At 39.8% G+C, this 92,278-nt stretch carries 90 protein-coding genes, 5 tRNA genes, 1 pseudogene and 1 riboswitch; of the genes and pseudogenes, 59 read left to right on the top strand and 37 right to left on the bottom strand.

Going from position 1 to position 92,278, the window contains the following annotated elements; all coding sequences use genetic code 11:
* Positions 1-273: 273 nt before the first annotated feature.
* The gene (locus H5118_RS16650; RefSeq protein ID WP_182692459.1) at positions 274-711 is read left to right on the top strand and encodes a hypothetical protein; all 438 of its coding nucleotides are present in this window, start codon (positions 274-276) and stop codon (positions 709-711) included.
* Here H5118_RS16650 and H5118_RS16645 read toward each other — a convergent pair.
* The 8 genes from H5118_RS16645 to H5118_RS16610 form a co-directional block, all read right to left on the bottom strand.
* Positions 694-1,362, bottom strand: a complete 669-nt coding sequence (locus H5118_RS16645) for a hypothetical protein (RefSeq protein WP_002962577.1) — start codon at positions 1,360-1,362, stop codon at positions 694-696. The genes H5118_RS16650 and H5118_RS16645 overlap by 18 nt on opposite strands.
* A 90-nt stretch (positions 1,363-1,452) precedes the next feature.
* Positions 1,453-3,288, bottom strand: a complete 1,836-nt coding sequence (locus H5118_RS16640) for a DUF885 family protein (RefSeq protein WP_182692460.1) — start codon at positions 3,286-3,288, stop codon at positions 1,453-1,455.
* A gap of 79 nt (positions 3,289-3,367) precedes the next feature.
* A complete protein-coding gene (gene hemW / locus H5118_RS16635) occupies positions 3,368-4,504 on the bottom strand; it encodes a radical SAM family heme chaperone HemW (RefSeq protein WP_002962575.1) in 1,137 nt (378 codons plus the stop codon).
* A complete protein-coding gene (locus H5118_RS16630) occupies positions 4,501-5,100 on the bottom strand; it encodes an XTP/dITP diphosphatase (protein ID WP_039488314.1) in 600 nt (199 codons plus the stop codon). Before H5118_RS16630 ends, hemW begins: the two co-directional genes overlap by 4 nt.
* Before the next feature lie 4 nt (positions 5,101-5,104).
* On the bottom strand, positions 5,105-5,548 hold the full coding sequence (locus H5118_RS16625) for a DUF4426 domain-containing protein (RefSeq protein WP_154903714.1): 444 nt from the start codon (positions 5,546-5,548) through the stop codon (positions 5,105-5,107).
* Between the two features lie 60 nt (positions 5,549-5,608).
* A complete protein-coding gene (locus H5118_RS16620) occupies positions 5,609-6,142 on the bottom strand; it encodes a YggT family protein (RefSeq protein ID WP_002962568.1) in 534 nt (177 codons plus the stop codon).
* 26 nt (positions 6,143-6,168) lie between these two features.
* Complete coding sequence (proC, locus tag H5118_RS16615; protein WP_039488316.1) at positions 6,169-6,990, bottom strand: pyrroline-5-carboxylate reductase; 822 nt, start codon at positions 6,988-6,990, stop codon at positions 6,169-6,171.
* Positions 6,991-7,007: 17 nt separating this feature from the next.
* A complete protein-coding gene (locus tag H5118_RS16610; protein WP_165723833.1) occupies positions 7,008-7,721 on the bottom strand; it encodes a YggS family pyridoxal phosphate-dependent enzyme in 714 nt (237 codons plus the stop codon).
* A gap of 2 nt (positions 7,722-7,723) precedes the next feature.
* On the opposite strand from H5118_RS16610, the gene H5118_RS16605 reads away from it, so the two are divergent.
* The gene (locus tag H5118_RS16605; RefSeq protein ID WP_024596218.1) at positions 7,724-8,764 is read left to right on the top strand and encodes a type IV pilus twitching motility protein PilT; all 1,041 of its coding nucleotides are present in this window, start codon (positions 7,724-7,726) and stop codon (positions 8,762-8,764) included.
* 9 nt (positions 8,765-8,773) lie between these two features.
* Positions 8,774-9,910, top strand: a complete 1,137-nt coding sequence (locus H5118_RS16600; RefSeq protein ID WP_024596219.1) for a PilT/PilU family type 4a pilus ATPase — start codon at positions 8,774-8,776, stop codon at positions 9,908-9,910.
* 74 nt (positions 9,911-9,984) lie between these two features.
* On the opposite strand, the gene ruvX is transcribed toward H5118_RS16600, so the two are convergent.
* The 6 genes from ruvX to H5118_RS16570 all read right to left on the bottom strand — a co-directional run bounded on the left by ruvX (position 9,985) and on the right by H5118_RS16570 (position 14,412).
* Complete coding sequence (gene ruvX / locus H5118_RS16595; RefSeq protein ID WP_182749537.1) at positions 9,985-10,434, bottom strand: Holliday junction resolvase RuvX; 450 nt, start codon at positions 10,432-10,434, stop codon at positions 9,985-9,987.
* A gap of 37 nt (positions 10,435-10,471) precedes the next feature.
* Positions 10,472-11,029, bottom strand: a complete 558-nt coding sequence (locus H5118_RS16590) for a YqgE/AlgH family protein (protein ID WP_002961948.1) — start codon at positions 11,027-11,029, stop codon at positions 10,472-10,474.
* Positions 11,030-11,144: 115 nt separating this feature from the next.
* Positions 11,145-12,095, bottom strand: a complete 951-nt coding sequence (gene gshB, locus H5118_RS16585; RefSeq protein WP_154903711.1) for a glutathione synthase — start codon at positions 12,093-12,095, stop codon at positions 11,145-11,147.
* Positions 12,096-12,149: 54 nt separating this feature from the next.
* A complete protein-coding gene (gene rsmE / locus H5118_RS16580) occupies positions 12,150-12,884 on the bottom strand; it encodes a 16S rRNA (uracil(1498)-N(3))-methyltransferase (protein WP_002961950.1) in 735 nt (244 codons plus the stop codon).
* Positions 12,885-12,952: 68 nt separating this feature from the next.
* Complete coding sequence (locus H5118_RS16575; protein WP_082007357.1) at positions 12,953-13,453, bottom strand: hypothetical protein; 501 nt, start codon at positions 13,451-13,453, stop codon at positions 12,953-12,955.
* Positions 13,454-13,518: 65 nt separating this feature from the next.
* A complete protein-coding gene (locus H5118_RS16570) occupies positions 13,519-14,412 on the bottom strand; it encodes a hypothetical protein (protein ID WP_002961952.1) in 894 nt (297 codons plus the stop codon).
* A gap of 77 nt (positions 14,413-14,489) precedes the next feature.
* Between H5118_RS16570 and glnE the strand changes: the two genes are divergently transcribed.
* Entirely contained in the window at positions 14,490-17,285 is a 2,796-nt protein-coding gene (gene glnE, locus H5118_RS16565) for a bifunctional [glutamate--ammonia ligase]-adenylyl-L-tyrosine phosphorylase/[glutamate--ammonia-ligase] adenylyltransferase (RefSeq protein WP_182716613.1), read from the top strand.
* Positions 17,286-17,343: 58 nt separating this feature from the next.
* Here the strand turns inward: glnE and H5118_RS16560 are convergent, their stop codons facing one another.
* From H5118_RS16560 to tolC, 3 genes are all read right to left on the bottom strand, one after another.
* Positions 17,344-17,916 carry a toxin co-regulated pilus biosynthesis Q family protein gene (locus H5118_RS16560; protein WP_182749536.1) on the bottom strand — a complete coding sequence of 191 codons (573 nt, stop codon included), beginning with the start codon at positions 17,914-17,916 and terminating at the stop codon, positions 17,344-17,346.
* 41 nt (positions 17,917-17,957) lie between these two features.
* Positions 17,958-18,887: an LpxL/LpxP family Kdo(2)-lipid IV(A) lauroyl/palmitoleoyl acyltransferase gene (gene lpxL / locus H5118_RS16555; protein WP_002961955.1), complete on the bottom strand. Its 930-nt coding sequence runs from the start codon at positions 18,885-18,887 to the stop codon at positions 17,958-17,960.
* 111 nt (positions 18,888-18,998) lie between these two features.
* Positions 18,999-20,354, bottom strand: coding sequence for an outer membrane channel protein TolC (gene tolC, locus H5118_RS16550; protein WP_002961956.1), 1,356 nt, complete (start codon positions 20,352-20,354; stop codon positions 18,999-19,001).
* A 151-nt stretch (positions 20,355-20,505) separates the two neighbouring features.
* Here tolC and H5118_RS16545 point away from each other — a divergent pair, with 151 nt between their 5' ends.
* The 10 genes from H5118_RS16545 to H5118_RS16500 all read left to right on the top strand — a co-directional run bounded on the left by H5118_RS16545 (position 20,506) and on the right by H5118_RS16500 (position 31,354).
* Complete coding sequence (locus H5118_RS16545; RefSeq protein WP_182749535.1) at positions 20,506-21,132, top strand: NUDIX domain-containing protein; 627 nt, start codon at positions 20,506-20,508, stop codon at positions 21,130-21,132.
* Positions 21,133-21,158: 26 nt separating this feature from the next.
* Positions 21,159-21,617, top strand: coding sequence for a DUF1249 domain-containing protein (locus H5118_RS16540; protein WP_002961958.1), 459 nt, complete (start codon positions 21,159-21,161; stop codon positions 21,615-21,617).
* Positions 21,604-22,389 carry a metallophosphoesterase gene (locus H5118_RS16535; RefSeq protein ID WP_002961959.1) on the top strand — a complete coding sequence of 262 codons (786 nt, stop codon included), beginning with the start codon at positions 21,604-21,606 and terminating at the stop codon, positions 22,387-22,389. Before H5118_RS16540 ends, H5118_RS16535 begins: the two co-directional genes overlap by 14 nt.
* The gene (locus tag H5118_RS16530) at positions 22,374-22,934 is read left to right on the top strand and encodes a YqiA/YcfP family alpha/beta fold hydrolase (protein WP_182749534.1); all 561 of its coding nucleotides are present in this window, start codon (positions 22,374-22,376) and stop codon (positions 22,932-22,934) included. The genes H5118_RS16535 and H5118_RS16530 overlap by 16 nt, the downstream gene beginning before the upstream one ends.
* Before the next feature lie 107 nt (positions 22,935-23,041).
* Positions 23,042-24,931: a DNA topoisomerase IV subunit B gene (gene parE / locus H5118_RS16525; protein WP_002961961.1), complete on the top strand. Its 1,890-nt coding sequence runs from the start codon at positions 23,042-23,044 to the stop codon at positions 24,929-24,931.
* 29 nt (positions 24,932-24,960) lie between these two features.
* Entirely contained in the window at positions 24,961-26,055 is a 1,095-nt protein-coding gene (locus H5118_RS16520) for a sorbosone dehydrogenase family protein (protein ID WP_182749533.1), read from the top strand.
* 10 nt (positions 26,056-26,065) lie between these two features.
* On the top strand, positions 26,066-28,360 hold the full coding sequence (parC, locus tag H5118_RS16515) for a DNA topoisomerase IV subunit A (protein WP_002961963.1): 2,295 nt from the start codon (positions 26,066-26,068) through the stop codon (positions 28,358-28,360).
* 162 nt (positions 28,361-28,522) lie between these two features.
* A complete protein-coding gene (locus H5118_RS16510; RefSeq protein WP_149603218.1) occupies positions 28,523-29,236 on the top strand; it encodes a 1-acylglycerol-3-phosphate O-acyltransferase in 714 nt (237 codons plus the stop codon).
* Positions 29,236-29,571 carry a ribonuclease E inhibitor RraB gene (gene rraB / locus H5118_RS16505; protein ID WP_002961968.1) on the top strand — a complete coding sequence of 112 codons (336 nt, stop codon included), beginning with the start codon at positions 29,236-29,238 and terminating at the stop codon, positions 29,569-29,571. Before H5118_RS16510 ends, rraB begins: the two co-directional genes overlap by 1 nt.
* 610 nt (positions 29,572-30,181) lie before the next feature.
* A complete protein-coding gene (locus tag H5118_RS16500; protein WP_024605063.1) occupies positions 30,182-31,354 on the top strand; it encodes a polysaccharide lyase family 7 protein in 1,173 nt (390 codons plus the stop codon).
* Between the two features lie 57 nt (positions 31,355-31,411).
* Here H5118_RS16500 and H5118_RS16495 read toward each other — a convergent pair whose 3' ends face one another.
* Positions 31,412-32,383: a zinc transporter ZntB gene (locus tag H5118_RS16495; protein ID WP_024605062.1), complete on the bottom strand. Its 972-nt coding sequence runs from the start codon at positions 32,381-32,383 to the stop codon at positions 31,412-31,414.
* Positions 32,384-32,670: 287 nt separating this feature from the next.
* Between H5118_RS16495 and H5118_RS16490 the strand changes: the two genes are divergently transcribed.
* From H5118_RS16490 to H5118_RS16480, 3 genes are read left to right on the top strand one after another with little or no spacing between them, the layout of a single operon-like run.
* Positions 32,671-33,105, top strand: a complete 435-nt coding sequence (locus tag H5118_RS16490; RefSeq protein ID WP_002961974.1) for an ATP-dependent zinc protease — start codon at positions 32,671-32,673, stop codon at positions 33,103-33,105.
* Positions 33,106-33,107: 2 nt separating this feature from the next.
* Entirely contained in the window at positions 33,108-34,013 is a 906-nt protein-coding gene (gene rimK, locus H5118_RS16485) for a 30S ribosomal protein S6--L-glutamate ligase (RefSeq protein ID WP_002961977.1), read from the top strand.
* Positions 34,000-35,058 (top strand): succinylglutamate desuccinylase/aspartoacylase family protein, encoded by a 1,059-nt coding sequence (locus H5118_RS16480; protein WP_002961978.1) that lies wholly within the window; start codon positions 34,000-34,002, stop codon positions 35,056-35,058. Before rimK ends, H5118_RS16480 begins: the two co-directional genes overlap by 14 nt.
* Before the next feature lie 104 nt (positions 35,059-35,162).
* Here the strand turns inward: H5118_RS16480 and H5118_RS16475 are convergent, their stop codons facing one another.
* From H5118_RS16475 to recQ, 4 genes are all read right to left on the bottom strand, one after another.
* Positions 35,163-35,735: a mechanosensitive ion channel domain-containing protein gene (locus H5118_RS16475; protein WP_138489650.1), complete on the bottom strand. Its 573-nt coding sequence runs from the start codon at positions 35,733-35,735 to the stop codon at positions 35,163-35,165.
* A 64-nt stretch (positions 35,736-35,799) separates the two neighbouring features.
* Positions 35,800-37,509 carry a BamA/TamA family outer membrane protein gene (locus H5118_RS16470; RefSeq protein WP_182749532.1) on the bottom strand — a complete coding sequence of 570 codons (1,710 nt, stop codon included), beginning with the start codon at positions 37,507-37,509 and terminating at the stop codon, positions 35,800-35,802.
* Between the two features lie 169 nt (positions 37,510-37,678).
* The gene (locus tag H5118_RS16465) at positions 37,679-37,963 is read right to left on the bottom strand and encodes a DUF3630 family protein (protein ID WP_002961372.1); all 285 of its coding nucleotides are present in this window, start codon (positions 37,961-37,963) and stop codon (positions 37,679-37,681) included.
* 7 nt (positions 37,964-37,970) lie between these two features.
* Entirely contained in the window at positions 37,971-39,794 is a 1,824-nt protein-coding gene (gene recQ, locus H5118_RS16460) for a DNA helicase RecQ (protein ID WP_182749531.1), read from the bottom strand.
* A gap of 133 nt (positions 39,795-39,927) precedes the next feature.
* On the opposite strand from recQ, the gene H5118_RS16455 reads away from it, so the two are divergent.
* Positions 39,928-40,383, top strand: a complete 456-nt coding sequence (locus H5118_RS16455) for a thioesterase family protein (protein ID WP_024596241.1) — start codon at positions 39,928-39,930, stop codon at positions 40,381-40,383.
* Positions 40,384-40,434: 51 nt separating this feature from the next.
* A complete protein-coding gene (gene rarD, locus H5118_RS16450; RefSeq protein WP_039488332.1) occupies positions 40,435-41,352 on the top strand; it encodes an EamA family transporter RarD in 918 nt (305 codons plus the stop codon).
* Positions 41,353-41,368: 16 nt separating this feature from the next.
* Here rarD and H5118_RS16445 read toward each other — a convergent pair whose 3' ends face one another.
* Both H5118_RS16445 and H5118_RS16440 read right to left on the bottom strand, forming a co-directional pair.
* Entirely contained in the window at positions 41,369-42,604 is a 1,236-nt protein-coding gene (locus H5118_RS16445; protein ID WP_182749530.1) for a response regulator, read from the bottom strand.
* Positions 42,605-42,690: 86 nt separating this feature from the next.
* On the bottom strand, positions 42,691-43,065 hold the full coding sequence (locus tag H5118_RS16440; protein ID WP_024596244.1) for a DUF413 domain-containing protein: 375 nt from the start codon (positions 43,063-43,065) through the stop codon (positions 42,691-42,693).
* Positions 43,066-43,156: 91 nt separating this feature from the next.
* On the opposite strand from H5118_RS16440, the gene H5118_RS16435 reads away from it, so the two are divergent.
* From H5118_RS16435 to ung, 8 genes are all read left to right on the top strand, one after another.
* Entirely contained in the window at positions 43,157-44,029 is an 873-nt protein-coding gene (locus H5118_RS16435) for a LysR family transcriptional regulator (RefSeq protein WP_024596245.1), read from the top strand.
* Between the two features lie 166 nt (positions 44,030-44,195).
* Entirely contained in the window at positions 44,196-45,128 is a 933-nt protein-coding gene (locus tag H5118_RS16430; RefSeq protein WP_182694193.1) for a porin, read from the top strand.
* 61 nt (positions 45,129-45,189) lie between these two features.
* Positions 45,190-45,324: riboswitch (cobalamin riboswitch) on the top strand.
* Between the two features lie 245 nt (positions 45,325-45,569).
* Positions 45,570-46,382, top strand: coding sequence for an ABC transporter ATP-binding protein (locus H5118_RS16425; protein WP_182749529.1), 813 nt, complete (start codon positions 45,570-45,572; stop codon positions 46,380-46,382).
* A 1-nt stretch (position 46,383) separates the two neighbouring features.
* Positions 46,384-47,388 (top strand): iron ABC transporter permease, encoded by a 1,005-nt coding sequence (locus H5118_RS16420; protein ID WP_182749528.1) that lies wholly within the window; start codon positions 46,384-46,386, stop codon positions 47,386-47,388.
* Between the two features lie 4 nt (positions 47,389-47,392).
* Positions 47,393-48,877 carry a cobyric acid synthase gene (locus tag H5118_RS16415; protein ID WP_182749527.1) on the top strand — a complete coding sequence of 495 codons (1,485 nt, stop codon included), beginning with the start codon at positions 47,393-47,395 and terminating at the stop codon, positions 48,875-48,877.
* Entirely contained in the window at positions 48,870-49,469 is a 600-nt protein-coding gene (gene cobO, locus H5118_RS16410; RefSeq protein ID WP_024604202.1) for a cob(I)yrinic acid a,c-diamide adenosyltransferase, read from the top strand. Before H5118_RS16415 ends, cobO begins: the two co-directional genes overlap by 8 nt.
* On the top strand, positions 49,469-50,329 hold the full coding sequence (locus H5118_RS16405) for a cobalamin-binding protein (protein WP_182749526.1): 861 nt from the start codon (positions 49,469-49,471) through the stop codon (positions 50,327-50,329). The genes cobO and H5118_RS16405 overlap by 1 nt, the downstream gene beginning before the upstream one ends.
* On the top strand, positions 50,326-50,988 hold the full coding sequence (gene ung, locus H5118_RS16400) for a uracil-DNA glycosylase (RefSeq protein WP_182695436.1): 663 nt from the start codon (positions 50,326-50,328) through the stop codon (positions 50,986-50,988). Before H5118_RS16405 ends, ung begins: the two co-directional genes overlap by 4 nt.
* Before the next feature lie 87 nt (positions 50,989-51,075).
* Here ung and H5118_RS16395 read toward each other — a convergent pair whose 3' ends face one another.
* Positions 51,076-51,264: a DUF3545 family protein gene (locus tag H5118_RS16395; RefSeq protein ID WP_002961395.1), complete on the bottom strand. Its 189-nt coding sequence runs from the start codon at positions 51,262-51,264 to the stop codon at positions 51,076-51,078.
* Between the two features lie 213 nt (positions 51,265-51,477).
* Positions 51,478-52,428, bottom strand: coding sequence for a transaldolase (tal, locus tag H5118_RS16390; RefSeq protein WP_002961397.1), 951 nt, complete (start codon positions 52,426-52,428; stop codon positions 51,478-51,480).
* Positions 52,429-52,653: 225 nt separating this feature from the next.
* Here tal and yaaA point away from each other — a divergent pair, with 225 nt between their 5' ends.
* Complete coding sequence (yaaA, locus tag H5118_RS16385; protein ID WP_002961399.1) at positions 52,654-53,433, top strand: peroxide stress protein YaaA; 780 nt, start codon at positions 52,654-52,656, stop codon at positions 53,431-53,433.
* A 120-nt stretch (positions 53,434-53,553) separates the two neighbouring features.
* Positions 53,554-54,510 carry a mechanosensitive ion channel family protein gene (locus H5118_RS16380; RefSeq protein WP_024596180.1) on the top strand — a complete coding sequence of 319 codons (957 nt, stop codon included), beginning with the start codon at positions 53,554-53,556 and terminating at the stop codon, positions 54,508-54,510.
* 575 nt (positions 54,511-55,085) lie between these two features.
* On the opposite strand, the gene H5118_RS16375 is transcribed toward H5118_RS16380, so the two are convergent.
* Positions 55,086-55,406, bottom strand: a complete 321-nt coding sequence (locus tag H5118_RS16375; RefSeq protein ID WP_002961403.1) for a BON domain-containing protein — start codon at positions 55,404-55,406, stop codon at positions 55,086-55,088.
* A gap of 273 nt (positions 55,407-55,679) precedes the next feature.
* Positions 55,680-56,906: an ATP-dependent RNA helicase SrmB gene (gene srmB, locus H5118_RS16370; RefSeq protein ID WP_182749525.1), complete on the bottom strand. Its 1,227-nt coding sequence runs from the start codon at positions 56,904-56,906 to the stop codon at positions 55,680-55,682.
* 75 nt (positions 56,907-56,981) lie between these two features.
* On the opposite strand from srmB, the gene H5118_RS16365 reads away from it, so the two are divergent.
* The 4 genes from H5118_RS16365 (at position 56,982) to H5118_RS16350 (ending at position 60,667) form a co-directional block, all read left to right on the top strand.
* Positions 56,982-57,680, top strand: a complete 699-nt coding sequence (locus tag H5118_RS16365; RefSeq protein WP_182749524.1) for a tRNA1(Val) (adenine(37)-N6)-methyltransferase — start codon at positions 56,982-56,984, stop codon at positions 57,678-57,680.
* A 61-nt stretch (positions 57,681-57,741) separates the two neighbouring features.
* On the top strand, positions 57,742-59,451 hold the full coding sequence (locus H5118_RS16360) for a DUF4153 domain-containing protein (protein ID WP_182749523.1): 1,710 nt from the start codon (positions 57,742-57,744) through the stop codon (positions 59,449-59,451).
* A gap of 164 nt (positions 59,452-59,615) precedes the next feature.
* Complete coding sequence (locus tag H5118_RS16355) at positions 59,616-60,062, top strand: DUF2147 domain-containing protein (RefSeq protein WP_182749522.1); 447 nt, start codon at positions 59,616-59,618, stop codon at positions 60,060-60,062.
* A 137-nt stretch (positions 60,063-60,199) separates the two neighbouring features.
* Positions 60,200-60,667, top strand: coding sequence for a YHS domain-containing (seleno)protein (locus tag H5118_RS16350; protein WP_182749521.1), 468 nt, complete (start codon positions 60,200-60,202; stop codon positions 60,665-60,667).
* A 79-nt stretch (positions 60,668-60,746) separates the two neighbouring features.
* On the opposite strand, the gene fldB is transcribed toward H5118_RS16350, so the two are convergent.
* Complete coding sequence (fldB, locus tag H5118_RS16345) at positions 60,747-61,268, bottom strand: flavodoxin FldB (RefSeq protein WP_007583764.1); 522 nt, start codon at positions 61,266-61,268, stop codon at positions 60,747-60,749.
* A gap of 94 nt (positions 61,269-61,362) precedes the next feature.
* Here fldB and xerD point away from each other — a divergent pair, with 94 nt between their 5' ends.
* The 15 genes from xerD to H5118_RS16270 all read left to right on the top strand — a co-directional run bounded on the left by xerD (position 61,363) and on the right by H5118_RS16270 (position 76,145).
* A complete protein-coding gene (xerD, locus tag H5118_RS16340) occupies positions 61,363-62,289 on the top strand; it encodes a site-specific tyrosine recombinase XerD (protein WP_002961416.1) in 927 nt (308 codons plus the stop codon).
* A 63-nt stretch (positions 62,290-62,352) separates the two neighbouring features.
* Complete coding sequence (gene dsbC, locus H5118_RS16335; protein WP_002961417.1) at positions 62,353-63,081, top strand: bifunctional protein-disulfide isomerase/oxidoreductase DsbC; 729 nt, start codon at positions 62,353-62,355, stop codon at positions 63,079-63,081.
* Positions 63,082-63,159: 78 nt separating this feature from the next.
* Positions 63,160-64,881, top strand: a complete 1,722-nt coding sequence (gene recJ / locus H5118_RS16330) for a single-stranded-DNA-specific exonuclease RecJ (protein ID WP_039488346.1) — start codon at positions 63,160-63,162, stop codon at positions 64,879-64,881.
* A 144-nt stretch (positions 64,882-65,025) separates the two neighbouring features.
* A protein-coding gene (gene prfB, locus H5118_RS16325) for a peptide chain release factor 2 (protein ID WP_100218355.1) occupies positions 65,026-66,124 on the top strand; the annotation gives its coding sequence in 2 pieces (ribosomal slippage) (positions 65,026-65,100 and positions 65,102-66,124; 1,098 coding nt in all).
* Between the two features lie 26 nt (positions 66,125-66,150).
* Complete coding sequence (gene lysS, locus H5118_RS16320) at positions 66,151-67,686, top strand: lysine--tRNA ligase (RefSeq protein ID WP_002961420.1); 1,536 nt, start codon at positions 66,151-66,153, stop codon at positions 67,684-67,686.
* Between the two features lie 322 nt (positions 67,687-68,008).
* A complete protein-coding gene (locus H5118_RS16315) occupies positions 68,009-68,191 on the top strand; it encodes a hypothetical protein (RefSeq protein ID WP_010553261.1) in 183 nt (60 codons plus the stop codon).
* Between the two features lie 128 nt (positions 68,192-68,319).
* Positions 68,320-68,412 (top strand) — tRNA-Ser (locus H5118_RS16310).
* 38 nt (positions 68,413-68,450) lie between these two features.
* Positions 68,451-68,527 (top strand) — tRNA-Arg (locus H5118_RS16305).
* 73 nt (positions 68,528-68,600) lie between these two features.
* Positions 68,601-68,677: transfer RNA gene (locus tag H5118_RS16300), tRNA-Arg, on the top strand.
* 51 nt (positions 68,678-68,728) lie between these two features.
* Positions 68,729-68,805: transfer RNA gene (locus H5118_RS16295), tRNA-Arg, on the top strand.
* A gap of 115 nt (positions 68,806-68,920) precedes the next feature.
* Positions 68,921-68,997, top strand: a tRNA-Arg gene (locus tag H5118_RS16290).
* Between the two features lie 756 nt (positions 68,998-69,753).
* Positions 69,754-70,929 (top strand): exo-beta-N-acetylmuramidase NamZ domain-containing protein, encoded by a 1,176-nt coding sequence (locus H5118_RS16285; protein ID WP_182749520.1) that lies wholly within the window; start codon positions 69,754-69,756, stop codon positions 70,927-70,929.
* 9 nt (positions 70,930-70,938) lie between these two features.
* Positions 70,939-72,597 carry a penicillin binding protein PBP4B gene (gene pbp4b, locus H5118_RS16280; protein ID WP_182749518.1) on the top strand — a complete coding sequence of 553 codons (1,659 nt, stop codon included), beginning with the start codon at positions 70,939-70,941 and terminating at the stop codon, positions 72,595-72,597.
* 191 nt (positions 72,598-72,788) lie between these two features.
* Positions 72,789-74,165 (top strand): Na+/H+ antiporter NhaC family protein, encoded by a 1,377-nt coding sequence (locus H5118_RS16275; RefSeq protein ID WP_182749516.1) that lies wholly within the window; start codon positions 72,789-72,791, stop codon positions 74,163-74,165.
* Between the two features lie 237 nt (positions 74,166-74,402).
* Positions 74,403-76,145, top strand: a complete 1,743-nt coding sequence (locus tag H5118_RS16270) for a potassium/proton antiporter (RefSeq protein ID WP_182749515.1) — start codon at positions 74,403-74,405, stop codon at positions 76,143-76,145.
* A 283-nt stretch (positions 76,146-76,428) separates the two neighbouring features.
* Here H5118_RS16270 and H5118_RS16265 read toward each other — a convergent pair whose 3' ends face one another.
* On the bottom strand, positions 76,429-76,938 hold the full coding sequence (locus H5118_RS16265; protein WP_182694113.1) for a hypothetical protein: 510 nt from the start codon (positions 76,936-76,938) through the stop codon (positions 76,429-76,431).
* 185 nt (positions 76,939-77,123) lie between these two features.
* Here H5118_RS16265 and H5118_RS20935 point away from each other — a divergent pair.
* Positions 77,124-77,497, top strand: a pseudogene (locus H5118_RS20935) (type II toxin-antitoxin system RelE/ParE family toxin).
* The gene (locus H5118_RS16255; protein ID WP_182738657.1) at positions 77,490-77,798 is read left to right on the top strand and encodes a DNA-binding transcriptional regulator; all 309 of its coding nucleotides are present in this window, start codon (positions 77,490-77,492) and stop codon (positions 77,796-77,798) included. Before H5118_RS20935 ends, H5118_RS16255 begins: the two are co-directional and overlap by 8 nt.
* Before the next feature lie 70 nt (positions 77,799-77,868).
* Here H5118_RS16255 and H5118_RS16250 read toward each other — a convergent pair whose 3' ends face one another.
* The 4 genes from H5118_RS16250 to H5118_RS16235 form a co-directional block, all read right to left on the bottom strand.
* Positions 77,869-78,339 (bottom strand): DUF4760 domain-containing protein, encoded by a 471-nt coding sequence (locus H5118_RS16250; protein ID WP_182724689.1) that lies wholly within the window; start codon positions 78,337-78,339, stop codon positions 77,869-77,871.
* Between the two features lie 61 nt (positions 78,340-78,400).
* On the bottom strand, positions 78,401-79,024 hold the full coding sequence (locus H5118_RS16245; RefSeq protein WP_182749513.1) for a hypothetical protein: 624 nt from the start codon (positions 79,022-79,024) through the stop codon (positions 78,401-78,403).
* Positions 79,011-79,619, bottom strand: a complete 609-nt coding sequence (locus tag H5118_RS16240) for a sigma-70 family RNA polymerase sigma factor (RefSeq protein WP_259397994.1) — start codon at positions 79,617-79,619, stop codon at positions 79,011-79,013. Before H5118_RS16240 ends, H5118_RS16245 begins: the two co-directional genes overlap by 14 nt.
* 13 nt (positions 79,620-79,632) lie before the next feature.
* Entirely contained in the window at positions 79,633-80,262 is a 630-nt protein-coding gene (locus H5118_RS16235) for an energy transducer TonB (RefSeq protein WP_182749511.1), read from the bottom strand.
* 156 nt (positions 80,263-80,418) lie between these two features.
* On the opposite strand from H5118_RS16235, the gene H5118_RS16230 reads away from it, so the two are divergent.
* From H5118_RS16230 to H5118_RS16220, 3 genes are all read left to right on the top strand, one after another.
* On the top strand, positions 80,419-80,925 hold the full coding sequence (locus H5118_RS16230; RefSeq protein WP_165727236.1) for a DUF3087 domain-containing protein: 507 nt from the start codon (positions 80,419-80,421) through the stop codon (positions 80,923-80,925).
* A 34-nt stretch (positions 80,926-80,959) separates the two neighbouring features.
* Positions 80,960-81,409, top strand: coding sequence for a low molecular weight protein-tyrosine-phosphatase (locus H5118_RS16225; RefSeq protein ID WP_008171605.1), 450 nt, complete (start codon positions 80,960-80,962; stop codon positions 81,407-81,409).
* Positions 81,410-81,508: 99 nt separating this feature from the next.
* On the top strand, positions 81,509-82,018 hold the full coding sequence (locus H5118_RS16220; protein WP_182749510.1) for a hypothetical protein: 510 nt from the start codon (positions 81,509-81,511) through the stop codon (positions 82,016-82,018).
* A gap of 67 nt (positions 82,019-82,085) precedes the next feature.
* On the opposite strand, the gene H5118_RS16215 is transcribed toward H5118_RS16220, so the two are convergent.
* Together H5118_RS16215 and H5118_RS16210 are read right to left on the bottom strand one after the other, a co-directional pair.
* Positions 82,086-83,201, bottom strand: coding sequence for an energy transducer TonB (locus H5118_RS16215; protein ID WP_182749508.1), 1,116 nt, complete (start codon positions 83,199-83,201; stop codon positions 82,086-82,088).
* Between the two features lie 92 nt (positions 83,202-83,293).
* Entirely contained in the window at positions 83,294-84,406 is a 1,113-nt protein-coding gene (locus H5118_RS16210) for an energy transducer TonB (protein WP_024595742.1), read from the bottom strand.
* A 251-nt stretch (positions 84,407-84,657) separates the two neighbouring features.
* On the opposite strand from H5118_RS16210, the gene ribA reads away from it, so the two are divergent.
* The 6 genes from ribA to csrA all read left to right on the top strand — a co-directional run bounded on the left by ribA (position 84,658) and on the right by csrA (position 90,730).
* On the top strand, positions 84,658-85,281 hold the full coding sequence (gene ribA, locus H5118_RS16205) for a GTP cyclohydrolase II (RefSeq protein ID WP_002961931.1): 624 nt from the start codon (positions 84,658-84,660) through the stop codon (positions 85,279-85,281).
* Between the two features lie 81 nt (positions 85,282-85,362).
* Positions 85,363-86,151 carry a BPSS1780 family membrane protein gene (locus tag H5118_RS16200; RefSeq protein WP_024595741.1) on the top strand — a complete coding sequence of 263 codons (789 nt, stop codon included), beginning with the start codon at positions 85,363-85,365 and terminating at the stop codon, positions 86,149-86,151.
* Positions 86,151-86,603: a regulatory protein RecX gene (locus H5118_RS16195; RefSeq protein ID WP_002961933.1), complete on the top strand. Its 453-nt coding sequence runs from the start codon at positions 86,151-86,153 to the stop codon at positions 86,601-86,603. The genes H5118_RS16200 and H5118_RS16195 overlap by 1 nt, the downstream gene beginning before the upstream one ends.
* 19 nt (positions 86,604-86,622) lie before the next feature.
* The gene (gene alaS / locus H5118_RS16190) at positions 86,623-89,223 is read left to right on the top strand and encodes an alanine--tRNA ligase (protein ID WP_182749506.1); all 2,601 of its coding nucleotides are present in this window, start codon (positions 86,623-86,625) and stop codon (positions 89,221-89,223) included.
* Between the two features lie 6 nt (positions 89,224-89,229).
* Positions 89,230-90,447 carry an aspartate kinase gene (locus H5118_RS16185; RefSeq protein ID WP_182749504.1) on the top strand — a complete coding sequence of 406 codons (1,218 nt, stop codon included), beginning with the start codon at positions 89,230-89,232 and terminating at the stop codon, positions 90,445-90,447.
* A 91-nt stretch (positions 90,448-90,538) separates the two neighbouring features.
* Complete coding sequence (csrA, locus tag H5118_RS16180) at positions 90,539-90,730, top strand: carbon storage regulator CsrA (protein ID WP_004587515.1); 192 nt, start codon at positions 90,539-90,541, stop codon at positions 90,728-90,730.
* A gap of 69 nt (positions 90,731-90,799) precedes the next feature.
* On the opposite strand, the gene H5118_RS16175 is transcribed toward csrA, so the two are convergent.
* A complete protein-coding gene (locus tag H5118_RS16175) occupies positions 90,800-92,173 on the bottom strand; it encodes an IS4 family transposase (protein WP_182749502.1) in 1,374 nt (457 codons plus the stop codon).
* Positions 92,174-92,278: the final 105 nt, after the last annotated feature.

The raw sequence follows: 92,278 nt of genomic DNA, 5'->3' as shown, positions 1-92,278 counted from the left end.
TTAATCGCGGCGTGAGGTTTGTAACCTAGCGGGCTAAGTAAAAACCGAGCAAAGCTTCCGCGTCCTGCTCACGCCCCTTACCTACATCCATGTAGGCAACAAAGAGTAAATTGCCCCTAGGCAGAACCCTTCGGCAGCGCATGTTTGGCATTTATTCCACGTTACCGCCTATTTATGGGAAATAACCACGCTGCATAGGCTCTGCCTTGCCTAAATACCAAACATACTGCTGTAAATTTAACCTCGAAAGATAAGCAGGCCCTAGGAAATAATATGTCAGAGTCTAAATATGGTCAGTTTGTACTGGCGCCCCGTTCGTATTTTTTCACTGCTATAGCGAGCGTAGTATTTGCGTTTAAAGGCTTTAGTTATAATGCATGGCGGATGGAGGCAAGTGAAGATAACAATAATACACGCATTGCTAGCTTTCAAATTTTACAAGAACTAGCCGAGCTTATTGTATTTGCGGCACATTACGATAATAACAAAATAGATGGCAGCCCCAGAAAAGGCTGGGTTAAAGTTAACTTAATTCATGACTTAAGCTACTTAGCCGTTGATAAAGTACATTTAAAAACAAAAGACTTACAAAAGGTCTGGCAAACAAATTGGCCAAATATGGTTGATCACCAAAGTGCTGCGCAATCTATTACACATGCCATAGACAGTGTGCGTACAGAAGTTGTGAGTGAATTAAAGCGCCTTGATTAAGTGAGCAACTTGCGCCGTTGAGCGTTGCAAGTAAGCGGCGCTCAGTAAAATTGTGGTCTCGTTAACTTTTTGCCCTTTTATTACGTTGGCAAGCTGTTGTTTAGCGTTAGGATTTTGTTTTTGCTCTATTTCCATTAATGCTAACAAAGCTGAAAATTCATGCTTTACCGGTGTGCTAGGTTTATTTGCATAGGCTATGTAGCAGGCAACCGGTGTTAAGCCATGAGAGTTGGGCTGCGCCAGCGCTTTAGCTAACTCATCATTTGATTCAAACAACATCAAAGAGCGCACATAGTTAAATGGCAGCTTTGTCGCATCGGCATGCTTAAACACATTGTGCAGTACGTTATTTCCTTGTGTATCTTGTACTAAAAAGCCTTTATTTACTTTCAGCGCAGGGGTAAAAAAGCTCAATGCGTCAATATTAGTGAGTTGATTAATAAATGGAGAAGGCGCTGTGTTAGAGCTTAATATCCGCGTTGCTATGTTTTGCATAAAGTCATACTTAACACTCAACCGTTGGGCGCTGTCATATAAATGGTTAAGCTGCAAAGTTTGCTGAGCAGGGCTTAACTGCTTAAAGTCGTTATCGAGCTCATTTAACTGTTGCTTTGAAATACGCGCATTAAGTAGTTGTATGCTTAAATCCATTATTATTTCCAAAAATCTTTTTTACTACTATAAAACAAAAAAGGCCGCAAATGCGACCTTTCATATTTAAAGCAATTGTTTAAATTGGTTTTAAGCTTTTTTGCTTGCTACCCATTCATTAACAAAGTTCTCTAGTACATTTAGTGGTACAGGACCATTTTTAAGTACTACGTCGTGGAACTGGCGAATATCAAACTTATCACCCAGTTGCTTTTTAGCGTCTTCACGAAGCTCTAAAATCTTAAGCATACCCACTTTATAAGCCGTTGCTTGTGAAGGCATTACAATGTGACGCTCAACCATTTTAACACCGTCAGATGTTGCATTAGGCGTGTTATTCACGTAGTAATCAATACCTTCTTGGCGAGTCCACTTCATCGCGTGAATACCCGTATCAACCACTAGACGACATGCGCGCCATAGCTCCATTGAAAGACGACCAAAATCTGAGTAAGGGTCTGAGTACATGCCCATTTCTTTAGGAATAAACTCTGAGTATAAACCCCAACCTTCAATATATGCTGTGTAGCCACCAAATTTACGGAACTTAGGAACGCCTTCTAGTTCTTGCGAAATAGCGATTTGCATGTGGTGACCCGGAATACCTTCGTGGTAAGCAAGTGCTTCCATTTGATATGTTGGCATAGCTTCCATGTCATAAAGGTTAGCGTAGTAAATGCCTGGGCGTGAACCATCTGGAGCTGGCTGTTGGTAAAATGCCTTGCCCGCAGCTTTTTCACGGAATGCTTCAACTGCTTTTACTTTTAAATCAGCTTTTGGTTTAACAATGAATAACTCATCTAAGCGTGTTTTCATTGTATCAATAAGTCCAGTGGCTTCATCAAGGTAGCGTTGCTTACCTTGTGCATCATTAGGGTAGTAAAATTGTTTGTCAGTTTTCATAAACTGCATAAACGCTTTTAAGTCGCCTTTAAAGCCTACTTTATCTTTAATTTCACGCATTTCATCATGAATACGTGTCACTTCAGATAAACCAATTGCATGAATTTCTTTAGCCGTTAAATCTGTTGTTGTAGTGCGCTTAAGTGCGTTGTTATAAAACGCTTCGCCATCTGGTAATTTCCATGCGCCATCGCGATCATCAGCACGCTTCTCAAGCTGCGCTAGGTAATTAATTAGCTTAGAGTAAGATGGTTTAACAGCCGATTTTAATGCATCTGATGCATCGCTGATTAATGAGTCTTTTTCGTTTTGGTTAATTTCAAGCGCTGTTACTTTTCGTTTAAAGTCAGCAAGCAATGTAGAATCATCGCCTTTTTCAAACGGTGCACCGTGAATAATGTTTTTGCTTGAATCAATAACATGCGGGAATACAAATTTAGGGGCTATGATGCCTTTTTCTGCACGTACAGTTAAATCAGCGATAAGCTGATCAATAACACCAGTTACACCATTTAGGCGTGAAATGTAGTCTTTAGCTTCTTTTACATTACTAATTGAGTGCTGATTAATTAAAAACGCAGGGATCATAGAATGTGTACCAAACATCTGGTTCACAGGGTAATTATGGTAGCGCCATTTAAAGTCAGCAATTGAGCTTTCAAGATCCTGTTTTTTTAAGTCGTAGCTAACTTTTGTTGCATCATCTAATAGATCACGATTAATTGCTTTTAATGCAACTAGGTCAGCTTTTGTTTGTGCTAAATCTTTAAGCTTTCTTTCTTCGCTGCCATCGTCCCATTTATCGTAATCTTGCTTAATCCCCATGTATGTTTGATATACAGGGCTGCTCATTACATCGCGGTTAAATGTATCTTCAAAAAATGCATTGGCTTTGTCTATTTCACTTTGTTGTGATTGAACTGCTTGTGCAATAGGGGCTGAAGTAGATTGTTGTGTTGTTTGCTGGCAACCAGCAAGTAGTGCAACGCTTACTGCGGCCGCAATAAAAGTGAGTTTACGCATTGTTTTCCCTTTTGTTGTTAGAAACCCATTAGGGTGATTTATATTTATTAGTTTTATATTGTTGTGCAGTGCCTTAGCGCTACACAAACAATTCTAGCAGGTCATTTAAAAAGCGATGACCTTTTAAGGTTACCTGCCAATGGCTGTCTGTTTGAGTCAATAAACCTTTATTTATTGCTTGGTTTAATGCACTTTGCTGACTTTGCAGCGGCAGTGTTGTTAGTTTATTAAAGTCATTAATTGGGCAAGGCTCAACAAGGCGAAAGCGATTCATAAAAAATTCAAACGCTAAATCGTCTTGCTCTACATGCCAGCTTTTATACATATATGGTTTAATTAAATCCATATAGCCGCGTGGATGTTTAACCTTTTCGGTACGCGTTATAAGCCCTGTATTTGCATCAGTAACCTTACCATGTGCGCCGCAGCCAATACCGAGATAATCGCCAAAACGCCAATAATTTAAGTTATGTTGGCATTGATAGCCCGGTTTTGCATAGCCCGATATTTCGTATTGCACGTAACCTGCTTGCGCGAGTAACTCAACCCCTTGTTCTTGAATGTCCCACAGTGTTTCATCTTGTGGCAAGGTAGGGGGCTTTGAAGCAAACTGAGTATTGGGTTCAATAGTTAGTTGATACCAAGATATATGCGGTGGATCGAGCGCTATTATTTGTTTTAAATCACTCAGAGCATCATCAAGTGTTTGCCCAGGTAAGCCATGCATTAAATCAAGGTTAAAGCTATTTAAACCGGCTTCTTTAGCTTGTTGCGCGGCATAGTTTGCCTCGTCGCTGCCATGAATCCGACCAAGAGCTTTTAACTTGTCGTTTTGCATGCTTTGCACACCGATAGAAATACGGTTAATGCCTGCTTTTACGTAATCTTTAAAGCGACCTGTTTCTACTGTACCAGGGTTGGCTTCAAGGGTGATTTCGCAGTGTTCTTCAAGCCCAATTAAGTTGTCGACTTCATTTAATAAACGGGTATAAGCTGCACCAGTTAATAAGCTTGGTGTGCCGCCACCAATAAAAATGCTGTGAATTTTACGTCCTTGCACTAAGTGCAAATCTGCTTTTAAGTCATCAATTAAGTGTTGAACATATTCAGCTTCAGGTATTTCACCTTTTTGTCCGTGGCTATTAAAATCGCAGTACGGGCATTTTTGCACGCACCAAGGCACATGCACATATAAGCTCAGTGGTGGAAGGTTCACAGGCCGCCTTTTTGCTGTAGTTCTAGTAATAATTTTTGCAGCGCTTGTCCGCGATGACTCACTGCATTTTTTTGCTCTTTTGTAAGCTCAGCACTCGTACAATTTTTCTCTGCTACAAAAAACACAGGATCGTAACCAAATCCACCGTTGCCATTTTGAGTGAGCGTAATTTCGCCCTCCCAACTAGCACTACAAATAAGCGGAGTAGGGTCGTCTGCGTGGCGCATTAACACCAGTACACACCAAAAACGTGCACTGCGAATAGGATTATCACCTAAATCTACGAGTAACTTATCAATGTTATCTTGATCGCTGGCACCTGGGCCTGCAAAACGGGCTGAGTAAACACCGGGTGCGCCATTTAGGCCATCAACTTCCAAACCTGAGTCATCGGCAATAGCAGGCATGCCAGTAATTTTAGCAGCATGGCGCGCTTTAATAATGGCATTTTCAACAAAGGTAGTGCCGGTTTCGGCAACTTCACCTACGTTAAAATCGCTCTGTGGAACTACATTAATATTCAAAGGGCTTAGCATGTTAGCTAGCTCTTTTACTTTGCCAGGGTTACCTGTAGCAAGTACTAAAGTTTTGGTCATGTTATTAATCTACGTAAAATTTTTGCTGAAACTGTAATTTTTGAAATTGATTACTTTGTTGTATTTCAATCTCAAAGCGTAAAATCTCTTCGTTGGTGTAATCAACTTGGGCAAGGTAATAAATTGACTCACCTTCTTTTACTTCTTTAAAAGTAAGCGTTTGTTTGTTGCCAAGTAGGTTTTTAGCTGTGCCTGTAAGCTTTGCCGTTTGTGCTGTTTTATCGGCATCATTTTTTAATATAGAAATGTTTACAACCCCTTTGTAGCCACTGCGCTCAAGGTTGTACGCTTTTGCTATTTTTGGCTGAATAAAAGTAGAAGGAAAGGCGATGTAATGCACTTGCCAAGGGCCAAGCTCTTTGTATTGTGCGCCCTGCATTTCTTCGCTTTGCGCGTTAAATGCAAATGCTAAACAAGCAATAAAACAAAACTTAATTAAACGGTTCATTATGTATTCCTCAAAACATATAAAAAAGAGGCCTTTGGGCCTCTAATTAAAAAATCCATATTAGACTAAAAAATCCATAAGCAGCATTTGCAAAAACTGAATACCAATAATAAGCACTAAAACTGATAAATCTAAGCCACCCATTGATGGTAATATTTTACGAATTGGTTTTAGCATTGGTTCAGTAAGCTGGTGGAAAACCGCTTCTATAGGGTTATAGCCTTGGCTAACCCAACTTAAAATAGCGCGAATAATAAGTACCCAAAATACTAAATTAAGGCCTTCTTTTAGTACCGTTATAAGTGCTTGAATAAGTACAGGCTGTATTGCCCACGCATTATATATAACAAGCATTAAAGTACTAATTTTGGCTACAGCCACTATAAATGCCAGCAACAGAGATGCTAAATCAAGTCCGCCAAACCCCGGAATGATTTTACGCAGTGGCTTTACCGCAAACGAAGTGGCTTTAACCACAAACTGGCTCATTGGATTATAAAAGTCGGCTTTTGCCCACTGCAGCCAAAAGCGCAGTAATACCACCATTAAAAACAAATCAAACAGGGTACTGATTAAAAATTGCATGGCATTCATAGTGTAACCTTCAATAAAAAGTGGTTTTAAAGTTCTTTTTCCATTTGCTCTGCACGCGCAATACACGCATCCATTGCATCGCCAACGGTTTTAGTTAAGCCTTCGTCTTTTAAGTGCTCAACAGCTGCGTGAGTAGTGCCGCCTTTAGATGTTACGTTTGAACGTAGTTGCGAAATACTAATATCAGGCTGGCTAAGTGCCATTTCGGCAGCGCCAAGGGCTGTTTGTTGTACCAGGCGACGAGCGTCTTCATCGTTAAAGCCCAGCGCTTTTGCTTTTTCTTCTATGGCTTCCATAAATAAGAAAAAGTAAGCAGGTGATGAGCCGGTTACAGCAATAATATCGTTAATTTGTGACTCTTTTTCCACCCATACAACAATGCCCGTGCATTCAAAAACTTGTTGTACAAATTCGTGTTCGCTTGGTGTTTCGCCCGCACCATATAAACCTGATACTCCGCGACCTAATAAAGATGGCGTGTTTGGCATGCAACGTACCATTTTAACGTCTTGGCCTAGCATTTCACGCAAACGTTTTACAGTTAAGCCCGCAGCAACAGAAATAAACAGTTTATCGCTAAAATCTACGCCCGACTCTTGAAACGATTTACATAAATCGCCCATCATTTGTGGTTTAACAGACAAAACAATTACATCAGCATCGCGCAGGGCTTCGTTATTGTCACTGGTGGTTTGCACCTTGAAATCAAATGCTACCTTTTCAAGCTTTTCTTGGTTGCGGTTAGTCGCAATTATGTTACTTGCGTTAAAGCCGTTTTTTACCATGCCACCAATAATGGCGTAGCTCATATTACCTGTGCCTATAAATGCGATTTTTTTATCTGACATAAATCTGTTATCACCTTTTAAGTTCGTGTTCCAAAAATGTCTGTGCCGATCCTTACCATGGTTGAGCCTGCGCTAATGGCAGCTTCAACATCGTTACTCATACCCATCGACAAAGTATCTACTTGAGGATATTGGGTCTTTAGTTTATCAAAGCAAGTTTGTAATTGCTCAAAAGATTGAATTTGCGTATCCAGTTTGTCGCTTTTAGCGGGAATTGCCATTAAACCTCGAAGTGTTAAGTGCTCACATTGGTTAATATAATCGGCAAGTTCATCTATTTCATCGCGGCGGCAACCTGACTTTGCTTCCTCATTACTTATATTTACTTGAATAAGTATATTAAGAGGTGGTTTATCGTTTGGGCGCTGGGAATCTAATCGCTTTGCTATTTTTATGCGATCAACACTTTGCACCCAATCAAAGTTAGCAGCTACTAATGCACTTTTATTTGATTGAATAGGGCCAATGAAATGCCAAATGATGTCGCTATATGACTGTAGTTGAGCTATTTTATCTATAGCCTCTTGAACATAAGATTCACCAAATTCGCGCTGACCATGCTCATAAGCTGCAATAATATCTTCGCTTGGTTTAGTTTTAGACACTGCTAGTAGAGTAACTTCGTTAGTGTTTCGCTGTGTGTTTTTTGCCGCGTCTGCAATTCTAGCGTAGGCGGATGTGAGTCGTTCTGCTATTGTAACCATATATTTATCAGTTAGTTGTGGAGTCATAAATGGATATTACCGAATTATTAGCGTTTAGTGTGCAACACAAAGCATCCGATTTACATTTATCGTCGGGTGTTTCACCTATGATACGCGTAGACGGTGATGTTCGCCGCATTAATATACCAGCCCTTGCAGACAAAGACGTAAACAGTCTGGTTTACGATATTATGAACGATAATCAACGCAAGGACTACGAACAAAACCTCGAAGTGGATTTTTCGTTTGAAGTGCCTAATTTAGCACGTTTTCGTGTGAATGCGTTTAACTCTAATCGCGGGCCTGCTGCGGTATTTCGTACCATACCAAGTGAAGTGTTAACGCTTGATGATTTAGGTGCGCCAGATATTTTTAAAACAATCTCTGATACCCCACGTGGACTCGTGTTAGTCACAGGGCCAACGGGTTCTGGTAAATCAACAACACTTGCCGCTATGGTCGATTATATAAATCAAAATAAACATCACCATATTCTAACAATAGAAGATCCAATCGAGTTTGTTCACGATAATAAATTAAGTTTAATTAACCAACGTGAAGTTCACCGCGATACACATAGCTTTTCAAACGCGCTACGTAGTGCATTGCGTGAAGACCCTGATGTAATACTTGTGGGTGAGTTACGTGATTTAGAAACAATTCGTCTTGCAATGACTGCTGCCGAAACGGGTCACTTAGTGTTTGGCACGCTACATACAACATCTGCACCAAAAACTATTGACCGTATTATTGATGTATTCCCAGGTGAAGAAAAAGCTATGGTGCGCTCAATGTTATCTGAATCTTTACGTGCGGTAATTTCACAAACACTGCTTAAAAAAATTGGTGGTGGGCGAGTTGCAGCACACGAAATTATGATTGCAGTTCCTGCTATTCGTAACTTAATTCGTGAAGATAAAATTGCACAAATGTATTCGTCTATTCAAACCGGTGCGTCTGTGGGCATGCAAACAATGGATCAGTGTTTAACTAATTTAGTTAATCACGGTATTGTTACAAATACGGCAGCGAAAGAAAAAGCGCAAGACAAAACACAATTTGGTGGGTAAGAAATTATTATGGCTTTATCTTTAAACGACTTTTTACTCATAATGATTGAGAAAAAGGGTTCTGACCTATTTGTATCGAGTCAGTTACCTGTAAGTGCAAAAATAAACGGTGAACTAACAGCTCTCAGTGACGATAGACTGACTGATGAGCAATCGCTTGAGTTAGTAGAATCTGCAATGAGCGAGAAGCAAAAAGCAGAGTTTCATACAACGAAAGAGTGTAACTTTGCGATTGCTACCGACGAAGGGCGTTTTCGTATTTCTGCTTTTTGGCAGCGCGATAGAGCAGGTATGGTTATTCGCCGTATTGTGACGCAAATTCCTGATGTGAGTGATTTAGGTCTGCCGTCTACGCTGACAGATGTAATTATGTCTAAACGCGGTCTAGTCTTGTTTGTAGGTGGTACAGGTACGGGTAAATCGACCTCACTAGCTGCACTTATTGGTTATCGAAACCGTAATCAACGAGGTCATATACTGACCATTGAAGATCCGATTGAGTTTGTTCATGAGCATCGTAAAAGTATTATTACTCAGCGCGAAGTAGGGCTTGATACAGAAAGCTTTGAGTCGGCACTTAAAAGCTCATTACGCCAAGCTCCAGATGTTATTTTGATTGGTGAAATTCGATCGCAAGAAACCATGGAATACGCCCTAAGCTTTGCTGAAACCGGGCACCTGTGTGTTGCAACACTACATGCTAATAATGCGAACCAAGCGATTGACCGTATTATGCATTTAGTACCAAAAGAAAAACACGATAAGCTTAAGTATGACTTAGCACTTAACTTACGTGCCATTGTTGCTCAGCAATTAGTGCCGACTGCTGATGGTGAAAGCCGTGTTGCAGCTATTGAAATATTGCTTAACTCACCAATGGTCGCTGAACTGATTAAAAATGGTGATATTGGCGGAATTAAAGAGGCAATGGCTAAGTCGAAAGAAATGGGCATGCAAACCTTTGACCAAGCGTTATTTGAGTTGTACAGACAGCAGCGAATTAACTACGCTGATGCACTGCACCATGCTGACTCGCCAAATGATTTACGCTTAATGATAAAACTGCGCAATAACGAACAACAAGGTGCGGGCTTTTTACAGGGCGTTACTATTGATGGCCTTGATGATAAAAATAGCGATCAATAATTTAAAAGTAATTAATAAAAAAGCGCCAATTGGCGCTTTTTTTATTTGTATTAAGGGTTGTTTATATAGCCAGTTTATTCACCGTAACTAGATTCAAAAAAGCTTTCTAAAATAATAACCGCAGACATATTATCTACGTTACCTTTACCTAAGTTTTTATAGCCGCCACTTTCAAAAAGTCGCGCTTTAGCATCCGCTGTCGTTAAGCGCTCATCCCGTGTTTGCACAGGAATGCCATAATGATTATGCAATCTGTTGGCAAACTTTTTTGCTTTAAAGGTAACCTCTTGTGATGTTCCATCCATATTTAGTGGTAAACCAACAACCATTAAGTCAGGCTGCCACTCGGCTACTTGTACGGCGATATGGTCCCAGTTAGGAATGCCATCTTGTGCTTTTACAGCCTTAAGGCTAGACGCACTGCCGGTTAACTCTTGCCCAATAGCAATACCAATACTTTTGGTGCCAAAGTCAAAGCCCATTACAGTGCGTTCGCCTTGCGGCTTAAGCGATTTTTTTGTCATGTGTATCTTGTTTAAGTTTGCTAAGGGTTAGTTACTATTATGCGTGACCAGCTTCAGGGCTGAGTTGGCTAATATCAAAGCCCAACATTGAAACTGCTTTTTCCCATCGTTTTTCAACGGGGGTATCAAAAATGATCTTCGGATCGGCTTCTATGATCAACCAGCTGTTATCAAGTAACTCTTGTTCGAGTTGTCCTTGCTCCCACCCTGAATAACCAAGTGTAATAATAAACTGCTCTGGTGCTTGTGCAGTGGTTAAGTTTGCTAGAACGTCTTTTGAGGTAGTGATCATAATATCGCTACTGAGTTTTTGACTTGCTGAATAACCCGATTGGGGAGAGTGCAGTACAAAACCACGGTCAGTTTTAACGGGCCCACCTGCAAACACACTTACTTTTGCTGCGTTTTGCGTTTTGTCGTTATCAATTTCTATTTTATCTAAAAGTTCGCCAACAGTAACATCAATAGGTTGGTTTATTACCAAGCCCATAGCCCCATCTTCATTGTGCTCACAAATATAGGTAACAGCACGTTTAAAAAAAGGGTCTTGCATTGACGGCATCGCGATTAAAAAATGATTTTCTAATGACTGCATAGATTTCACCCTTTTTAGTTAATGAACTTTGAGTATGGCATAGTTATTTAAATTGACATAAAAAGCCCATTAATTGCATGAAAGGCTTAAACTAATGGGCTTTTTATTGTGGTAATTACTTACCTAATTTACGCTCAATTGCATCAAATAAAATACCTGTGATAGAAATATCATAAGCAGCTTCAATTTCGCGTACGCACGTTGGTGCAGTTACGTTAATTTCAGTTAATTTATCGCCAATAATATCTAAACCTACAAATATTAAGCCTTTTTCTTTGAGCGTTGGTGCAACAGCTTGCGCTATTTTTAAATCTGATTCGCTAAGTGGACGGGCTTCACCTCGACCGCCTGCAGCCAAATTACCGCGTGTTTCACCATTTTGTGGTATACGCGCTAAACAATATGGAATAACTTCGCCATCAACTACTAGTACGCGCTTATCGCCTTGTTTGATCTCTGGAATGTAATTTTGCACCATTGCGAAGCGGCTGCCGTGCTCGGTTAACGTTTCACAAATTACACCAATGTTGGCATCGTCTTCTCTGATGCGAAAAATCGATGCGCCACCCATGCCATCAAGCGGCTTTAAAATAATGTCTTTATGCTGTGCTAAAAATTCACGAATTTGTTTTTGGCTACGTGTAACAAGTGTGTCTGGCGTATGCTCGCTAAACCATGCTGTAAACAGCTTTTCGTTAGCATCGCGAAGGCTTTGTGGCTTGTTAATTATTAACGTACCTTCTTGTTCAGCACGTTCTAAAATATACGTCGCGTAAATGTATTCAGTATCAAAAGGAGGGTCTTTACGCATTAGAATTACGTCAAGATCGGCAAGGGCTATAGTGGCTTTTTCTTCAAGCTCATACCATTTTTCTGCATTATTAAACACTTGCGCTTTAGACGCTGTAGCGTACGACTTGCCTTTACGAAGAGATAAATCGTCCATCTCCATATAATAAATTTCGTAGCCACGTTCTTGCGCTTGCATCATCATTGCAAAACCGGTGTCTTTTTTGATGTTAAATCCACTAATAGGATCTGAAATAATACCTAACTTAATTGCCATGCGCTGTGCCTTACTATAAATGTTACTGTTTATATGAGGGTGCTTTTAGTTATTTCAATTAGCTAAATCGCCAAATTGAAGTTGTAATGCACTTAAGACCGTTAAAGCGGCTGTTTCCGTTCGTAAAACGCGCGGGCCTAAGCGAATATCTACAAACTCTAGTTGTTTGGTTAGTGCCATTTCATCGTCGGTAAAGCCACCTTCTGGGCCTACTAAAAAGCGTACGCCATCTTTAGGTACCGTAATGGTTTTAATGCTGTGCTCAGCACGAGGGTGAAGAGTGAGCTTAATTGCATCGGTTTGTTGTGCAAGCCATTGTTTTAAATCTATAGGTGGGTGAATAATTGGCACAAAATTACGCCCTGACTGCTCAGCCGCAGCAATTGCAATTTTTTGCCATTGTTGGTGTTTTTTCTCAAGACGATCGCCCATTAGTTTCACACCACAGCGCTGACTAAAAATAGGGGTGATTTCGGTAATACCTAGTTCAACTGACTTTTGAATTGTAAAATCCATCTTATCACCACGAGATACACATTGACCTAAATGAATTTTAAGTGGAGATTCTACATCGTGAGGGTTAAGTTCTAATGGCATTACGACGACTGTTTTTTTTGTTACCTCAATTATTTCACTAAGGTATTCGCCACCTTCGCCATTAAAAATAGATACATGCTCGCCTACTTTCATGCGCAGCACTCTGCCAATATGCCCTGCAGCATCGTCATCTAAAGTTACAGGGGTGTTTAGGGCAATACTCGATGTTTGATAAATATGAGGAACTCGCATAGGGCGTCACTTACTACATAGCGTAAAATATATATTGCTATGGTAAGTAAGCTGGGGGCTGTGCGCAATTATTTATTTTTATTAAGTTGTTCGGCGAGATCTATTAAATCTTGTGGGGTGTGTGCTATATCGTGATGATTTTGCGAAGGTTCCGTTAACGTCTCGTCGGTAACCCGGCTGAGTGTATAGCCTGTATCATCAAGATTTATTAAAAAGCGTTCTTCATGTAAGGAGTTATAAATAAAGCGCTGCTTATCACTTGCGAGTAAATAATCGGTGCTATTGAAAAGGACTCCGTGTAAATCGTGATGATCTTTTAAATAATTAATTAACTCAGAAACGCTTATTTCGTTTTCAAGATCGCAATAGCTGTAGTCTTTAATAAGCTCGTCAAACATCATTTTTACTAATTGGCGGGTATTACTGCCTGCAGCAATAAGTGTACTCGCTTTTGTTATGCCATTACTATTTACATAGTATTCGGCAAATGCGCGGCTAAATTCGTTGTCTATGTCAATTAACAAATAGTTCGTTATTTCAGGCGGCATAGAGCTAGGACCTTGTTGCATCTAAGTAATTACCATTATTACTTAAATGCAGACGTTTTAATTGCTGTATTTTCAGTAAAAAAGGTCTAAAGAGAAAACATACTAATAAGTAAATAACCTATAGCACAAAAAACAGCAAATTCTATGCATGCTACCCCAATATTATCTTGATGGTCTATTTCAAGAGCCGTATCAATATTTGGTAAAGAGATAACTTTTATCACATACGTTAAGCCGTAAAGTAGTATCCACATTACACCGCAATGCATTACAAGTGTAAATATGTTTTCAACCATTTTACCGTTTTGAAATGCTGCGCTAGATAAACCAGCATATACAGCCAACGCTAAGCCAATTGATTTTCCAGCATATCTTATACCAATAGATGTATTTTCTAGGTTAAAGTTACTTTGTAGTGACGCACCTTGGTTTGCTTTTGCAAAACGGTGTTCTCGTATTTTGCTATCAAGTGCAAACATCCCCTGAAGTGTAAAAAAGCTAACGCAAGCAATAAGTAAGTTGCTAAACCCTTGCGTGTGCGTCCACGTGTACAAGCCCAGTGCAATAATACAGTTAGCGATTAACATTCCTGAGTCTACCAATGCAGCACATACATTTTGTTTTAGTATGGCAGCTTCTTCATTAAATCTGTGGAGTATCCATTTTCTGTGAATTAAATGGCCCACTTTTATAAAAGTGAATAAGAGAACAATAATAATTAATACTTTTAACGGGTTTGACTGTGCAGTGCTTACGCTTATTTCGTCAAATAAAAAGGCTATAGTGGCTATAACAACCGATATTTCAGATGCAAAACTAATACCCATGGCAAAGTTGTCGTGTTGCGCTAACTCATCTTTAAGCGCTTGTTTTGCTTTGATTTGAGTGACAACTCGTAAACAAAAAATAGTTATGCAAATAACCGCAAAACTAATGGCAATCGCAATAAAACTAGTGTTAGATAAAGACAAATATGACATGGTGATCCTAATTAAGTTAACCTTTCTAGGTTTTAATCATTCTAGTACGGTTATTGATGATATAAAAGAGAGGATTGATGAGTAACGTAAAGCAACTTCCTATTCAATTACAAAAACTTGGCTTGATGCGCTTTGAACAGTTATACCCGCAGCAAAGTAAACAAAGTGAAGTTGTAAGGTTATTAGCATTAAGCGACTTTGCTTGGCGCAGTTTAGAGTCACAACCTGATTTAAATACCTGGCTATTATGCAAAGACGAAATACAAAATAGAGTAATAGACTCTCCTTTTAAAAACCTGAATTTAGCTGACCTTGATGAAGCACAGTGCCATAAAGTACTTCGTCAATATCGTGAAAAGTACTGGCTTAAAGTCGCCTTTTTAGATTTATGCTGTAATAACCCCATTGCCGATAGTATTAATTATATAAGCCAACTGGCTGACATGCTAATTAATAGCGCCAACCAATGGGCGCATGCACAGGTGGCAAAAGTAAATGGTGAACCGCTTGATGGACAAAACCAAGCAATGCCGCTAATGGTATTGGGGATGGGGAAGCTTGGCGGACAGGAGCTAAATTATTCCTCTGATATTGATCTTATTTTTGCGTATCCGCGCAGCACAAAAACCCAAGGTGGCCGCAGAAGCCTTGAGGCCCAAGTGTTTTATACCAAAGTTGCACAAAAACTGATTGCAGCACTTAACCAAGCCACCGGTGATGGGCAAGTATTTAGAGTTGATATGCGCCTACGCCCGTTTGGCGAAAGCGGCCCTTTGGTTATGAGCTTTAATGCCATTGAAGATTACTACCAAGAACAAGGGCGCGACTGGGAACGCTACGCCATGTTAAAAGGGCGCTTAATTGGCACTCCTAATAAGTATTGGGATGAATTTATTAAGCTTTTAAAGCCGTTTGTTTACCGCCGGTATATTGATTTTTCGGTGATTGAATCCTTGCGTAAAATGAAGTTAATGATTGCACAAGAGGTTCGCCGTAAACGCTTAACTAATAATATAAAACTAGGCGCTGGTGGTATTCGTGAAGTTGAATTTATAGTGCAAGCCCTGCAAATGGTAAGAGGTGGGCGAGAGGCTAATTTACAAACCCAATCTTTACTCAAAGCATTAAATGAGTTGGCACTTAACCAAGTTATAGATGAGCAAGAAGCAAGCGAGCTGAGGCGCAATTACCTTTATTTACGTAAAGTTGAGCAGTACCTTCAAATATTTGACGATCAGCAAACGCAAACACTCCCCGATGATGAATTGAATCAGCAGCGCTTAAATTTATTATTAGAACAAGCTGATTTTTCTGCCACTTTAAACACTATAGAAAAGGTGATGAAACAAGTTAACGGTGAGTTTGCACTTGTGATTGGCGAGGAAACCGTGCCACTTGATACCTGTGAAGGCGCATTTATTAGTGCTTGGGATCATGGTGATGTGAGCTTTTTAAAAGAGGCCAGAGATGAATGGCAAGCACCCCTTAACGATTTTAAATTAAGGCTGTCTAAGGTAAATATAGGTAACCGAGGGCGTGACACTCTTGATAAGTTAATGCCTGTTTTACTAAATCAATTAAATGACTTTAATGCCAGTGCAGCAGCTTTCACAATGGTTTGCCAAATTTTTAATAAGATAATTTCGCGTACTGCCTATTTAGAATTGCTTTACGAAAACCAAGGTGCATTAAAGCAACTTGTTTTACTGTGTTGTCATAGCAAATGGATAGGGGAGCATATTTCTCGCTACCCCATATTACTTGATGAACTAATAGACCCCGCAGTTCTTTATAAGCCAACCCCGCTCACAGCGTATAAAGATGAAATAAGACAGTATTTTTTACGAATAGAGCATGACGATTTAGAACTGCAAATGGAGTCGCTTAGGCAATTTAAGCAAACGCATCAATTACGAATTGCTGCCGCCGATGCAACCGGTGTTCTTGACGTAATGAAAGTAAGCGATCATTTAACCGTACTGGCAGAGGCGATTGTTGACCAAGCTGTTAATATTGCATGGCATAACACTGTTAAGCGCTTTGGTATGCCCCCTGGCACAGATGATGAAAATAAAGGTTTTGCTGTTATTGCATATGGTAAAACAGGTGGCTTAGAAGTCGGGTACGACTCAGATCTAGATTTGGTGTTTGTGCATAATCATGATGGCTCAAGCTTAACTAATGGTGAAAAACCGATAGATTCTCGCCAGTTTTATTTAAAGCTCGCTCAGCGCCTAATGCATTTATTTAATACCCGTACTGCATCGGGCATTTTATACGAGCTTGATACACGATTACGTCCTGAAGGAGCCTCTGGTTTATTGGCTATCAATTTAGAGAGCTTTAATCACTATCAGCAAACTCAAGCATGGACGTGGGAGCATCAAGCACTTGTTCGGGCTCGATTAATTTTAGGTCAAAACGATCTGATAGATCGTTTTTCACAAATTCGTAAAAATATACTTTGCCAGCAACGCGATGATACCGTGCTAAAAGCTGATGTAATAAAAATGCGCGAAAAAATGCGCGACCATCTAGCGAAGGGAAATGCTGAGAAATTTGATTTAAAACAAGATGTTGGTGGCATGGCTGATATTGAGTTTATTACGCAATATTTAGTACTTAAACACGCAAACGAGTTTGAACAGCTTACAGTTTACTCAGATAACGTAAGGATATTAACGGATGCGGCAAATATAGGTTGTATTACTAAAGAGCAAAAGCAGCAGTTGATAAAAGCGTATATTGATTATCGCTCGTGTTATCACGTGTTGAGCTTGGAGCAAAAAGGCAAATTGATCCCGCGAGAAACGTTTTTACAAGATATTACTAACGTAACTAATATTTGGAATAGTATTTTTGAATTGAATTGAATTGAATTGAAAACCCAAGCGCTTGCTTGGGTCTATGTACGTGTAAACCCTTAAACCCTTAAACCTTTAGTTTTAAACAGTTTGTACGTACAAATTCTGATGGTAACTCGGTAATAACCGCTGCTCTTTGTTTATGGCAAAAGTAAGTATAAACCTCATGCTCAAAGTCATCATTTATAGCGCGCCCAATTTGGTACAGTGCTGAAGTAAAGTTACTGTCTACTCTAAAATGATCTTTAACTACGTAATCTTTACTTAAGTACCAGTAGAGCTCAATCCCCTCGTTTTTAGCATATTGATTAAGTACATCTTTAAGAGTTGTGCCATTTTCAAAGCGCCTAGGTTCAACTTCTCCAGTCCAACTTGTAGGCATTGGATCTACTGTTCGCGCACGTTCAGCCAATACTCTATCCAAGGTTTGTTCTGGTGTTTTAAGTTTTAAAACAAATTGATCTCGTTCTTTATTACTTTTTACTTGGTTACGAATGGAGGAGTAAAAGCGTGATAATCCTTCGGCGGCTGCATTTTTAGATTTTTTAATATCAAATACAGAACCATCACCCACTAAGAAGTATACGGCGAGTGCTATTAGCACGGCTGCAAATGATAAATGTCTAATCCAAAACCACATGATTATTACCCACCTTATTTGTTCCTATTATTGTTATACCATTACTTTTTGTAAAAAGAAGGGGTATTTTTATCCGGTCGAGTTTTAAAGCGACGGTGTAGCCACATGTATTGCTCTGGTGCTGCATTAACAGATTGTTCCATGCGTTGATTTACACGTGTTACATCAGCCTTATCATCACCACTTGGGAAGTTTTCAAGCTCAGGTACTACCTCTAAATGATACTTTCCATTTTCGTCACGACGCGAGATTAAGCTCATAGTTTCGCAGTTTTTACTGCCAGCAAACATAAGAGTACCTGTTGTCGTTGCTGTGTCAGGGACGGCGTAAAATGGCACAAACTCACAGCGGTTACGGCCGTAATCTTGGTCAGGTAAGTAATAGCATACTTTTTTGTTTTTTAATGATTTTAGTAAACCTTTTACATCTTTTCGGCCAATTAGGTATTCGTTAGAACGAAGGCGGCCATTAGTTGTAAAGTATTCCATTAGAGCGTTGTTGTGAGGGCGGTAAAAGCCTAAACCTTGGCATTTTAATCCCATTACACGACTCGCCATTTCAAGATGCAGAATATGAGGTACAAGTAATAAAACACCTTTACCAGATGCCTGTACGCGCTCAAAGTGTTCCAAACCTTTGATTGAGCCATATACACTTTTTACTCGCCACTGCGGCCACCACCAAGCCATGCCGGTTTCAACCATTGCAATGCCGGTGTTTTCCATATTTTTGAGTACAAGGTCTTTTTGATCTGCTTCGCTCATATCAGGAAAACACAGCTTAATATTTACTTCTGCAATATGGCGACGGCGCTTCATAAATTTATGGACTAAGCGGCCAAGTTGCTTACCCATTGCCAGCTGTAGCTTTTGTGGTAGCCAAGAAATTAAGTATAAAAATAAAACGCCAACCCACGTTAGCCAGTATCGAGGGCCTAAAAAAGATGCTTTAAAAGGAGATGAGGTGACCACAAAAATCTCTCTGAGAATAAAAACGATAGTTTAACGCTAAGCGCTATAAAATACAAAAAGCCAGCTACATGCTGGCTTCGAATAAATCTATATTATGTTTAGCTGTAAAAGTTAAGCTGATTTTAAACCTTGGTTTATAGCAACCAAATCTTCACTTGTTAGTGTACCCGCAGCTTGTTTTAAGCGAAGGGTAGATAACACATAACGGTAACGCACATCAGCAAGGTTACGTTTTGCATCGTATAAATTTTGCGTACTCACTAGTACGTCAACAATGGTACGAGTACCTACTTCAAAACCGGCTTCAGTTGCTTTAAGGGCACTTTGAGCTGAAACAACCGCTTGCTCTAGCGCTTTGTAAGTCGCAATATCTGAAACAACTTGATTATAAGATGTAATTACTGTGCGAGTGACTGCGCGGTAATTTGTTTCATAATCTTGGCTCGCTGATACGTAAAACGCACGCGCTTGGTTAGTTGCAGCAACCGTTGCGCCACCTGAATATAAAGGTACGCTAAAGTTAAGCCCAACAGAACTAGAGTCTGAACGCGGTTGGTCATCAAAATTAGCGCCATTTATTTGAGTGTCTGTAAGAGAGTCACCATAACTTGCACTTAGAGTTAGTTTTGGATAATGACCTGCTTTTGCTAATTCAATTTGATCTTTTGCAATATCAACCGTTACTTTAGAGACTTGTAAGTTGATATTTTTATCTTCAGCTACTTTAACAAAGTCGCTTGAGCGCTTAGTTGGCTTAGTTGTTGAGAAAGTATCTGTATTTAAAAAGTCTAATTTTTCGTGATATTTACCAGTTATCTCACGAAGTTGCTCGCGTGCAGTTTCTACAGCATTACTGGCAATAATTTCTTGGGCTACTGAGTTATCAAACTGAGCTTGTGCTTCGTGTACGTCTGTTATAGCTGTTAAACCTACTGCATAACGTTGTTTTGTTTGCTCAAGTTGACGTGCAATGGCACGTTTTTCAGCTTCGACAAATTCAAGGTTATCACTGGCACTTAATACGTTAAAATAACCTTCAGCAACGCGTACAATTAAATTTTGTTTAGCTGCATCATATAGGCCGCTTGCTTGTAGAGCTTGCTTATCGGCAATATCTAAAGTGTTCCAAGCACCTAAATCAAATAATGTTTGGCTTAAACTTACACCGCGAGAGAATTGGTCTGTATCACTTTCAACTTTTACTTGGTTAGATAAGTCGCCAACGCTTTGGTACGACGTTGCATCGCTTTTCGTATAACCCATAGTTAAACCAATTTGAGGTAATAGTGCACTCATCGCCAAATCGCTTTGGTAAGACTGCGCATCGGCTTGGGCTTTTGCTTTTAAAACAGTAGGATCGTTAGCTGTCGCTATTTCAAAAACTTGTAGTAAATCTTCAGCTTTCACTGCTGTTGCACCTAATGCGCATGATAAACTAACTAGCGCCGCAAGAATGTTCTTTTTCATGTGGGGTTCGGTCCTTAGACAATTTTTGTACTAAAAGCATGTTAACCTGTTTTACTGCATAACAAAAAAAATAATTAGTAAAACAGTATGTTCAAGTGTAACAGAATATATTAACGCATTTTAAAGCTTTAGATAAGTAGGAGGTAGGCACGTGGTTGATAAAAAGCTCGTTCAATTTACACATAAAGATGTAAATTTAAAGCCAATAAAAAACCTTTATAAAGGTTTTTTTCAGGTTGATTTATACCTGTTTGAACATGCTCTTTTTGCGGGTGGAAAATCAGAGCTAATTAGCCGAGAAATATTAGAACGTGGCGATGCAATTGCAGTACTCCCTTACGATCCAATATCAGATACTGTTCTTTTAATTGAGCAAATACGTATTGGCGCTATTAAAAGTAAGCACTCGCCGTGGCTACTAGAATGTATAGCCGGAATGACTGACGGCAGTACGGATTACGAATCAGTTGTAAAAAAAGAAGCGTATGAAGAAGCTGGGCTTGAATTAACTGAACTTGAATTTATGCTTTCATACCTATCAAGCCCTGGTGGTACAACTGAGCGCTTACATTTATATTTAGCGCGTGCTGATTTAAGCCAAGTGAAATCAGGTGTATATGGTCTTGAAACTGAAGGCGAGGATATAAAAACTCATATTTTATCGGTTGATGATGCGCTAATGCGCCTCAATAACGGTGAAATGGATAATGCGGCAACGGTTATTTGTATGCAGTGGCTTGCGCTAAATCGCGAAAAAATGGCAAGCAAATGGGCATAAACTCTTACTAATATTATGGCGGAACTTTGACAGCACAATTAGCAACAAATCGATATATTCAAAGCCTCCCAAAGTATTTAACACTTTGTGAGCATAACTATGTGCGACTATTAAAGTTGTTACCGAGCGAGCGCAATATAGGAAGCATTCGTGAAGTAAAACTTGGCAACAGTGAATTTGCTACAAAAATTGATGGCAGCGCAAAATACACTATGGATATTTCAATTAAGCAGCTAACAGGAATGGTTAAAGGGATAGCGCCGCTGTATTTAACGGCTCGCTTGTATCATGATGCGAAAGTAGCTGAAATTATTCATCACGATTACCATCAACGCATAAAACCATCGTACGGATACCCCAACCCTAAAATGCATCAAAAAGATGAAAAGTATCAACTTAATGCTTTTTTATACGACTGGTTAGTGGCCTGTGTAGAGCACGGGCAAGCAACATTAAATTGGGATGTAAATAATGGCTTGGTTTGATGATACATATACATTTGATAAATCATCTTTGTGCATTGCGCATATTACCGACAGCCATTTATTTGCAGATAAAAATGGTGAATATTTTAATGCAAATACTGCAGCTCATTTTGAACAAGCTTTGGCACACATCGCTGAGCAGCCAGTAGATTGCGTAATTTTTGGTGGTGATTTAACACAAGACCATAGTTTCGAATCGTACTTATTATTTAGTGAACTTATAAATGCCAGTGACATCACTTGCCCTGTATTTTGGGTACCAGGTAATCATGATGAACTAGTAATGCTTAATCGCATAAGTGGCGGAAAAATAAATTCGGCTAAACATATTATTGCTAACGGGGTTGAGCTGCTTCTTATTAATTCTAAAGGTCCCACGCCCGCAGGATGGGTTACTGGCGCGCATTTAGATGAAATAACTGATACTTTAGTCAACTCGAATAATAGTAAAGTTATCTTTTGCCATCATAATCCGCTGCCAATAAATGGCTATCTTGATAAGCACTTATTAGAAAATGGTCCACAGCTTTTAAATATTTTAGTTAATAGTAATAATGTATCTGCGCTTTTTCATGGTCATGTACATAACGATTATGAACAAAACTTTAGAGGCTTGCCTATATATGCAAGTCCTGCCAGTTCAGTCCAGTTTGTAAAATACACTCCAAAGTGGGAGCAAAAAAATGCAGGGCCTGCTTACAGAATGCTAAATATAAAGAGTAAAAAAGATAAAGTCGAAGTAAAAACGGAAGTGGTATGGCTAAGCGCGTAATTTATATTCATGGCTTTAATAGTTCACAAAAATCATATAAAGCTGTGCGCTTTGGTGAGCTTATGGCAAACTATGACGTTGATTATTGTGTACCGAACTTAAACCACGAGCCCCTACAAGCTATAATTGAGCTTGAACAATTACTAACGCCAGATACCGTTTTATTAGGTAGCTCGTTAGGTGGTTTTTTTGCCACGTATTTATCGCAGCGTTATCAAATTCCTGCAGTGGTCATTAATCCCGCGGTCGCACCTTATAATTTATTACAGTCGTTACTTGGGCCTAATTATAATCCGTATCAAGATTATCATTACGATTTAAATATCAGTCATATTGAGGCGCTGAAATTACTCGCTGTAGATAAATTAGCACATCCTGAGTTACTGTATTTATTACAGCAAACAGGCGATGAAGTGTTGAACTTTCAACACGCAGTAAAATATTATTCGCAATGCAAGCAATTGATAGAGTTTGGTGGCGATCATAGCTACGTTGAATTTGAACGCACCTTTGCAAGTATTGTAGATTTTCTTAAAATCACGTAAAACTAGTTAGCCTGAACTGAGGTTAGTTACTATATTAACGCTTTAGCGCATATAACAATAAAACTAGTAAACGTATTAGAGCCTTAGCGGATATAAAGACAAAAACTATGAGTGATCAAAATTATAACGCCGAAGCCATTGAAGTACTTAATGGATTAGATCCGGTAAAACGACGCCCAGGGATGTACACCGATACCGTACGCCCAAACCATTTAGGCCAAGAGGTTATCGATAACAGTGTCGATGAAGCTATGGCGGGTCATGCTACTCGTATTGACGTAATTCTCCACGAAGATAACTCGCTCGAAGTGAGCGATGACGGACGTGGTATGCCTATTGATATTCACCCTGAGGAAGGTATCCCTGGGGTTGAACTAATTTTCACTAAGTTACACGCCGGTGGTAAGTTTTCTAATAAAAACTATCAATTTTCGGGTGGTTTACACGGTGTAGGTATTTCTGTAGTAAATGCGTTATCTACACGTGTAGAAGTAACCGTAAGGCGCGACGCTCAACAATACAGAATGGCATTTGAAAATGGCGATAAAGTAGAAGATTTGAGCGTAATTGGTACTGTTGGTAAGCGCAATACAGGTACCACCGTTCGTTTTTGGGCTGATGTTAGCTACTTTGATTCACCAAACTACTCAATTACCAAACTTAATCATTTATTAAAAGCCAAAGCGGTCTTATGCCCAGGACTGCGTATTAAGTTTGTTAATAAGCAAACGAAAGAAACCAAAGAATGGTTTTACGAAACTGGCTTAAAAGACTACCTAATTGAAGCCGTTAAAGGGTTTGAAACATTACCGCAAGACCCATTTGTAGGTGAATTTAAAAGCTCAATTGAAGGCGCTGATTGGGCTGTTGTATGGCTACCTGAAGGTGGCGAATCAATAGCGGAAAGCTACGTAAATTTAATTCCTACCGCGCAAGGTGGTACACATGTAAATGGTCTGCGCCAAGGCTTGCTTGAAGCAATGCGAGAGTTTTGTGAGTTTAGAAATTTACTACCTCGTGGCGTAAAGCTAACACCGGATGATATTTGGGAACGTTGTAGTTACGTATTGTCGGTTAAAATGCAAGATCCACAATTTGCAGGGCAAACCAAAGAAAAACTTTCATCACGTTCATGTGCCGCATTTGTATCGGGTGTTGTAAAAGATTCGTTTAGTTTATGGCTAAATGAACATACCGATACCGCAGAATTATTAGCTGAGTTATGTATTTCAAACGCGCAAAGCCGTTTGCGTGCAGCTAAAAAAGTTGTACGTAAACGAGTTACTGCAGGGCCTGCATTACCAGGTAAATTGACCGATTGTAGTGCTGCCGATAATGACCGAACCGAGCTGTTTTTAGTGGAAGGTGATTCTGCTGGTGGTTCTGCTAAACAAGCGCGAGACCGTGAATTTCAGGCAATTATGCCGCTACGTGGTAAAATTTTAAATACCTGGGAAGTAGAGTCGGGGCAAATACTAGCATCACAAGAAGTACATGATATTTCAGTGGCACTGGGTATTGACCCAGAATCAACAGATATGTCGGGACTGCGTTACAATAAGATTTGTATACTGGCCGATGCTGACTCGGATGGATTACACATTGCAACACTGTTATGTGCACTGTTTGTTCGTCATTTTCCAGAGTTAGTAAAAACAGGGCATGTGTATGTTGCAATGCCGCCATTATTTAGAATAGATATTGGCAAAGAAGTTTATTACGCCCTAGATGAAGAAGAGAAAACCGCTATTTTGGCGCGCATAGAAGCCGAGAAAAAACGCGGAAAAGTAAACGTACAACGATTCAAAGGTCTGGGTGAAATGAATCCGTTACAGCTTCGTGAAACCACTATGGATCCTAATACACGACGCTTAGTGCAGCTTACGCTTGATGAAGAAGTAGAAACCATGGAAATGATGGATATGCTACTTGCTAAAAAACGATCGCCTGATCGTCGTCAATGGTTAGAAGATCATGGTAACAAGGCACTCGTTTAATTGCTTGTGCCTAACACTAGGAGAGACGAATGAAAAAGTTACTAGGAAGTTTGCTGTTACTTGGGCTGACTAGCGCTCCTGCAATGGCTAAAAATATACTTGATAAGCTCACCGTAGTACCTGGGTTTGAAATTAGTTTATTTGCAAATGATGTAGAAAATGCACGTCAAATAGCCGTTTCAAAAAAAGGTATTGTGTATGTTGGCTCTCGTAAAGCGGGCAACGTATATGCGCTTATTGATCACAATAGCGACGGCGTAGCAGATAAAAAAATTGTTGTGGCTAAAGGCTTAAACATGCCCTCTGGCATAGCAATAAAAGATGGCGATTTATATGTAGGCGAAGTGCATCGTATTATTCGTTTTAAAAATATTGACACCCAATTAAAAGATCCAAAGTTTGATGTGGTCTATAACAAACTACCGAGTGAGCGTCATCATGGTTGGAAATTTTTACGTTTTGCACCAACGGGAGAATTAATCATTCCGGTGGGTGTACCGTGTAATATTTGTGCTGAGGATGAGCGTTTTGGTCGTATTTTTGCCCTTAATGTAGAAACAAAACAAATAAAAACAATAGCTAAAGGCGTTAGAAACACAGTGGGTTTTGATTTTCATCCTGCTACTCAAGCCTTATGGTTTAGCGATAATGGTCGCGACATGATGGGCGATGATATTCCGCCTGATGAGTTAAACCGTGCAACGCAAGAAGGTGAGCATTTTGGCTTTCCGTATGTTCATGCCGGTGCAATTATTGACCCTGAGTTTGGTGAAGGTAAAAACATTGCCGATTACACATCGCCAGCACTTGCACTTCCAGCGCATGTAGCGCCACTAGGTATTCATTTTTATAACGGTAAGCAATTTCCAGCAAGTTATAAGCAACAATTATTTGTTGCTGAACATGGCTCATGGAACCGTTCTAAAAAGTCAGGCTATAAAGTAGGCCTTGCAACAATCGAAGTAGGTCGCGTAACTAAATATACGCCATTTATTACTGGCTTTATGAAAGACGAAACAACATTTGGACGCCCTGTTGCATTTGCAGAATTAGGTGACGGCAGTCTGTTAGTAAGCGATGATTACGCCAATGTAATCTACCGTGTAAGCTATAAGAAAAACTAGGTAAGCTTTAATGAGTGATACAGATACCTTGCTAATGCAAGGAATTGAGCAACAAACAATGGGGCGTTTTACCGAAGACGCCTATTTAAATTATTCCATGTACGTAATCATGGATCGTGCCCTACCGCATGTAGGTGATGGTTTAAAACCAGTACAGCGTCGTATTATTTATGCGATGAGCGAACTGGGCTTGTCAGCTAACGCTAAGTACAAAAAATCAGCCCGTACAGTGGGTGACGTACTTGGTAAGTACCATCCACACGGCGACAGTGCCTGTTACGAAGCTATGGTATTAATGGCGCAGCCGTTTTCTTATCGCTATCCTTTGGTAGATGGACAAGGAAACTGGGGTGCGGCAGATGACCCTAAATCGTTTGCAGCAATGCGTTATACCGAAGCGCGTTTATCTAAGTTTTCTGAAGTTCTGCTTAAAGAGCTTGGCCAAGGCACTGTTGATTGGACGCCAAACTTTGATGGCACCATGGATGAACCTGTAGTATTGCCTTCTCGTTTACCGCATATTTTACTCAATGGTATAACGGGTATCGCCGTAGGTATGGCAACAGATATTCCGCCACATAACGTACGTGAAGTGGCTAGCGCATGTTGTTTATTACTTGATAAACCAAAAACAGAGCTTGAAGAATTACTTGAGCTTGTACATGCACCAGATTACCCAACAGATGCTGAAATAATTACCCCAAAAGCCGATATTCATAAAATATATAAAACCGGTCGTGGGTCTATCAAAATGCGTGCGGTTTACACCGAAGAGCATGGCGATATTGTTATTACAGCGCTGCCGCATCAATGTTCAGGTGGTAAAGTACTTGAGCAAATTGCAGCGCAAATGAACGCTAAAAAATTACCTATGATTGCTGATTTACGTGACGAGTCAGATCACGAAAATCCAACGCGTATTGTAATTATTCCGCGCTCAAACCGCATTAAAGCTGAGCCATTAATGGCGCACTTATTTGCAACCACCGATCTTGAAAAAAATTACCGCGTAAACTTAAACATGCTAGGCCTAGATGGTCGCCCGCAAGTTAAAGACTTGCGCTGTATTTTAAGTGAGTGGCTAACATTTAGACGCGAAACAGTGCGTCGTCGTTTGCAGTATCGTTTAGATAAAGTATTAGCACGTTTGCATATTTTAGAAGGTTTATTAGCAGCCTTTTTAAATATCGATGAAGTGATTGAAATCATCCGCAGCGAAGACAAACCAAAGCCTGTATTAATGGAGCGCTTTGATTTAACTGATACGCAAGCAGAAGCTATTTTAGAATTAAAACTTCGTCATTTAGCAAAACTTGAAGAGTTTAAAATTCGCGGTGAGCAAGATGAACTAGCCAAAGAGCGTGATAAATTAGCGCAAATTTTGGGCTCAGAACGTCGTATGTCGACACTGCTTAAAAAAGAAATTCAAGAAGCCGCTGAAATGTACGGTGACGATCGTCGCTCGCCAGTGATTGAGCGCTCAGAAGCGAAAGCACTTAACGAAAAAGATTTAATTCCGTCAGAGTCAGTTACTGTTGTGCTATCAGACAAAGGCTGGGCACGCGTTGGTAAAGGTCATGACTTAGATGTACAAGGCTTAAATTATCGCTCAGGTGACGGCTTTAGAGCCTCTGCTCGTGGTAAGAGTAATCAACCTGCGGTATTTTTAGATTCAGCAGGGCGGGCGTTTGCAACTGATGCGCACAGTCTACCTTCGGCGCGTAGCCAAGGGGAGCCAATGACAGGTCGTTTTAACTTAACACCAGGTGCTAATTTTGAGCACGTGGTAATGAGTGAAGACGAGCAAGTATTGCTTATGGCGTCAGATGCAGGTTACGGCTTTATTACCGACTTTAAAGACTTAGTGAGTAAAAATAAAAATGGTAAAGCGCTGGTAAGTGTCCCTAAGGGTGGAATATTACTTTCTCCTATTAGGGTGAACGATGTTGCTAGTGATTACTGTATGGCTATTTCTAACGAAGGTCGCATGCTTTTATTCCCGCTACGTGACTTACCAAAACTTAGCAAAGGTAAAGGGAATAAGATTATTTCTATTCCTGGAGCTAAAGTACAAGCCCGTGAAGAGTTTGTAAAAGTGCTTGCTGTTGTGCCACAAGGAAGCAGTGTTACGCTTCATGCTGGTAAGCGTAAACTAACGCTTAAACCATCTGATTTAGAGCATTATCATGGTGAGCGAGGGCGTAGGGGTAATAAACTACCGCGCGGCTTACAGCGTGTTGACGAAGCCGTTGTTGAGCTAACCCCACAAGATGATGAACCAATAGAAGCCATTAACGAAGAGTAACCAATTACTTTTTTGTATAAATAAAAACGGTCTGCATTTGCAGGCCGTTTTTGTTTTAAAGTAAAGAGCTTGCATATTTCAGCGTACACTTGTGCGCTATTGACTCGTCTGTGTCACAAAATAACGCTATAATAATCATAATTGATCTTTGGAGAAACTCATTTGCTAGCTGTTATACGCGTTTTTATTATGCTGATGTTTATATTATTCAGTTGTATTTTTGGTTTATTACTTTCGATTGTAAGACCATTTCATCCCAATAATGTACATATTATAGCGGGCTGGTTTGGCTCAATGGCTAAAATGATTGGCGTTAAATTAGTTTTAACACGTCATAAAGATGCAATTGATGCAGGCCCTGCAGTTTATGTTGCTAATCATCAAAATAGCTACGACTTATTTACAGTGCCTGCAATGGTGCCTAAAAACTGCGTAAGTTTGGGGAAAAAGAGCTTAAAGTGGATCCCATTTTTCGGTCAGCTTTATTGGTTGTCGGGTAATATATTAATAGACAGATCGAATCGCTCCAAAGCAGCGGGAACTATCTCCAAAGCAGCCGAAAAAATTAAAAATAATGGCTTATCTGTATGGATGTTTCCAGAAGGCACACGAAGCTATGGAAGAGGGTTGCTACCGTTCAAAACAGGTGCTTTTCACACCGCAATGAGCGCAGATGTACCCATAATTCCGGTATGTATGAATACAACACATAAAACCATTAAGCTAAATCGTTGGGATAATGGTACAATTTACATCGAAATGTTAGCGCCTATACCGCTTGATAAAGAAATTAGCGCGCGTGAGCATGCTAAAAGCGTGCATAGCATTATGGCTGCTAAAATAACTGAATTAGATGCTCAAGTGAGAGAAAAATAATGGAAAACTGGCGTGAAATAAGTGAAGACATCGTAAGTTCACTACTAGAAGATGGATCAGATCCTGAAATACTTTATGAAGTAGAACACCATTTTGTGTGTGAAGACTTCCCTAAACTAGAGCAAGCTGCATTGGCTGCTTTTAAATTAGGCTACGATGTTGAAGAGCCAGCAGAGCTTGAGCTTGAAGATGGCAGTAAAATTTGGAGCTTTGACATTGTAGTTGAAGCTGAGCTAGACGTAGACGTTATTATGGAAGACGTTGATAAGCTAGCGCAACTAGCCGTTGAGTGCGATGTTGAATACGACGGTTGGGGCACTTACTTTCAAGAGTAATTAATTACCCAGCATTAGAAAAATAGTAAAGGCGAGCATTTAACAATGCTCGCCTTTTTTTAGTTTTACTCCCTGTTTAAGCTTTAAATACGCTCATTAGCCTCTATATAAATCAAAAATGTACATTACCAATTTAAATCTGGTTATTACCAATTTGAAATTAGTCTTTAATTTATCTCTATTTTTATTTTTTATTCATACTAAATTAATATTGTCCATAATTATTGGTAAGCAGTGTTATTTATTTTTTAGTACTTATGTCTGAAATTAAAATTTATTTTTAAAAATTAATTCGTTACTTAATAAAATCTAATGTGTTGATTAAATTGAAAATTAAATTTGTTTTTAAGTGGTAATAAAGATGTAAGTAATACTTATTTGCTGTACCACACTGTGTTGACATATTGGTAACAATAAATATAACCTTTACCCCGCCTTCGGGCATGCTTTTTGGTAATGTTGATTGGTAAGTTTTATTTGCCATTTAAATTACCATTACTATTCATACACAATTAAAAACCTGTATAGCGGTAAGATCTAAGTGTTAGTGAATTTCACTAACCTAAGTAGTTAGGTTGTTTTTATGTTCAGGTTTAAAGGAATAAAGATAATGATTAACCACAAGAAATTGTTTATTTGCACTGCAATTACTGCAACCTCAGCGTTATCTCACGCTGCAACTATTAATAACCCTGGCTTTGAAAGCGGTTTTAGTAGTTGGAACGAAACTGAGCCAGCGGCTATTTCATCTGATGCATATAGCGGATCTAAATCGTTAAAAATTCAGGGTAGTCCTGCACGTGTTTATCAATTAGTAAATATTCAGCCAAACACTGAATATACGTTAAGTGCTTATGTACTTGGTAAAGGGCAGATTGGGGTTAACGACTTAAACGGTTTATTTAAAAACAAAACCTTTGATGTATCGTCTTGGACTAAGGTAACTAAAACGTTTACTTCAGCGAATACCAATTCACTGCAAGTATTTGCTAAGCATTACAATAGCTCAAGTGATGTACGCTTTGATAATTTTACATTAGTTGAGGGCAGTAATAATGGCGGTGGCACTGATGATGGTGCAGGATCTGGAGACGGTACAACGATTCCAAGCAGCATTACAAGTGGTAGTGTTTTTGATTTAGAAGGGGATAGCCCTAACCCGTTAGTTAACGATAGTACGTTAGTGTTTGTACCTTTGGAGGCACAGCATATTACGCCTAACGGGAATGGCTGGCGTCATGAGTACAAGGTAAAAGAAAGCTTGCGTGTTGCCATGACACAGTCTTACGAAGTATTTGAAGCAACTGTAAAAGTTGAAATGTCTGATGGCGGTAAAACAATTATTTCACAGCACCACGCCAGCGATACTGGAACTATTTCTAAAGTGTATGTTTCAGATACTGATGAATCAGGTTTTAACGACAGCGTAGCGGGTAATGGCATTTTTGATGTCTATGTTCGTTTGCGTAATACCAGTGGCAATGAAGAAAAATTTGCGCTAGGTACTATTACAAGCGGTGAGTCATTTAACTTGCGAGTGGTAAATAATTACGGCGATGTAGATGTAAGTGCACTAGGTAATTCGTTTGGTATTCCTGTAGAAGATGATTCTGAATCTTACTTTAAGTTTGGTAACTACTTACAGTCTCAAGATCCAAATACTCTAGATAAATGCGGTGAAGCAGGTAACTCTAATTCATTCAAAAATTGCTTTGAAGATTTAGGCATTACCCAATCAAAAGTAACAATGACTAATGTTACTTATACCCGTCAAACAAACTAAGTAGCCACTTAATTATGGCCACTCAATTGAGTGGCCATATTAAATATGCGTTTTAATTTACAGCCATTTTTTATTTTTAAAATACACACCAATACCGCCAGTAAGCACAATTAAAAATATGACAAAAGCACTAAACGCATAAGGGCTCTCTGTACCAGGAATACCTCCTACGTTTACACCTAAAAGCCCCGTTAAAAAGCCCAGTGGTAAAAAAAGTGCTGCCACTACAGACATAACATACATTCGCTGGTTTAACTGCTCAGAAACTTGGTTAGTGATTGTTTGCTGAATAATTTGCGCACGCTCAATCGAACTATCTAGCTCTTCAAGATAACGAATTAATAAGTTAGTGGTTTCATTAAGTTTTGCTTTATCGTCATCTAATAACCATAGGTAGTGGTTATTTACCATTGAGCTAAGGGCTTCTTTTTGCGGTTTTAAATAACGTTTTAAGGCAATAGTTTGGCGTCGCAATTGTGATAAGCCTTGGTTGTCAAACTTTTTACTTGGTTCATCTATTTCTTCTTCAAACTCGTCGAGTGTTTCATCTAGTGAGTCAATAACGCTTTGCATACGTGAGGTTAATTTTTGTGTAATAGAGCACACTAATTCAGAAATGTTGCATGGGCCTTTATTTTCATTTAAACAGGCGAGCGTATCTTGCACCGATAATAAACGGCGCTTACGGGTAGTAATAAGAATGTCTTCGCTAATAAATAAACGAATTGAAACCATGTCTTCAGGGCTTTGTGCTGGATTTAAATTTACACCACGTAAAAATAACATGTGCCCGTTAGTTGTAGCCGTAATACGTGGGCGTGTTTCATCAGCAATTAAAGACTCTAGTTCGTAATCGTTTAAATGAGGCTGTGCCTTGAGCCATTCAACTGCCTCACTTTGGCTATAATCCATGTGCACCCAAAGTTTACCTTGGCTTGGTTGCCAGCTATTTAGCTCATTAGTGCTTCCAATAGGACGAGCGCCGCCTTGTCCATCAAGTACAAGTGCATGTAGTAAACCATTAATCATAATTAGTTCTCATAATAGTGTATTTTTAATACTGTTAACTATAGTGTATCTACTTAGTTGCTTACAGGCTTACCTTTACTTTTAATAAGTTAAGCTTAAATAGCAAAATATATGCAGAGCCTCTGTGTTGAGCAAAGTGGCATTAAAGTACGGCTTAGCAAGGCGTGCATTGTGTGACCAGTTGCTTAAAAAGATCAATTTAATTTACTAATCGACTAGATAAATTTATTTCGTTGGTGTTTTTTGGTCTGTAGCGTATAAGTCACTTTTTTATTAAGGGCACATTTATGACAGCAAAGATCACAGTTGGTTGGCGTGAGTGGTTAAGTTTACCTGAGCTTGGTATTAACGAGATAAAAGCAAAAATTGATACTGGCGCTCGCACTTCATGTATTCATGCAATTAACATTGAAGAATACGAAGTTGACTCAGAAAAATGGGTTAAATTTACGGCCCAACCACTGCAAGATGATGAACAAACGCAAGTCACTTGCAATGCAAAAGTTAAAAAAATGAAGTACGTAACCAGCTCAAGTGGGCAAAAAGAGCTACGCTACTTTATAGAAACTACATTACATGCAGGCGAGCATAGCTGGCCTATCGAGCTTACTTTAACAAGCCGTGCAACAATGAAGTTTAGAATGTTATTAGGGCGTACAGCCATGGAAAATCGTATAGTCGTTGACCCGGCTTTATCTCAACTATTAGGTCGTAAGGTTTAACTATGAAAATCGGTATTTTATCTCGTAACAGAAAGCTATATTCAACACGTCGCTTAATTGAGGCAGCAGAAGCACGCGGCCACGAAGTTAAAGTGATTGATGCATTGCGTTGTTATATGAATATCAACTCTGAGCAACCAGAAATTCACTATCGCGGTGAAAACTTAAAAGAATTTGACGCAATTGTCCCGCGTATTGGTGCATCGGTTACATTTTATGGCTGTTCGGTACTTCGTCAGTTTGAAATGATGGGTGTTTATCCTGTAAACGAATCAGTCGCTATTTCTCGTTCGCGCGATAAATTACGTTCACTTCAGTTACTTTCGCGCAAAGGCGTTGGTATGCCAGTAACAGGTTTTGCCAGCAAACCCGATGACGTAAAAGACTTACTAGAAATGGTAGGCGGTGCACCTGTTGTAATTAAATTACTTGAAGGCACACAAGGCATTGGTGTTGTACTTGCTGAAACACGCAAAGCAGCTGAAAGTGTTATTGAAGCGTTTATGGGCTTAAAAGCCAATATTATGGTTCAAGAATATATTAAAGAAGCGGGTGGTGCAGACATACGTTGTTTTGTACTAGGCGACAAAGTAATCGCAGCAATGAAGCGCCAAGCACAAGAAGGTGAGTTCCGCTCTAACCTTCACCGTGGTGGTAGCGCTACATTAGTTCGCATTACTCCAGAGGAACGTAAAACGGCAGTAGCAGCGGCTAAATCAATGGGCTTAAATGTAGCGGGAGTTGATTTACTTCGCTCATCTCGAGGGCCACTTGTGATGGAAGTTAACTCATCACCGGGTTTAGAGGGCATTGAAATAGCAACAGGTAAAGATATTGCAGGTATGGTAATTGATTTCATCGAAAAAAATGCCTCAAGTAAAGGAACAGCAACACGTGGCAAAGGTTAAAATTAACCGTCCTTTTTCCTTATTAGGAGAAAATGTAGGCGTAGGCGAGCGTAAAACGCTTGCCTTAGAAGCAGCTAAGCTTTACACCCATTCACCACTTAATATTCCTATTGAAGTGGTTAATGGTGTAATGGAAGGCCCTGTGCTTATGGTGTGTGCGGCTATTCATGGTGATGAGCTAAATGGTGTAGAAGTTGTGCGTCAGTTACTTGCTAAAATAGATCCAAGCCAATTGCGCGGAACAATAATCGCTGTGCCTATTGTGAATGTGTTTGGCTTTATTCACAAATCGCGTTATTTACCAGATAGACGCGATATGAATCGCAGCTTCCCAGGTTCTGAACGTGGTTCATTAGCTGGGCGTATGGCTTATATGTTTTTTAATCAAGTGGCAGTACATTGTACTCACATTATTGATTTGCATACTGGCGCTATTCATCGTACTAATTTGCCGCAAATTCGCGCTAATTTAGAAGATGAAGCAACCGCTGAAATGGCTAAAGCATTTGGTACGCCGGCGGTTATAAATGCATCCCTTCGTAATGGTTCATTACGCAGTGAAGCCGCAAATTTAGGTATACCTGTTATTACTTATGAAGCAGGCGAAGCGCTACGCTTTGACCCTATCGCTATTGCGGCAGGTGTGCAGGGCGTTGATTATGTTATGCGCCATTTAAAAATGATCCGTGGAAAGCGCCCTAAAAAGTTACCAGATCCTATTATTGCAGGTTCGACTAGTTGGATACGTGCAGAGGTTGATGGCATTGTGCGTGCACAAGTATCACTAGGGGAGCATGTAACTAAAGGGCAAGTGCTTGCATATATAAGTAGCCCTCTAGGGGATTCTGAGCTTGAGCTTTTAGCGCCTAAAGGCGGTATTGTTATTGGTCAGCAAACGATGCCATTGGTAAATGAAGGTGATGCGGTATTCCACCTTGCTTACTTTGCAAACGACAATAGTTTAGTAGAGCAGCAACTAGAGAACTTTATTGATGAGATAAATGATTTAGATGACGAGCTTAAAACAGCTGAACTAAATAACTAATAGCTAAACTAAATTCTGTTTAGCTAAGCATTAAAAAGCCGCAGTAGGTAATTACTTACTGCGGCTTTTTTGTGGACATTGCTTTATCAACGATGCTTTTTAAACTATGTTTTTTTAGGACCAATAATACGCTTTATAACAGGGGTTTTAGTTGGCTTTGGTTCTTTATTTAAAACCATGACAGGACGGGTCACAAATAAATTGTTAGGGTAAATTACACGGTGCCCATCAATATGTTCAAGTACTACATTCATTAAGCCCATTTCAACAATGCGCCCTTCAACATGATTCGCACCATCAATAATTCGTACCCAATAACCAACGCGGCAATCGTTTTGAATAAACATCAGTAAAAATGCGGTGAGATTACTCAATAATGACCAAGCGGCAAAAAGCGCTACCCCTAACATGGCAAATAAAGAAGAGCCTAAAACCAATAAACCACGCAGCTCTATACCCCAAAATACTAAAACCAAACACAGTACTACAAAGGCGAGTATAATTTTTAGTAAAAGCTCTGCACGGTATTTTCGGTGTAAATCTACTTTGCCTTTAATCGCTTTTTCGAGTAGTTTTTTGGTTATTTTTAATAGAAGAGGGAAAACCAAAATAGCGATTATAGTTACAACTAACTTATATTGTGATGCAAACAATTCTAAAACTTCTATTATTTCCACATTAGGTCCTGAACTTTCATAACAATTTAATGCAATTGGTATTAGTTTAACGTGTTTGTATTATTTAAAAAGTGTTTTTAACGCTTACTAGCCACTGGACTGAGTCTACATCGTCGTAGCTATCAACAGGGGCGGCAATATCAATGTGGATCATGGTTCCTGAGTTTGCGCGACTCGGTGCCAAACGCAGACCAACGCCTACATTTTTCAATACATGTGCATTTTCACCGTTATCTTCATTGTTAAACCATGCTCTGCCTACATCTACAAAAGCTGCGCCACCCACTTTAAATAGTTGTAGTAAATCGTACTCCCAGTAATAGCGCTTTTCTAAATTAACTAAAAAGCTGCGATCGCCATGTTGATAATCCATCGGGTAACCACGCAGGCCTGTTTCGCCACCTAAAGTAAGCTGTTGATCAGCAGTCAGGTTTTTGGCGTATTGCACGCGGGCTTTAACATACCAAGATTGGTCTTCACTGGTATTTAAATAATATTGTACTTGGCTGGTGGCCATAAAGTTTTCGAGTTTTTTCTGTTCTTTATTCCAATAGCCATCAATATCAGCACTAAAACGCCATAAAGTATTATCGTTAGTAAAGTGGGCTTTTTTGAAGTTAAAAGAATACACCGCGCGGCTGTCGTCATTACTTAAGGACTCATCTGAATAGCCAATTAAGCTTTTAATATTCCAACCTAAATTTAAATCCTCAGTGCGAGATATACTGTCGAAGTTGCGTACTTTTATGTAGTTATCTTCAAACCAATGGCCGCTTATAAAGGGATAACTTAAGCTTCTGTCATCGGCAAGTGGTGCAAATGTGGTGTCTATAGCTTCAAAGGTATGCTGCTCGTCGGTATAGCCTAACGTTAGTCGCTGGGTCCAATTATTATTAAGCGCTTTAGAGTGTCCTATAAATACACGGTTTAAGTCGGTAGTTTGATCAAATTCGCTAAACTCTTCGCCGCGTTTATATAATGACTCTTCGCGTTGCTCAGAATAGCTTAAAATACCGTAACTAAAGGGGGTGTCAATTGCGTAAAATGGATAGGTTAGCTCAAGCAAATGGCGCTTGCCGTCGCTGTTATCGGCGTACTCTAAACGGCCTCGGTAGCGAGTAGATAAAATATTAGGATCGTCGTAAACAAATAAATAACCGCTGCGATCGCTGTCAGTCGTGCGCGAAAAAGAAAGACGCTTACCCCACCCAAGCAGGTTAGATTCTCTAAAACCTATACTCGATTTGTTTTCTCCACCGCTTCGACTAAAGTTCACTTCTGGTAAAAGTGTCCATAAATCACGGGTAACCACTTCTACATTAACGTCGCCGTCGCAGTTTTCGGTTGCATTAATTTGTGCATCATATAAATAGCTTTCTTTACGAAGTAAACGCTCAGATTCTGCGAGCTTTTTAGCGTCGTACTTGTCACCAGGGGAGAATAATAAAAGGTTATTGATTACATCGGGCTCAGTTTGAATATGAGCACGGTTAGCAAATCGAAATAGTGCATTATTTTCCTCTTCAAGCTCAGTATTAAATACATTAAGTTGCTTGAGCTTTATTGAGGCTATTTTTGCGTTACTGTTACTGTGCGTGAGGGTTGTTTTGTCTTGAACTTCTCGGCGTAGGTTTTTATTTGTGCTTAAATCTGTCTGTTCTACAAGGCAGTTATCAGTTTTCATTGAAGATTGTTGTGCGAACGTTTTAGGCACATAAAAGCTTAAAACCGTTAAACTAATACAACATTGTGCTATCCATTTCTTGCTCACCATTAAACCTCTTACTGCTACGTAGCAAATGACTATCGTAATATCAGCTTACATCATTGTTATTATAATGTAAGTAAAAGGTATGGATTTTGAAATTAATTAATTGTTACTCATATTCACTTTTGTTAATAGCTAGCTGGTTTGCAGCGACCTATGCGCTAGGCATTAAAAGCTAGCTTAAATAAAATGCTAAAGCGGCGAGTAAGTGTTCAGCTTCATGACCTTCGGCATTAATCCAGATGCTTTGGCTGTAATGCTCATAGTTTAAATTAAAGGTTTGATGATTATAGGTAAAGCGAACTTGATGTCGATCGGCGCCAGCAGAATATTCGTTGAGTGTTACTTCGTCTGAGTGTAAAAATAATGTACTCCACAGCTCAAAGTCTTCATCGTTTGGTAGCTCAATGGGATTAATCAAAATACATTTGTGTGTATGGTCATATTCTATTTGGGTCATAATGCTCTTAATTAGTAGCTAGGTAATGTCGAATTGCCGTTAAAAATTCGCCGCCGTACTTATTTAACTTAGTAAAACCAACACCTGAGACCTTTAAAAATTCACTGTCGTTTGTTGGCATAAGCTGCGCCATTTCGGCTAACGTTTTATCATTAAATACTACATAAGGTGGCACATCGTCGGCATCAGCAAGTTCTTTACGAAGTGCGCGCAGGCGAGCAAAGAGTTTTTTGTCGTAATTAAATTGCGCTAACTTATCTTGATAAACGTGTTTGGCTTGCAGGCGTGGCTCGGCTAATTGCAGTGCGTATTCACCTTTTAAAATTACACGCGCGGCTTCGGTTAATCTAAGTGACGCACCTTGTGTTATATCTTGGCTAAGTAAGCCTTGATGAATAAGTTGGCGTAAAATACTGAGCCAAAACTCACTGCTTTTATCTTTACCTATGCCGTAGGTACTTAACTCATGATGATTATTATCGCGGATGCGGCTCGTGTTTGCACCGCGAAGTAATTCAACAATATAACCAAGTCCAAAACGTTGTCCCGCTCTGTACACACACGAAAGTGCTTGCTGAGCGACTAACGTACCATCAAAACTTTTTGGCGGATTTAAGCAAATATCGCAGTTGCCACAAGGTTCGCGTTGATATTCACTAAAGTAGTTAAGTAATATTTGACGACGACATGTTTGCGCTTCGGCAAAGCTTGCCATTGCGTTAAAGCGTTGTTCTTCTACGCGGCGGCGTTGTTCGTCGTCTATGTCTTCAAAAAAGCGCCTTACGCGACCAATATCAGCTGGATCAAAATACATTATAGCTTCTGCGGCAAGTCCATCTCGCCCAGCTCGACCAGTTTCTTGATAGTACGACTCTATACTTTTTGGAATATCGTAATGCAGTACAAAACGCACATTAGGCTTGTTTATGCCCATACCAAAAGCAACGGTTGCGACCACTATTTGTATATCGTCACGGGCAAACCCGGTTTGTACAAATTGTCGTTGCTCGTTACTCATACCAGCATGATAAGCGGCAGCGTTTAGTCCTGCATCTGCAAGCTTTTCAGCAATGTCGTCTACGCGTTTACGGCTGGTGCAATAAATGATACCGCTTTGGCTTTTTTGCTCCTTTAGGTAGCGAAGCAATTGCACCATAGGTTTAAATTTTTCTTCTATGGTGTAACGAATATTGGGGCGATCAAAGCTGCCAGTATGAATATAAGGCTGTTGTAGTTTTAATTGCTCAACTATATCAAACCGTGTGGCTTTATCGGCGGTGGCGGTTAATGCCATCATTGGGACATGTGCAAAACGTTGCTTTAATTCGTTTAAGCGAAAGTAATGAGGTCTAAAGTCATGACCCCAATGCGACACACAGTGCGCTTCGTCAATAGCAAATAAACTCACATTTAAATGCGATAAACGCTCTAAAAATTCGTGTTGTAATACTTTTTCAGGCGCCACATATAAGAGCTTAATTTGCCCCTGATGAAGCTGTTGATACACCAATTGCTGTTCTTCTCGTGCTAAGCTGTTATTAACGTAAGCGGCTTTTACCCCAAGAGCTTGCAGTTGCGTTACCTGATCTTGCATTAGCGATATAAGCGGAGATATAACAATGGTTACGCCTTCGAGTACTAAAGCAGGGATTTGGTAGCACACCGATTTTCCGCCGCCAGTAGGAAGCAATACAAGCGAGTCTTGACCGTTAATAGCGGCATCAATAACTGCTTTTTGACCGTCGCGAAATACACTGTAGCCAAACACTTGTTTGAGGACAGTTTCGGGTTTACGCACAAGGGTGCTAGAAGGTGGAGTTGATGTATTCATTGGCGGGTATTTTAGTGGTTTTTTAGTGAGATGTCTTTAGCTGAGTTACTTGATAAATTATTTAAGTGGAGTCTCGTAGTTTTACACTATGTATGTTTTACTCATCTTACCTGTTTTGACATAGAGAATAATAATGAATAAAGAAATGTTAATTGAACAAGTGGGCGCGTTATTTGTAAATGGCATGCCGTTTAACCAGTTTTTACAAATATCGGTTGAGTCGTTAAGCCCTGAACAGGCCAAAATTACGTTCCCGTGGCAGGATGTACTAATTGGTAATCCTGCGCAAAAAATACTCCATGGTGGTGTTATTTCAGCCGTACTTGATAATGTAGGCGGTATGCTCGCTGCAGCAAGTGTAATTGATAAACTCACCGATTTAGATATTACAAGCGTGCAAACAAAATTAGCCACGCTTGGGACTATCGACTTACGTACTGATTATTTGCGCCCTGGTAAAGGAGAGAGCTTTACTGCCAGCGCAACACTTATTCGTTCAGGTAATAAAGTATGTGTATGCAGAATGGAATTACATAACGAACAGTCTGTTCAAATTGCTTTTGGAACCGGCACGTATTTAGTTGGATAAAACGCGTATGGCAAGTAAACTAGCGGCCTTTTAAATCACTAAGTGTGTATTATGTCGATTGATACTGAGCAGCGTAAAGGTGCTATTTTTGCTTGTCTTGCTTTTTTAATGTGGGGCCTTGCGCCAATATACTTTAAGTTGATTCAGCATGTTTCTGCTTTTGAAATTTTAATGCATCGGGTTATTTGGTCGGTTGTGTTTTTAGTATTGGTAGTAAGTGTTTTACGGTATTGGGGTAAAATTAAACGCATTATCGTTCAACCTAAGCTTTTGCTTATGCTTGTTATCACCTCTGCACTGCTTGGGTTTAATTGGGGTTTATTTATATGGGCTATAAATAATAACCACATGCTTGATGCAAGCTTGGGCTATTACATAAATCCTCTTTTAAATGTATTACTGGGTATGCTTTTTTTAGGCGAACGCCTGCGTAAGTTCCAAGGCGTAGCAGTAGCCCTTGCCTTTAGCGGTGTAGTGCTGCAGCTAATTAGTTTTGGCTCGTTTCCGGTAGTTGCCTTTTCACTGGCTATATCATTTGCACTTTATGGTTTATTACGTAAAAAGTTACCGGTTGAAGCCTTGCCTGGCATTTTACTCGAAGCACTTATATTACTGCCTGTCGCACTTATTTATTGGTGGTTAATGGTGCCTACAGCAACATCAAGCCTGCCAGCTAATGATTGGCATACTAATGTACTACTGATTAGTGCAGGTATTGTAACTACATTACCACTGCTGTGTTTTACCGGTGCAGCTAAGCGTTTGCAATATACTACACTTGGCTTTTTTCAATACATTGGGCCAAGCTTAATGTTTATACTAGCTGTGGTGTTTTATGGTGAAGTGTTTGATGCAGAGCGTGTAGTAACATTTGCATGTATTTGGAGTGCACTGGCTATTTTTAGTTGGGACTCTTACCATCAATCACGCAAACGTAAAAAAGCGGCTATTACAGCCGCAGAAGTATAATTAACTAATAAAATGGTTAACTAACTACTTTATTACGACCAGATTCTTTAGCGTCGTAAAGCTTTAAGTCGGCCTGTTTTAAAAGTTCATCAATTTGATAAACAGGCCCGTTTGCAAAGCCAATAGAAATGGTGAATTTTATTTTAGCTTTACTAAACTCTTGGCTATTCATTTCTATAAAATACCTAAAGCCTTCAAGGCGTTTAAGGGCTTCTTGTTTATCTGCATCTATAAAATAAACTGCAAACTCTTCACCACCTAAGCGCGCTACTAAGTGCTTTTTAAAGTATTTACTGAAGCAAATAGAGAGTCCTTTTAATACTTCGTCGCCAACATCGTGTCCGTATGTATCGTTAATTGATTTAAAGTGATCAATATCAAGCATAGCTAAAGCACCGTCACCTTTAGTATGTTTTATTTGCTTTAATGATTTTTCAGCTTCTTCAAAAAAGTAACGACGATTTGGTAAATTAGTTAAATAATCTGTGTTGGCTTGTCGCCTTATGGTGGCTATAAGGTCTAACATATCGACGTTTTGACTAAGCCTGCAGTAAAACTCTTCGCTATTAAAAGGTTTGTGCAAATAATCGTTTGCGCCATTTTTTAAAAATAAACTAGAAAGCCCTACAGAGTCAGAACCCGAAATACCAATAATAGCCTTTTCATCATTGCTATATAAGCGGCGAATCTCGCTACATAGTTCATCGCCATTCATGTTGGGCATTTCATTATCAGTAATAATAACTGAAATATCAGGTGAAGCTTCAAGGAGGTTTAACGCTTCTTGTCCGTCTTGCGCTTCAATAATTTGATACTTATGGCGCACTAATAAACTACAAATGTATCGTCGGGTCGATTTAGAGTCGTCAACAACGAGTACTTTTACATTTTCGTTGCGAGGCAGGCGCTGTAACTGTTTTTCGAGGTACTGATAAGCTTGTTTATTTTCTTTAATGATGTAATCGATGATTGGGTATTTTTCTACAGTGTCGCGAGTTTTTTTATCAATATTGCCCGTCATTACAATAGTTGGAATGTCTGCATTAATAGTACAAGGTACAGCCTCACCTAATGGGGCATCAGGTAATATAAAGTCAACTACAGCGCAAAAATAGCTATTTTTACTTATAAGCTCTTTTGTTTGCGCTAATGACTCAGCTATATCAACTTCATAACCAGCCTTAAGCGCGATGTGCTTTTGCACTCGCGCCATGGCAGGTGTATCTTCAACTATTAGTATTTTTCGCGTCACGGAACAACCCTATATATATTTTGCAAAAATATTTGCTTATACAAGTTGTAACTGTTAAAACGCAAAAAAGCAAATAACTTAAATACTTACAGATTATCCGCTTCTGAATAATACTCTTGGCTAATCGGCGCCGGGCTCGACATTTTTGAACGGCCAAATAAAGTATGAAACTTAGTTTTGCAGGTCGTTAGTTTTAAGTATTTTACCCAAGCTCGTTCGATTGGGTTGGTAGGTTCTTGTGAGCCAGTTACGACTGCTACAAACTGTTCTTGGTGTTCGTTTTGCGGCTCAATTGTTTTACTGTATAAGCCTTTTAAAACAACTCCGTGTTGTTCAAGTATGCTGGCTTCTAATAAGGTGAAGTTTCCGCTGCGGCTAAAGCCTCGTGGAAAGTTTTGATCATCATAAAATTGACGTTGGCTAACAAATGCTTGGCGTAGTAATGAAATGTTATTGCTCATAGCTTTATCCTCATACCTTAGTAATTAGCTGGAGTATGATGCAAGTTTGGCAATTTATTAAACAAATTATTTTTATCGTGAGGATAAAAAATTGGATATCGATTTATTAAAAACATTCGTTGAGGTAGTGCGTACGCGTCACTTTGGTAAAGCGGCCGAAAACCTTTATATTACGCAGTCTGCAGTGAGCTTTAGAATTCGCCAATTAGAGCAAGGGCTTGGTGTTAATTTGTTTATTCGCCAGCGTAATAACATTCAACTTACAGCACCTGGCGAGCGCTTATTACCCCATGCACAAATGATTATTACGGGCATGCAACGCGCCAAAGTGGATGTTGCGCTTGCCGATAATATGCATAAGCAAATTAGCTTAGCAGGAACGCCTAATATTTGGGATGCTTTTTTACAGTTTGGTATAACAAATATTGTATCGGCGATGCCGGGCGTGTCATTAGTCGCAGAAGTTAAAGCACAACAAGAAAGCACTCGGCTGTTATTAGAACGCACGCTTGATTTGGCAATATTGTTTGATCCACCAAAAGTAGACGAGCTAGTGGTAGAGCGAATCTGTGAGTTGCCAATCATTCCCGTAAGCGGATACGACACTGCAACGAACGAAAACTTTTTTGATAATCAGTATGTATATGTTGATTGGGGAACTACTTTTTCACTTTGGCATGCGCGTCAGTTTACCGGTAAAACACCGCCTTATTTTAGAACCAGCACAGGACGTATTGCACTTGATTTAATACTGCAATGTGGCGGCAGTGCATTTATACCTCAAGTATTGGTAGAAGGGCATTTAGAAAAAGGTGAACTGTTTCATGTTAAAGATGTAGAAAATACCTCGCGAGACGTGTTTATAGCGTATCACAGAGACAACGAGCAAAAAGAGTTAATAGAAACCTTAGTTAATTTACTATCGCAAATGACCCCAAGCTTGTCATTAAAGAAAAGTAAGTAAGTTCGGCCGTTTATTAGGCTTTCATGTTATTTTGATTTCAAATTTAATGCATTTTTATTAATAAAAAAAGACATTAATATTTCCATTGTAATATTACTGTCATTTAGCGGTGACAAAATGCAGCAGTTTTAAAAATTAGTCTTTTGTGATTATCCAAGGAAATAACATGAAATTTGTAAAATCGAGCTTATGCTTAGCACTATTAAGTGGTTTATCTTTTAATGCACTTGCCGATGTAGACATTTACGGTAAAGCGAATGTAACAGTGCAATCATCTGATGACGGCGAAGGATCTTTTACTGAGATAAAAAGTAATGCATCTCGTCTTGGTGTTAAAGGTTCTGAAAAAATAAATGATAGTTTAGAAGCGGTATATAAGTTTGAGTTTCAAGTTGATGTGTCTGATGCTGATTCAAAAGGCGATAACGACGACAATATTTCTGCGCGTAACCAATACGTTGGTTTAAAAGGTGCGTTTGGCCAAGTGGTTATTGGTCGTAACGATACTGCGCTTAAACAATCTCAAGGTAAGTTAGACTTGTTTAACGACCTTGAAGGCGATATTAAAAATGTATTTAAAGGTGAAAACCGTTTAGGGAATACTGTTAGTTATTCATCAAACTCATACGAAGGTTTTAAAGTACTTGCTACTTTTGTAGCTGAAGATGATGTAGACGCTGATAACGGTTACTCAATGGCGGTTACTTACGGTGACGTGGCACTTAAAAAGAGCGCAGTATATGCCTCTATCGCAGCCGATAGTGAAGTAAATGGCTACGATGTATTACGCGCGTCAATCCAAGGTAAAGTTGAAAACTTTAAGTTAGGTGCAATGTACCAAACACAAGAAAAAGTTGACGGCAGCGCAGAAGCGGATGGTTATCTATTAAATGCAGCTTACAGCATGGGTAACAACACATTTAAATTGCAATACCAAGACATGGACTTTGACGACAGCGACGATAAGTCAGCAATATCAGTTGGTCTTGATCACAAATTAAATAAAAACATTAAAGTATTTGGCTTTTACTCAAGCTTCGACATGGACAACAACGTTGACCAAGACTACGTAGGCTTAGGTATGGAATACAAGTTTTAACTATTCGCTAAATTAGTTAAAACACTCCCTTTTTAACCGCGCTCTTTTGAGTGCGGTTTTTTTTGCTTTAAATTATTTACTTAGCCGCCCATAATAGAGCTTCATTTGGAATGAGGTGCGAGTCCTCGACTGTTCCCGCAACTGTAATTAGCGCAAAGCTTTAAGTCAGATACAAATGGTATAATACCAATTTTATTAAAAACATGATCTTTCTAGCGAATTAAATAACTTACTAACTTCGTTAAAAATTATTCATATAGAACAAGTATATGTCATAATTTCCGCTTTGTTATTAAGCTATTTCTTTGTCGCTATAATAAATCACTAATTTAGTGCAATTGGTATAAATTCTTTTAACGAGCGGGTTTACTCATTTTTTCTTGTAGTGCATTAGTATTTTTATCGCATTTTAGTGAGTTTAATCCCGTCTAGGACTGACTATTGCACACTCAAACGCCATTAAATATACCATTACTAAACGTTAAAAACGTATCGTGGGGTATTGGCAATAAAACGATCCTCAAAAAAATAAACCTTACAATACACGAAGGTAAATTTGTTGGTTTAATTGGACCTAATGGCGCAGGTAAATCGAGCTTATTGCGTTGTTTATATCGTTTTAATAAACCCAGTGATGGCGTTGTAGAGTTTAACAACACCGATATTTGGCAGCTAAAAAGCGATGAGTACGCAAAAAAAGTAGCGGTTGTTTTACAAGAAACCCCGTCGCAATTTAACTTAAGCGTATTTGATGTTATTGCACTTGGGCTAACGCCTCATAAATCGCTATTTAGCTCAGTAACTAACATTGATAAACAAAAAATTACCCAAGCTATCAACACTGTAGGGTTGGCAGATCATATCGATCAAAGCTTTGAGTCACTTTCGGGTGGTGAAAAGCAACGTGCCTTGATAGCCCGCGCCATAGTTCAGCAACCTCAGTTGTTAATAATGGACGAACCAACTAGCCATTTAGATGTTAAATACCAAATACAGGTAATGGAGCTTGCTAAATCGTTGGGTGTAACGGTGTTTGCATCGTTTCACGATTTAAACTTAGCTTCTGCAATGTGCGATGAACTAGTGGTTATTAAAAATGGTGAAATTACACATACAGGCACGCCAAGTGAGGTATTAACCGAAAACATGCTAGGCGACGTTTTTGGTGTCTGCGCTCAAGTAAATAACCACCCGCAAATATCGGAGTCGGGAAATAGCATCCCTCATATCACTTACTTTTATGGTTACGAATAATATGATCGCAGTTAATACTCGCCAATCACTTGCGCTATTTATCAGTGCTGCAGCTGCTTTATTTAGCTTATTTGCAGCACTTAGTTTTGGCGCAGCAGAGACCTCACTTCAAGATGTATTTAATAGCTTTTTACTCTCAAATGATGCGTCTTTTAATTCGCGTATTATTTTTGAACTAAGAATGCCACGCACATTACTCGCCTTTTTAGCCGGCTCTGGCTTAGCAATTGCGGGGCTTATTTTACAAACGGTAACGCGTAACCCTTTAGCCGATCCTTACTTATTTGGTATATCGTCGGGTGCCTCATTTGGCGTGGTGTTACTTATGGCATTTGCAGGTATTAGCGCAGGTTTTATGTTATCGGCAGCAGCGTTATTAGGTAGCTTACTCGCTATGAGTTTATTAATACTTATTGCAGGTAGGCAGCAAAGTGCACAGGTAGAATCAATGTTATTAGCTGGTGTTGCTCTGTCGTTTTTATTTAGTGCATTTACCAGCTTGCTGCTTTATTGGAGCGACCCTCAGGCGGTAGCCGCTATTTTATTTTGGACACTGGGCAGCTTTTCGCGTGCGCAGTGGGCTACGCTTTGGTTGCCTTTATTGGTAATTACATTGTGTACGTTTGTAATGCTGAGCTTTAGAAGGCAGCTAAATGCTATGTTACTGGGCGATGAAAGCGCAATTACATTAGGTGTGAGGGTTCAGCGCTTTAGAATACTTATGCTGGTTTTAAGCTCATTAATTACCGCTGTGCTGGTGGCTATGTGTGGTGGTATTGGGTTTGTAGGATTAATGGTGCCGCATATTGTGCGCTTTTTTATATCCCAAGGCACCATCGCTGGCTTACTGGTAACCAGCTTGGTGGGCGGTACATTTATGGTGTGGGTTGATGTACTTTCGCGCTCATTGCTGAAAAACCAAGAACTGCCCGTAGGTGTTATTACTGCAGCTATTGGTAGCGTGTTCTTTTTGAGTCTATTGTTTTTTAGAAAGCGAAGGGTGTAATTCCATGAAAACCTTAATGGTGCAAGGCACTACATCAGATGCTGGTAAAAGCACTTTAGTTGCTGCCCTTTGCAGGGTGTTTGCTAAGCGAGGGGTAAAGGTTGCGCCTTTTAAACCACAAAATATGGCACTTAATAGCGCAGTAACAAAAGATGGCGGCGAAATTGGTCGTGCGCAAGCTTTGCAAGCAATAGCAGCTAAAGTAGAGCCAGAAATAGACTTTAACCCTATATTACTTAAGCCTAATAGCGACACGGGCGCACAAGTAATTATTCACGGAAAAGCCGTTAGTAATATGGAAGCGGGCAAATATCACGACTATAAAAAAGTGGCGATGGATGCAGTAATTACTTCACATAACCGCTTAGCTAAACGCTTTGAATTACTCCTTGTTGAAGGGGCTGGGAGCCCTGCTGAAATAAATCTGCGTGAAAACGATATTGCTAATATGGGCTACGCCGAAGAGGTAGATTGCCCAGTAATTATAATTGCTGATATTGATAAAGGCGGCGTATTTGCACACTTGGTAGGTACGCTTGCGTTGTTAAGCGAGTCAGAACAAGCGCGCGTAAAGGGTTTTGTTATAAACCGCTTTAGAGGCGATATAGGTTTGCTGCAAGGCGGGCTTGATTGGCTTGAAGAATACACAAACAAACCCGTACTTGGCGTATTACCTTATTTACACGACCTTGCGCTTGATGCTGAAGACGCCGTCGCAATTGATAATAACGTAACTAACGCCACAATTAATATTGCAGTGCTGCTTGTACCCCACATTAGTAACCACACCGATTTTGACGCACTGCGTTTGCACCCAAACATTAGTATAAATTACGTGCGCCATACGCAAACGATCCCAGACGTTGATCTGATAATTCTTCCAGGCAGTAAAAACGTGCTGGGCGATTTAACCTTTTTGAAAAATGAAGGCTGGGAGACTCAAATTAAACGCCACTTACGCTATGGTGGTAAAGTACTTGGCATTTGTGGCGGCATGCAAATGCTGGGCAATACGCTTAACGATCCCGAGGGTATTGAGTCATCATTAAAGCAAGTAAATGGGCTTGCTCTGTGCGATTTTGAAACCACGCTAACAACACAAAAAGTATTAACTACAATAACCGCTACACTGCTTTTAAATAACCAATCAACACCCTGTAGTGGTTACGAAATACATGCAGGGATTAGCCAAGGTGCGGCGCTTAATAAGCCATTTTTAACCTTTGATGAAAGCCACCCACATGGCTTTACGTTTGATGGCTTTATTAGCGATGATAACGCCATTGCGGGCACTTATTTACATGGCTTATTTGATGAAGCCGATGCTACATCGCAAATTTTAAAATGGGTAAAACCAAGCGCCTCAATTAACCCAATTAGTATTGCCGCTCACCGCGAGCAGCAGTTAGAACGATTAGCAACCATGTGCGAAACGCATTTAAACATACAGCAAATTATCTCGATTTATGAAGGGCACAATAATGACTGAACAAAACAACGATAAGCATAAGCAGCGCCAACAAAAAGTAAAAGAACAAGTGGATGCACGTGTTGCCGCCGCACAAGATGTAAAAGGTATTTTTCAGGTAATTACCGGTAATGGTAAAGGTAAATCAACCTCAGGCTTTGGCGTTGTAGCACGCTGCGTTGGACATGGTAAAAAAGCAGCCGTTTGCCAATATATTAAAGGTACGTGGGAATGTGGCGAGCGTAATTTATTACAAAGTGCAGGTGTTGAGTTTGTTGTAATGAACACCGGTTTTACTTGGGATACGCAAAATAAAGAAGCCGATACTGCAGCCGCCCAAGCAACATGGCAAGAGTCAAAACGTATGCTTGCTGATAGCAGTATTGATTTAGTATTACTTGATGAGCTTACGTATATGGTGACTTACGGCTACGTTGATTTAGATGAAGTAGTAACAGCCCTTAATAACCGCCCACCCATGCAGTCAGTTATTATTACAGGGCGTGCAGCACATCGTACTTTAACCGACCTTGCCGACACAGTAAGTGAAGTGCGTAATGTAAAACATGCATTCGACTCAGGCATAAAAGCGCTCGAAGGGTTTGATTACTAATGTTTAAAGCGTTTTTTATTGGGGTGCTGCTTTTTTGTGTATCGGGCAGTGCACTTGCAGAGCTGGCTAATGATTCTAAAAAACTGCGAATAATCGCGCTTGCACCGCACATTGTCGAAAACCTATTTGCCATAGGGGCGGGCGATAATATTGTGGGCACGGTTGATTACGCCGACTACCCAAGTGAAGCCCAAAGTATTGAGCGCATAGGGGGTTATTACGGCATCTCGCTTGAAAAAGTGTTAGCGCTTAAACCTGATTTAGTTATTGCGTGGAAAAGCGGAAATCAAAGCGAAGATTTAGCCCAAATAGAGCGTTTAGGTATAAAAGTGTATTTGAGTAACCCCGTCACAATCGCTGGTGTAGCCGACGAGTTACTTACTTTTGGTGAATTTACAGGGAATATTGAGCAAAGCCAACAAGCGGCAAGCGCATTTACACAAAAACTAAACGCGATTATTAAAAGCCAGCAAGATAAAAAAAATATTACCGGATTTTATCAGTTATGGGCTGAGCCCATGATGACGGTAGGTAAAAACACATGGATAAATCAGCTGATTGAAACATGCCATGTAAGTAATGTATTTGCCGATAGCGTTACAGATTATCCGCAAATTAGTATCGAAAATGTTATTGTTACTAAGCCACAAGTTATTATTATCCCTGATGAAAAATCAAAAACACCACAGCCGGTTGTTAATTGGCAAAAGTGGCCAGAAGTACCGGCAGTTAAAAATGATCAATTTATTAGCGTAAATGCCGATTTATTACATCGTTTTACCCCGCGCATGCTAGATGGACTCGCGGATATGTGTGTTAAAATAGACGCATCACGTAAACAGATTAAGAGTACGCAATGAGCAATTGGGCTACATTTTTAGAAAGTGAATTACAGCAACCTTACATGCAGCAAACGTTAGAGTATGTGGCTAATCGCCGCAATGAAGGTGTTGCTGTTTACCCGCCTGAAGCTCAAGTATTTAGTGCTTTTGATGCCACCGCACTTAATGACATCCGCGTTGTAATTTTAGGACAAGACCCATACCACGGGGAAGGGCAAGCGCATGGCTTGTGTTTTTCGGTATTGCCTGATGTAAAAAAACTGCCACCGTCGCTTAAAAATATGTACAAAGAGTTAGCTGTCGATATCAGCGGGTTTATTATTCCTGAGCATGGTTACCTGCAAAGCTGGGCAGATCAGGGCGTGTTTTTACTCAATACAGTATTGACCGTTGAGCAAGGGCAAGCGCATTCACATAAGCATTTAGGATGGGAGCTATTTACCGATAATGTAATTGCCCATATTAATAAGCACTGCGAAGGTGTGGTATTTATTTTATGGGGGGCACATGCACAAAAAAAAGGTAAAGACATAGATAGCGCTCGCCATCATATTTTAAAAGGGCCGCACCCATCGCCGCTTTCGGCGCATAGAGGCTTTTTTGGTTGTAAGCATTTCTCACAAACGAATGAGTTATTGCAAGCCAAAAAAAATAAGCCAATTAACTGGCAAATCTAATTTATTCTAAAGAACTCAAATTGTTTAAATCATTAAAAAAGGCTTCCAGATTCTGGAAGCCTTTTTGTTTAGTTGGGGCGTATTGAATTAAAAATCGAGCTCATCAATTGCAATACTGTCTGTAAAGTAGTCTAGTTCTTGTAGTTCTTTACGTAGGCGCTGTTTGTCTTTTATTGCTTCTATTTCACGCCATTTTCTTTTTTTATTTTTCTGAGAGGTTTTTCTTGTTGTATCTGGTCCTTCTAATATCTCTAATATATCGTTTAGGCTATCCATGAACTTCTCCTATTGATTTTATTGACCTCAAGAATACCTATACCACAGGCCTAGGTAAAATAGAATAAAAAAGTGACAGTTATGTTACATAAGTGTGATTAATTGATGAAGGTTTATACGAAGATTATATGAAGGTTAAATAGAGAAGTAGCCTATTTTAGGCATAAAAAAACGCCGCTATTGCGACGTTTTCTAAAACACGATTATAGCAAATTACATTGCTTTAAAACGCGCTTCTAGTTGTTCTTGTGCATCAGCAAAAGAGCGAATACCTTCAGCTAGTTTTTCAGTAGCCATAGCATCTTGGTTATGTAACCAACGGAACTGCGCTTCTGTAAGTGGCTCTGGTTTTGGCTCTTTAGGAATATCTGTTTCTAGCAAGTATTCCTGTGCGCCTTCAAGGTTACCTAAATCTTCTAAAAGATTAGGGCTAATAGTTAGCTTGTCGCAACCAGTAAGAGCAATAATTTCGCCTGTATTACGGAAACTTGCACCCATCACAACTGTTTTGTAATCATGGCGTTTGTAAAATTCAAAAATGCTGCGTACAGACTGAACACCTGGATCTTGTAGCGGATCGGTTGGTTTTTCCATACCGTTAGCAACATGCCAATCTAAAATACGACCAACAAATGGCGAAATTAGAAATACGTTTGCATCGGCACATGCGCGAGCTTGGGCATCGCTAAATAGTAAAGTAAGGTTACATTTAGTACCTTCTTTTTCTAGCTGCTCAGCGGCTTTAATGCCTTCCCACGTAGACGCTACTTTGATTAAAATTTTATCTTTGCTTACACCTTCTTTTTCGTAAAGGCTAAGTAGGGTATGTGCTTTATCAATAGTCGCTTGCGTATTAAACGAAAGGCGTGCATCTACTTCAGTAGAAATATAACCAGGTACAATCTCACTAATTTCTTTACCAAGTAACACGGCAAAGTAATCGCATGCTAGTTCAAGTTGTTTAGCTGGCTCTTGCTCGGTTTCTTTTGCATAGCTCCAAGCTTTATCTAGGTAAGGCTTATATGCTTCAATCTCGCTCGCTTTTAATAAAAGCGACGGGTTTGTAGTTGCATCTTCTGGTTGATGCTTTTTAATAGCTTCAATATCACCAGTGTCGGCTACGATAGATGAATGTTGTTTTAGCCTTTGTAGAGCTGAAGTCATTTGCTTTCCTCATTCCAAGCAAGTTAAAAGAAAAATCTAATCACTCTTAATATATACAATCCATACTGCAACAGTGTGACAATGCTTGATAGGTCTTATGTCCTTATCAATAGAAAAACGGCAATGCATGGGTTATTAAGAGAGGATTTATTTAAACAAAACGTGCTTTTCGTTTCATTTAATGTTGAAATTGACACTAAATAAATTACAAGTCAATAGCTAACTATGATCACTGTTATTTCACCTGCAAAAAATCTTGATTACGAAACGCCACCCGCAACAGACAAGTTCACTCAGCCTGAATTACTAGAGCACAGCGAAGAGCTCATGAAAGTATGCCGTGAACTAACACCAGCGCAAATTGGTAGTTTAATGAAAATTAGCGATAAGCTATCTGGGCTTAACGCAGCACGCTTTAGCGAGTGGGCGCAGCCGTTTACACAAAGTAATGCTAAACAAGCAGTGCTTGCCTTTAATGGCGATGTATACGGCGGTTTAGATGCAAGCACGCTTAAAGCTAGCGAGCTTGATTACGCACAAAACCATTTACGTATCCTTTCTGGCTTATACGGCTTATTAAAACCACTTGATTTAATGCAAGCTTACCGTCTTGAAATGGGCACCAAGCTTGAAAACTCGCGTGGCAAAAACTTATACGAGTTTTGGGGCAGCGTAATAGCGAACAAACTAAACGACGTATTAAAAGCACAAGACGCGCAATACTTAGTTAACCTTGCTTCAAACGAATACTTTAAAGCGGTAGATAAAAAAGCATTAAATGCACAAATTATTACCCCACACTTTAAAGACTGTAAAAACGGTCAATACAAGGTAATTAGCTTTTACGCTAAAAAAGCACGCGGCATGATGGCGCGCTACATTATCGAAAATAAAGTAACGCAATTAAGCCAACTTAAAGAGTTTACTGTGGCGGGTTATTACTTTAGCCCTGAGGCAACAGTTAAAGAGCTTGAGCCGGTATTTATGCGTGACGAACAAAATTAGGTCATAAGCTTAAATAAACAATTGAAAAGCCATGCATTGCATGGCTTTTTTGATACTGGCGTTATATTTGCAACTATATCTAATATTAATGAGATTATTAATTAAATAGGTGCAAACAAAATGATCAGTATTCCGTCAGTTGGCGAAGCCGAAAAACTAATAGAAGAAAAGCTCGGAGGGTGGTTTGATGTTGTTATCAGCCATATCCCTAATTTTATAGTGGCAATTGTAATTGCCATAGTATTTTCAATATTGGCGCGCTTTGCTGGCAAGCTGATGAAAAACGTGTTGCGCCGCTCTCTCGATTCAACGCAAATTGCCGACTTAATGGCGTCAATATTTAAAGTTATTGTGTTGTGCATAGGTTTATTTATAGCGCTCGATTTTGTTGGCTTAAAAGGCACTGTTACTTCGCTACTTGCTGGTGCGGGTATTGTGGGTTTAGCCATTGGTTTTGCGTTTCAAGACATGACAGAAAACCTAATTGCTGGTATAGCAATGGGTGTACGCAAGCCATTTAAAACAGGTGATGTAATAGAAACCGATGATGTGTTTGGTTCGGTGCATTCTATAAACCTACGTAACACGCTAATAGAGAGCTTTTACGGGCAACTAATACTTGTACCAAACAAAGTCTTATTTAGAAATGTACTAAAAAATTACACCACGCTAGGTATAAGACGTATAGAAGTACCCGTAGGTATTTCGTATGGCGACGACATAGAAAAAGCAAAAGACGTTATAGTCGATAAAATTAACGAATTTGACTTTGTAATACGTAAAGACGAAACCGCTGTATACGCTGAAGGTTTTGGCGACAGCAGCATTAACTTACTGGTGTGGTTTTGGATTAAATACCCAGGCGAGCCTGACTTTATGACGGTACGCCACAAAGGTGTTGTTGCCGTTAAGCAAGCATTAGACGAAGCTGATATTAGTATTCCTTTCCCAATTCGTACTTTAGATTTTGGTATTAAAGGCGGTGAGAAACTCGATGCCATGATAAGCGATAAAATAAGCCAGCAGTCATCCAATAAAGACAGTAGCGACGGTGCTGACTCTAGCCAAAGTGAGTAATTTAGTTAAAACTCATTAGGCAAAAGCATTGGGAAATAGTTACTTACCAACAGCGCAATTTTACAGAGTAAAATTGCGCTTTTTTATAAATGGATTATTAGCTAAAAGTTTAAATACCTAGTTTTGTGTTTATTGAATATCAATTCAGATTAGTTGCGTTTGGCCATGGGAGTATTAACAAGTAAGATTAGTGTTTACCCAACGATTTTTTTACTGCCTTGCCGCACACTCTGAAAAAACGCTCTCATCTATTTCAATAACTAAATAAATCATCCTTTTTAAGCCCGTTAGGTCGGCTAAAGAATCTGTGTAAGCTTTTTCAGTATCAATTGGGTTAACTTAAGGGTTAAAAGAGCAAAGACAAACACGCTAGCGTCAATTCTAAATCTATCTTCTTAAGTATAAGTGTGAGCTATCGTTTTAAGGGGAGGAATAATCGTATTGCTTAGGCTTTATTTTATCTTTTTTACAGCAGCAAAACTTGCCTTAAACTGAATATAAAAAAGCGCAGCTTGTGTTGGAGTAACAAGCCGCGCTTATGAATTAGTTATACAAATAGGTTTTTGTGGTACGTATTAAATAACGCTAATTTTGTTACGAATGATTTTAACCCCATCTATATTTTCTAGAAATTTTTGAGCTAGTGCGCGCTGAAAACCAGTTTGTGCTTCACCGTATAAATCTACTTCACCATTTTTTACCTGCACACGAATATCACTTAACGCCAGGTTAGGGTTAGTTCGTAGGGTGTTGGTGATAGTTTGTTGTAGGTTAGGTTGAGTGGCTACACTGCTTACTACGGCCATGTTGGTTGCTGCACTTACCTTTGTAGCGCAAGCTAATAAAAATAAACAACAAAATGATACTAAAGCGATAGTTAACTTGAAGCGGTTCATAACTTAATCCTTACATTACGGTGAATAGTGCAGCCACAAAATGGAAATTCCATCGGCTAGGTTATCTTTGTAGTTACAATTTCGGTGCCAATATTAACGCTATGAAATATAAGGTAATTTTATTAAGTGGGAATTAAGGTGGGCAAAAATTACATTTAAATGAGTATGAGTTACATGCTTGGGTTACATATGTAACAGGTACAAACACCAGAGCCTGTAAGGCTTGCATTAAAAAAGCCGACAAAAGTCGGCTTAGAATAAAAATATGTTAGGTTACTTTTTCTTTTTAACCTTGGCCTTTTTCTTGGCTTTCATTTTTACTGGATCTTTACGCTTTTTAGCCGGCGGCTTAGCTTCTTTATGCTGTGGCTCAACACCTTTAATTACACGGCGTTTTAGTTTTTGTTCAACGTAGCGCTCTACTTTATACAAAATACCAATGTCGTGTGCTTCAACTAATGATATTGCAATCCCTTTTTTACCAGCACGGCCAGTACGACCAATACGGTGTACGTATACGTCGGCAGTGCGCGGCATATCAAAGTTAATAACGTGGCTAATGTCAGATACGTCAATACCACGTGCAGCTACGTCGGTAGCAATTAAGATACGTGTTTTGCCACTGTGGAAGTTTTCCATGGCTTTCATACGTTTGTCTTGTGGCATTTCGCCGCGTAACCAAGCTGCTTTAACGCCGTTATTGGTTAGCTCGCCAATCAATGTTTCTAAGCGTTCGCGAGTTTTAACAAACACAATCGCTTTAGTTACGTCAGGGTTTTTTAGCGTATTAACTAACAACTCAAGTTTGTGATGATAATCGTCGGCTAAATGTACCCATTGGTGAATTTTAGCCTTTTCTTTACGTGACGATTCGGCTTCTAATAGAGCTGGGTCGTTTAATGTTTTTTCAGCAAACCTTTCTACGCTGTCACCTTCAAGTGTTGCTGAGAATAAAAAACATTGGCGACGATTTTTAGCTTCGTCACAAATACGGCTCATTTCCTTTTTGAAACCCATGTCTAACATGCGATCTGCTTCATCAATAATAAGCATTTCTACATGTTCAGCATGAAAGTTTTCGGTTTCTAGGTATTCCATTAATCGACCTGGTGTGGCGATTAAAATATCATTATTTTTTTCAAAAATTTCTTTATGCGTGCCGTAGTTAATACCGCCTGTTACTACACCAATTTTTAGGTGTGTGCGTTTAGCTAGCAGTTCACATTGTTCATGAATTTGATAAGCCAGCTCACGAGTTGGGGTCATAACGAGTACGCGCGCAAAACCAGGGTCACGACGTGGGAAATCCAGTAAGTACTGAATAGCTGGAATTAAAAATGCCGCTGTTTTACCTGTACCAGTAGGCGCAGATGCTAAAATATCGCGCCCCTGTAGTGCTTCAGGAATAGCTTGTTGTTGAATGCTGGTTGGCGTCTCGTAGCCCATTTTATTAATGGCATCGAGTAGCTTGTTATCAAGATCAAATTCAGAAAATTGCATAGAGTGTCTAAAATAAGGGACAATTACCCTGATTATACGCGCTATGCTGCGCTTGGTGAATGAAAAGGTGAAAAAATGTCTGGTTTTGTATTTAAACAATTTAAAGTTGAACACGACCACTGTGCAATGAAAGTTTCTACCGATGGCATTTTGCTTGGTGCATGGGCTAACTTAAGTGGCGCAAAGTCATTACTTGATATAGGCACCGGCACCGGCTTACTAGCACTAATGTGTAAGCAGCGCAGTAATGAGCTTGATATAACTGCGGTAGAAATTGACGAAAGCGCCTATACCCAAGCATTACAAAATGTAGCTAATAGTCCGTGGCCAACTATAAGTATTACGCACCAAACTATTCAACGCTTTAGTAGTGAAGTTAAATTTGATGTTGCTATCTCTAATCCACCGTATTTTAATCACAGTTTAAAAGGCGATAATGCTGCGCGTAATGCCGCACGCCATACCGACGGATTAAGTTTTGAAGAGTTAATTAATGCCTTTAAACATTTAAGCCATAGTGGTTCCCGCTTTAGCTTAATACTCCCAAGCGTTGAAGGCGCATTATTTATTGAGCTTGCTATTCAAAATGGGCTTTATTTAAATACTCACTGCCAAGTAAAAGCCACGCCCAACAAAGATATTAGCCGCAGTTTAATGACATTTAGCTACGTAAAAAGCGATATAGAATCATCAATCCTGTGTATTAGAAACTTAGATAATACCTACACCGCTGATTATATAGCCCTGTGCAAAGCATTTTATTTGAAAATGTGAAGCAATTGTAAAATAGGAACGAATAACGCAAACTGACTAAAACCTATTGTTGAGAACAGATATGGATAGTCAGTTACCAAAATCTTTTATAATTATACTTGCCGTAGTACAGGCTATTGCTCTTACCCTTTTATATAGCAGTATAGAAAATAATGTGTGGCCAGCAACAAGCCCTACATGGTTAGTCTCACTTATTACATTTTCTATGAGCTTTCCTTTATTAATGCTAATGACCGTTAATAAAAATAATATAAAAACGTCGTTACTTTTAATCCTTCCTTTTTCCTTGTTGTTATCTTTACTGGGTGCGTATGCAGGCTTTCAGCAAGAGCCTCAAGAGTACGTAAGTAATAGCAATTTAATATCCGTTTTTATTTTTACTAGTTTAATAGCTGGCTTTAAAGGCCTTATGTACATTCAACAATTTGGTAGTTCAGAAAATGTTAGCTACAGTCGTTTGTTTAAGCTCTCTTGGCGTAATTTTATAATTTTTGGAGAATGCTGGCTGTTCGTACTTATTTTTTGGGGAATACTAAATTTAGGTGCGGCTTTATTTGATATTTTAGATATAAATTTTTTCTCTGAGCTACTAAGAGATGAATGGTTTTGGATCCCAACCTTAACGCTCGCATTTGCCTTTGCGAGTATCATATTTAGAAAGCTTTTGAACATTGAAGATAATATCGCTTTTTTACTACAAACTTTAATTAAGTTTTTATTGCCTGTTTTATCAGTTATTTCTCTCGGTTTTTTAGCAACACTTCCTTTTACCGGACTCAATAAATTATGGGAGACCGGAAGTGGCAGTTTATTAGTAATGTGGCTGCAGGTGCTCACGTTGTTTTTTGTTAACACTGTTTATAAAGATGACTCATCAGTTCGCCCTTATCACATGCTCTTGCACCGACTCGTTTTTATAAGCGTTGCGTTACTTCCAGTTTATAGTGTTATTTCTGCCTATGGAATTTACTTACGGGTAGAGCAGCATGGGCTAACAGTAGATCGTTGTTGGGGCATTTTGATTTGGTTTTTATTGGCGTGTTTTTCGTTTAGTTATCTTGTTGGAATTATAACAAAGCGAGACAATTGGCTAGAGCCGCTTAGCAAAATAAATATTGTGATGGGGTGGGTGGTGCTCGTTAGTATGCTTGCTGTTAACTCCCCTTTATTAAATTTTCAAAGCTTATCTACAAACAGCCAAATAGCGCGTTTAGATGCAGATAAAGTAACAATAGAAAAGTTTGACTATTACTATTTTGAGTACAGCTTAGGACGCCAAGGTTATTTAGCTATGCAGTTATTAAAACAGAAAATTGAAACGAGTCACCCAGAGCAATACGCTATCATCGATAGGATGTATGTAAATAATGAGTTTGCTTTAACGCTTGAACACACAGTCGGTGATTTTATTGAGCGCAGTGTATTTTGGCCATCACAAGCGCTAATACCTCAAGGTTTAATAGAGGCAGTATTTTCTGAACAACATTTTTACGATCGTAACTCTTTAAAAGAACATACTTACTATTTCATTGGCATGGATTTGAACAAGGATGATGAACTCGATTTTATAGTGATTGACGAAAGTAATGAAAATATAGCCGCATATTTCTGGTTATTCGACATGGGTAAGTGGCGATCAAGGTATATGAATGTCGAAAATCCTGAAGAGATTAGATACCTTAAAAGCATGATTGATAATAACGAATTATCTTTAGTTGAGCCTGAATATTCAAATCTAAAAATAGGGGATGTTGTTTTTAAAGTGAGGTAATGCGTAACTTTTTTTATGCGACTGCCCCTTAAACCTAAACTAATGATTATTAGTTTAGGTTTTTTGCTTTTGGTTTTTTATTTTATGTACAGCGCTTTAATAGTGTGTTTATAAATCACCTGATATGATTTAGCTATTAGCCACTTAATTTAAAAGGCAACACAATGAAAAAGTTAAATAAATTAGCAGTACTTAGCACGTTAGCAGCCACCATTTTTGCAAGCCAAGGTGTGTTTGCTACTATTACGCCTGTAGGCCTTTGGAAAACGATTGACGAGGATACAAACCAAGCTAAGTCGTATGTACGTATTACCCAAACCAACGGTACTTTAAGCGGTAAAGTTGAAACAATTCTTAACCCTGCAAAACAAAATGATATATGCAGTAAGTGTGATGATGAGCTAAAAGATCAGCCTATTTTAGGAATGACTATAATCACTGATGTAAAAGCACAAGATGATGGCGTATGGGGAGATGGTGAAATACTCGACCCAACAAATGGTAAAACCTACACCTTACAATTAACCCCACAAGATGAAGGTAAAAAGCTCGAAGTGCGCGGTTACATTGGCTTTTTTTACCGAAACCAATATTGGCTAAGAGTAGAGTAAGTTTTACTACTTACTTAATTACTAAACGTTAAATAATTAAGCATTAACTGAAATCATTTTTGCGCTTTGCCTTTCTTACTCACTAAGCCTGCCATATTTAATTGGCATAAAACTTTGAGTAAATAAAAGGGTAAAATATGATTAAGTACATAGTTGCTTTAATAATGCTTAGCACACTGTTAATAAGCGGTGCGGCAAACGCAAAGGATGATGCTGTAAACACGGGTTGGTTTAATAACACGGCTATTAAAGGGTACGACAGTGTTGCTTATTTTACCCAAAATAAAGCCATTAAAGGCAATGACAAATATACGTTTAGTTATTTAGGTGCCGACTGGCATTTTTCGAGTGAAGAAAACAAAACGGCATTTGCAGAAAACCCAAAGCGTTATGCTCCGCAATACGGTGGCTGGTGCGCTTATGCAATGGCTGATGAGGGGAATGCCGTAGGGATTGACCCAGAAGCATTTTATATTCACGAAGATAAGCTTTACTTAAACTACAGCGAAAGCGTACAGCAAAAATGGTTAAGTAATCTAGTGCCGTATATTGTTATGGCTGATGGATATTACCCACAAACAACAAACGTGATGACGTTTAAGTAAATTTTTAATTAATATTAACTAAAAAGCCCGCAACTAAACTAGTTGCGGGCTTTTTGCTTTTTATTTATTAGCTTATTAATTAAAGCGTTTCGCCGTATTCAGTCATTACCTGTTCAACCCATGTTGCAATGCGGTCGTCGCTTAGCTCGTATTGACTGTCTTCGTCGAGCGCGAGTCCTACAAACTGTTTACCATCAGGCGTTAATGCTTTTGAAGCTTCAAACTCGTAGCTACTGTCATTTGGCCAAAAACCAAGTTGAGTAAATGTTTGCGTATTTATTTCATCGTGTAGCATGCCTAGTGCATCTTGAAACCACTGCCCGTAACCTTGTTGATCGCCCATGCCAAATAAAGCAATGGTTTTACCATTTAGGTTTACGTCGGCTATGTCGTCCCACTTTGACTCCCAGTCTTCTTGTATTTCACCAAAATCCCATGTTGAAATACCAAAGATGATAAAGTCATACTGCTCTGCATTTTTTAGTGGCTCGTCTTTAATATTGTGCAGGGTAACTATATCGGCACCAATAATGTCGCGAATCTTTTCTGCTGCCATTTCGGTGTAGCACGTAGTAGAACCAAAAAATAAACCAATTTGCATCGTATTTATCACTGTGTAATTGCCTGATATGATAGGCTCAAGTTTACCGTAAGGTATTTTTAATTGATACCTTAGCAAAGCATGAGAGCATAATGTGACAACGCTATCTGACGATTCTTTTGAAAATAACAGCAGTATGAGCAGTAATAGCGACTACCTAGAAACCTTTTTAGATAGCCTGTACTTAGAACAAGGCGTAAGCGAAAATACATTAAGCGCTTATCGCAGTGATTTAGATAAGTTTTGCCTATTTTTAAAGGGCGAAAATTTAATGACGGTAACGGGGCTCGACATAGAAAGCTATTTAGCGCATCGAGTTGATTTAGGTTTAAAACCACGCAGTACAGCACGTAGTATTAGTGCGCTAAAGCGTTTTTATCAGTACTTTGTGCGCGAAAAAATAATTAGTGATTCGCCCATGCTAAACATTGCTCAACCAAAAGCCGGACAGTCGTTACCTAAAACACTCTCAGAAGCTGAAGTTGAGGCATTGTTAAATGCGCCCAACACAGAAGAAGCGATGGGGCTGCGCGACAAAGCCATGCTAGAGCTACTTTATGCAACGGGGTTGCGTGTAAGTGAGCTTGTTGGACTGCGCATGGAGCAAATTAATTTGCGCCAAGCAGTGGTGTTTGTAAAAGGTAAAGGTAATAAAGAGCGCTTAGTTCCACTGGGTGAAGAAGCCATGTATTGGCTTGAGCAGTTTTTAAAGGGTGGGCGTGCGCAAATGATAAAACATGCCACCGATTTTGTGTTCCCATCTAAACGCGGAGTAGGCATGACGCGACAAACCTTTTGGCATAGAATTAAACACTATGCTATTTTGGCATCAGTTGAGTCTCCATTATCGCCCCATACCATGCGCCATGCTTTTGCTACGCACTTATTAAATCATGGGGCAGATTTACGTGTGGTACAAATGATGTTGGGCCATAGCGATTTATCAACGACGCAAATTTATACCCATGTTGCCAATGAACGGTTAAAGTCGGTACACGCAGAGCATCATCCGCGAGCGTAAGTTTGAAAGTAAATATTATTAAGCCGGTCAATATATTAAGTGTTTTTAGGATAGAGAGAAGTTATGAAAAAATTAATGTTAGCAGGTGCCATGTTGTGCACAAGTATTAGTGCATTTGCAAATGGCGTTGCTGTAACACCAGATGCTAATGATCCTATTATTACTAAATTTGCCGAGCTTGGTGTAACTGTAAAGCAAATTAACCCAAGCCCAGTAGCGGGTTTAAAAGAGTTGATCACTAATAAGGGCGTGCTTTACGCAAGTCCAGATGGTCAATTTTTAATGCAAGGTACGTTAATCGATTTAAATAATCGTAACAACTTAACAGAGCAAGCATTAAACGGCGTGCGTGTTGAGGGCATTAAAGAATACGAAGATTCGATGATTGTGTACAAAGCACCAAACGAAAAACACAGTATTACCGTATTTACCGACATTAGCTGTGGTTACTGTCGTAAATTACATCGCGAGTTAGACGATTTACTTGATGCGGGTATTACCGTTAAGTACCTTGCGTTTCCACGTGGTGGCTTACAAGGTTCAGGCTATGCCGATTTAATGAACGTATGGTGTGCACGCGATCAGCAAGAAGCACTAACAGAAGCTAAGTCGGGTACAAGCACTAAGGTAGTTGCAGGCTGTAGCGCACCGGTTGCAGAGCATTACCAGCTTGGTCAAAGCTTTGGTATTAGCGGTACACCTGCCATTATTTTAGAAGATGGTACGATGATCCCAGGTTACCAGCCAGCAGCAGCACTAAAAGCAGCATTAGATGCTAACAAAGCGTCGTAATACGTTTTATAGCTAATAAAAAGGCCTTAATGGCCTTTTTTTGTCTTTTTAATACGACCCAATAAGTTAAAACTCTGCATGAAAAAACTAATCATTGCGCGTGAAAACGTTGACGACTCGCATCTACCGAGTAATTTACACCCTGTAATTAAACAAATTTATGCTAACCGCAATGTATTTAATGCCGACGAGCTAAATAACAGCGTAGCTACGCTTCACGATTTTAAATTGTTTAAAGATATCGACAAAGCCAGCGATTTATTAATTGAAGCATTAAAAGCGCAAAGCCAAATATTAATAGTCGGCGATTTTGATGCTGATGGCGCAACAAGTACTGCAACATTAATGCAAGGCCTTGAGATGTTTGGCTTTAAGCATTTAGATTACTTAATTCCTGACCGGTTTAGCTTAGGTTATGGTTTAAGCCCCGCACTTGCAGAGCAAATAGTACAAATAAAGCCTGATTTAGTGATCACCGTAGATAACGGCATATCGTGTATTGCTGGTATTGATATTTTAAAAGCGGTTGGTATTAAAGTGCTGGTAACAGATCATCACTTACAAGGTGAGCAGCTGCCAAATGCCGATGCAATAGTAAATCCAAATAGGCACGAATGTAACTTCCCGTCTAAATCTATAGCAGGCGTTGGCGTTGCTTTTTACTTACTAATAGCACTGAGAAGCGTAATGCGAGACCTTGGTTATTTTGAGCAGCAACCGCCGCCTAATTTAGCTAACTTGCTCGACATTGTAGCGCTTGGTACGGTTGCTGACGTGGTCGCACTTGATGCAAATAACCGCACCTTAGTACATCAAGGTTTAGCACGTATTCGCAGTGGTAAAACACGCCCTGGCATCACCGCGCTTATTGAAGTGGCTAACCGCAATGCTGCGCGCTTAAGCGCAAGCGACTTTGGCTTTTCACTTGCGCCGCGTTTAAATGCAGCAGGGCGATTAGACGACATGAGTTTGGGTATAGCATGCTTACTTAGCACCGATATAAATCAAGCACGTAGTATTGCCAGCGAGCTCGATAGCTTAAACTTTGCAAGGCGCGAAATAGAACAAGGCATGCAAGCCGAGGCGCAAGCCGTGCTTGATAGACTCGCATTTAGCGACGATAACGTCCCTGATGCAATCTGCTTGTTTCAAGACGATTGGCATCAAGGTGTTATTGGCATTTTGGCTGGTCGCTTAAAAGAAAAATACCACCGACCAACCGTTATATTTGCTGGTGGCGAAAACGGTGAAATAAAAGGTTCGTGCCGCTCTATAGAAGGGTTGCACATGCGCGACTTACTCGAAGGGCTAAATACAGCCGACCCACACTTAATTAATAAGTTTGGTGGCCATGCAATGGCCGCTGGTTTAAGTATTAATGAGCAACACTTTAATGACTTTAAAAAAGCATTTGATGCTGCCGTGAGTGCGCAACTGAGTGAAGAAAGTAAACGCTGCATTGTATTTACCGACGGTGAGCTGCCAAACGACTGCTTTACGATGGAGTTTGCTCAGCTATTAAAGCAATCGGGCCCGTGGGGGCAGCAATTTCCTGAGCCGGTGTTTGAGCACACCTTTGAAGTAATACAGCAGCGCATAGTCGGCGAAAAGCATTTAAAGCTGGTGCTAAAGCATCAATCAGGGCGATTAGTTGACGCCATTGCCTTTGGTATTGATGTAAAAGAATGGCCCGACACAGAAGCGAAGTTTGTAAAAGTAGCATATCAACTCGATATAAATGAGTTTAGAGGTAAATTTACGCTGCAATTAATAGTTAGAGAGCTTGAAAAAGTGCACTAAAAAATATGCACAAATCATGCATAAAAGGCTAATAAAGCGCGCGGTTTTTTGTTAAAATCGGGCGTTTTTATCATTTGACGATAATTTGTTGCGAAAATCCCATGTAAAGGGGCGCAATTACCTAGCCATTTTGGAGTGATGTACATGTTTGAAGTGAATCCTGTGATTAACCAAATCAAGGAAATTCGCGAACGTACTGAATTGCTTCGGGGGTACCTTTGACTACGCTCTTAAACAAGAACGCCTAGAAGAAGTTAACGCCGAACTTGAAGATTCAGCCGTATGGAATGAGCCTGAACGCGCACAAGCGCTTGGCCGTGAAAAATCAGCATTAGAGGCTGTTGTTGAAACAATCGACAACCTTGTAGCCGGTACTGACGACGTTGAAGGTCTACTTGAACTTGCTGTAGAAGCCGAAGATCAAGATACCTTTGATGAAGCACAAAGCGAACTTAGCGATCTAAACGAGCAGTTAGAAGGTTTAGAGTTTCGTCGTATGTTTTCAGGTCCTCATGACTCAAACGATGCGTACCTTGATTTACAATCGGGTTCTGGCGGCACTGAAGCACAAGACTGGTGTAATATTCTACTTCGTATGTATTTACGTTGGGGCGAGGCTAAAGGCTTTAAAGTTGAGCTAGTTGAAGCAACCGACGGTGATGTTGCCGGTATTAAAGGCGCAACAGTTCGCTTTGTTGGCGAATACGCTTACGGTTGGTTACGTACAGAAACAGGCGTTCACCGTTTAGTGCGTAAAAGCCCGTTTGACTCAAGTGGTCGTCGTCATACCTCATTTGCTTCTGCGTTTGTATACCCAGAGATTGACGATAATATTGAAATTGATATTAATCCGTCAGACCTACGTATAGACGTTTACCGTGCATCAGGCGCGGGTGGTCAGCACGTTAATACCACCGAATCGGCGGTTCGTATTACTCACGTACCAACAAATACCGTAGTGCAGTGTCAAAACGAGCGTTCACAGCATAAAAATAAAGCCCAAGCGATGAAGCAGTTAAAAGCTAAATTATTTGAGCTTGAGCTACAGCAGCAAAATGCTGAGAAACAAACGCAAGAAGACGCTAAATCTGATATAGGTTGGGGTAGCCAAATACGTTCATACGTACTTGATGACGCACGTATTAAAGATTTACGCACAGGCGTTGAAAACCGCAATACCCAATCGGTACTTGACGGTAACTTAGATAAATTTATTGAAGCCAGCCTTAAATCTGGCCTATAACCACCAAGCTAATAAAGAGCTAAAAAATGACTGATAAAATCCAAGACGAAAACAAGTTAATCGCTGAGCGTCGTGGCAAGTTAGACGCGATACGCGAAAATTGCCCAGCCAACGGTCATCCAAACCAATTCCGTCGTGAGCATTACACGGCTGATTTGCAAGCCCAGTTTGGTGATAAGAGCAAAGAAGAATTAGTTGAACTACAAGAAGTTGTGTCTATTGCTGGACGTATTTTAGCAAAGCGTGGACCGTTTTTTGTAATTCAAGACATGAAAGGTCGCGTACAAGCGTATGCATCTAAAGATGTTCAAAAAGACCTTAAAGAAAAATATGGTCAGCTAGACACTGGCGATATTATAGGTGTTAAAGGCGCGCTAAATAAATCGGGCAAAGGCGATTTATACGTAGAAATGACTGAGTATCAATTACTAACTAAGTCACTTCGCCCGTTACCTGAAAAATTCCATGGCTTATCAGATCAAGAAACAAAGTACCGCCAACGTTATGTTGACTTAATTACTAACGAAGCAACGCGCGAAACATTCCGCATTCGCTCACAAGTAGTTGAAGGTATTCGTCGCTTTTTAGCAGACCGTGACTTTATGGAAGTAGAAACACCTATGCTACAGGTTATACCTGGTGGTGCATCTGCGCGTCCGTTTGTAACTCACCATAACGCGCTTGATATCGACATGTACCTACGTATAGCGCCAGAGCTTTACTTAAAGCGCTTAGTGGTAGGTGGTTTTGATCGTGTATTTGAAATTAACCGTAACTTCCGTAACGAAGGGTTATCTACACGCCACAACCCAGAATTTACAATGATTGAATTTTACCAAGCATACGCTGATTACATCGACCTGATGAACATTACCGAAGACATGCTACGTACTGTTGCAGAAAACGTACTAGGTAGTGCAATTGTAGTTAATACAACTAAGGACGAAAACGGCGAAGTTATCGATTCAGTTGAATACGACTTTGGCCAACCGTTTACACGTTTAAGTATGGCGGATGCTATCTTAAAATATAACCCTGAGTTTGATGCTGCGGTATTTAACGACCCAGAAAACCATTTTGAAGAGTTAAAAGCGTACGCTAAACAAGTGCACGTTAAAATTCCTGAAAACTGTGTTTGGGGCCCAGGTAAGTTTCTTTGTGAAATATTTGAAGAAACAGCAGAGCACATGCTTATTCAACCTACGTTTATTACTGGTTACCCGTGGGAAGTATCACCACTTGCACGCCGTAACGACGAAAACCCATTTGTTACCGACCGTTTTGAGTTTTTTGTTGGCGGCCGTGAACTTGCAAATGGTTTCTCTGAGCTTAATGATGCACAGGACCAAGCTGAGCGCTTCACTCGTCAAGTTGAAGAGAAAGACGCAGGCGATGATGAAGCAATGCACTACGACGAAGACTACATACGCGCACTAGAGTACGGCTTACCGCCAACGGCTGGTGAAGGTATTGGTATTGACCGTTTAGTAATGTTGTTTACTGATTCATCAACAATTAAAGACGTTATTTTGTTCCCGCATATGCGTCCACAAGCTGACTAAGCTTTAGTAAAACAAAGTAAGTTAATAAACGCCGCTTAATAGCGGCGTTTTTTTTACTTATAATTAGTGTTTTAATTAATAAGTACTACACTAAAAATTAAAGGTAATTATTAGTGCTGATTAATGTGCAATTCAGCTTCACTAACTTATTGTTATTGGAAGTTTTTAATATTAAAACTAACAGTGCTATAACTTTTTAGTATGATTGTTTTTTAAACATATGTTGTGTTTATACAAAGGTTTTAGCTAGAATATGCACGAAATTTACACTGCTGGTATTTAGCAGTTAAATATAGATTCTTAAAGGACTTAGAATAATAGTATGAAAGACAAACGAGTAGATGATTTATCAGAAGAGTGTACATCAGAGCAAGAACGAAACGCTTACTACCGTGCTTGTATCGCTGAATTTCAACAATTAGGTTACCAAGAACAGTATTTGGCTCAGTTAACTGATGACTTAGTTCCCGTGCTAGGTGTTAATCCTTCAAATAAAAATACGTAACCCGCTTAAATTTCAAACTAATTACACTTTTAAACCAAGCATATGTGCAATCTGTAACCATATAGTCGTTTTTGGTAGAAAAGTGTTTGACATATTTTCTGAAATCTTTATTATACGCCCCACAAGACGGAGAGGTGTCCGAGTGGCCGAAGGAGCTCCCCTGCTAAGGGAGTATAGAGTTTGTAGCTCTATCGAGGGTTCGAATCCCTCCCTCTCCACCATTTCTTTTAATGGCGTGTTTTGTACAATTTTAAAGTATGGGTGCATAGCTCAGCTGGATAGAGTACTCGGCTACGAACCGAGCGGTCGGAGGTTCGAATCCTCCTGCGCCCACCATACTTTAATAACTCGCTTAGAGTCTAAATAAGCAAAAGCTCTACTTAGAGTTAAAATAAGTAAACTATAAAGTGGGTGCATAGCTCAGCTGGATAGAGTACTCGGCTACGAACCGAGCGGTCGGAGGTTCGAATCCTCCTGCGCCCACCACTTTATAGACTCTCACTTAGAGTAAAAACAAGTAATAGTAAAAATGAAAGCGGGTGCATAGCTCAGCTGGATAGAGTACTCGGCTACGAACCGAGCGGTCGGAGGTTCGAATCCTCCTGCGCCCACCACTTTCATGTTTTCATACACTTTTAAGTGTAAGAAAAATAAACCGATGGAAATCGGTTTTTTTATGCCTGAATTAATACGCTCTGCTTAGAGTTTAAATAAGCAATCTATGAAAGTGGGTGCATAGCTCAGCTGGATAGAGTACTCGGCTACGAACCGAGCGGTCGGAGGTTCGAATCCTCCTGCGCCCACCACTTTCATAAACAAGCCGACATTAAGTCGGTTTTTTTGTGCCTAAAATAAAGTGAAATGTAAACTACCACTCCTGTAGCCGCAGAGCTTGCTCGCGTGAGAAGCGCCAGCTTCTAATTACTTACCACCGATATAACTGATACTTTATTTACGAGCTTCGTTCGTCGCGTCAGCAAGCTGTAAGCCTACAAGTAAAACCAGTGCTAATCGTTAAATCCAAACTCCGAGCTTATTCATCTGTGGTAGACGCTGAGCTTGCTCGCGTGAGAAGCGACAGCTTCTATTCCCCCCTCAAAAATATAATTTATAAGATTTTATTTGTTGGCAACGCCAGAAATAAGTAATTTATTCACAAAGAGGTTAAGAGGCGCTGCGCTTTTAGAGGTAGTAATAAAGCTAAACTAATAAACCCGGGTTTATGTCTTCTCATTTACTTCTCTTTCGCTACTCTTTGTATAATAGATCTTTAAGTGGTTCATTGACCAAGAAATTAAATAACTAGAAGCTTTTAGCTCTAAGAAGGTTAAATACGGTCTTTAAGCTTAAAATGAGAGGTGGTATTTTCAAATAAAACTAGCTCTAATCTTTAAATCTAGACTCCGAGTTTATTTATCCGTTGTAGACGCTGAGCTTGCTCGCGTGAGAAGCGACAGCTTCTAATCACTATATCTACTCAAGCCCACTTAACCATTTTCTAAAGCTGCTCTTTATTATTACCTATGTTATTTTAAACGCCTTATTTAAAAGGATATTGCAGTATGTTTAAAACCCTATTTATTACGTTGTTTTTTATTTTTAGCGCCATTTTTATTGCAAGCGTGCAAGCCAACGTAGCTAATAACTCACTTGTAGTAGGTGCGCAGCAATATGCTAAATATTTACCGCAGTTAAAAAATAAACGTGTAGGGCTAGTCGTTAATCAAACATCAAGCGTAGGGGAAACTCACTTAGTAGATACTCTACTGACTAAAAACATAAACATAACTAAAATTTTTGCACCTGAGCATGGCTTTCGTGGCGATCACGATGCGGGCGCCCATGTGAAAAATGCTGTTGATAGTAAAACTGGTATTCCGCTTATTTCTATTTACGGTAAAAATAAAAAACCAAGCCAAGCTGCTTTAGCCGATGTTGATGTCATTATTTTTGACATTCAAGATGTGGGAGTGCGTTTTTATACCTACATAAGCTCTATGCACTACATGATGGAAGCCGCTGCAGAGCAGGGGATAGAATTTTTAGTACTCGATAGGCCCAATCCAAATATTGCCTACGTTGATGGGCCAATATTAGAGTCAGAATTTAAATCGTTTGTAGGCATGCACCCAATTCCTGTTTTACACGGCATGACCGTTGGCGAACTTGCCAAAATGATCAAGGGCGAGGGTTGGATCAATAAAGCGGCCGATTTAAAATTAACGGTGATCCCTGTTGATCATTACACTCGCAAAAGTACTTACAGCTTGCCTGTAAAACCCAGCCCTAACTTACCTAACGATCAAGCCATTGCGCTTTACCCATCACTTTGCTTTTTTGAAGCAACGCCTATTAGCATTGGTAGAGGCACCGACTTTGCATTTCAAGTAATTGGCTATTCGCCAGTAGCATTAGGTGATTTTAATTTTACACCGCGCGCAATTAAAGGCGCTGCTTTAAACCCTAAATTTAAAAACCAAACCGTGCAAGGGCTCGATTTAAGACAAGCAAATATCACAGGTTTAAATTTAACTTACTTAATAAATGCGTACACGAAGCTTACTAAAAATAACATCTCGCTTTTTGAGCGCGCTGACTTTATGGATAAACTAGCGGGTACTAATAAATTGCGCTTAGCTATTGAAGCAGGGCAATCAGAAGCGCAAATAAAACAAAGCTGGCAGGCGGGGCTTGCGCAATTTAAAGCGCAAAGAGCGCCTTACTTGTTATATAAATAAGGGCTAAGCATGTTTATTGCTGTAAAAAATCAAAGGTGTGGTTATATCAAACAAGCATTTATAGCGGCATTGAGCTTTATTATTGTGGGTTGTAGTACACCACCGGAGCCTATTAGCTCGGTGCTACCACTTACAAAGAGCCAACTTGTAGAGCTGCCTAATGCACAAGTGGTTGTAACGTTTCCTGAGGTAAATCCAAGTAGCCGGTTTTATGTAAATAACCGAGGAACGTTTAAAGCTTACAAAGGGCGCGGGCAATTATTAATACAAAACCATAACGCACAAAGCGCCGATATTTACATTAATAATAAAAAGCTCGACGTTAACCAACTAAGCGCCAACACCTTATACAATTACAGTTTGGCAAAAAATACTCACAACGGTGTTAATACCTTTAAAGTTGAAAATATTCTCCCTGCTGGCTCAAGTTTAACGCTGCGTTTTGCATTTCCTACTTTAAGCGATGAACCAAAAAAGCATATAGATTTTAATGAAGTAGACGCATTAATTGAACGCGATGTAAAAGCAGGTTTTCCTGGTGCTGTATTGGCAGTTGTTAAAAATGGCGAGCTAATAAAATTAACCGCCTATGGCGATGCAAAGCAATACCAGCAAAGTGATTTAATGCTACTACGCCCAGAGCCCATGCAAACTAATACCTTGTTTGATCTTGCCTCAAACACCAAAATATTTGCCACAAACTTTGCACTTATGAAATTAGTAAGCGAAGGGTTATTAAATATTAATAAACCCGTACAAAGCTACCTAAGCGAATATAAAGGTGAAGGGCGAGCAAAGCGCACAGTAAAAGACTTACTCACACACAGCGCCGGATACCCGCCAGTATTTGACTTTCATCGTAAAGATGGCAGCTACGGTGACGCGTTTTATTCGCAAAACAGTAAAACTACCAAACAGCTATTACTTACCAGCGTGCCTTTTAGTAGTAAATCATCTGGGCAGCATGTTTACTCTGATATTGATTACATGATTTTAGGCGTGTTAATTGAGCGCATAACTGGGCAGCCCCTTGACGAATACCTAGAGCAGCAAGTGTACGCGCCACTAAAACTAACTAACACGTTATTTAATCCACTTAAAAAAGGCTTTAAGCCGCAGCAATTTGCAGCCACTGAGCTTAGCGGCAACACACGAGACGGGCGCATTAAGTTTGATAATGTTCGTACCACTGTTTTACAAGGCCAAGTGCATGATGAGCGCGCTTACTATTCTCTTGATGGCGTAGCAGGGCATGCAGGATTATTTAGTAATGCTCACGACTTAGCTGTGCTTTGCCAGCTATTACTAAATAATGGTGGCTACGGCGACCAACAATTATTTAGTGCAAGCGCCTTAGCGCAATTTTTAACGCCGCAATCAAGCGATGAAACCTACGGGCTTGGCTTTAGGCTTGCTGGTAACAACCAAGCAAGGCGCTGGCACTTTGGCCCTTATGCAAGCGCGCAGGCTTATGGCCACACAGGTTGGACGGGGACAGTGACCGTAGTTGACCCCGCTTACGATTTAGCTATTGTTTTACTTACCAATGCTCGCCATAGTGCAATTAAAGGCTCGCTAAAACGTTACGAATTTACAGGTAAACAATTTGAAACCGCGCAGTACGGATCGGTAGTGTCGCTTATTTATGAAGCGCTACTAAATCAATAAGCTATCGTATAGGTTAAAACGTACTAACAGCATTACTCTAAGTGATTTATTTACAGGTGACTTGAGTAAGGCAATCCATTAAGCTAAGCGGTTTACAAATCTAAGCCAGTTTATGCTGCTAGGCTTAACAAATAAGCGATAAAACGCGTACAAAGCGAGAGTGGCTCGCTAATAATTAAGGTTAACTTTTTATGCATTGGTATTCTATTTTACCGCCGCTAATTGCGATTGCTATCGTGTTTTGGCGAAAAGAAGTGATTATGGCGCTACTTGTTGCTGTTGCTTCTTCTGAGTTTTTACTCGCCTTTCAGGGCGAAGGTAATAGCTTGTTTGACACTTTTTTAAATACCATTGAACGTATTATTTCGGTTGCCAGCTCGCCAGGTAATACACGCATATTAATATTTAGTATTTTAATAGGTGCCTTGCTTGCCTACATTCGCGAATCTGGCGGCGTTGCAGCAACGGTTAATATGCTAATGAACAAAGGTATTGCAAAAAGTAAGCGCCAAGTGGGATTTTTAACCATGTTTACCGGCATTGCGGTGTTTATAGAATCTAACTTGAGCGTACTCACCTCAGGGATTTTATCGCGTGGCTTATTCGACAAATTTAAAATGAGCCGAGCGCGCCTAGCGTACATTATTGATAGCACCAGTGCGCCAGTGTGTATTTTAATACTACTTAATGGCTGGGGTGCATTTGTACTTGGTTTGTTAGGTAACTACGAGCTAGGTGAGTCGGCTGTATCGGTGTTGTGGGGCAGCGTTGGGTATAACTTTTACGCCATAATTACCCTTACCATTGTTTTTTATACCATCGCGTTTGATAAAGTGCATGGCCCAATGAAAGAAGCCGAAGAAAAACTAGAGCTTCAAACAACTGACTTAAAAGAAGAAGTAAAAGGCTCTAAAGCGCGTTACATGTTAATCCCGCTTATTACGCTTATTACCAGCATGGTTGGCTTTATGTATTACACCGGAAATGGTGTACTAGCCGAGGGCAGCGGCTCTAAATCAGTATTATATGCAACGGTTTTAGCCATTGTTGTCGCTTACTTTTTAATGATTGGTTCGCGTAAATTTACGCACCATCAATTAGTTGATACAGGCTTTAAAGGTATGGGCGAATTAATGCCATTGGTCGCCATTGTACTGCTTTCGCTTACACTCGGCGCAAGTCTTAAAGAGCTTGGCACTGGCGTATTTGTAGCGTCACTTGTTGGCGACTACTTACCTATTTACTTAATAGTACCGGTGCTGTTTTTAACTGGCGCAGTAATGTCGTTTACTACAGGTACATCGTGGGGTACTTTTGCTATATTAATCCCAATTGGTGTGCCACTTATTCAAGCGCTAGGTTTACCGCCATCGCTTGTGGTAGGTGCTATTTTAGGTGGTGGTATATTTGGCGATCACTGCTCGCCTATATCCGACACCAGCGCTGTATCGGCTATTGCATCGGGGTGTGACTTACTCACCCACGTTAAAACGCAGCTACCGTATGCCTTATTTGGTGGTGGCCTTACGTTTTTAGCGTACTTAGTAACAAGCATTATTGTTTTGTAAAATTTGATTATTTAAATACTCAAAAGCCTGCTTATTGCAGGCTTTTTTGTTTTTAAATTAAGACCGAGCCGAGTAATACCAAGCTTAACGACGCTCTAGATATTAAATAAACTATTTAAATATAGACTTAAGTACCCGTATTTATATTTTTTAGGTTATTGTATAGCATGAGCTTTAAGCTTTTTAATAGCTATAAATTCTTACTTTTTAACTCATATAAGGCTGTAAACCCACACTATGTTTGTAATTGATAATATCATTCTCGTTAGTGCCATTTTAATTTTACTTGGAGTGATCTCGAGCAAGTTATCTGCACGCGTTGGCTTACCAGTGCTGGTGCTATTTTTACTTGTAGGCATGCTCGCTGGTGAAGACGGTATTGCAGGTATATCATTCGACAACGCAGAGGCCGCGCATGCTCTGGGTACTCTCGCGCTTGCTATTATTCTATTTGATGGTGGCTTACAAACGCCCACCAGTTCAATTAAACAAGTGTGGAAACCCGCGTCTGCTTTAGCAACCATCGGGGTGTTATTTACCGCTGTAATTACAGGCCTTGTGGCTACTTATATTTTAGACCTACCCATATTACAAGGTGTATTACTGGGCGCCATTGTTGGCTCTACAGATGCCGCAGCCGTGTTTGCACTTTTACGAAGTGCGGGTATTCACTTAAACAAAAAGCTTAAATCGACCCTTGAAATAGAAAGTGCCTCGAACGATCCAATGGCTATTTTTCTAACGGTTGGTTTGCTCGAAATGCTCGTTAATGACATGCCATTAGGGCTGGGTCTACTACAGTTATTTGCTCAACAAATGGGTGTTGGCGCTATTTGTGGTCTTTTAATTGGTAAAATATCGGTTTGGTTTATTAATCGCATTAAACTAAATGCATCGGGTTTGTATTTAGTGATGGTAACCGCATTTGGACTGCTTTCATTTGGCCTTTCTGCAACGCTCGGCGGCAGTGGATTTTTAGCTGTATTTATAACGGGTGTTATTTTAGGTAACAGTAAATTTGTATATAAGCGCGGTATTTTTCTGTTTCATGACGGCTTAGCATGGCTTGGGCAAATAACCATGTTTGTTGTATTAGGCCTCCTTATTAATCCGTCGTCATTGGTTGATGTATGGTTAGAAGGACTGCTTATTGCATTGGCACTCATTTTTGTTGCTCGCCCATTAGCTGTAGCGCCTATTTTAAAACTGTTTGGCTTTAATAATCGCGAAACCTTATTTGTATCTTGGGTTGGCCTTAGAGGCTCAGTGCCCATTATTTTAGCTATATTCCCATTATTATTTGGTCTTTCAGGGGCTGAGCTTATTTTTAATGTTGTTTTTTTCGTAGTGTTAATTTCAGCCACGTTACAGGGCTCAACAATGCCGTGGATGGCTAAAAAACTAAATTTAGTAGAGCCGCCACCTGATTTGGCTGCTGCAACGCTCGAAATCACAGCACTAAACGATATTGATATAGAAATTGTAGAGTACACTTTAAGTGACGTTTCTCGGGTTTCTGGGCGTAGCTTGTCACATGCTGCACTTCCTGAGAGTGTGGTTGTTGCTATGATCACACGAGGCCCGTCAATCATACCGCCACGAGGCTCAACTAAGTTAAAACCAAACGATCATTTATTTGTTGTTTTAAAACCAGATAACAGACCTTTTGTTGATTTAGTTTTTACAGCAACCGATAAAACAAACCATCAAGATAGCCATTTAGCCCACAACGAACTTAAAGTGAAAGGGGTAACGTTGGTAGGCGATATATTTTACTCTTACCACATGCAAATAGACGCCCCAGAAGAGATAAGCTTGGAAGAAGTAATTAATCAAAAGCTTTCAGGTGAAGTCAGTAAAGGCGCTATAGTTGTTATTGGTAATGTGCAAATACGCGTTATAACAATGGTACATACACGCATAGTTACCATTGGCTTAAAGTACTTAAATAACCCAGAAAAGCGACTTTTAAAGCAGTAATCATTAACAGTGATTTATTTAGCGCTAGGCTCATGTTCATAGCTGCGTAGGTTAGGTTGAGTGACACGAAACCCAACGGATCTCCAATCCACTTTGCAGCTTTAACGTTAAATATATGCATTGTTTTTGTAGGCGCTTAGCTTGTTAGCGCGTCGGGCGGTAGCTTTATTTTTTTGCTTATTTTATTTCAAGAATTATTGTTTTGTACGTATGATTTTTAAATGCTCAAAGGCCTGCTTAATCGCAGGCCTTTTGTTTGGAAGTGAATGATTTAATATGCTATTTAACTGTTAAACGGGTAATCAACGTTTGTAAAAGGCCATTCGTTTTTAACCCATGTTTTAACGTTTGTTTTAAGCTCATCAAAAAGCGGTGTAGAAAGGTGCTCTTTAGCAACCCAGCTAAATACAGTGGCATCAAATTCACTATCAACCGTACCTGTAATATAAATACAGCCAATCACCTTCGTTTTATCGTTATTCATTACATGAAAAGTAAAAGATTCTTTATTATTAAATGCGATTAAGTCACTTTCCAATGATTGCGTGTTTTCTTGCAAAGTAAAGTCATCAGCAGGCCATGTGGTGCCTAAGCTAATTTGAATAAACTCGCGAGCAGACATAAGCGCTTTGTAATCAAGTTTTGTGTACTTAGGGTTTACCTTAACTAAGGTGAAATTTTCAAAGTGCTTTTCAATCGGTACTACAAATTCGTTATTTACTAAAGTCTCAGCCTGCACAAATGAGCAGCAAAATGTATAAATAGCAAAAACGAATATAAGTAGTTTTGTCATATTTCTTCCTTAAATTTAAACTAATAGCTCTATGAAAATTAAGTTAAATTATAGCTTTATAGGGCTGAGCCTTAAAGAACTAATATTGTGTATTTCTAAATGTGCTGAGAGTTGCTTTCAAGTTTTTAGTACATTAATTCTGGTGAACTATAATACTAAGTGTCATAGTTGGTGGTGTGATATTTATGGGTATATTTAAATCAAAATGGTTTAACAAGTGGGCTGCAAAAGAGGGCTTACCTGACAAGGTGTTAATTGATGCTGTTAGAGATTTAGAAAACGGACTTAACGATGGGGACTTAGGTGCTCATGTTTATAAAAAGCGAGCACCAGCGAAAGACAGGGTAAACGAGGTGGCTATAGAACCATAGTTGCTTTTAAAGTTGCGGATAAAGCATTTTTTATGTTTGGCTTTTCTAAAAACCAACGAGACAATATCGATAAAAAAGAATTAAAGGCACTAAAGTTAATGGCGAAAGAGTTACTAAGTTATTCACAGCAGCAACTCAAAATAGCTATTAATGAAGGCGAGCTAATAGAGGTAAAAAATCATGAGTAATAGTATTTTAGGCGTAATGCATGATACAGCTAAAGGGCTAAATGATGCCGGTGTTATGGATAGACAAACTATGCGGAAGTTTGATGCAATGTGTCTGCCTGAAGTCGAGCAATATGATGCCGCGCATATTAAAGCAATTCGTGAGCACGCTCATGTTAGCCAAGCGGTATTCGCCGCTTATTTAAATACCAGTGCTTCAACAGTTAGAGCTTGGGAGCAAGGTGGCAAGTCCCCAAAAGGTGCTTCCTTAAAGCTGTTAAATTTGGTCGCCAATAAAGGCTTAGATATACTTGTTTATTAATCTAAGCGGCCGGTAGCTAAGGTTGAGTGATACGAAATCCAATTCCACGATATTGCTCTAAAGCCTTATCCTATCTCCTTAGTTTAATCAGTAGTTTTACTAATTTCTCATATTGTAACCATATTTCAGGGTTCTCTTTGTGAGCTCGACGATAGAAAATATATGCTTCGTACCTATGGTAACTATTAATTATCTCCTGACCTGATAGTGAGTTTAATGCTTTTATTTCATATGCCTTTAAATCCACTCCTGTAGCTAGCTGCTCATATTTATTCAGGATATGGTGAAGAGTTTCTTTAGTATCGGATAAATTTACGACTTCCCTGACCTCATTAGCATGGAGCTTACCTGGGTATTTATTATTAAACTTAACAAGATACGGGATAACTTCTTGATGAAACTTCCCCCAATACTCTAAGGTTGATTTGATTCTCTCTTTTCTTGAGTTAACTATATAAATATAAATACCAAAAAGAAATGAGCATCCAGTAAACAGTACAGCGACTACTTTACTTATTTCTATTATGTAATTTAATTCCATTTCGATTACTCCGTGTAATTAGTTTAATCTTAGCTAAAATTTAGGTTAGACTAAAATATATCTAAGCCCCACACTGCCTAACCCCAGCACCCGCATGTTTAAGCGCAATAATTTGCCCTTTGCCGTTATGCGCCATAGCGAGCATATCACCGGTATTTATATTACTTTCGACCGCGTGTTTACCTTTTAAATCACTTAACAGTGAATGCTTAATTTGCACGAGCACCTCGTCATTACAGCTGGCTATGTACCAGTCGTTATCTACCTTCACTAGAGTGCCGTATTCTATGTGGCGTTGTTGGTGGCGACGTAAATCGTTAGCTAATTGATTATCAAGCGCGTGTTTTTGCTCGTTTATGGAGCTTGCGTAGGTGCCTGCTTGGTTTATTTCATGTGTTTTAATAATTGAATAGTCGTGAATGTCTATAGTATTAAATACGGTGTTAAGCACGGTTTTAGGCGCGTGGTTAATGCCATCGTTATTATCAAAAACAATAAAAGCAAACACACCCAGTGCGCAGGCTAGGCTGGTTAGCTGTAGCGTAAAGCCGAACTTTTTAGGCTTTGTGTTAGTGGCCTTTTTAAGTAGCGCTTTTTGCTGAGTGCTTGTAAGTGTTGTGCGCGCTTTTCGCTCTTTGTAGTGTTGTGTGAGCTTTTGATCAAACGGCTCATCAGGCTTGTTCATTGTTTGCTCCTAATAAACGTTTAAGATTTTTCTTGGCATAGCGCAGCCTTGTTTTAATGGTCTCAAGGCTGCTTTGCGTTATAAGTTCTATGTCGGCGAGCGAAAAGCCTTCTTGTTGCAAGGTTATGGCTTCGCGCTGTACAAAGCTAAGTTGTTTTAGCGCGGCGTCGAACGCGTCATAGCTTATGTTTGAGCTGCCTATATGCGAGTCTCCACTAGTTAAGTCACCACTATTTAAGTTGTTTTCGCTTTTATCATTTTGTGCTGCTAAATGCGTGTTTTCGTCAAGCTCTACAAAGTGCTGTTGCCTGCGGTATTCGTCAATGAGTGTGTTGCGGGCAAGTTTAAACAACCACGCTTTGGGTGTGGTTTGTGCTTGGTAAAGGTGGCGTTTTTCGATTACTTTTAGCCATGTTTGTTGGCTTACGTCGTATGCTAAATGCGTATTAGATTGTGTAACAAGGTAGTGGTATAAGTCGTTACTGTAGAGGGCAATAAGCTGCTCTAAGTAACGATTGTCGCCACTTTTTGCGTAACTTGCCATGCAGTCCTTGCTTGGCGTTTCAAATAACCATGACTTAATACTTAGTAGCATAGGCTCATCGCTTTTATTGTTGTAATTTGAAGTCGAGTTGTACGGTTTGACCTGTTTGTAATTGTGCCACACCTTCAATTACTTTGGGGCGATATTTCCAGCGTTTAATAGCTCTTATTGCTTCGCGGTCAAAGGTGCGTTTTGGCTCGGCGTTAATAACTACTGGGTCGATTACTTCACCGGTGGGCGAAATACTAAAGCTTAGTTGTACCCAACCTTCAATACCATCGCGCGCGGCTGTAGTTGGGTATTTAGGGTTTATGCGCACTATGGGTGTTGCATCCCCTGTAGGGCGATTAATGGTATTGTTAATGTCGCCACCAAAATCGTCAATTGTAACTGGCGTAAGGTCGCTAATTGCCAACACAGGATCGGCTGATGTATCAAGCGGTGGAGCTTTTTGCGGCACTTTAGGCATTGGCGGTGGCGGCTGTATTTTTTGTATATGCCTGACTTTTGAATCCTCAGGTGCCTGAAAAATCTCTACTATAATATCGCCCCCTGGTTTAACCGGTGCGCGTTGCTCGCCACTTATTAAATATTGCATAAACGCAAAAGCTGCAAAGGTCATTGCGGCGCCGCCGATAACGGCAGTCGATGTTTTAATAAATACTGGGTTGTTAGGTACTTCAAGTGTGTGCATAAGCCGCTCCAAATTTTATTGACCACTACTATTAGGGTGTTTTCAAAGCTATAACGGGTGGCAAATCAAAAAGGGGTGAAATAATTTTATAAAAAATGTGGGGTTTAGTTACAATAGCCATTCGCATTCTTTTACTTATTAACTTTTTAGGCTGTTATGCAACTCATTGAAATAAATAAAGCGCGTTACCGTAAACATTTAAACCGTGTTATTGCAGGATGCGGTATTGGTTTGGCTGTAGGCAGCTTGGCTATATCGCAAACGCTGATTGCTTTATTTCCTGATGAAAGTGGTAGCCACTTTCATTGGAACTTAATAGGCGTTGCTATTACAAGCGTTGGGCTTGCGTGGTTACTTAATAAATACCGTACACATAGCTTTATGACTGAAGTTGTTTATGTGTGGGAGCTTAAAAAAGCACTTAATAAAATAACCCGTAAAATGGCTAAGTTAAAAGCCGCTGGCCGTGAAGGCAATGCCGATGCATTATTAGCAATTCATTATAGTTATGCGGGCTCTCGGTTATTGTGGCAGCTAGACGATAACCTAATTACCATGGACGATTTAGCCATTAAACAAGCTGAGCTTGAATCTGTTGCAGCGCAACATAACGTAACGCTTAATGTTGAAGATTACGATGCAAGTATTTTAAAACAGTTTTAAAACATAGGTTTTTAAATTAGTTAGAGGAGCCTTAATGAAAAAAGTACTCATAGTGTGTTTAGGTAATATTTGTCGCTCGCCAACCGCAGAGGCGGTATTAAAAGCCCGAGCTAAAAAGCTAGGTGTTAACGTTAAAGTAGATTCGGCAGGGACTATTGGTTACCACGAAGGTAAAACGCCTGATAGTCGCTCAATGGCAGCAGGGGAGAAGCGTGGTTACAGCTTTAAAGGTATTTATTCACGTAAAGTGCGTACAAGCGACTTTACTGAGTTTGATTTAATTTTAGCGGCCGATACGCAAAATTTAGCTGATTTAAAAGCCCAGTGCCCTGAGCATCTACAGTACAAATTAGCGCTTTTTTTAGAATATGGCGAGCAAGCCCAAAGCGCTATTCCCGATCCCTATTACGGCGGCGATGATGGCTTTGAAAATGTGCTCGATTTAATAGAAGCGGCTAGCGATAAAATACTCGCTAAAATTTAATCCCTATTTTATTACTAAAGCTAAATTTAACGAGCTTTTAGTCGTATTGCATGGCGTTCCTAAAGTAAGTACATTTTATACTTACTCAAAGGGAACTTTATGAAAATAAAAATATTACTACTCACTTTATCTATTGCTTCTTGTTCTACTTTTGCTAACGATGTTAGTTTTTCGATTGGGGGTGGCTATCCTTACTTAGTTATTCCTGAGGTGTCTTTGTCGGCTAACGACGACACACAGCGCTGGTATGCAAATTATAAACTAGGCCTTGATGATGGTTTTTCAGCCGGTTTTGAACAAGCAGTTAGCGATAATAAAAAACATGCTTTTGGCGTACTTGTGGGCGCTATTGGTGCAAGAGATACAGACCAAGAGTGCGAAAGTTCAACTAATGATGTAGCAACTGACTTTGCTAATACGCTAGGTTGTGTAATTGGCGGTATTTTTGATGAAGAAACAACAAACGGTATAGGGCTTACGTACAACTACAACTTTAATGAACTGAACAGCGCTGGTTTTAGATTAGAGCTAGATGTGGGCTACGGTAAAGCAAGCGATAGCAATGAAAAAAGAGCCGATGGCGGAATTAGCGTAAGTTATGAATTTTAACTACGTAGAATTTGTATTAGTTGGTATTAAAAAAGACGCTTAAAGCGCCTTTTTTAATGAGCCGCTTTTAGTGGCGGTTAATTTTAAAGTCGAGTTGTACCTGAGAAATAGCGCTAACAGGTTTGCCATTTTCAAACTTTGGCGCGTAACGCCATTGCTCAAGCGCTGCTTTGGCTGATTTTTCAAATGCGCTGCCGCCTTCAGAGCTAAGTACTTTTGGGTTTTTTACAAAGCCAGCTGCGTCTACCTCAAACTCCATAACAACGCTACCATCGGTACTAAATCTGGCTTTGTTAACTGGGTATTTAGGATTAACACGGTAAAGCGGCGCTTGCTCTTGCGATTCTTTCCATGGCACCATTTGAGCGATAGCTAGGCAATGTTTAGTTGCTTCTTCGCTTTTACCTTGCTTTTCGTACAGACCTACAAGCTTTGAATGAGCTGTTAGCTCTGCACTGTGATCAAAGTTTAAGTTACTATCGAATACAGTAACTATACGGTTTAGCCTTTCAATCGCTTGATTGTATCTTTTACGACCCTCTGCGAATGAGGCCATTAAAAAATCGACTTTTATGCGCTCTAGTGAGTTTTCAGGTAAGTTTTCTTGGTAGTATTCGTCGGCTTCTTCTAGGTAGTTTTTAGCCTCACGATATTTTTTAGAACTAAACTTTTTAGCCAGTAGCGTTGCAGCTTCAAGTTTCATGTCGGCTACAAACTTAGGGTTATTTTGTGTTTTAGCTATACCTATTACTTCTTCTAAAAAGTTAGCTGCTTTGTAAGCTGATGTTGTGTAGTTAGCTTTTCCGAGCAGTGCATCAACTGTTTCTATTGATTGTTTGACGTGATTAGCCGCTAAAATAGTATGTGCTTCATCATAAAGTGCAAAACGTTGTTCGTATAGCTCATCGCCGTAGCCTTTAATAGCTTTAGCGTAGTTAATAGCTAAGTTAGCAGTATTGTCGTCGCTTTTACCGTAAACGGCTTTACCTGATGTGTAAGCAAGTTTGGCAGCTTGTTGTACGTTTTCGTCTGCTTTAACTGCTGCTAAATAGCTTTGGTATGCTTGGTTAAATACCGTTTGAGGATCGCTTGCTTGGCTGGCGAATACTGTAGTGCTTAAAGTTGTTGCGCTTAAAGCAGACAAACTTAAACCTATAAATAAAGCGAGTTGCTGACGTTTCATAATAATCCCTATTAACTTTTAAATTGAAACTAGGTTGACGTAATTACAACAGTTTCTTATTAATATAATTTTTGACTGAATGGTAAAACTACTTAAAGGCGTTCAAAATACAGTTCAGCTTGTGTTGTTGCATTTACAGGTTTTCCATTTTTAAACTTTGGAGCGTAACGCCATTGTTTAACAGCGGCTATCGCTGATTTTTCAAATGCTTTAGAACCCTCAGAACTAATAACCTTAGGACTTTGCACAAAGCCATGGGTATCAACTGTAATCTCTAATATAACTATTACATGACTTTTAGTTTCACCGCGAGGGTATATAGGCTCGGTTATGTAGAGTGGATTTTGCTCTGAGGTATTTTTCCAGTGCGTATTTTTAGCAAAGGCTAAGGCGTGTTTAGTCGCTTTATCGCTTTCATCTTGTTTTTCATATAGCTGAACTAAGCCAACATGCGCATTAAGCTCAAAGCTTTGATCTAAATTTTTATATTTATCAAATAAGCCAACTATACGGTTTAGCCTTTTAGTTGCTTTGTCGTAATCTTTACGGCCACTCTCAAATGAAACCATTAAAAGGTCAGACTTTATACGCTCTACTGCATTATCAGGTAGCTGGGCTTGGTAATATTTATCTGCATCTTGAGCGTATATTTTCGCTAAAGAGTATTCGCTATGGCTAAACCTATAAAGTAATGTTTCTGCAGCTTCAAATTGCATATTGGCGACAAGGCCTGGGATATTTTGTAATTCAGCGATTTTAATGAGTTGCTCAAAGTTTTTGACTGCGATATATGATTTATTGGTATGAGTGGCTTTTGCTAGTAGCGTATCCATAGTCTCTATTGAGTTTTCACCATAGTTTTTAACTAAAATACGGTGGGCCTGTGAATACAAATCAAACCGTTTCTTTTCATTGCCATTCCCTATAACCATAATGTTCTTTGCAGTATAATTATTGATGGCTTTGGCGTAGTTAATAGCAAGGTTCGCCGTTTCATTGCTATTTTCTCCATATAGAGCGAGCCCTTTTTGATAGGCAAGTTGTGCTTCTTTTTCAGCTTGTTCTTTGGCTGCAACAAATGCTGAGTCAGTTTCTTCGGCGTTTGCAGATACAACTTGAATGCTATTTACTTGGTTTGCGAAAGTGCAGTTAGCAAAGGCTAATAAGCTTAATCCTATCGATATGGCGAGCTGTTGGTGCTTCATAATAATCCCTATTATTTATCAGCCCATAAAATTACCAAAACTATCAAGGCCTGTCATTATTTTAGGTAAATTAAAGTAAACAAGCGAGGTTGTAATATTCGGGTTATTAATTGCTTAACAATCATTGAAAATAACGCCTGTCGTCGCCATATATTTGCCATAAACAGTCTTGTACTACGGTGTATTTATCCTATTTTGTGATACTATCACTTTATTGTCGTGTCGTAGTTATTTAAATATTTGGATTTGTCGTGGCGCAAGTAAGAGCAAGAGTCCAGCTTAAAGTTGGCAGAAATAGTGATATCCCTGCAGAAATAATCTCATTTACTGATTTAAAAGATGGTAAAGAACATATTGCTATGGTGTTTAACAACGCCGATACAGAGCAAGATGTACCGCTAATTCGTATGCATTCAGAATGCCTAACGGGCGATGTATTTTACTCATCGCGTTGTGATTGCGGCGAGCAGCTAAATGAATGTATTGAAATGATGCACGAGCAAGGCGGTATTTTATTGTATTTACGCCAAGAAGGCCGTGGCATTGGTTTATACAACAAAATAGACGCTTACGTGCTGCAATCTCAAGGTATGAACACCTACGAAGCTAATAATCATTTAGGCTTTGCTGATGATTTGCGTGACTTTTCGGATGCGGTATTAATGCTCAATGCGCTTAATTTAAGTCACGTTAAATTAATGACTAATAATCCTAAAAAGCTTAATGCATTAAAAGATGCCGGTATTAATGTTGACTCGGTTGTGGGCACACATGCGCACATAAAAGCGGGTGTTGCGGGTAATAAATCGTACCTAGAAACAAAAATTAAGCATGGCGCGCATATGTTAGATATTAAGAAAATTAAAAAACCTTAATCATTTAATTACGTTTCGTCTATTAATCCCCCCTTACGCCAAGTTATACTTGGCGTGTTTCGTTTTAAATTAAGAGCAAGTATGTCTACACAATTACGAATTTTTAAAGCCGATGCAGGGCTAAAGTGGTTAAAAGCCGGATGGCTTATTTTTAAAACCCAGCCAGCAACCTTTATTTTTATGCATTTATTTATTGGCATTGTAGGGCTGCTGTCTTTATTTTTACCGCTGCTGCAAGTAGTAGCAGCACTCGCTACGCCATTTTTAACCGCAGGGTTTTACCAAGCGGTGCTTAGTAAGCAACAGGGCGGAAAAATTATGCTAGCCGATATTCTCAAGCCATTTACGGCTAAGGGAAATCGTTTAGGGTTATTACGTTTAGCACTTTATCAAATGGGTGCGGGTATTTTAATGGCGTTACTTGCTAATGGCTTATTTGCCGATGCAGTGGCTGTTATGAGCCAACCAGGACTTGATCCAAACGTAGCACTTGAGCAAATGCTTGAGAGTATTTCGGGCGCGAATGTAATTTTATTTTTTATGGCAATGCTAATTTATTTAACGGCATTTGCGTACGCTGTGCCACTTGTTTATTTTAGTAAAGAAACACGCATTTTAACGGCGCTTAAAAAGTCGTTAATGGTGTTTTATCATAATATTTTGCCACTTGGCGTTTTTGGCCTTATTTGCGCATTATTTATGGCGCTTTCGATGTTCTTATCGTTCTTACCACTGTTGATTTTAATGCCGATTTGCTACATTAGCTTTTTTGTATCTTATCAAGCCATTTTTATGCCTGTTGTACCATTAAGTGACGACATTAATGTTAAGCCACTTAGCAGTGAAACAAGCGGACGTTTTGACGCTTAATGGATGATAAATTAAAGCAAAAACTAAAAAACTATGTACTTTGGTTACTAGGGCGCCAAGAATATTCGCGTCGTGAGTTAACGCTCAAATTACAGCAAAAAGAAGCGACAGAAGAGTTTATTGAAACGCTGCTTGATTGGTGCGAAAAGCACAATTTTATTAACGAGCAGCGATACTGTGAAGGCTTTGTAAGAAAACACATATTTAAATGCCACGGGCTTAAGCGAATACAAAGCGAAGCTATGGGCAAAGGGATTGATCGTTCGCTACTTGAAATGGTAGTTGAAGAGCTTGAAATAGATTGGTTTGAGCTTGCGCAGGATGCGTACAATAAAAAATATTCGAATACACCGCCAGATCTCGATTACAAAGATAAAGCTAAGCGCGTGCGCTACTTAATGTATCGGGGTTTTAGCTACGATGAAATTAATTTTGCAATGCAAGCACAGTAAATACAGGTGAGACTTTCAAATGCAGCACATGACTACCGCACAAATTAGGCAACAGTTTTTAGACTTTTTTGCCAGCAAGCAACATCAAATAGTACCTTCTAGCTCGCTTATACCGGGTAACGATGCCACGTTGTTATTTAATAATGCCGGCATGGTGCAATTTAAAGATGTATTTTTAGGCGCAGAAAGCCGCCCTTATACACGTGCGACAAGTTCGCAGCGCTGTGTACGTGCTGGCGGTAAGCATAACGATTTAGAAAACGTAGGCTACACTGCTCGCCACCATACATTTTTTGAAATGTTAGGTAACTTCAGCTTTGGCGATTACTTTAAGCAAGACGCGATTAAGTTTGCGTGGGAGTTTTTAACTGAGGTTGTTAAATTACCTCAAGAAAAACTGCTTGTTACTATTTATCACGATGATGAAGAAGCGTTTGAGTATTGGTCAAAAGATATTGGCTTAAGTGAAGATCGTATTATTCGTATTGCGACCTCTGATAACTTTTGGTCTATGGGCGATACTGGTCCATGTGGTCCGTGTTCTGAAATATTTTATGACCACGGCGAGCATATTTGGGGCGGACCTCCGGGCACTCCAGAGGAAGACGGCGACCGTTTCATCGAAATTTGGAACCTTGTATTTATGCAATACAACCGTCAAAGCGACGGTACTATGTTGCCTCTACCTAAGCAATCTGTTGATACAGGAATGGGCCTTGAGCGTATTTCTGCAATTTTGCAGGGTGTGCATTCAAACTACGAAATCGATTTATTCCAAGGCTTAATTGCAGCAGCTGCAAGTGTAACTAACGCGCAAGATATGGACGATAAGTCACTACGCGTAGTGGCGGATCATATTCGTTCGTGTGCGTTTTTAATCTCAGACGGTGTTATGCCATCTAACGAAGGGCGTGGTTATGTACTACGTCGTATTATTCGTCGTGCAGTGCGCCACGGTAATAAGCTAGGTGCACAAGGTTCGTTTTTCTATAAGTTAGTTGCTGCGCTAATTGAGCAAATGGGTCAAGCGTACCCAGAGCTTGCTAAGCAACAAGAAATTATCGAAAAAGTATTACGCATTGAAGAAGAACAGTTTGGTAAAACACTTGAGCGTGGCTTAGCTATTTTAGAAGAAAGCTTAAGTGACCTTAAAGGCGATATTATACCGGGCGATTTAGTATTTAAACTTTACGACACGTATGGTTTTCCAGCTGATTTAACAGCCGATGTTGCGCGTGAGCGCCAGATGACGATTGATCATCAAGGTTTTGAAGAGTGCATGGCTGTACAACGTAAAACAGCGCAACAAGCGGGTAAGTTTGGTGCTGATTACAACGAGCAATTAAAATCAGAAAAGCTTACTGAGTTTAAAGGCTACGACAGCACGCACCATAGCGCGACAGTGGTAGAAATTTTTGCCGGTGGCGAAGCTGTTCAGTTATTAGAAGATGGTCAACAAGGTATTGTAGTATTAGACCGCACACCGTTTTATGCTGAATCAGGCGGCCAAACGGGCGACACGGGTACTATTACAGTTGCTGGTGGCGAATTTAATGTTACTAATACCACTAAACTTGGTAATGCTTTTGCTCACCACGGTACTGTGCAAGGACGTATTGGCGTTAACGATAAAGTGGATGCGACTATTGATGATGCACGCCGCGATAGCATTAAGAAAAACCACACAGCTACACATATTTTACACGAAGCACTACGCCAATTATTAGGCGACCATGTAGGCCAAAAAGGCTCACTTGTTCAGCCTGATCGTTTACGTTTTGACTTTTCGCACTTTGAAGCAGTTACTAAAGATGAGCTACGTGAAATTGAGCGTGTAGTTAATGACGAAATTCGTCGTAACTTTGCACTTAATACTGAGCTTATGGCTATTGATGATGCTAAAGCGAAAGGTGCTATGGCATTGTTTGGCGAAAAGTACGATGACGAAGTACGTGTAGTTACTATTGGCGACTACTCTATTGAGCTTTGTGGTGGTACTCACGTTGAGCGCGCAGGCGATATTGGTTTATTCAAAATTGTATCTGAAAGTGGTATTGCCGCAGGTGTTCGCCGAATTGAAGCGGTAACCGGTGCTGATGCAGTTGCTTATGTTAGCGAGCAAGAGCAACAATTACATGATGTAGCTACTTTAGTTAAAGGCGATAGCGCATCGGTACTTGAAAAAGTAACTGCGTTGCTTGAAAAGTCTAAAGGTCTTGAAAAGCAAATTGCGCAACTTAACGATAAGTTAGCAAGTGCAGCGGGTGCATCTTTACTTGATTCGATTGTTGAAATTAACGGCGTTAAGCTACTTGTAGCAAATGTTGAAGGTACTGAATCTAAAGCGCTTCGCGGTATGGTTGACGACCTTAAAAACAAGATTGGCTCAGGTGTTATTGCTCTTGGTGTTGCCAGTGGCGACAAAGTAAGCCTAATTGCTGGTGTAACTAAAGACTTAACAGGCAAAGTAAAAGCCGGTGAGTTAGTTAACCACATGGCAGGCCAAGTAGGTGGTAAAGGTGGCGGTCGTCCAGATATGGCACAAGCCGGTGGTAGTGAGCCACAAAACCTTGCTGCTGCACTAGATAGCGTTACAGCTTGGTTAACTGAGCGTACTTAAGCCTAAGTGGCGCTTATTGTTCAAAAATTCGGTGGCACTTCGGTCGGCTCAATAGAGAGAATTGAAGCGGTCGCCGACCTTGTTGTAAAAACCAGACAACAAGGACATCAAGTGGTTGTGGTGCTCTCGGCTATGTCGGGAGAAACCAACCGCTTAATTAATCTCGCCAAACAAATTGATACTCGCCCGAGTAGCCGTGAACTAGATGTACTAATTAGCACCGGAGAGCAGGTTTCTGTATCACTACTTGCTATGGCTATTATAAAACGTGGCCACTCTGCTGTGAGCCTATTAGCCGATCAAGTCAATATTTTAACCGATAACATGTTTGGTAAAGCTCGTATTGCAGAGGTTGCTGCTACGCGTTTGAAGCATGAGCTTGAGCATAATCGTATTGCTATTATTGCTGGGTTTCAGGGGCGTGATGTTGAGGGCAACATTACAACGCTTGGGCGCGGCGGTACCGATACATCGGCTGTGGAAATAGCTGCGGCTATAAAAGCTGACGAATGCCAGATCTATACAGACGTTGACGGCGTATATACTACAGATCCTCGTGTTGAACCTAACGCGCGCAGAATGAGCCAAGTTACCTTTGCCGAAATGCTAGAACTGGCAAGTTTAGGGGCGAAAGTTTTGCATATTCGCTCAGTAGAAGCCGCAGGAAAACATAATGTGCCACTTAGGGTGCTTTCGAGCTTTAATCCCGATGAAGGTACATTAATAAGTTTTGAGGAGAACGATATGCCAAGCAAGGTTGTATCGGGGATTGCGTTTAATCGTGACGAATGTTTAATTAAGGTACAAGGTGTGCCAACGGGCACGCAATATCTTTCAAAAATATTGAAACTTTTTGCCGAAAATGGCATCGAAATAGATATGATTAATCAAGTTAATCATAACTTTGAAAAAATAGACTATGCTTTTACTGTGCACTCGAATGATTATCTGCAAGCACTTGAATTATTGAGTGAAGATCAAGCTCAGCTCAGTGCTCAAAATATAAGCGGATTGCAAGCAGTAGCTAAAGTTTCTGCTGTTGGCATGGGTATGAAATCACATTCTGGTGTCGCTAGTTTATTTTTTGATGCATTTGCACAGGAAAATATTAATGTGGTTTTAGTCTCGACTTCAGAGATTAAAATTTCAGTTTTAATAGATGAAAAGTACTTAGAGTTGGCTGTTCGTGCATTACACAAGGCATTTTTAACAGAAAATGGATAGATTGCGAGTTTTTACTTACTTTTCAGTCTAATTTTCATTAGTATGTTTAAGCGGAATCTTATAATTTTTATTGGAACATGGGAGCAAGAGAATGCTAATACTAACTCGTAGAGTAGGTGAAACCCTAATGATTGGTGACGAAGTAACAGTTACTGTTCTAGGTGTTAAAGGAAATCAAGTTCGAATCGGTGTTAATGCACCAAAAGACGTATCAGTGCATCGTGAAGAGATTTACATGCGCATACAAGCTGAAAAGTCGAACCCTAATCCGGGCAATGCTTAATCAACACGTATACGTAGTTGAGTAATTAACTCAACTAGACTAAAAGCCACTCACTGAGCTGTCTCTTGATCACAAGTCTGACTCAAGAGATTTTGCTAAATCGTAGCCTTCCAGGATGGCTTGTAACTTAAGCCATCCTTGCCATAACACTTTCACAGATGCACGCCCTGTGCGCTTGGTATCTTTCCAGCCTCCTAACTTTGCCAGTTCCTGATACGCCCATGACATATTTGGAGCAGTTTCAGGCAATGGTGTTTTTATTCTCTTTAACCACAATAACTTCCATGCTTTGGGAGATAATAGTTTTTCACAACTTGGAGAATCAGGCTGCTCATTGGTGAACTTTAGTTGCAATATTCGCGTCGCAATAAAGCCATTAATCGTCACCAATCTTTCCATGTTATCTTGGCTTTGAAGGCGTAAACTTTCGATATCCGTGCCATCACTTTTCCAGACTTTATGGTATTCCTCTACAAGCCAACGGTGCTCATAGTAGGTGATGATAGCTAAGGCGTCTTCTTTGCTGGTGACTGGTTCACTGGTTAATAGGTGCCAGCTTAAGCCGTTCTCAGCGTTTCCTCTCTCTGCACTGCCGACATAGTAAACTGGGAGGGAGCGTCCTTTCTTATTGTAAGGCGCTTTGAGTGTCACTGGCGCATAGGTGATATCCAGTGTTGCGCTTCGGGCTTTTCTTCCTCCTTTTTGTGCAATGTGGATGTGTTTGGTGCCTGCACTCATCAGCTCGCTTGCAAACGCATAGAGCTTATCCTCACCTTCTTCAATATGACGACTTTGCATCGAGCGTACGACGAATCGTTGCTGCTCGGTCAGTTTATACTGCAAGTATTCGTAGATGTCCGCTTCGCGGTCACACACCGATATCACGTTCGCCATTTGTCCTTGCAGCCGCTCTGCCATCGCTCGTGACGCTGACTCCCACTTGTAACTTTCTTTTTCTTCGTAAGAAGTCGTCGCGTGTTTTTCTCTTTTTCCAATCGTGTTGATATCACGACTCCAGCGAGACTGTTCAATTAATCCCACAACTTGCTTTGTGTCTGGCGCAAACAGTAATACGCTATGAGCTAACAAGCCTCGTTGTTTTGCTCCTCGTCCAACATGACCCAAATCATCTCGAATGGAGGAATGTTTATAAATTAGTGTGGTCGTGTCTTCTAATGCGAGCAACAAGTTATGACTTTTTGCTTGTTCAACCGTGGCTTTAAAGCCTGACTCTGCTATAGCCGTTGCGTCAATATTCTCGTTGCGAATAAAGCGGTAGGCACCTTCCATATCGGCGGGGGATTGAGTGATGTTTACAAGTGGTTTTCCCGGTTCATTTGCAAGCGTTGATGCTAACTTTACCAGACGCGCTGTTCTTCTTGGATCACCTAAGTCCGATTTACCGAATTGTTGTTTTGCCCAATGAGTATGTTCGTTAATCATAATGTGCCCTCAAACAAGATTTGAAGATCTGATCATGACATTGAGATTTAGTTCAAAAAAATCCCCGCTAATTTCTTAGCAGGGATTTGTGTATAAGAGACAGCT

This window comes from Pseudoalteromonas sp. SR41-1, assembly GCF_014164015.1.
Taxonomy (GTDB): Bacteria; Pseudomonadota; Gammaproteobacteria; order Enterobacterales; family Alteromonadaceae; genus Pseudoalteromonas; species Pseudoalteromonas distincta.
The sequence above is the reverse complement of the archived record's forward strand: the minus strand, read 5'-3'. Positions and strand labels throughout refer to the sequence as shown.

Coding starts and splice junctions, on each gene's coding strand:
- H5118_RS16650 (WP_182692459.1), top strand. CDS start 274: ATGTCAGAGTCTAAATATGGTCAGTTTGTACTGGCGCCCCGTTCGTAT.
- H5118_RS16645 (WP_002962577.1), bottom strand. CDS start 1,362: ATGGATTTAAGCATACAACTACTTAATGCGCGTATTTCAAAGCAACAG.
- H5118_RS16640 (WP_182692460.1), bottom strand. CDS start 3,288: ATGCGTAAACTCACTTTTATTGCGGCCGCAGTAAGCGTTGCACTACTT.
- H5118_RS16630 (WP_039488314.1), bottom strand. CDS start 5,100: ATGACCAAAACTTTAGTACTTGCTACAGGTAACCCTGGCAAAGTAAAA.
- H5118_RS16625 (WP_154903714.1), bottom strand. CDS start 5,548: ATGAACCGTTTAATTAAGTTTTGTTTTATTGCTTGTTTAGCATTTGCA.
- H5118_RS16620 (WP_002962568.1), bottom strand. CDS start 6,142: ATGAATGCCATGCAATTTTTAATCAGTACCCTGTTTGATTTGTTTTTA.
- proC (WP_039488316.1), bottom strand. CDS start 6,990: ATGTCAGATAAAAAAATCGCATTTATAGGCACAGGTAATATGAGCTAC.
- H5118_RS16610 (WP_165723833.1), bottom strand. CDS start 7,721: ATGACTCCACAACTAACTGATAAATATATGGTTACAATAGCAGAACGA.
- H5118_RS16605 (WP_024596218.1), top strand. CDS start 7,724: ATGGATATTACCGAATTATTAGCGTTTAGTGTGCAACACAAAGCATCC.
- H5118_RS16600 (WP_024596219.1), top strand. CDS start 8,774: ATGGCTTTATCTTTAAACGACTTTTTACTCATAATGATTGAGAAAAAG.
- ruvX (WP_182749537.1), bottom strand. CDS start 10,434: ATGACAAAAAAATCGCTTAAGCCGCAAGGCGAACGCACTGTAATGGGC.
- H5118_RS16590 (WP_002961948.1), bottom strand. CDS start 11,029: ATGCAGTCATTAGAAAATCATTTTTTAATCGCGATGCCGTCAATGCAA.
- gshB (WP_154903711.1), bottom strand. CDS start 12,095: ATGGCAATTAAGTTAGGTATTATTTCAGATCCTATTAGTGGATTTAAC.
- rsmE (WP_002961950.1), bottom strand. CDS start 12,884: ATGCGAGTTCCTCATATTTATCAAACATCGAGTATTGCCCTAAACACC.
- H5118_RS16575 (WP_082007357.1), bottom strand. CDS start 13,453: ATGCAACAAGGTCCTAGCTCTATGCCGCCTGAAATAACGAACTATTTG.
- H5118_RS16570 (WP_002961952.1), bottom strand. CDS start 14,412: ATGTCATATTTGTCTTTATCTAACACTAGTTTTATTGCGATTGCCATT.
- glnE (WP_182716613.1), top strand. CDS start 14,490: ATGAGTAACGTAAAGCAACTTCCTATTCAATTACAAAAACTTGGCTTG.
- H5118_RS16560 (WP_182749536.1), bottom strand. CDS start 17,916: ATGTGGTTTTGGATTAGACATTTATCATTTGCAGCCGTGCTAATAGCA.
- tolC (WP_002961956.1), bottom strand. CDS start 20,354: ATGAAAAAGAACATTCTTGCGGCGCTAGTTAGTTTATCATGCGCATTA.
- H5118_RS16535 (WP_002961959.1), top strand. CDS start 21,604: ATGGCTTGGTTTGATGATACATATACATTTGATAAATCATCTTTGTGC.
- H5118_RS16530 (WP_182749534.1), top strand. CDS start 22,374: ATGGCTAAGCGCGTAATTTATATTCATGGCTTTAATAGTTCACAAAAA.
- parE (WP_002961961.1), top strand. CDS start 23,042: ATGAGTGATCAAAATTATAACGCCGAAGCCATTGAAGTACTTAATGGA.
- H5118_RS16520 (WP_182749533.1), top strand. CDS start 24,961: ATGAAAAAGTTACTAGGAAGTTTGCTGTTACTTGGGCTGACTAGCGCT.
- parC (WP_002961963.1), top strand. CDS start 26,066: ATGAGTGATACAGATACCTTGCTAATGCAAGGAATTGAGCAACAAACA.
- rraB (WP_002961968.1), top strand. CDS start 29,236: ATGGAAAACTGGCGTGAAATAAGTGAAGACATCGTAAGTTCACTACTA.
- H5118_RS16500 (WP_024605063.1), top strand. CDS start 30,182: ATGATTAACCACAAGAAATTGTTTATTTGCACTGCAATTACTGCAACC.
- H5118_RS16495 (WP_024605062.1), bottom strand. CDS start 32,383: ATGATTAATGGTTTACTACATGCACTTGTACTTGATGGACAAGGCGGC.
- H5118_RS16490 (WP_002961974.1), top strand. CDS start 32,671: ATGACAGCAAAGATCACAGTTGGTTGGCGTGAGTGGTTAAGTTTACCT.
- rimK (WP_002961977.1), top strand. CDS start 33,108: ATGAAAATCGGTATTTTATCTCGTAACAGAAAGCTATATTCAACACGT.
- H5118_RS16470 (WP_182749532.1), bottom strand. CDS start 37,509: ATGGTGAGCAAGAAATGGATAGCACAATGTTGTATTAGTTTAACGGTT.
- H5118_RS16465 (WP_002961372.1), bottom strand. CDS start 37,963: ATGACCCAAATAGAATATGACCATACACACAAATGTATTTTGATTAAT.
- recQ (WP_182749531.1), bottom strand. CDS start 39,794: ATGAATACATCAACTCCACCTTCTAGCACCCTTGTGCGTAAACCCGAA.
- H5118_RS16455 (WP_024596241.1), top strand. CDS start 39,928: ATGAATAAAGAAATGTTAATTGAACAAGTGGGCGCGTTATTTGTAAAT.
- rarD (WP_039488332.1), top strand. CDS start 40,435: ATGTCGATTGATACTGAGCAGCGTAAAGGTGCTATTTTTGCTTGTCTT.
- H5118_RS16440 (WP_024596244.1), bottom strand. CDS start 43,065: ATGAGCAATAACATTTCATTACTACGCCAAGCATTTGTTAGCCAACGT.
- H5118_RS16430 (WP_182694193.1), top strand. CDS start 44,196: ATGAAATTTGTAAAATCGAGCTTATGCTTAGCACTATTAAGTGGTTTA.
- H5118_RS16420 (WP_182749528.1), top strand. CDS start 46,384: ATGATCGCAGTTAATACTCGCCAATCACTTGCGCTATTTATCAGTGCT.
- H5118_RS16415 (WP_182749527.1), top strand. CDS start 47,393: ATGAAAACCTTAATGGTGCAAGGCACTACATCAGATGCTGGTAAAAGC.
- cobO (WP_024604202.1), top strand. CDS start 48,870: ATGACTGAACAAAACAACGATAAGCATAAGCAGCGCCAACAAAAAGTA.
- H5118_RS16405 (WP_182749526.1), top strand. CDS start 49,469: ATGTTTAAAGCGTTTTTTATTGGGGTGCTGCTTTTTTGTGTATCGGGC.
- ung (WP_182695436.1), top strand. CDS start 50,326: ATGAGCAATTGGGCTACATTTTTAGAAAGTGAATTACAGCAACCTTAC.
- H5118_RS16395 (WP_002961395.1), bottom strand. CDS start 51,264: ATGGATAGCCTAAACGATATATTAGAGATATTAGAAGGACCAGATACA.
- tal (WP_002961397.1), bottom strand. CDS start 52,428: ATGACTTCAGCTCTACAAAGGCTAAAACAACATTCATCTATCGTAGCC.
- yaaA (WP_002961399.1), top strand. CDS start 52,654: ATGATCACTGTTATTTCACCTGCAAAAAATCTTGATTACGAAACGCCA.
- H5118_RS16380 (WP_024596180.1), top strand. CDS start 53,554: ATGATCAGTATTCCGTCAGTTGGCGAAGCCGAAAAACTAATAGAAGAA.
- H5118_RS16375 (WP_002961403.1), bottom strand. CDS start 55,406: ATGAACCGCTTCAAGTTAACTATCGCTTTAGTATCATTTTGTTGTTTA.
- srmB (WP_182749525.1), bottom strand. CDS start 56,906: ATGCAATTTTCTGAATTTGATCTTGATAACAAGCTACTCGATGCCATT.
- H5118_RS16365 (WP_182749524.1), top strand. CDS start 56,982: ATGTCTGGTTTTGTATTTAAACAATTTAAAGTTGAACACGACCACTGT.
- H5118_RS16360 (WP_182749523.1), top strand. CDS start 57,742: ATGGATAGTCAGTTACCAAAATCTTTTATAATTATACTTGCCGTAGTA.
- H5118_RS16355 (WP_182749522.1), top strand. CDS start 59,616: ATGAAAAAGTTAAATAAATTAGCAGTACTTAGCACGTTAGCAGCCACC.
- H5118_RS16350 (WP_182749521.1), top strand. CDS start 60,200: ATGATTAAGTACATAGTTGCTTTAATAATGCTTAGCACACTGTTAATA.
- fldB (WP_007583764.1), bottom strand. CDS start 61,268: ATGCAAATTGGTTTATTTTTTGGTTCTACTACGTGCTACACCGAAATG.
- dsbC (WP_002961417.1), top strand. CDS start 62,353: ATGAAAAAATTAATGTTAGCAGGTGCCATGTTGTGCACAAGTATTAGT.
- recJ (WP_039488346.1), top strand. CDS start 63,160: ATGAAAAAACTAATCATTGCGCGTGAAAACGTTGACGACTCGCATCTA.
- lysS (WP_002961420.1), top strand. CDS start 66,151: ATGACTGATAAAATCCAAGACGAAAACAAGTTAATCGCTGAGCGTCGT.
- H5118_RS16315 (WP_010553261.1), top strand. CDS start 68,009: ATGAAAGACAAACGAGTAGATGATTTATCAGAAGAGTGTACATCAGAG.
- H5118_RS16285 (WP_182749520.1), top strand. CDS start 69,754: ATGTTTAAAACCCTATTTATTACGTTGTTTTTTATTTTTAGCGCCATT.
- pbp4b (WP_182749518.1), top strand. CDS start 70,939: ATGTTTATTGCTGTAAAAAATCAAAGGTGTGGTTATATCAAACAAGCA.
- H5118_RS16275 (WP_182749516.1), top strand. CDS start 72,789: ATGCATTGGTATTCTATTTTACCGCCGCTAATTGCGATTGCTATCGTG.
- H5118_RS16270 (WP_182749515.1), top strand. CDS start 74,403: ATGTTTGTAATTGATAATATCATTCTCGTTAGTGCCATTTTAATTTTA.
- H5118_RS16265 (WP_182694113.1), bottom strand. CDS start 76,938: ATGACAAAACTACTTATATTCGTTTTTGCTATTTATACATTTTGCTGC.
- H5118_RS16255 (WP_182738657.1), top strand. CDS start 77,490: ATGAGTAATAGTATTTTAGGCGTAATGCATGATACAGCTAAAGGGCTA.
- H5118_RS16250 (WP_182724689.1), bottom strand. CDS start 78,339: ATGGAATTAAATTACATAATAGAAATAAGTAAAGTAGTCGCTGTACTG.
- H5118_RS16245 (WP_182749513.1), bottom strand. CDS start 79,024: ATGAACAAGCCTGATGAGCCGTTTGATCAAAAGCTCACACAACACTAC.
- H5118_RS16240 (WP_259397994.1), bottom strand. CDS start 79,619: ATGCTACTAAGTATTAAGTCATGGTTATTTGAAACGCCAAGCAAGGAC.
- H5118_RS16235 (WP_182749511.1), bottom strand. CDS start 80,262: ATGCACACACTTGAAGTACCTAACAACCCAGTATTTATTAAAACATCG.
- H5118_RS16230 (WP_165727236.1), top strand. CDS start 80,419: ATGCAACTCATTGAAATAAATAAAGCGCGTTACCGTAAACATTTAAAC.
- H5118_RS16225 (WP_008171605.1), top strand. CDS start 80,960: ATGAAAAAAGTACTCATAGTGTGTTTAGGTAATATTTGTCGCTCGCCA.
- H5118_RS16220 (WP_182749510.1), top strand. CDS start 81,509: ATGAAAATAAAAATATTACTACTCACTTTATCTATTGCTTCTTGTTCT.
- H5118_RS16215 (WP_182749508.1), bottom strand. CDS start 83,201: ATGAAACGTCAGCAACTCGCTTTATTTATAGGTTTAAGTTTGTCTGCT.
- H5118_RS16210 (WP_024595742.1), bottom strand. CDS start 84,406: ATGAAGCACCAACAGCTCGCCATATCGATAGGATTAAGCTTATTAGCC.
- H5118_RS16200 (WP_024595741.1), top strand. CDS start 85,363: ATGTCTACACAATTACGAATTTTTAAAGCCGATGCAGGGCTAAAGTGG.
- H5118_RS16195 (WP_002961933.1), top strand. CDS start 86,151: ATGGATGATAAATTAAAGCAAAAACTAAAAAACTATGTACTTTGGTTA.
- alaS (WP_182749506.1), top strand. CDS start 86,623: ATGCAGCACATGACTACCGCACAAATTAGGCAACAGTTTTTAGACTTT.
- csrA (WP_004587515.1), top strand. CDS start 90,539: ATGCTAATACTAACTCGTAGAGTAGGTGAAACCCTAATGATTGGTGAC.
- H5118_RS16175 (WP_182749502.1), bottom strand. CDS start 92,173: ATGATTAACGAACATACTCATTGGGCAAAACAACAATTCGGTAAATCG.